The sequence below is a fragment of the Bordetella sp. 15P40C-2 genome (genome assembly GCF_009763235.1).
Taxonomy (GTDB): Bacteria; Pseudomonadota; Gammaproteobacteria; order Burkholderiales; family Burkholderiaceae_B; genus Bordetella_A.
Genome location: NZ_WSJA01000042.1, coordinates 57,672 through 173,014, shown reverse-complemented (window position 1 = coordinate 173,014; position 115,343 = coordinate 57,672). Strand labels below are relative to the sequence as shown.

General features: G+C 60.7%; 96 protein-coding genes (1 of these 96 only partly in view). 29 read left to right on the top strand and 67 right to left on the bottom strand.

Annotation, left to right across the window (positions count from 1 at the left end):
- The first annotated feature begins 174 nt into the window (after positions 1-174).
- The 4 genes from GOQ25_RS16990 to GOQ25_RS19425 all read left to right on the top strand — a co-directional run bounded on the left by GOQ25_RS16990 (position 175) and on the right by GOQ25_RS19425 (position 5,138).
- Positions 175-1,242 (top strand): DNA-binding protein, encoded by a 1,068-nt coding sequence (locus tag GOQ25_RS16990; protein ID WP_160351659.1) that lies wholly within the window; start codon positions 175-177, stop codon positions 1,240-1,242.
- 100 nt (positions 1,243-1,342) lie between these two features.
- Entirely contained in the window at positions 1,343-3,055 is a 1,713-nt protein-coding gene (locus GOQ25_RS16985) for an NYN domain-containing protein (protein ID WP_202109517.1), read from the top strand.
- A gap of 151 nt (positions 3,056-3,206) precedes the next feature.
- Positions 3,207-3,689 (top strand): hypothetical protein, encoded by a 483-nt coding sequence (locus tag GOQ25_RS16980; protein WP_160351658.1) that lies wholly within the window; start codon positions 3,207-3,209, stop codon positions 3,687-3,689.
- A 1,272-nt stretch (positions 3,690-4,961) separates the two neighbouring features.
- Positions 4,962-5,138, top strand: a complete 177-nt coding sequence (locus tag GOQ25_RS19425; protein WP_202109516.1) for a hypothetical protein — start codon at positions 4,962-4,964, stop codon at positions 5,136-5,138.
- 111 nt (positions 5,139-5,249) lie between these two features.
- Here GOQ25_RS19425 and GOQ25_RS16975 read toward each other — a convergent pair whose 3' ends face one another.
- Positions 5,250-6,107, bottom strand: a complete 858-nt coding sequence (locus GOQ25_RS16975; protein WP_160351657.1) for a c-type cytochrome — start codon at positions 6,105-6,107, stop codon at positions 5,250-5,252.
- Positions 6,108-6,127: 20 nt separating this feature from the next.
- Positions 6,128-6,418: a cytochrome c family protein gene (locus GOQ25_RS19620; protein ID WP_236844621.1), complete on the bottom strand. Its 291-nt coding sequence runs from the start codon at positions 6,416-6,418 to the stop codon at positions 6,128-6,130.
- 234 nt (positions 6,419-6,652) lie between these two features.
- On the opposite strand from GOQ25_RS19620, the gene coxB reads away from it, so the two are divergent.
- The 3 genes from coxB to GOQ25_RS16955 all read left to right on the top strand — a co-directional run bounded on the left by coxB (position 6,653) and on the right by GOQ25_RS16955 (position 11,235).
- Positions 6,653-7,645: a cytochrome c oxidase subunit II gene (coxB, locus tag GOQ25_RS16965; protein ID WP_236844620.1), complete on the top strand. Its 993-nt coding sequence runs from the start codon at positions 6,653-6,655 to the stop codon at positions 7,643-7,645.
- Positions 7,642-10,194 (top strand): cbb3-type cytochrome c oxidase subunit I, encoded by a 2,553-nt coding sequence (locus GOQ25_RS16960; RefSeq protein ID WP_160351655.1) that lies wholly within the window; start codon positions 7,642-7,644, stop codon positions 10,192-10,194. Before coxB ends, GOQ25_RS16960 begins: the two co-directional genes overlap by 4 nt.
- Before the next feature lie 357 nt (positions 10,195-10,551).
- The gene (locus tag GOQ25_RS16955) at positions 10,552-11,235 is read left to right on the top strand and encodes a glutathione S-transferase family protein (RefSeq protein ID WP_236844619.1); all 684 of its coding nucleotides are present in this window, start codon (positions 10,552-10,554) and stop codon (positions 11,233-11,235) included.
- 132 nt (positions 11,236-11,367) lie between these two features.
- Here GOQ25_RS16955 and GOQ25_RS16950 read toward each other — a convergent pair whose 3' ends face one another.
- From GOQ25_RS16950 to GOQ25_RS16940, 3 genes are all read right to left on the bottom strand, one after another.
- Positions 11,368-11,787, bottom strand: a complete 420-nt coding sequence (locus tag GOQ25_RS16950) for a hypothetical protein (protein ID WP_160351654.1) — start codon at positions 11,785-11,787, stop codon at positions 11,368-11,370.
- 156 nt (positions 11,788-11,943) lie between these two features.
- Positions 11,944-12,276 (bottom strand): hypothetical protein, encoded by a 333-nt coding sequence (locus tag GOQ25_RS16945; protein WP_160351653.1) that lies wholly within the window; start codon positions 12,274-12,276, stop codon positions 11,944-11,946.
- Between the two features lie 348 nt (positions 12,277-12,624).
- Positions 12,625-14,853 (bottom strand): NADP-dependent isocitrate dehydrogenase, encoded by a 2,229-nt coding sequence (locus GOQ25_RS16940; protein WP_160351652.1) that lies wholly within the window; start codon positions 14,851-14,853, stop codon positions 12,625-12,627.
- 359 nt (positions 14,854-15,212) lie between these two features.
- Here GOQ25_RS16940 and GOQ25_RS16935 point away from each other — a divergent pair, with 359 nt between their 5' ends.
- From GOQ25_RS16935 to GOQ25_RS16920, 4 genes are all read left to right on the top strand, one after another.
- Positions 15,213-16,169: a Ku protein gene (locus GOQ25_RS16935; RefSeq protein ID WP_160351651.1), complete on the top strand. Its 957-nt coding sequence runs from the start codon at positions 15,213-15,215 to the stop codon at positions 16,167-16,169.
- Between the two features lie 2 nt (positions 16,170-16,171).
- Positions 16,172-18,730: a DNA ligase D gene (gene ligD, locus GOQ25_RS16930; protein ID WP_160351650.1), complete on the top strand. Its 2,559-nt coding sequence runs from the start codon at positions 16,172-16,174 to the stop codon at positions 18,728-18,730.
- A 102-nt stretch (positions 18,731-18,832) separates the two neighbouring features.
- A complete protein-coding gene (locus GOQ25_RS16925) occupies positions 18,833-19,090 on the top strand; it encodes a DUF1488 family protein (RefSeq protein ID WP_160351649.1) in 258 nt (85 codons plus the stop codon).
- A gap of 480 nt (positions 19,091-19,570) precedes the next feature.
- Entirely contained in the window at positions 19,571-23,242 is a 3,672-nt protein-coding gene (locus GOQ25_RS16920) for an ATP-binding protein (RefSeq protein ID WP_160351648.1), read from the top strand.
- Between the two features lie 104 nt (positions 23,243-23,346).
- On the opposite strand, the gene GOQ25_RS16915 is transcribed toward GOQ25_RS16920, so the two are convergent.
- Positions 23,347-23,634: a MatE family transporter gene (locus GOQ25_RS16915; protein WP_160351647.1), complete on the bottom strand. Its 288-nt coding sequence runs from the start codon at positions 23,632-23,634 to the stop codon at positions 23,347-23,349.
- A gap of 228 nt (positions 23,635-23,862) precedes the next feature.
- On the opposite strand from GOQ25_RS16915, the gene GOQ25_RS16910 reads away from it, so the two are divergent.
- A complete protein-coding gene (locus GOQ25_RS16910; protein WP_160351646.1) occupies positions 23,863-25,212 on the top strand; it encodes a sigma-54 dependent transcriptional regulator in 1,350 nt (449 codons plus the stop codon).
- On the opposite strand, the gene GOQ25_RS16905 is transcribed toward GOQ25_RS16910, so the two are convergent.
- The 10 genes from GOQ25_RS16905 to GOQ25_RS16860 form a co-directional block, all read right to left on the bottom strand.
- Positions 25,173-26,327: a DNA topoisomerase IB gene (locus GOQ25_RS16905; RefSeq protein WP_160351645.1), complete on the bottom strand. Its 1,155-nt coding sequence runs from the start codon at positions 26,325-26,327 to the stop codon at positions 25,173-25,175. The genes GOQ25_RS16910 and GOQ25_RS16905 overlap by 40 nt on opposite strands.
- The gene (gene malQ / locus GOQ25_RS16900) at positions 26,324-28,399 is read right to left on the bottom strand and encodes a 4-alpha-glucanotransferase (RefSeq protein WP_160351644.1); all 2,076 of its coding nucleotides are present in this window, start codon (positions 28,397-28,399) and stop codon (positions 26,324-26,326) included. Before malQ ends, GOQ25_RS16905 begins: the two co-directional genes overlap by 4 nt.
- Positions 28,396-30,147, bottom strand: coding sequence for a malto-oligosyltrehalose trehalohydrolase (gene treZ / locus GOQ25_RS16895; protein WP_160351643.1), 1,752 nt, complete (start codon positions 30,145-30,147; stop codon positions 28,396-28,398). Before treZ ends, malQ begins: the two co-directional genes overlap by 4 nt.
- A complete protein-coding gene (gene glgX, locus GOQ25_RS16890) occupies positions 30,144-32,243 on the bottom strand; it encodes a glycogen debranching protein GlgX (RefSeq protein WP_160351642.1) in 2,100 nt (699 codons plus the stop codon). The genes treZ and glgX overlap by 4 nt, the downstream gene beginning before the upstream one ends.
- 12 nt (positions 32,244-32,255) lie before the next feature.
- Entirely contained in the window at positions 32,256-34,415 is a 2,160-nt protein-coding gene (glgB, locus tag GOQ25_RS16885; RefSeq protein WP_160351641.1) for a 1,4-alpha-glucan branching protein GlgB, read from the bottom strand.
- Entirely contained in the window at positions 34,412-37,690 is a 3,279-nt protein-coding gene (gene treS, locus GOQ25_RS16880; protein WP_160351640.1) for a maltose alpha-D-glucosyltransferase, read from the bottom strand. Before treS ends, glgB begins: the two co-directional genes overlap by 4 nt.
- A gap of 3 nt (positions 37,691-37,693) precedes the next feature.
- On the bottom strand, positions 37,694-40,780 hold the full coding sequence (locus tag GOQ25_RS19815; RefSeq protein ID WP_160351639.1) for an alpha-1,4-glucan--maltose-1-phosphate maltosyltransferase: 3,087 nt from the start codon (positions 40,778-40,780) through the stop codon (positions 37,694-37,696).
- Between the two features lie 10 nt (positions 40,781-40,790).
- Complete coding sequence (gene glgA / locus GOQ25_RS16870) at positions 40,791-42,317, bottom strand: glycogen synthase GlgA (RefSeq protein WP_160351638.1); 1,527 nt, start codon at positions 42,315-42,317, stop codon at positions 40,791-40,793.
- A 64-nt stretch (positions 42,318-42,381) separates the two neighbouring features.
- Complete coding sequence (locus GOQ25_RS16865; protein ID WP_160351637.1) at positions 42,382-43,449, bottom strand: mechanosensitive ion channel family protein; 1,068 nt, start codon at positions 43,447-43,449, stop codon at positions 42,382-42,384.
- Between the two features lie 39 nt (positions 43,450-43,488).
- Complete coding sequence (locus GOQ25_RS16860) at positions 43,489-43,977, bottom strand: CinA family protein (protein WP_160351636.1); 489 nt, start codon at positions 43,975-43,977, stop codon at positions 43,489-43,491.
- A gap of 164 nt (positions 43,978-44,141) precedes the next feature.
- Between GOQ25_RS16860 and GOQ25_RS16855 the strand changes: the two genes are divergently transcribed.
- Positions 44,142-45,881 (top strand): transaldolase, encoded by a 1,740-nt coding sequence (locus tag GOQ25_RS16855; RefSeq protein WP_160351635.1) that lies wholly within the window; start codon positions 44,142-44,144, stop codon positions 45,879-45,881.
- Positions 45,882-46,030: 149 nt separating this feature from the next.
- Here GOQ25_RS16855 and GOQ25_RS16850 read toward each other — a convergent pair whose 3' ends face one another.
- Positions 46,031-47,026 (bottom strand): SDR family oxidoreductase, encoded by a 996-nt coding sequence (locus GOQ25_RS16850; protein WP_160351634.1) that lies wholly within the window; start codon positions 47,024-47,026, stop codon positions 46,031-46,033.
- A gap of 574 nt (positions 47,027-47,600) precedes the next feature.
- Here GOQ25_RS16850 and GOQ25_RS19810 point away from each other — a divergent pair.
- The 3 genes from GOQ25_RS19810 to GOQ25_RS16835 all read left to right on the top strand — a co-directional run bounded on the left by GOQ25_RS19810 (position 47,601) and on the right by GOQ25_RS16835 (position 53,584).
- Positions 47,601-50,963 carry an autotransporter outer membrane beta-barrel domain-containing protein gene (locus tag GOQ25_RS19810; RefSeq protein ID WP_160351633.1) on the top strand — a complete coding sequence of 1,121 codons (3,363 nt, stop codon included), beginning with the start codon at positions 47,601-47,603 and terminating at the stop codon, positions 50,961-50,963.
- Positions 50,964-51,180: 217 nt separating this feature from the next.
- Positions 51,181-52,404: a pyridoxal phosphate-dependent aminotransferase gene (locus GOQ25_RS16840; protein ID WP_160351632.1), complete on the top strand. Its 1,224-nt coding sequence runs from the start codon at positions 51,181-51,183 to the stop codon at positions 52,402-52,404.
- A 34-nt stretch (positions 52,405-52,438) separates the two neighbouring features.
- Positions 52,439-53,584, top strand: a complete 1,146-nt coding sequence (locus GOQ25_RS16835) for an alpha-hydroxy acid oxidase (RefSeq protein ID WP_160351631.1) — start codon at positions 52,439-52,441, stop codon at positions 53,582-53,584.
- A 117-nt stretch (positions 53,585-53,701) separates the two neighbouring features.
- On the opposite strand, the gene GOQ25_RS16830 is transcribed toward GOQ25_RS16835, so the two are convergent.
- From GOQ25_RS16830 to GOQ25_RS16770, 13 genes are all read right to left on the bottom strand, one after another.
- Positions 53,702-54,757 (bottom strand): UDP-glucuronic acid decarboxylase family protein, encoded by a 1,056-nt coding sequence (locus GOQ25_RS16830; RefSeq protein WP_160351630.1) that lies wholly within the window; start codon positions 54,755-54,757, stop codon positions 53,702-53,704.
- On the bottom strand, positions 54,754-55,728 hold the full coding sequence (locus GOQ25_RS16825; RefSeq protein ID WP_160351629.1) for a glycosyltransferase: 975 nt from the start codon (positions 55,726-55,728) through the stop codon (positions 54,754-54,756). The genes GOQ25_RS16830 and GOQ25_RS16825 overlap by 4 nt, the downstream gene beginning before the upstream one ends.
- A complete protein-coding gene (locus GOQ25_RS16820) occupies positions 55,725-56,795 on the bottom strand; it encodes a glycosyltransferase family 9 protein (protein ID WP_160351628.1) in 1,071 nt (356 codons plus the stop codon). Before GOQ25_RS16820 ends, GOQ25_RS16825 begins: the two co-directional genes overlap by 4 nt.
- Positions 56,792-57,778, bottom strand: coding sequence for a glycosyltransferase family 2 protein (locus GOQ25_RS16815; protein WP_160351627.1), 987 nt, complete (start codon positions 57,776-57,778; stop codon positions 56,792-56,794). Before GOQ25_RS16815 ends, GOQ25_RS16820 begins: the two co-directional genes overlap by 4 nt.
- Entirely contained in the window at positions 57,775-59,514 is a 1,740-nt protein-coding gene (locus GOQ25_RS16810; protein ID WP_160351626.1) for a carbamoyltransferase C-terminal domain-containing protein, read from the bottom strand. The genes GOQ25_RS16815 and GOQ25_RS16810 overlap by 4 nt, the downstream gene beginning before the upstream one ends.
- Entirely contained in the window at positions 59,502-60,617 is a 1,116-nt protein-coding gene (locus tag GOQ25_RS16805) for a glycosyltransferase family 9 protein (RefSeq protein WP_160351625.1), read from the bottom strand. The genes GOQ25_RS16810 and GOQ25_RS16805 overlap by 13 nt, the downstream gene beginning before the upstream one ends.
- A 2-nt stretch (positions 60,618-60,619) precedes the next feature.
- On the bottom strand, positions 60,620-61,210 hold the full coding sequence (locus GOQ25_RS16800; RefSeq protein ID WP_160351624.1) for an HAD-IIIA family hydrolase: 591 nt from the start codon (positions 61,208-61,210) through the stop codon (positions 60,620-60,622).
- A complete protein-coding gene (locus GOQ25_RS16795; protein ID WP_160351623.1) occupies positions 61,201-61,929 on the bottom strand; it encodes an SDR family oxidoreductase in 729 nt (242 codons plus the stop codon). The genes GOQ25_RS16800 and GOQ25_RS16795 overlap by 10 nt, the downstream gene beginning before the upstream one ends.
- 12 nt (positions 61,930-61,941) lie before the next feature.
- Complete coding sequence (locus GOQ25_RS16790) at positions 61,942-63,213, bottom strand: glycosyltransferase family 1 protein (protein WP_160351622.1); 1,272 nt, start codon at positions 63,211-63,213, stop codon at positions 61,942-61,944.
- A gap of 167 nt (positions 63,214-63,380) precedes the next feature.
- A complete protein-coding gene (locus GOQ25_RS16785) occupies positions 63,381-66,110 on the bottom strand; it encodes an ATP-binding cassette domain-containing protein (RefSeq protein WP_160351621.1) in 2,730 nt (909 codons plus the stop codon).
- Positions 66,107-67,033, bottom strand: a complete 927-nt coding sequence (locus tag GOQ25_RS16780; protein ID WP_202109514.1) for a glycosyltransferase family 2 protein — start codon at positions 67,031-67,033, stop codon at positions 66,107-66,109. The genes GOQ25_RS16785 and GOQ25_RS16780 overlap by 4 nt, the downstream gene beginning before the upstream one ends.
- Positions 67,033-67,719, bottom strand: a complete 687-nt coding sequence (locus tag GOQ25_RS16775) for a PIG-L family deacetylase (protein WP_160351620.1) — start codon at positions 67,717-67,719, stop codon at positions 67,033-67,035. The genes GOQ25_RS16780 and GOQ25_RS16775 overlap by 1 nt, the downstream gene beginning before the upstream one ends.
- 37 nt (positions 67,720-67,756) lie before the next feature.
- Positions 67,757-68,434 (bottom strand): DUF4142 domain-containing protein, encoded by a 678-nt coding sequence (locus GOQ25_RS16770; RefSeq protein WP_160351619.1) that lies wholly within the window; start codon positions 68,432-68,434, stop codon positions 67,757-67,759.
- A gap of 168 nt (positions 68,435-68,602) precedes the next feature.
- On the opposite strand from GOQ25_RS16770, the gene GOQ25_RS16765 reads away from it, so the two are divergent.
- Both GOQ25_RS16765 and GOQ25_RS16760 read left to right on the top strand, forming a co-directional pair.
- On the top strand, positions 68,603-69,241 hold the full coding sequence (locus tag GOQ25_RS16765; protein ID WP_160351618.1) for an NTP transferase domain-containing protein: 639 nt from the start codon (positions 68,603-68,605) through the stop codon (positions 69,239-69,241).
- A gap of 190 nt (positions 69,242-69,431) precedes the next feature.
- The gene (locus GOQ25_RS16760; protein WP_160351617.1) at positions 69,432-69,833 is read left to right on the top strand and encodes a DoxX family protein; all 402 of its coding nucleotides are present in this window, start codon (positions 69,432-69,434) and stop codon (positions 69,831-69,833) included.
- A gap of 62 nt (positions 69,834-69,895) precedes the next feature.
- Here the strand turns inward: GOQ25_RS16760 and arsC are convergent, their stop codons facing one another.
- On the bottom strand, positions 69,896-70,246 hold the full coding sequence (arsC, locus tag GOQ25_RS16755; protein ID WP_160351616.1) for an arsenate reductase (glutaredoxin): 351 nt from the start codon (positions 70,244-70,246) through the stop codon (positions 69,896-69,898).
- 73 nt (positions 70,247-70,319) lie between these two features.
- Positions 70,320-71,738 (bottom strand): CoA transferase, encoded by a 1,419-nt coding sequence (locus GOQ25_RS16750; protein WP_160351615.1) that lies wholly within the window; start codon positions 71,736-71,738, stop codon positions 70,320-70,322.
- A gap of 289 nt (positions 71,739-72,027) precedes the next feature.
- On the opposite strand from GOQ25_RS16750, the gene GOQ25_RS16745 reads away from it, so the two are divergent.
- The 5 genes from GOQ25_RS16745 (at position 72,028) to GOQ25_RS16725 (ending at position 74,994) form a co-directional block, all read left to right on the top strand.
- Positions 72,028-72,519 carry a glutathione peroxidase gene (locus tag GOQ25_RS16745; protein ID WP_160351614.1) on the top strand — a complete coding sequence of 164 codons (492 nt, stop codon included), beginning with the start codon at positions 72,028-72,030 and terminating at the stop codon, positions 72,517-72,519.
- Positions 72,520-72,620: 101 nt separating this feature from the next.
- On the top strand, positions 72,621-73,097 hold the full coding sequence (locus GOQ25_RS16740; protein ID WP_160351766.1) for a GNAT family N-acetyltransferase: 477 nt from the start codon (positions 72,621-72,623) through the stop codon (positions 73,095-73,097).
- Positions 73,098-73,115: 18 nt separating this feature from the next.
- The gene (locus GOQ25_RS16735) at positions 73,116-73,391 is read left to right on the top strand and encodes a lipoate protein ligase C-terminal domain-containing protein (RefSeq protein WP_160351613.1); all 276 of its coding nucleotides are present in this window, start codon (positions 73,116-73,118) and stop codon (positions 73,389-73,391) included.
- A complete protein-coding gene (locus GOQ25_RS16730; RefSeq protein WP_160351612.1) occupies positions 73,388-74,167 on the top strand; it encodes a biotin/lipoate A/B protein ligase family protein in 780 nt (259 codons plus the stop codon). The genes GOQ25_RS16735 and GOQ25_RS16730 overlap by 4 nt, the downstream gene beginning before the upstream one ends.
- A 14-nt stretch (positions 74,168-74,181) precedes the next feature.
- On the top strand, positions 74,182-74,994 hold the full coding sequence (locus tag GOQ25_RS16725; RefSeq protein WP_160351611.1) for an RsiV family protein: 813 nt from the start codon (positions 74,182-74,184) through the stop codon (positions 74,992-74,994).
- Positions 74,995-75,027: 33 nt separating this feature from the next.
- Here GOQ25_RS16725 and GOQ25_RS16720 read toward each other — a convergent pair whose 3' ends face one another.
- From GOQ25_RS16720 to mltG, 6 genes are all read right to left on the bottom strand, one after another.
- Entirely contained in the window at positions 75,028-76,317 is a 1,290-nt protein-coding gene (locus tag GOQ25_RS16720) for a Glu/Leu/Phe/Val dehydrogenase (RefSeq protein ID WP_160351610.1), read from the bottom strand.
- Positions 76,318-76,739: 422 nt separating this feature from the next.
- Positions 76,740-77,621: an ankyrin repeat domain-containing protein gene (locus GOQ25_RS16715; RefSeq protein WP_370519973.1), complete on the bottom strand. Its 882-nt coding sequence runs from the start codon at positions 77,619-77,621 to the stop codon at positions 76,740-76,742.
- Between the two features lie 82 nt (positions 77,622-77,703).
- Entirely contained in the window at positions 77,704-78,474 is a 771-nt protein-coding gene (locus GOQ25_RS16710) for a TatD family hydrolase (protein ID WP_160351609.1), read from the bottom strand.
- 9 nt (positions 78,475-78,483) lie between these two features.
- Complete coding sequence (gene holB, locus GOQ25_RS16705) at positions 78,484-79,533, bottom strand: DNA polymerase III subunit delta' (RefSeq protein ID WP_160351608.1); 1,050 nt, start codon at positions 79,531-79,533, stop codon at positions 78,484-78,486.
- The gene (gene tmk, locus GOQ25_RS16700; protein WP_160351607.1) at positions 79,530-80,159 is read right to left on the bottom strand and encodes a dTMP kinase; all 630 of its coding nucleotides are present in this window, start codon (positions 80,157-80,159) and stop codon (positions 79,530-79,532) included. Before tmk ends, holB begins: the two co-directional genes overlap by 4 nt.
- Complete coding sequence (gene mltG, locus GOQ25_RS16695; RefSeq protein WP_160351606.1) at positions 80,156-81,166, bottom strand: endolytic transglycosylase MltG; 1,011 nt, start codon at positions 81,164-81,166, stop codon at positions 80,156-80,158. Before mltG ends, tmk begins: the two co-directional genes overlap by 4 nt.
- Before the next feature lie 145 nt (positions 81,167-81,311).
- Here mltG and GOQ25_RS16690 point away from each other — a divergent pair, with 145 nt between their 5' ends.
- Positions 81,312-82,322, top strand: a complete 1,011-nt coding sequence (locus tag GOQ25_RS16690) for a folate-binding protein YgfZ (protein WP_160351605.1) — start codon at positions 81,312-81,314, stop codon at positions 82,320-82,322.
- Between the two features lies 1 nt (position 82,323).
- On the opposite strand, the gene mmsB is transcribed toward GOQ25_RS16690, so the two are convergent.
- The 5 genes from mmsB to GOQ25_RS16665 all read right to left on the bottom strand — a co-directional run bounded on the left by mmsB (position 82,324) and on the right by GOQ25_RS16665 (position 86,558).
- On the bottom strand, positions 82,324-83,217 hold the full coding sequence (gene mmsB / locus GOQ25_RS16685; RefSeq protein WP_160351604.1) for a 3-hydroxyisobutyrate dehydrogenase: 894 nt from the start codon (positions 83,215-83,217) through the stop codon (positions 82,324-82,326).
- Positions 83,218-83,251: 34 nt separating this feature from the next.
- Entirely contained in the window at positions 83,252-84,415 is a 1,164-nt protein-coding gene (locus GOQ25_RS16680) for an enoyl-CoA hydratase/isomerase family protein (RefSeq protein WP_160351603.1), read from the bottom strand.
- Entirely contained in the window at positions 84,412-85,566 is a 1,155-nt protein-coding gene (locus tag GOQ25_RS16675) for an acyl-CoA dehydrogenase family protein (RefSeq protein ID WP_160351602.1), read from the bottom strand. Before GOQ25_RS16675 ends, GOQ25_RS16680 begins: the two co-directional genes overlap by 4 nt.
- Before the next feature lie 226 nt (positions 85,567-85,792).
- Entirely contained in the window at positions 85,793-86,134 is a 342-nt protein-coding gene (locus tag GOQ25_RS16670; protein WP_160351601.1) for an RnfH family protein, read from the bottom strand.
- Positions 86,124-86,558, bottom strand: a complete 435-nt coding sequence (locus GOQ25_RS16665) for a type II toxin-antitoxin system RatA family toxin (RefSeq protein WP_160351600.1) — start codon at positions 86,556-86,558, stop codon at positions 86,124-86,126. The genes GOQ25_RS16670 and GOQ25_RS16665 overlap by 11 nt, the downstream gene beginning before the upstream one ends.
- Before the next feature lie 90 nt (positions 86,559-86,648).
- On the opposite strand from GOQ25_RS16665, the gene smpB reads away from it, so the two are divergent.
- Complete coding sequence (gene smpB / locus GOQ25_RS16660) at positions 86,649-87,116, top strand: SsrA-binding protein SmpB (RefSeq protein WP_160351599.1); 468 nt, start codon at positions 86,649-86,651, stop codon at positions 87,114-87,116.
- A 132-nt stretch (positions 87,117-87,248) separates the two neighbouring features.
- Here smpB and GOQ25_RS16655 read toward each other — a convergent pair whose 3' ends face one another.
- Both GOQ25_RS16655 and GOQ25_RS16650 read right to left on the bottom strand, forming a co-directional pair.
- Positions 87,249-88,175 (bottom strand): SPFH domain-containing protein, encoded by a 927-nt coding sequence (locus GOQ25_RS16655; protein ID WP_160351764.1) that lies wholly within the window; start codon positions 88,173-88,175, stop codon positions 87,249-87,251.
- Positions 88,176-88,282: 107 nt separating this feature from the next.
- Entirely contained in the window at positions 88,283-88,702 is a 420-nt protein-coding gene (locus GOQ25_RS16650) for an NfeD family protein (protein WP_160351763.1), read from the bottom strand.
- A gap of 190 nt (positions 88,703-88,892) precedes the next feature.
- Here GOQ25_RS16650 and GOQ25_RS16645 point away from each other — a divergent pair, with 190 nt between their 5' ends.
- Positions 88,893-89,648, top strand: a complete 756-nt coding sequence (locus GOQ25_RS16645) for a glutamine amidotransferase (protein WP_160351598.1) — start codon at positions 88,893-88,895, stop codon at positions 89,646-89,648.
- A 23-nt stretch (positions 89,649-89,671) separates the two neighbouring features.
- On the opposite strand, the gene GOQ25_RS16640 is transcribed toward GOQ25_RS16645, so the two are convergent.
- The 5 genes from GOQ25_RS16640 to GOQ25_RS16620 are packed head-to-tail and all read right to left on the bottom strand — an operon-like array spanning position 89,672 to position 94,582.
- On the bottom strand, positions 89,672-90,520 hold the full coding sequence (locus GOQ25_RS16640; RefSeq protein WP_160351597.1) for a fumarylacetoacetate hydrolase family protein: 849 nt from the start codon (positions 90,518-90,520) through the stop codon (positions 89,672-89,674).
- A gap of 36 nt (positions 90,521-90,556) precedes the next feature.
- Positions 90,557-91,525 (bottom strand): tripartite tricarboxylate transporter substrate binding protein, encoded by a 969-nt coding sequence (locus tag GOQ25_RS16635; RefSeq protein ID WP_160351596.1) that lies wholly within the window; start codon positions 91,523-91,525, stop codon positions 90,557-90,559.
- 22 nt (positions 91,526-91,547) lie between these two features.
- Positions 91,548-92,567 (bottom strand): tripartite tricarboxylate transporter substrate binding protein, encoded by a 1,020-nt coding sequence (locus tag GOQ25_RS16630; RefSeq protein ID WP_160351595.1) that lies wholly within the window; start codon positions 92,565-92,567, stop codon positions 91,548-91,550.
- Between the two features lie 27 nt (positions 92,568-92,594).
- Positions 92,595-93,674: a mandelate racemase/muconate lactonizing enzyme family protein gene (locus tag GOQ25_RS16625; protein ID WP_160351594.1), complete on the bottom strand. Its 1,080-nt coding sequence runs from the start codon at positions 93,672-93,674 to the stop codon at positions 92,595-92,597.
- 11 nt (positions 93,675-93,685) lie between these two features.
- Positions 93,686-94,582 (bottom strand): TauD/TfdA family dioxygenase, encoded by an 897-nt coding sequence (locus tag GOQ25_RS16620; protein ID WP_160351593.1) that lies wholly within the window; start codon positions 94,580-94,582, stop codon positions 93,686-93,688.
- Between the two features lie 94 nt (positions 94,583-94,676).
- On the opposite strand from GOQ25_RS16620, the gene GOQ25_RS16615 reads away from it, so the two are divergent.
- Positions 94,677-95,582: a LysR family transcriptional regulator gene (locus GOQ25_RS16615; protein WP_160351592.1), complete on the top strand. Its 906-nt coding sequence runs from the start codon at positions 94,677-94,679 to the stop codon at positions 95,580-95,582.
- Between the two features lie 221 nt (positions 95,583-95,803).
- Here GOQ25_RS16615 and ppsA read toward each other — a convergent pair whose 3' ends face one another.
- Complete coding sequence (ppsA, locus tag GOQ25_RS16610; RefSeq protein ID WP_160351591.1) at positions 95,804-98,167, bottom strand: phosphoenolpyruvate synthase; 2,364 nt, start codon at positions 98,165-98,167, stop codon at positions 95,804-95,806.
- 157 nt (positions 98,168-98,324) lie between these two features.
- Between ppsA and GOQ25_RS16605 the strand changes: the two genes are divergently transcribed.
- Positions 98,325-99,155 carry a pyruvate, water dikinase regulatory protein gene (locus GOQ25_RS16605; RefSeq protein WP_160351590.1) on the top strand — a complete coding sequence of 277 codons (831 nt, stop codon included), beginning with the start codon at positions 98,325-98,327 and terminating at the stop codon, positions 99,153-99,155.
- A gap of 76 nt (positions 99,156-99,231) precedes the next feature.
- Here GOQ25_RS16605 and GOQ25_RS16600 read toward each other — a convergent pair whose 3' ends face one another.
- The 16 genes from GOQ25_RS16600 to rpsB all read right to left on the bottom strand — a co-directional run bounded on the left by GOQ25_RS16600 (position 99,232) and on the right by rpsB (position 114,958).
- Positions 99,232-100,020 (bottom strand): RNA methyltransferase, encoded by a 789-nt coding sequence (locus GOQ25_RS16600; protein WP_160351589.1) that lies wholly within the window; start codon positions 100,018-100,020, stop codon positions 99,232-99,234.
- 122 nt (positions 100,021-100,142) lie between these two features.
- Positions 100,143-100,760 (bottom strand): ribonuclease HII, encoded by a 618-nt coding sequence (rnhB, locus tag GOQ25_RS16595; RefSeq protein WP_160351588.1) that lies wholly within the window; start codon positions 100,758-100,760, stop codon positions 100,143-100,145.
- Entirely contained in the window at positions 100,747-101,934 is a 1,188-nt protein-coding gene (lpxB, locus tag GOQ25_RS16590) for a lipid-A-disaccharide synthase (protein WP_160351587.1), read from the bottom strand. Before lpxB ends, rnhB begins: the two co-directional genes overlap by 14 nt.
- Positions 101,931-102,725 (bottom strand): acyl-ACP--UDP-N-acetylglucosamine O-acyltransferase, encoded by a 795-nt coding sequence (lpxA, locus tag GOQ25_RS16585; RefSeq protein WP_160351586.1) that lies wholly within the window; start codon positions 102,723-102,725, stop codon positions 101,931-101,933. The genes lpxB and lpxA overlap by 4 nt, the downstream gene beginning before the upstream one ends.
- Positions 102,726-103,181 (bottom strand): 3-hydroxyacyl-ACP dehydratase FabZ, encoded by a 456-nt coding sequence (fabZ, locus tag GOQ25_RS16580; protein WP_160351585.1) that lies wholly within the window; start codon positions 103,179-103,181, stop codon positions 102,726-102,728.
- A 59-nt stretch (positions 103,182-103,240) separates the two neighbouring features.
- On the bottom strand, positions 103,241-104,395 hold the full coding sequence (lpxD, locus tag GOQ25_RS16575; protein ID WP_160351584.1) for a UDP-3-O-(3-hydroxymyristoyl)glucosamine N-acyltransferase: 1,155 nt from the start codon (positions 104,393-104,395) through the stop codon (positions 103,241-103,243).
- A gap of 11 nt (positions 104,396-104,406) precedes the next feature.
- Positions 104,407-104,967 carry an OmpH family outer membrane protein gene (locus GOQ25_RS16570; protein ID WP_160351583.1) on the bottom strand — a complete coding sequence of 187 codons (561 nt, stop codon included), beginning with the start codon at positions 104,965-104,967 and terminating at the stop codon, positions 104,407-104,409.
- A gap of 120 nt (positions 104,968-105,087) precedes the next feature.
- Complete coding sequence (gene bamA, locus GOQ25_RS16565; protein ID WP_160351582.1) at positions 105,088-107,418, bottom strand: outer membrane protein assembly factor BamA; 2,331 nt, start codon at positions 107,416-107,418, stop codon at positions 105,088-105,090.
- 54 nt (positions 107,419-107,472) lie between these two features.
- Complete coding sequence (rseP, locus tag GOQ25_RS16560; protein WP_160351581.1) at positions 107,473-108,804, bottom strand: RIP metalloprotease RseP; 1,332 nt, start codon at positions 108,802-108,804, stop codon at positions 107,473-107,475.
- 23 nt (positions 108,805-108,827) lie between these two features.
- Positions 108,828-110,027 carry a 1-deoxy-D-xylulose-5-phosphate reductoisomerase gene (locus GOQ25_RS16555; RefSeq protein ID WP_160351580.1) on the bottom strand — a complete coding sequence of 400 codons (1,200 nt, stop codon included), beginning with the start codon at positions 110,025-110,027 and terminating at the stop codon, positions 108,828-108,830.
- Positions 110,024-110,875: a phosphatidate cytidylyltransferase gene (locus GOQ25_RS16550; RefSeq protein ID WP_160351579.1), complete on the bottom strand. Its 852-nt coding sequence runs from the start codon at positions 110,873-110,875 to the stop codon at positions 110,024-110,026. Before GOQ25_RS16550 ends, GOQ25_RS16555 begins: the two co-directional genes overlap by 4 nt.
- A 19-nt stretch (positions 110,876-110,894) precedes the next feature.
- Positions 110,895-111,659, bottom strand: coding sequence for a polyprenyl diphosphate synthase (gene uppS / locus GOQ25_RS16545; protein ID WP_160351578.1), 765 nt, complete (start codon positions 111,657-111,659; stop codon positions 110,895-110,897).
- Between the two features lie 123 nt (positions 111,660-111,782).
- The gene (gene frr / locus GOQ25_RS16540) at positions 111,783-112,343 is read right to left on the bottom strand and encodes a ribosome recycling factor (RefSeq protein WP_160351577.1); all 561 of its coding nucleotides are present in this window, start codon (positions 112,341-112,343) and stop codon (positions 111,783-111,785) included.
- A 14-nt stretch (positions 112,344-112,357) separates the two neighbouring features.
- The gene (gene pyrH / locus GOQ25_RS16535; protein WP_160351576.1) at positions 112,358-113,074 is read right to left on the bottom strand and encodes a UMP kinase; all 717 of its coding nucleotides are present in this window, start codon (positions 113,072-113,074) and stop codon (positions 112,358-112,360) included.
- A gap of 95 nt (positions 113,075-113,169) precedes the next feature.
- Positions 113,170-114,048: a translation elongation factor Ts gene (gene tsf / locus GOQ25_RS16530; protein ID WP_160351575.1), complete on the bottom strand. Its 879-nt coding sequence runs from the start codon at positions 114,046-114,048 to the stop codon at positions 113,170-113,172.
- 160 nt (positions 114,049-114,208) lie between these two features.
- Positions 114,209-114,958 carry a 30S ribosomal protein S2 gene (rpsB, locus tag GOQ25_RS16525; protein WP_160351574.1) on the bottom strand — a complete coding sequence of 250 codons (750 nt, stop codon included), beginning with the start codon at positions 114,956-114,958 and terminating at the stop codon, positions 114,209-114,211.
- 372 nt (positions 114,959-115,330) lie between these two features.
- Between rpsB and map the strand changes: the two genes are divergently transcribed.
- Positions 115,331-115,343: the 5' end (the start) of a type I methionyl aminopeptidase gene (map, locus tag GOQ25_RS16520; protein WP_160351573.1), read on the top strand. Its footprint extends 812 nt past the window's final position; 13 of the gene's 825 nt are visible here — the first part of the coding sequence; it begins with the start codon at positions 115,331-115,333; the stop codon falls past the right edge of the window.

The following is a 115,343-nucleotide window of genomic DNA, read 5'->3' as shown; positions in this document are numbered from 1 at the left end:
GAAGGCCAAAAGTAGGGTTTTTGTTCATACATAGCAGGACAAGTTCGCTATATGTATTATAAAATACATAAGACGTAATAAATATAACGAACTTCGTGTTTTAGATCGGATAACTTTTAATTATCCGCCCTAAACCTCTAGTTCACCACCGCAACGAGAATCTGGAAAGTCACCATGGCCATAGGCGTTCAGCAATCAGATGTGTGGGAAGCGGCCGACGCGCTGCTCAAAGCCGGCGAGCAGCCCACCATCGAACGGGTGCGACTGCATATGGGTCGTGGCTCGCCAAATACCGTGGGCCCGCATTTAAAGGCCTGGTTTCGCACGCTTGGCGAGCGACTGACCGGCGCGCCGACATCCATCTCTGCACCCATCCCAGACAGCATCGCGCAGGCCGCGCAGCATTTCTGGGATTTGGCCATGAACGAAGCGCGTACCCAATGGCAGGAGGCGATTGCTCAAGAACGTGAGGCACTCTCCAAGGAACGAGAGGCGCTGGCTAATGAGCAAGCCCATTTGGCAGCGGAGCAAAAACGGCTCGAGCAGCGTGAAACCGACCTGAAGGCCGCCATTTACAGCGCGCGCGAACAAGCCGCCGCTGCGCAGGATCGTGCGCAGGCCTTGGCGGCTCAGTTGTCCCAAAGCGAAGCCAGAGCTCAGGCGCTAGAGACACGCTTGACCGAAGCCGCTGACCGCGAGCGCGCGCTGCAAGAACAACTGCACCAGCTACAAGGCCGCCATCGAGACGAGTTACGTGCGGCCGAGGAACGCCATGCCAGCCATGAGCGCCGTTGGTTGACCGACTTGGACGCGCAGCGCCAGACCGCCCGCAAACTCCAGGACGAGCTCGAAGAGGCGCGCAAGCTGGCGTCGCAGCGCGAGGAGGAGCATGCCGCCGCACTCGCCCAAGCCGCCGATTCCCACCGCCAGAGCGAGGCGCAGCTGCACGAATCGCGTCAAGACTTGGCCCGCGCGCGACAGCAAATCACCGCACAAGAGAACACGCTCAAAGCGTTGGAAGCGCAACAGGCGCGCACAGAACTCGCCGCCGCTACGATTCAGCAGAATCTGCAGGAGAGGCTCGCCGAGCTTAACCAGCGCGTGGCGGAGCAGGGCGAACAGATGCGTGTTAAAGACCAACAGATCGCCGCGCAAACCGATGCGCTGAGCCGGCTGCAGTTGCAACTGTTAGACGCGTTGCAAGCTTTGCAGCACAAACCGGCGGAAAAAGCGGCTGAATAGTCATGGCCGCCCTGGCGTTCTCCAGCCGGCATTGCTCACACGTGTCAAAATAGCGCCTATATACCTCAGCAGTCCGTCATGAGGTGCACTTGGAGATCTCATGGGCAATTCCAGCGAACACGTCAGCATGGCGTTATTTTGCGATTTCGAAAACGTGGCGCTCGGTGTGCGCGACACGAAATATCAAAAATTCGATATTCGCCCTGTGCTGGAGCGACTGCTACTCAAGGGCAGCATCGTCGTCAAGAAAGCGTATTGCGACTGGGAACGCTATAAAGATTTCAAGGCGCCTATGCACGAGGCGAACTTTGAGCTGATCGAGATTCCGCATGTACGCCAGTCCGGCAAAAATTCCGCCGATATCCGCTTGGTCGTGGACGCCCTGGATTTTTGCTACACCAAATCGCACGTCAACACCTTTGTCATCATCAGTGGCGACTCGGATTTTTCTCCGCTGGTGTCCAAACTGCGCGAGAACAATAAAACCGTCATCGGCGTGGGCGTAAAGCAATCCACCTCGGATCTGCTGGTCGCCAACTGCGACGAGTTTATTTTCTACGACGATCTGGCTCGCGAAATGCAGCGCGCCAGCGAATCGCGACGCGACAATCGCGGCTCCGCCAATTCGGGTCAGCGCCGCAGCCCGGACGAAGAGCGCGTGCGCAAGGAAGAGTTGGAACACCGCAAGACACAGGCGGTGGAAATGGTCGCTGAAACGTTCGAGGCGCTCATGGGCGAGCGTGGCGACAGCGGAAAAATCTGGGCCTCCGTGCTCAAAGATGCGCTCAAACGCCGCAGACCGGACTTCAACGAGGCTTACTACGGTTTTCGTGCATTCGGCAATCTGCTCGAGGAAGCCCAGTCTCGCGGGCTGCTCGAAGTCGGCCGGGCTGAAAATTCGAGTACGTATGTGACCCGCAATGGGTCGCCTTCGACCGAGGAATCGGGCGGGGACTCGGCGGCTGTAACGGCGCAGGGAGGCCGAGACAATCATTCACGTCAAGAATCCCGGCGCGGTGCGGGCCGCAGGTCTGGGACGTCTGGCGGGGAAACCAGGGAAGCGCGGGCTCCAGAACGCGTGCCAGTCGATCAGTTTGACGGCCCGGTCGCGATTCCCGCGCCGATCGACGAAGCCGCCTCTAATGCAACGGTCGAAGCTACCACAGATCAACGCTCGGAAAGTCCGGAAGGCTCGGAGACCCCACGCAAGTCAAGTTCACGGGGTCGGCGCCGTTCGCGAAACGATGCATCGGGACGGTCGGCGGTAGTGGACGAGCGTTCTGACGCCTTGGCAGGGGCAACCGCGTCGGATTCCGTTGACTCTTCAGATGGAGTTGGAGCCGTGGATCGTGTCGGAACCGCACCCCATGGAACCCCCGCACCCGCTCCAATGGAAATCCCGTCCACCGCTGCCGCACCGGTACCACCCACGGTATCCGGATCTCCCCGCGCTTCCGCAGCGCTGCCCCCAGCGGCATCTGGCTCTCCCGGCTCTGCCGCCCCAAGCTTGATTCCAGTGGCTGCGCCTACCGTGATGGGTTCGATTGCGAGCACGCGTAATCCCGACGCACTGTCCAACGAGTCCGCCGCACCTGCCGCCCCGACGAAGAACCCGCGCGCACGTAAGCGTGCGTCGGCATCCACGAAAGTAGCGCGTAGTGCGGCGCAGGACAGCATACCTACGACGTCGTCTGTTCCGGAAACGGAGGCCAGTGAAGCGCCATCCGCGCCCGCCAAGCGTGCCAGCAAAACGGCGCGCAAAACCGCCACCCGCACCCGTCGAAAAAAGGAAGAAGGCGAAGAGAGCGCTTGAGCGCTACCAGGGCGCGACACGCCTCTCTTTCATACGCGATTGGACGAGCGGCCGGGTATGTTGCTCGCGCCGGCACGCGGAGCAGTCGCGATAGGTACGCGCCTTGCTACGGCGCAGGCTCCGTATTTGCTTTGCGTTAAGGAACCTACCCATGCCCACCGTACCTATCGCCGCTTTCTGGGATCGCGAGGCGGCTGTCCAAGCCGTGCAGTTGGCGCGGCCGATGCTTGAGAATTCCCTATCGATCAAAAGCGTGGGTGAAAGCGGATTTCTGCACGTGGTGATCATGAACCCGCTTGCCACGCCCGCCGATTGTGATTTCGCCAATGCGATCCTCTATGAAGAAAGCATTGGTAATCCGGAGGAATGGGATGCGGACTATGGCGCTTACGCACGCGGCAAGGCGCGATTGAGTTGGCGTACTGGGCTGTCCAGCCACGAGATCTTGGCCCTGAAACCGCATCTTTTACATGCCAAGGACGCGCCAGTCTGGGGCAGTGTCTGCCAGGATGGAATCGTGGTGGGCGTCAGTGGCGCAAACCCGTGGTTCGACGAGGCCTTTGCGCGTGCCGTCGCAGCGTTATTCAAGGCCGTAGTGCAAGGGCGATGCGACGAGGAGTTTCGGGATCGTTAGAAAGCTGAGCCCCCGGCGGATGACGCGTCCCTCGCATTGCGAGCGACGCGTGTTTGTTGATCACTATTGGACACGTTGCTTCAACTTGAATCGACGCCCACTCTCGTGCTCACAAAGCCTGCCTTCCAGCGAGAAAAGTAAGACAAGGCATCCCCAGGTTCCCATAGTCTGCGATCCCCGGACGCATGCAACAGCGGTCATGACAATGCCTGCCACTAGGATAATGAAGTCTAACCGACGATTTGATATCCCGAGAAACGTCAGGCTGGGGTCATCCCAAACTTTTATCAAGCTCATCCAGACCTGTATCACAGTAGTGGCGCAGGCCCACCTTAGAATCGCTGAGATCACAGGTTTTACCGCTGCATGGCTGCTAAACGGTAGTAGGGCGACGATGACAAACCCGCCGATTGCATAGGCAATGAGCCGTTCCCGATAGACAAAGATAAAGTCCCTCGGACTGCTCATTGATCTTCCTCCTGAGATGATTCGGCGACAACGTAAATGATCAACGGCGGTCGCGTAAAGCATGACCGAGGCGATTGCACCCCTCATCGATGGATGCGTTGACAGCGGCCCCGGCGCGCGGGTTTCTAGATAACGCACCGACGGTCGCGCCAACGCCTGCAGCGATCATATGGCAGCCCAAACCCACACCTGAGTTCTGACGCCATACCGATTCGCCATCACGATTTCTCAAGTGAATGTCAGTGGAGCTGTCGGGCTGGCGAACGAAATCAAAATGTTATCCCGCGCCATTATTCAGCCCGGGGGGGGCGAAGTATTGCTGTAACTCTCCCCCGGTGGCATTGTTCAGTTCAGAAGTGCTGACCGCACGCATACGTTTTCTCTGCAAGTTGAAGTCGAATGGCATAACTGGCTTAAGATTTGACGTGATGACCTCGGCGCTCAGTCGCCCCTAGGCCCCTCAAGGCCCCTCAAGGCGGCGTCGATCGGAAACTTTGCCTTTAGATCATTGTCCCCATTGACTCTAGGGCAATGCCGAAAGTTGCGTCAGAATGCCCGACGTTTTGGGAAAGAATAAGACGAAGTTAGCCGGAAACAGTGGCACCAACTCGTGGTTCGACGAGGCCTTTGCACGTGCCATCGCAGCGTTATTCAAGGCCGTAGTGCAAGGGCGATGCGATGAGGAGTTTCGGGATCGTTAACGCGATTTCCTCCGAACATCCTATTCCCCCGCTCGTACCGCTTTCCTCATGCTCGGGCACGGCAGTTGCCGTCTCGTTAGGGCCTACACTCGGAGGAAGCATCATGAAAGAACCGCAGAGCAAACCCGCGCCCACTTCGGACGACACGCCTCGCGAACAGCAGGCGAGTCACAACGACAATCAGAACCGAAGCAAGAAAGACGGCCACACTTCGCAGATCGGAACCGGCCAGGACCAGCAGAGCCAACGCCAACGTGGCGGCGGCGCACGTCGCGGTTAGTCGGCATTAAAGCGCTGAGGCTTGTGTCAGGCGTCGTTTCCGTCACAGGAACGGCGCCTTTATCTTTTCCGCGCCCAACCAGTGTGAGTCATGGTATGAGTCAGACCGCGTTCAATCGGCCGACTTCAGCGACATCAAATATTCGGCCATATCATGCGCGTCTTGCTCGGTAACGTGCAGATTCGGCATGGCGGTACCGGGCTTGATCTTCTCCGGCTCGCGCAACCACCGCTGCATGTTGGGTAAGGTGTTGGGTAGCGTTCCCGCGATATAGGCGCGGTCGGCCATTCCCTCCAGCGAGGGCCCGACGTGTAGCCTCGGTCCGGTGCCCCCGGGGACGATATGACATGTCAGACACAGGTACTGCTGGATCGCGCGCACCCCCGCTTCGTCTTCCGCTGTTCTACCTGCCGTGTTCGACGCAGACGTAGCGTCCGCCAGTGTCCACTCGGGAGTTTGGTTGACTGTGCTTTGATACGCCATAGGGGAAAGATCCGGCAGCGTACGCATAAACGCCACGACATCCCAGATGCGCTCGTCGCTCAGGCGATATCGCCATGCCGGCATGCCGGTCATCTTGATGCCTTCACGAATCATCCAGAAAATCTCATTCGCTGGCCTTTCCCGCGCGCTTGCCACCAGGGGCGGGGGGGCCGGATTGAGCCCCATGGCAAAGGGCTGCGGCGCCACGCCCGGCGCGCCATGACATTGCACGCAATGGGCTTCGTAAATCTGCAGCCCGCGCTTCGCCCGGCCCGGCTCGGCCAAATCCGGTATCTCGATGGCTGCGGCCCGGGCGGATACGGACCGATCCAGCGCATAACCCACCACGCGATAAATAGGCGCCGTATGACTATGCGTCGCGCTGACGTCATACCAGCCGTTGCGGATCGCCACCACGCCGACGGCCGCCGCTGTCACCGCGAGGGCGGCGAGGCTGCCGAGTAGGACGAGCTTGCATCGACTCATGATGTCGCGCCTCCATCGGGTCAGGGCAGGGTGAGGAGATAAGCCGTTATGTGTTCCGCCTCCTCGCTCGTCAGTCCGACATTCGGCATTGCCGTTTCGGGATTCATGGCGGGCGGATCCTGCAACCAGCGTACCAGGGTCTCGACATTATTCGGCCATCGCCCCGCGACATAGGCTTGTTGACGCAGGCCGTCCAGCGGGGGACCCACGAAGGACACCGGGGCGCGCACACCCGGTACGACGTGGCAGGCTACGCAGCCTTTCTCGACGATGAGCGTCCGTCCACGGCTGGGGTCGGCCCGAGTGAGCAAGTCAGCTGTCGCCTTTTCGCCACCCTGAGATGGCCCCGACGGGTCGCACCCGGCCAGGCTGGCCAGGACGACAACGACTGAGCAAGGGTAAAGAGTGAAGGTCGATCGGTGCAATGGGACGAATCTCCTCGTTGCGACGGCAGTGCAAATTCCGTGCCTTTCGAGCCGGGGCACGTGAGTTGCTGACGTAATCGTTTGCTTCATTACCCCGTTGTTGCCAACGCTCAGGTATCCATGCTCCGCATCCCATATGCGCCTTTGCTTCCTGTCGTCTTGCTACACCTCGCAGGGGGCCGGCGCGCGCAGGCCGAGGTGAGTTCCGCGCCTGTCACGCCGACACCATCGTCGGGGCAGATGACGGATCTGAATTTTCTGTTGTTCACTGGTGGCGCCGTGATCTTTGTCGCAGTGGCGTGCGTGGTCGTGCTGGCTATCTGGGGGCCACCGCGTTTTCGCGCGGGCTTGGCGCGCCCTGTGTTGATCGTGGGGGCAGGCATTGTGTTTCCCCTCGCGGTGCTGACTGGGCTGCTGCTGTATTCCTTCAATCTGACATCGTCCGAGGCGTCGGAACAACCGGCGGTGCGTATTCACGTGGTGGGCGAACTTTGGTGGTGGCGCGTGAGCTACCTCGATGCAGAGGGCGGCGTGCTGTTTGACACCGCGAACGAAATCCATATCCCGACGGGGAAATCCGTCGAGATCGTGCTGACCTCGGATAACGTCATCCATAGCTTTTGGGTGCCGGAATTGACGGGCAAGCTCGACATGATCCCAGGCCATACCAACCGCCTGCGTATCCGCGCGCAAGCGCCCGGCGTCTACCGTGGACAGTGTGCCGAATATTGTGGCGCTCAGCATACGAAGATGGCGTTCATGGTCCAGGCCGTGGCGCCAGAGGCGTTCGACGATTGGGTACGCCAGCAGAGGCGACCGGCAGCGGTCGCTGACGGCCAGCTACGTACAGGCGCGCAGCTATTCCAGCAGGCTTGTTCGCGTTGCCATACTGTGCGGGGTACCGAGGCCCGCGGGACTTCGGGGCCGGATCTCACACATGTTGGCGGGCGACTGACGCTGGGCGCCGGGGTGTTGCGCAATAACTTGGGGGCCATGGCCGGCTGGATCGCGGGCAACCAGGATCTGAAGCCGGGCAACCCCATGCCCGCTTTTCGTGATTGGTCCGGGGTCGAGCTGCTGGCCGTGGCCCGCTATATGGATAGCCTGAAGTGACGAATGATCATCTCAGTGTTCATGCGCAGTCGGCGCTACCGAATCCGCTGCCGCGACCCGAGGGAGAAGAGGCGGCCGTGGAACGCGTCTGGCAGCGCCCGAGCGGGTTCCGCGCCCTGACGGTCGTCAATAACACCTATATCGGTATCTTGTACATCGCGACCGCGCTGTTGTTCTTCCTGCTGGCCGGGATATTGGCGCTGATGATGCGCACGCAGCTAGCCGTACCGGACAACCCGCTGATTAGCCACGACCTGTATAACCAGCTCTTTACCATGCACGGCACGGTAATGATGTTTCTGTTCGCCGTGCCGGCCGTCGAGGCCGTGGCCGTGCTGCTGTTGCCCAATATGCTGGGTGCCCGCGACCTGCCTTTTCCGAGGCTGTCGGCCTATGCGTATTGGGCGTACGCCGTGGGCGGCATTGTTTTTTTCTGCAGTTTGTTTGCGCGGCTGGCGCCCGATGGGGGATGGTTCATGTATCCGCCGCTGACCAGCACCGAGTACTCGCCCGCCTTGAACGCGGATCTGTGGTTGCTTGGCATAGGCTTTATCGAGATCTCCGCCATTGCCGGGGCGATTGAGTTGGCAGTGGGGATCTTGCGCACGCGTGCACCGGGGATGTCGCTGGATAAGATGCCGGTCTTCGCGTGGGTGATGCTGATATTCAGCGGCATGGTGATCGTGGCGTTTCCGGCCGTGATCGTGGCGACGGCGCTATTGGAATTGGAACGCGCCTTCGATATGCCGTTCTTTATCGTGGACCGTGGCGGGGACCCGCTGCTATGGCAGCATCTATTCTGGTTTTTCGGGCATCCGGAGGTGTACATCATCTTTCTGCCAGCCGCGGGCATGGTGTCGATGATCGTTCCCGCCATGACGGGCACGCCATTGATCGGCTACCGCTATGTGGTGATGGCGATCATCGGGACCGCGTTTCTTAGCTTTGGCCTGTGGGTGCATCATATGTTCGCCACGGGGATTCCGCCGTTGTCATCGAGCTTCGCGTCGGCGGCCAGCATGGCGGTGTCGGTGCCTACCGCGATACAGGTATTCGCGTGGATCGCGACGATTGCCGCGGCCGTACGCCTGCGGCCCATCAAGACGCCCATGCTGTTTATCCTGGGCTTCTTTTTTATCTTCACGCTCGGTGGTTTGACGGGCGTGATGGTGGCGGTCATTCCTTTCGATTTACAGGCCCACGATACCTACTTTGTTGTCGCCCACCTGCACTATGTGCTTTTTGGCGGGATGGTGTTTCCGCTCTTCGCGGCGTTTTACTACTGGACGCCGCTCATGAGTCGCCGCGCACTGTCCGAACGTCTGGGGCGGTGGGCGTTCTGGTTAATGTTTGTCGGCTTTAATGTGACGTTTTTTCCCTTGCATGCGGTGGGATTGGCGGGAATGCCGCGACGGGTCTATACCTATGCGGAAAGCCAGGGTTGGGGCGCCTTGAATCTGGTGTCGACCATGGGCGCTTACCTAATTGCCTGTGGGGTGCTCGTCTTTCTGTGGGATTTGGCGCGGAATTTCCGTCCCGACAGTGTGCGTACCGCGGGCAATGTCTGGCAAGCGGGTACGCTGGAATGGCTGCCCAGCGGTGACTTTGGCCTGCGCAGCATTCCCGTGGTGGTAAGTCGCGAGCCCTTGTGGGATCAGCCGGGACTTGCCGAGAACGTGGCGGCCGGTAGGTATTACTTGCCCGATGCGCCGGGGAATGTGCGGTCCACGCTGGTTACCAGTGCGGTGGATGCGCGCCCGGAGTATGTGCTGCCATTGCCGGGGCCGGGGTGGTCTCCTTTGTTGGCGGCACTAGGGACGGCGGGTTTTTTCCTGTTGCTCACTTTCAAACTCTTTATTCCTGCCGGCGCTTGCGGCGTCTTAGCGATCGTGGCGATCTGGTACTGGCTATGGCAGTCCGATGCCGGCCCGGAGATAGCGACGGTGGATATTGGCGGCGGCCTGTGCGTGCCCTGGCGCGGATCGGGACTCCGCTCGCACGCCAGCTGGGCCATGGCGATGTTGCTTGTGGTCTGCGTCAGTATTTTCGGCGCGTTGGTGTTCGCGTATTTCTTTCTGTGGCTCGCGTCGTCCGGCGAATCGTGGGGGGCGCAGACGCCGAGCAGCGGTAATGGTGTCTGGCTGATCAGCGCTGGTCTGATGCTGGGGGCCAGCATATTGCTGATCAGACCCGGCCGCTCGCTGGTACACCATCGACCCTGGGCTTTGCGTGGACGGATGTTGCTGGGCATCTGTGTACTGCTTGCGGCAAGCGCCTTCGAACTCGTGCAGCATTGGCAAACCGGATTGCGGCCGCAACGGGGGGCGTATGATGCCGTCGTCTACGCCGTGGCGGGCCATCAAGCGTTTTTCGCGATCATCGTGGCGATCATGGGCGTGTTCACCTTGGCGCGTAGCATGGCCAATAAGCTGAATCTCCAACACCAGTCTTGCCTTCAGGCGACGCAGACGATGTGGCACTACACGGTAGTTCAAGGGTTGGTGGGCCTTGTGCTTGTGCATCAGTTTCCGCGTCTGGTGGGAGGCTGAGTATGCGATCCCGTTCTAGCGTGGAAATGGTCTATCTATTCGCCGGGCCGGTGATCTGGGCTGTGCATTTCTTCCTTATATATGGAACAAACGCCTTGTTGTGCGCACGTGTGCCCTGGCTGGCGAAATTGATTTGGCTCGGCCAGCCGGCATCGACGTGGATCACCCTCGCAACCAGTGTGCTGGGATGCGCGGCATTGGTATGGCTGATTCTGCGTGCGCCGAGACGGGGCTTTCCTGGTGGGCGGTCCAGCTTCTTAACTACGGTTGGCAGGACTCTCTGCGGTTTGTCCCTCGTGGCGGTAATATGGCAGACACTACCTGTATTGCTCGTATCGGCATGCGGGTGAGCCCACTATGCGGTCCGCGAGACGCGCACTGACCCTGGAGAAATACGCGCAGATGAAGCTCTACTATTTTCCCGGCAACGCCAGCATGACCCCGCACTGTTTGCTCGAAGAAATCGGCGAGCCTTTTGAATTATCGCTGGTCGATCGTACGACGAATGCGCATAAAGCACCGGAGTATCTGAAGCTGAATCCGAATGGAGTGATCCCCGCGTTGGTCGATGGCGATCTTGTGCTGTACGAAACCGCCGCCATCGCGCTGTATCTGGCGGATAAGTATCCCGAGAAACAGCTAGCACCCGCGCTGGGCACGGCAGAGCGTGCGCAGTGCTACAAATGGTTGATGTGGTGCACCAACACTTTCCAAAGCACGATCCTGATGTACTACTACCCGGATCGCTGGGTCGATGCTGGAAACACGGAGGGCGCTGCCCAAGTCAAAGCCCATGCGGAAGCCAAGATCAATGGCCTGGTTGACCAGATCGAGGCGCATTTAAGCACTACGAACGACCCGTGGTTCTTGGGATCGCAGTTTTCTATCCTTGACCCGTACGTCATGATGCTTTGCCGCTGGACAAGAGTGTTCAAGCGGCCGGCTCGCGACTTGCCGCATATTGGAGCGTATCTGGACCGCGTGTTGGCTCGTCCGGCCGTGCAGCGCGCGCTGCGCAACGAAGGTCTGCAGGCCCCATGAGTGTAGGCGTAGGCACGAAGATGAAATGAAACTGGCCTCGATATCCGTTCACGGCAGGGATCCATCCCTGCGCACCGGCTTTATCGTGTCGCTCCGGCTATAGCACTTTGAGGCCGTTTCGATGAGCGCGTCTCAAATGGAATCTTCGTCCTCGCGCGCCTGTTTAGCCCGGTACCTGCGCCAACTCTCGCGCTCGGTGATTCTGACCTCCAGTGCAAACGCTAGCAATATGAACCCCCATGTCCCGAGGCCGTACGCGCGACGCCACGAGGCTACGCTGATTAAAACGCAACCGCCTACAACTAAAACAGCTTGAACTACGCGGTTTGGAATGCCCATAAAGCTCGTGATGGGGTCTTTCCAAATTTGTGTGAAATGTGCCCAGACATGGTTGGTGGCGCTTACCAATATCCACGATGAAATTGCCGGCATGGCTGTCAGAATTACTGGCGCAACGTGGGTATATGGCAACGAAAAATAGATGATCGCGCCCACTGCGTAGGCAATCAGTCTTTCCCGGTAGGCGACCCGCGTGTCGCGGGGAGGACTCAAGGCAGTGCTCCTTTCAGATTTTTCGCGGGGAAGTTGATACAAACGCGATAGTTGCTCATGTCTCGAAGTCAACGAATCGTTCGGTCGGGCCAGTCAGGGGGCAGTCGTTTAGCAGCCGCCATGACTTGCATAAACGGTGTGTCCGATCCTGGCAACTTAACGGTTGGCGCGTGATGAATGACCGCGCGCGTTGCAACTGTGCCCAGCGGCGAATCCCGCGACTCCGCCCGCGATTGGATTGCCACTGAATATTGTGGTGGCCGTTCCTACACCGGTACCCACCATATAACAGCCCAGAGCGACACCGGAGTTCTTTGTCAGAATCGTGTTGCCGGATTGATCTTTCACATAAAAATCGGTTGATCCGTCACGGTTGCCGTGAGCTCCTATACTGAACCGAGGTTCGCGGTGACGCTCCCGGTGCTCAAAGTATTGCTGTAACTCACCTCCAGCCACGATGGATAGCTGCGACATGCGAATCGACTTCATAAGTTTTCCTTAAGAAAGTGGAGCAACGACGACACCTATAAAGGGGAGGAACGGAAGGAAATCTCGGGAACTTCATACATGCATGGATATAAAATTCAGCGCACTGATCCGCGATGTCGAGCCCCTGCAGGTCTCCGGTTCACACTATAGGTTTGGCGCAGCTCTGCGATTACATCAGGTCGGATACGTAGGAAAAATCGGACCGTTCGGACAACGAGCCATACAAAAAAAGGCCTGAATCCGGTTCACACCGGGTTCAGGCCTTATTGACTTTCATTACTGTATAAGCAGGACGGTTGGACACTGACCCGCTTGATGGAGCGCTTTAGCGCCCCTCAATCACCCAACTCAGGCGATCGAACCCACCAACTGATTCAGCGTGGCGCTCGGGCGCATGGCTGCGCTGGCCTTGGCTTCTTCGGGCTGGTAGTAGCCGCCGATGTCGACGGGCTTGCCTTGCGCGGCTTTCAGTTCGTCCAGGATCTTCGTCTCGGACTCGGCAAAAGCGGCGGCGACACCCTGGAATTGCTTGGCCAGTTCGGCGTCGTCGGTTTGCGCGGCCAAGGCTTCTGCCCAGTACATGGCCAGGTAGAAGTGGCTGCCACGGTTATCCAAACCGCCGACCTTGCGCTCGGGCGACTTGTTGTTGTCGAGGAACTTCGACGTGGCTTGGTCGAGCGTCTTGGCCAACACGCTGGCACGGGCGTTGTTGTACGCACGGCCCAGGTGTGCCAGGGACTCCGCCAAGGCCAGGAATTCGCCCAGCGAATCCCAGCGCAGGAAGCCTTCTTCGACGAACTGTTGCACGTGCTTCGGAGCCGAACCGCCGGCGCCAGTTTCGAACAGCTGGCCACCGACCATCAGCGGCACGATCGACAGCATCTTGGCGCTGGTGCCCAGTTCCATGATGGGGAACAGGTCGGTCAGGTAGTCGCGCAGCACGTTGCCGGTCACCGAGATGGTGTCCTTGCCGGCGCGGATGCGGTCCAACGAGAATTTCGTGGCTTTGACCGGATCGAAGATGTGCAGTTCGAGACCGTTGGTGTCGTGGTCGGCCAGGTACTTCTTGACCTTGGCGATCAGCTGAGCGTCGTGGGCGCGGTTTTCGTCGAGCCAGAAGACGGCCGGCGTGTTGGTCAGGCGGGCGCGGGTGACGGCGAGCTTGACCCAGTCCTGCACCGCGGCGTCCTTGGTCTGGCACATGCGCCAGATGTCGCCGGTCTGCACGGGCTGCTCGAGCAGCACGTTGCCAGCGGCGTCGGTCACACGAACCACACCGTCGGTCGGGATGATGAAGGTCTTGTTGTGCGAACCGTATTCTTCGGCCGCCTGAGCCATCAGGCCAACGTTCGGCACGCTGCCCATGGTGACGGGATCGAAGGCGCCATTGGCCTTGCAGTCGTCGATCACGGCCTGGTAGACACCGGCGTAGCAGCGATCGGGGATCACGGCCTTGGCGTCTTGCAGCTGGCCGGCGGCGTTCCACATCTTGCCCGAGTCACGGATCATGGCGGGCATGGAGGCGTCGACAATCACGTCGCTTGGCACGTGCAGGTTGGTGATGCCCTTGTCGGAGTTCACCATGGCCAGCGCGGGCAGTTCCTTGTAGGCGGCGTCGATGTCAGCCTTGATCGCGGCTTGTTGCTCGGCGGGCAGGGCGCCGATCTTGGCGTACAGGTCGCCGATACCGTTGTTGGGATCGAAGCCGACTTGCTTGAGAGCGTCGGCGTGGCGGGCCAGCACGTCTTCGTAGAACACGGACACGACGTGGCCGAAGATCACCGGGTCGGAGACCTTCATCATGGTGGCCTTCAGGTGCACCGAGAACAGCACGCCCTGGGCTTTCGCGTCAGCGATTTGGGCCTTCAGGAAGCTGCGAAGCTTGGCGGCCGACAGCACGGCGGCGTCGATGATTTCGCCAGCCTTGACCGGGGTCTTGTCTTTCAGAACCGTCTTGGTGCCGTCGTTGGCGGTCAGTTCGATCTTCAGATCGCCGGCTTCAGCGACCGTGGTGGACTTTTCGCTGCCGTAGAAGTCACCGCCGTCCATCGAGGCGACGTGCGACTTGGAATCGGCCGACCAGGCGCCCATTTTGTGGGGGTGCTTGCGGGCGTAGTTCTTGACCGACAGCGGCGCGCGGCGGTCGGAGTTGCCTTCGCGCAGAACCGGGTTCACGGCGCTACCCTTGACCTTGTCGTAACGGGCCTTGATGTCGCGCTCGGCGTCGGTCTTGGGCTCGTCCGGATAGTCGGGCAGCTTGTAGCCCTTGGCTTGCAGTTCCTTGATAGCGGCCTTGAGCTGCGGCATCGAGGCGCTGATGTTCGGCAGCTTGATGATGTTGGCATCGGGCGTCACGCACATGGCGCCCAGCTCGGCGAGGGCGTCGCCAATGCGCTGGCTTTCGTCCAGGTAGTCGGGGAAGACGGCGATGATGCGTCCGGCCAGCGAAATATCGCGGGTCTCGACCGTGATGCCAGCCGATTTGGTAAACGACTGAATGATCGGCAGCAGCGAACGAGTAGCCAGTGCCGGGGCTTCGTCGGTGAGGGTATAGATAATCTTCGGAGTTTGAGCCATAGTCTTCGTAGTTGCCCGGGCGCTAGCGCAAATCCGGACTTGCTTAGCCGGACATCGTCGCCGATGTCAACGTAGGGTGGGTGAGTTGGCCGGCACGCGTGCCTGACCATCACGTCGGCGACCCTGCCTCTGTATTCGCACCGGGCCGGTGTCACCGTCATGGTGCGACCATTGTATCTTGCTGCCGGAGAAAATGGGGAACTCTTATAGAAGACTGAGCAATTTTTTGATTGGAGTCTTATATAAGACATGAATGCATGGTTGCGCGGCATGAGACTTGCTCGCAGCCTGTCTTGCCCCGGGGGACCTCCCTCGGGTCCATAAGAGGCTTAACAATAAACTGCCTGGGAGGAACGCTCATGGCCATGCGCACCATCTGGAAGGGGGCTATCACATTCGGTCTGGTCCACATCCCCGTCGGGTTGCATACCGCGACCACCGAATCCGGTGTTGATTTTGACTGGCTGGACAAGCGTTCGATGGACCCTGTCGGCTATAAGCGGATCAATAAACGCACGGGAAAGGAAATCGACTCGAAAAATATCGTCAAAGGCGTCGAGGTCGAGGACGGCCAATATGTGGTGGTGTCGCCAGAGGAAATTGCCGAGGCCTACCCCCGGACAACGCAAACCATTGAAATTCAACAGTTTGTCGAAGCCAGCGAAGTGTCGTTCGTGTATTTGGAACGACCCTATTATGTGGCGCCCATTAACAAGGGACATAAGGTCTACGCGCTATTGCGGGACACCCTCACCGATTCGGGAAAGATCGGGATTGCCAAGGTGGTGATTCAGACGAAACAACATTTGGCCGCCCTGATTCCCATGGGCGACGCTCTGGTGCTGAACTTGATGCGCTGGGGTGACGAGGTGAAATCCATGGATGGCCTGGATCTGCCCAAGGTCGGCGCCAAGAATATGTCGCCCAACGCGTCCGAACTGAAAATGGCCAAGATGCTGGTTAAAGAGATGTCGGCGGACTGGGATCCGATGCAGTATCAGGACGAGTTCAAGGCCGCGGTCATGGATCTAGTCGAGCAAAAGGTCAAGGCGGGCAAGACCGAGGTGGTGATCGAGCCTCAGGAAGAATCCCCCGCCTATACGGATAATGTGATCGATCTGACGGAGTTGCTGCAACGCAGTCTGCGAGGCGGGTCCAAGAAGTCGGATGGCGGCAAGTCTGAATCGAAATCGAGCTCGAAATCGACCAAAACCGCCAAGGCCGCCAAGAAAACCGCTGCTCGCAAGACCGCCAGCAAGAAAACCGCTACGAAGAAGGCGACGAAAACGGCGGCACGCGCACGTAAGGCGGCCTGACCATGGTGGACAGCCTGAAAAAATATCGCGAGAAGCGAAATTTCAATGTCACGCCGGAGCCGGCCGAAGGCGGCGAAGCCAACGAAGATCAACGCGCCTTTGTGATCCAAAAGCATTGGGCGCGGCGCCTGCACTACGATTTCCGGCTCGAACTCGACGGCGCGATGAAGAGCTGGGCCGTGCCCAAAGGCCCGTCCTATGACCCGTCGGTCAAGCGCATGGCCGTACAGGTCGAAGACCACCCCATCGCCTACAACAAATTCGAAGGCACTATCCCGAAAGGGGAGTACGGGGCGGGCGAGGTCATCATTTGGGATGAGGGTTCCTGGGTGCCCGTGGGCGATCCCCACCAGGGCTATCGGGACGGCCATCTGAAGTTCGACATGCACGGGTCCAAGATGCAAGGCCGCTGGGCGCTCGTACGGATGAAGACCAAGCGCGATGAGCGTCAACCGCCCTGGCTGCTGATCAAGGACCGGGATGAGTTTGCGCGGGATGCAGCCGATTTCAGTGTGGTGGACGAGCTGCCGGATAGCGTCGTGCCATTACGTAAGAAGAAATCCACCGAGGCCGCACCGCGTCGCTTGCCTGGTAAAGAGGCGCCGTTACCTGAGCAAATGAAACCTCAGTTGGCGACCTTGGTGGAAGGTATTCCGCCGGGCGTTCATGACTGGGTCTACGAGATGAAGTATGACGGCTACCGCATCCTGGCGCGGCTGGATCAAGGAGACGTCAAGCTATACACCCGTAACGGCCACGACTGGAGCGACAAGCTGCCGCATCTAGTCGAGCAGTTAAAGACCTTCGATATCGAAAACGCGTGGCTGGATGGCGAGATTGTGGTGCTCTCCAGCGAAGGCATTCCCAGCTTTCAGGCGCTGCAAAACGCGTTCGACGTTCGCCGCACGAAGGACATTGTCTACTACCTTTTCGATCTGCCCTACATCGCCGGGCGGGATATCCGCGACGAACCGCTGACCGTACGCCGCGATCTGCTCAAGCAGGTGCTGGAACGCTACGATTGTTCGCACTTGCGACTAAGCGAAGCCTTCGACCAGCCGATAGCCGACCTCGTTAGCTCTGCGTGCAAGCTGGGGCTCGAAGGCTTTATTGGCAAACGGCCTTCCGCGCCGTATGTCCAGCGCCGCTCGGACGACTGGGTCAAGCTCAAATGCGGCCGTCGGCAAGAGTTCGTGATCGTCGGGTTCACCGCGCCCAAGGGGGAACGCGTAGGCTTTGGCGCGCTGCTGTTGGCGGTGCACGAGCAAGACGGCAATTTGCGCTATGCAGGCAAAGTGGGCACGGGGTTCAACGATCAGCTGCTCCAGTCCCTGCACGCGCAATTAAGCGCCCGGGTGCAGGAAAACAGCGCAGTGACGGCGGGGCAGGTGCCCAGGGCACGCGACATTCAGTGGGTAAAACCCGATTTGGTCGCTGAAGTGTCCTTCGCGGAATGGACCAATGGCGGCCATGTTCGCCATGCCACGTTCAAGGGATTGCGTACCGACAAGAGCGCTACAGCCATTACGCGGGAGGACGCCGTCCCTGCCGACGAGCTGGAATCCGCCAAAAATACCAAGTCGAAAACTCGGAAGTCGCAATCCGGCACGAATCCCGACAGCAAGTCGTCCTCGAAGAAACGCGCCACAGTTTCCACCGAGGGGCGAGGGCGTGGCAAGGCGAGTCTGAAGCTCTCGAATCCAGGCAGAGTCATTGACCCATCGAGCGGGTTCACCAAGCTCGACCTGGCGCGTTACTACGCGCAGGTAGCGCCTCTGATGCTGGAGCATTTGAAGGGGCGTCCGGTGTCATTCGTGCGCGCGCCGGCGGGGATCACCGGCGAGCACTTTTTCCAGAAGCACTCCGAAACCGACATTCCCGGTGTGACGGCCTTGCCCAAGCGGCTGGATCCCGGCCACGCGTCGTTGATGGAGGTGGCCAGTGCTGAAGGCTTGCTGGCCGCCGCGCAGCTGAATGTGGTGGAGTTTCATACGTGGAACGGTGTCAAGACCGCCATCGCCAAGCCCGATAGGATGATTTTCGACCTCGATCCCGGCGAAGGGGTGGACTGGCCCGAGTTGCAACGCGGCGCGAGCCTGGTGCGGGTATTGCTCGAAGAGATCGGCCTGCAAAGCTGGCTCAAAACCAGCGGCGGAAAAGGGCTGCACGTGGTGGTGCCGGTGCGCCGTCAATACGACTGGGATACGGTAAAGGCGTTTTCCGCCGCGATCGTGCGCCATCTAGCGCGCACCCTGCCACAGCTGTTTGTCGCGAAAAGCGGCCCACGTAATCGGGTAGAGAAGATATTCGCGGATTATCTGCGAAATGGGTTTGGAGCGACCACGGTGGCTGCCTGGTCGGCGCGTGCGCGACCTGGCATGGGGGTTTCCGTGCCGGTGACCTGGGATGAGTTGGAAGCGCTGACCAGTTCGTCACAGTGGACGATCGCCAATATCGAGGAGCGCCTGGAGGTGGGCAATTCGCCCTGGGATGACTACACACCCCAAGGCCTGACGCAGGCAATGAAGAAAATGAAGTTCGATCCCTCGGCTCTGGGCTGACGCGCCATCGGGGCATATGACTTGCGGGAGGGGTGCTGAGAGATGGCTAAAGCGCCACGGCTTTAGTCAATATGACGGACCGCTTACCTAGGAGTAACTGAGATGAAGTTCACTAAAGCGACGGAAGCCAAAACGCAGGGCGACGCAATTGTGTTCAACATGGAGCTCAACGGGGTGGTGAGACAGTTTGAGATTTCAGGGGATGTGCTGCGCCGCCGGTTCGGGGCGGCGGACGATACCGCTGTAGAACTGCTCAAAGCCTTCGAATCCGGAGCCGATTCCGTCCGAGATGCCGCGCAGCGTGTTCGATCAGTGCCTGCCGAGGGGTCAATTCAATTGGGAGCCGGAGACTTTTCCTGAGATCGTCAAGGCGGCCGGCTCGGCAACGGCCAATCTCGGGCATGAAATTTGCTTGGTAGCAGGAAATGACAGTAATCGGGCGGCCCGCCTGTCTGTATCACACGGACCGCCTTTAAATATCCACAGCGAAAGGACAGCTATGAGCCCCAAGACAACACGACTTCTCACTATCGCGGCCGTTGCCGTTATCTTCGCGGTGCTGATTTCTGTTGTGCCTTGGTGAGGACGTAGTGCGAGAGTGCTGGGGGAGATGAGCTCGCTTGATCTATCACCGTGCACTTTGAACTTTAATAATATTTCGTTACTCGAAATGATAAATTGTTGCTTCCTCGTCGGTGTAGCTGGGGGGAAGTTGGGTAATGTAGCTCACGCGGCGGGGCACGCGACTGTGTAGTTCTAGCCGCTTATAAATTTAGATAGATCCGCGACGTGGCATCGACAGCGCAATCATCCTTTGGATTCCTGCCCGCACAGGGTGAAATGGCCCAACAGATACGGGCATTTTCCTGGGCCGATACATCTATCGGTCCTCCGGATACTTGGCCCGAGCGTTTGCGTAGCGCATTAAGCCTGTGCTTGAGTTCGCGCTTCCCCATCGTGCTGTGGTGGGGCCCGGATATGCGAATGTTCTATAACGACGCGTACATTCCCTTCCTCGGGCCCCACAAGCATCCCGGGGCGCTATGGAAGCGGGCTTCCGAGGCTTGGCCAGAGATCTGGGACGAGATTGGCCCGATGCTCTCAAGTGTTTATGCCATGGGAGAGGCCACTTGGCGCAGCGACCATCAGTTTTTCTTTGAACGTGCGTTGCCGCGTGAAGAGGTGTACTTCACGTTCACCTATGGGCCGATTCTGGCGTCGGACGGGGTGACGGTCGAAGGGATATTCTGTCCGTGTACCGAGACCACGGAAAAAATTCTGAGTACGCGCCGGCTGAACGTACTGCGCCAGCTCAGCACGCGCCGTCTGCCTGACGGCGGTATCCCCGCCGCCGCGGTCAATATCTGTGCCGAACTGAGCACTAGCAAGGAGGACGTGCCCTTCGCCGCGATTTATAGCATTGAGGGCGAGCACGCCAAGATGTTGGCCAGCACGGGCTTGGTGGTGTCCGACGCTGAAGCGATTTCGTGGCCACTACAGGAGGTCGCATCTAGTGGCCAGTCAATGACCGTGGAGTTGAGCGCCCTGGACGTGCAGATGGAGCAGGGCGCTTGGCCGGAGCCCGCGCGATTCGCCCGGCTGGTTCCGCTGGACTGGTTGCCTGATGGGGCCGTCAACGGCGTGATGGTGCTGGGGGTCAGCCCGCGCCGGCCGCTCGATGAACCCTACCGCGATTTTCTCGCGTTGGTGGCAAGCCATAGCGCCAGTGCGTTGAACAGTGCCGCTACCTTTGAGCTGGAAAGCCGTCGCGCTCAGGCGTTGGCTGAACTGGATCGCGCAAAGACGGCGTTTTTCTCTAATGTCAGCCATGAATTCCGCACACCCCTGACCCTGATACTTGGGCCAGTGGAAGAAGCACTGGAGAACCCGAGTAACCCGCTGGACCGCAAGCAACTGCATATGTTGCATCGCAACGCACTGCGGCTGCAAAAGCTGGTTAACACGCTGCTCGATTTCTCGCGTATCGAAGCGGGACAATTGCAGGCCTGCTTCGAGCCCGTCAATCTGGGCCGTGTCACGGCCGAGCATGCCAGCGCATTCCGCTCGGCTATCGAGGCGGCGGGGCTGCGCCTGCGGGTCGACTGCGATAGCGTCGAGGTTTATGTCGCGCGCGATCTGTACGAGAAAATCCTCCTCAATTTGCTATCCAATGCGTTCAAGTACACCCCGAGAGGCGAAATCGCGGTAACCCTGCGCGATCTCGGTACGCAAGTCGAGCTTTGCGTGTCCGACACCGGGATCGGTATTGCCGATGCCGAGCACCAGGCTATTTTCGAGCGATTCCATCGCGTCGAGGGCGTCCCGTCGCGCACGCACGAGGGCACGGGAATTGGGCTGACTTTGGTGCGCGAACTTGTCAAACTGCACGGGGGCGACATCAGCGTCGACAGCCGACCAGGCGCGGGGAGCACGTTTATCGTGAGGCTGCCCAAGGGCACGGCACATTTGAGAGCCGAGGATATCAACCGCGCCGCGCCACAGCCCCTCACGCGTAGCCTCAGCGCGCCTTATACGTTGGAAGCGGCGCAATGGCTCACCGAAGATTCGGCGCCCATCGCCGTGCACGAGGCCACTCGCTCGCGCCCAGTGGTCCTCTACGTAGACGATAACGCGGACATGCGCGACTACATGGGCCGTTTATTGGCAACCCGGTATGAGGTGCGCGCCGCGAACGATGGCCCCTCGGCGCTGGCCAGCATACGCAAATCCCCGCCGGATTTAGTGATTGCCGACGTGATGATGCCGGGCTTCGACGGGCTGTCGCTTTTGCGCGCGGTGCGCAGCGACGCAGTCACGCGGGCCTTGCCGGTCATTCTGTTGTCGGCGAAAGCGGGCGAGGAAGACCGCGTGGAGGGCATGGAGGCTGGCGCCGACGACTATCTGGTCAAACCCTTTTCCGCCCGCGAACTCGTGGCGCGCGTCAGTGCCCATCTGCGCTTATCGCGATTGCGGCAGGAGACCTTACGCACCCTGCGCGCCAACGAGGTTCGGCTACGCACGATCATCGAACAGCTCCCCGTGGGCCTGGGGGTCGCGGACGTGACCGGGCGATGGATTCTGACCAATGCCATGATGAGCGGTTATGCGCCCACGGCCATGCCGACAACCGTCCCTTCTGAGCGTAGCCGATGGCGTGCCTGGGACGAGAACGAGAAAGCGGTGCCTATGGAAGACTGGCCCGGCCAGCGTGCGTTGCGTGGTGAAGTCGTCACCCAAGGCATGGAAATGCAATACACGGCGCCGGACGGGCGCGAGTACTGGTTGCGCTCGACCGCTACGCCCTTGCGCACCGACGATCGTAGCCTCATCGGTGCCTGCCTGGTGCTGCAAGACATCACCGAGCTCAAACGTGTCGAGCAAGAACTGTTAGAAGCCCATCGCCGCAAGGACGAGTTTCTTGCCACGCTGGCGCACGAGCTGCGTAATCCCTTATCGCCGATGCACAACGGACTCTACCTGCTCAAGCAGGGGGCGAGCTCCGAGGAGACGGCTCGTATTCACGACATGCTGCAGCGACAAGTCGCGCATATGCACCGACTGGTGGACGATTTGCTGGAGATCGCCCGGATCAATAACGGTCGGATTTCGCTGCGTAAGGAACCCGTCGAGATCGCCGATGTGGTGCGCAACGCCTTGGAAACTTGCCGCTCGGCCATTGAAGCCGGGGAACATACTCTGACCCTCGATTTACCGGAATCCCCAATAGTCTTGGAGGCCGATCCGGTGCGGCTCGCTCAGGTCATTTCGAATGTGCTGACGAACGCGGCGAAATACACGAACAATGGCGGGCGCATTCGGCTACGCGTACGGTGCGAGGCCGACGAGGCCGTGATTTCAGTCACCGACAACGGAGTAGGGATCCCCGCCGAACAGATATCGCACGTATTCGATCTGTTTACACAGTTGGATGGCGCTCGAGGGCAGGGGGGCCTGGGTATCGGCCTGACGCTCGTCCGTACGCTGGTTGAGCTGCATGGCGGGCGTGTCGATGTTCATAGTGGTGGGCTGAATCAAGGCAGCGAGTTTGTCCTTCGCCTGCCTATGCCGCCCGCGCCACCCGTGTCGGTTGCTCCAGCCGCGCCTATGCAAGCGGCGCAGGGTCTGGGGCGGATTCTTGTCGTCGATGACAATCGCGATTCTGCCGAGACCACGTCGCTCGTGCTGGAATCCTTCGGGGCACAGGTTCAGGTTGCCGCCGATGGGCCGAGCGCGTTGGCGATGTTGGATGCTTTCCAGCCGGAAGTGATCATGCTGGATATCGGCATGCCAGGGATGAACGGGTACGAGGTTGCGCGCCGCGTGCGCGAAGCCGGTTGTACCGCGACGCTCGTGGCCATGACCGGATGGGGGCAGGAGGACGACCGTCGCCGTTCCAAAGAGGCAGGGTTTGACCATCACTTAGTCAAGCCGATGAACTTCGACGCGTTAGAGCGCTTGTTGGTGACGCTCGCACAAGAACGTGCTTCTGGTAGCGGATCCGGCGTTGCATAGCCGCGCCCCTACAACCGGGGCGATGTATGAGCGTACCGCGCGCCACGAAATGGGCCCCGACTTAGCGGGGCCCGACCATCGCCAAACCGGACGTCGTAGAGGTATTAATCCTCGATTTCTCCACCCAAAGAATGGCCGGATGCGGGAGGCAACCCACCATTACGTTCCGGGTCAGCCGGCGTGCGGGCCAGACCCGCTTCGTCGGCATTGACTTCTTGATCGATATCGATATCCTGAGCGTCCTCGGGCTGAGCTGTCGGGAGGTCCGCAGACGCACGCTCGCCAGTGCCGGCGGCATCGCTATCGGCGGGATGTCCTGGCCGGTCGCTCGCGCTGTCCGAGGAATCGCTAGGACCAAAAGGATCAGGGTTGTTTGAGACGCTTGCGTTCATGAAAAGGACTCCTTAAATTTCAACCTTTTCCCGCAATACTCATGCCTGAAACGGTCAGGGTTCCGCGCAATTCGTATGTAATTGCAAGAAAGAGCAAACGACCGCACAAAGTAACAGTCTGGTCATCATGTTTCAGGCATAGTGTCGGCTCTCCCGTAATTGAAGTCGGGAGGCAAGTGTCACGAAAGGTCTACCCCAAATTCAAGATAGGCGCTAGGAGATGATGCTATGCCTCACTTATTGATCCTCGACGACGACGATCTGATACGCGACACGCTATCAGAAGTCGCGCGCGATAGCGGTTTTTCCGTCGGGGAAGCTGCTTCGGTCAGCGAAGCGCTAGAACAACTTACTTTGCGTCCGCCCCAACTGCTGTTGGCGGACATCCGCGTCAAGGGCGGCGATGGCCTGGAAGTGTGCCGCAACGCCAGCGCGCTGGGCAGCGAAGTCGTCGTGATGACGGGCTATAGCTCGGTCGATTATGCCGTCGAAGCCATGCGTCTAGGGGTGCGCGATTTCCTGCGCAAACCCATCTGCATGGATCGCCTGCAAAGCATTCTGGATCGGATTGCCAGTACGGCCGAACACATCCCGGCAGAGGGTTTTCGCGGCCGCATGGTCGGCGAGTCCGCCGGGATACAAGAGGTCTACCGCAGCATTGCCCGGGTGGGACCCACCAACACCACGGTCATGCTGATTGGCGAGAGCGGCACGGGCAAAGAGCTCGCCGCGGAAGCCATTCACAAGGCCAGCAAGCGCGCGGACAAGCCCTATATCGCCGTCAACTGCGGCGCGATCTCGCCCAACCTGATGGAAAGCGAGCTGTTCGGCCACGAGCGCGGCAGCTTCACCGGGGCGGACCGGCAACATAAGGGCTATTTCGAGCAGGCCGATGGCGGGACCTTATTCCTCGACGAAGTGACGGAAATGCCGTTGGAGCTGCAGGTCAAGCTGCTGCGCGTCTTGGAAAGCCACGAGTTCATGCGCGTGGGCAGTCACAAGATCCAAAAATGTGACGTGCGGGTCGTCGCGGCGACTAACCGTAATCCGGAGCAAGCCGTACGCGATGGGCGCCTGCGCGAGGATCTGTATTACCGCCTGGCCGTGTTCCCGCTAGAGTTGCCGCCCTTGCGCGCACGCGAATCCGACCCTCAATTGCTGGCGGATCGATTCCTCGCGGATCTTAATGAAATGCATGGTACTCAACGGGTGTTTTCCCCCGAGGTGTACGAACAACTGCTGACCCATAACTGGCCTGGCAACGTCCGCGAGTTGCGAAACTATGTGCAACGGGCCTACGTCATGGCCGATGGCGACACGCTGAACGCGCCGGTCAAGCGCCGGATGCAGATCGGTAAAAAGCCGGCCAGTGGGGATTGCATTGATGTACCGGTGGATACCACGCTGGCGGACGCAGAGCGCAAGCTGATTCTGGCCACGTTAGAACGGTGCGCCGGGGTGAAAAAGCAGGCGGCTACCTTGCTGGGCGTGAGTCCCAAAACCTTGTACAACCGCTTGATGGCCTACGCCGCCGAAGGCTACGTGGTCATGCCGGATCCGGAGCCGGAAAAAGTCTGATTTGCCAGAAACGCCAAAAACCGGCGCTCGGCCACGCTCAGCCCCTTGGGAGACCGAGGGGCTGCGCCTTTGCAGGGCAGCGCGGCGGCGGCATGGGCCTCTAGCACCGAGGGGTGGACATAACAGTTGCGGCAGACGCTGGGTGTGTTCGCCAAGCGACTGGCAACCGTTTTAATCACCTCTGGCACCGAGGCCTGGGGGTTGCTGCGCAGCAAATCGAACGCATACACCGATGCTGCCCAGGTTCGATAATGTTTGGCCGTGAAATCCTGCGCGCAGGCAGCGCGCAGATAATCATTGACCATACTGGAATCGACCGCCCGGCGTTGTCCCGATTCGTCCCGATACTGAAAGAGACGTTGGCCCGGGATTTCCATGCACTGCCGCACCAGCCGCGCCAAGCGTCGGTCGCGCACGGTAATGTCGTGCGCGACGCCGCTCTTGCCGGTAAAGGTGAGACGGATTTGGCTGCCATCCACCTTGGTGTGGCGGCGCGATAGCGTCGTCAAGCCATAAGATCGATTCTGTCGCGCATATTCGTCAGATCCAATACGGATGAGCGTGCGCTCCAATAGCGTGACCACTAATGCCAGGACCCGCTCGGGCGGTAACCCGGGCCGGGCGAGATCCTGCTGTACCCGGCGACGGATGCGGGGCAGCGACGCGCCGAATAGCGCCAGCTGTTGAAATTTGTTGGCGTTGCGGTTCGCGGTCCATTCCGGGTGATAGCGATACTGTTTGCGTCCGCGAGCATCCCGCGCCGTCGCCTGAATGTGTCCGTTCTCCATGGGACATATCCAGACGTCTTCGTACGCGGGCGGGATGGCTAATGCGCGTATGCGGGCCAACGTGGCTTCATCACGCACGCGTCGTCCGTCGGCATCGACATAGTGGAATTCGCCATCCTTGCCGCGCACGCGTCGCAGGCCAGGGCCGCGATCGTCGCAATACACCAGGCCCTTGATGGAATCGCATGCGGGGGCAGCAGTGGCTTTGGCAGCCGGCGTAGTCGTGCGCTTAGTCGCGTTCGGGCGCCGTTTTTGCGCGGTCGCGCGGGGCTTGGCGCGCGGCGTGGGCGATGTATCGACGAGCCGGGTCGCGAGGTGTAGCGTCATAGGGTTCTCCGTCCCCGGCGCAAGGCTTCCAGGCGTGATTGCCATTCTGCGGAATCAAATTGCGCAAGCGTGTCCCCGGGTAATCGTCGCTGCCAGTTTGGAAACTCAGTCACCGTGCCCGGAACATTGGGTGCCTCGTCGATGCCGGCAATGTCCTCCATGCCCGCCAGCACGAGCTCGCAAGGCGTGCTCGCCACGAAAGCCAGGAGCGCCTCGGCAGGCGCATCGTCTGGCAGAGCGGTCTCTTCCTGCATCGTGTCCCAAAGCGCCTGCTTCTCGGATTGTCTCTCTTGGAGCAGCGAAGCCGCCGATTCATCGTCGCGCAGACGCCCGGCTTGCTCACGTTGCAAGATATCCGTGCCTTTCCACCAACCCGACAAGGTCGGCAGATCGTGGGTGGTCGTCAGCGCCGCCGCTTCGACCGGCCAATCTTCGGTGCCCAGGAAAACGGGACGCGTCGAGGTCGGCTCGCGCATGAACCATAAGACATTCATGCCCGCGATGCCGTGTTCGGCCATTCTTTCGTCAAAGCCCGGCGGCACCGTCCCCAGGTTTTCACCGATCACCAGACCGCGATGACGCCATGCCTCCAGGGCGATGAGTCCCATCAAGGCCTCGCCCGGCAGATTCAAATACGCGCCCTCGGCGGGCGTCCCGCCTTCGGGGACTAGCCATAGACGCTCCATTCCGAGGATATGGTCAATGCGCGTGCCACCCGTCTGGGCCAGCGCTGCGCGCAACACGCCAATGAACGGCTCGTAGCCACGCTGCTGCAGCGCGCGAGGCGACAATGCCGCCAAGCCCCAGGACTGCCCGCGCGGCTGATAGAGGTCCGGCGGAGCGCCGACCGACACGCCTTGTAGAAAGCTCTCGGGATCGCTCCAGACCTGGCTGCCTCCTGGGCTGACTCCTACGGCCAAGTCGCTAAGCAACCCGATACACATCCCGGAGTCGATGGCCGCTGCCTGGGCGCGCGCGAGGCTGGCCGCCGTCAGCCACTGAGCGAAACAATGGAAGTCGATCTCGCGCGCATGCTGTCTCGCGAACTCGCGTACCGACGGCGAGCGGGGGTTTTGCCATCCGGTTTGCCAGCCTGTCCAGAGCGTCGAGGGGTCGCCTTGGCTACCGTGCAAGGCTTCGAATACCGCGTGATCGCGCAGGCGTTGGCCGTGGCGTTCACAATAAGCGCGATAGTCCCGTTGATGCTTGGCGTCCATCTCACCAAAACGACTGTGCAGTTCGCGCATTACCTGCATTCTGGTCGCCGCAGCACGAGGCCAGTCAATGACGGACGCGCGGTCCAAGGTGGCCAAGTCCGTTTGAGGCATCGCGCTAAGCGACTGACGCACGGCGGCTTCGCCCAGCACCATGGCGGGCGCGGCATACAGCACGTTCAGGAAAAAGCGATTCGAAGGCGAGTAGGGGCTGCATGAACCCGGCTGCGCGCTGAACATCGCGTGCAGGGGATTCAACGCCAATACATCCGCGCCGGCTGCGCCCAGACGCTGCGAAAGTTCGGCTACCGTGCCCAGATCGCCATAGCCCCAGGTACCTCGCACCGGGTCCGGGTCGCAGCGACGCAGGCTATACACCTGTGCCATCAGCCCCCAGCTACGCGGCGCGTCGCGTCCGAGCAGGGCGGCCATGTCTGGCGCACGCGGGGTGATCGCCAATCGCTGAGGTTCCCGGCCCGCTTGCCGTAGGGTGTAATAGCCGGGTGGCGCGCTTAGACGCAAGCACGCGCCGCCTTCATGGGATTCAAGCGTGACGGCGTACATCTCGCCGCCATCTTCGGCGATCAGCTCCGCCGCGCCCTCTCGCCAGCCGGACAACACCGCCACGCTGCCCGCGCGCTGCACCTGCAGCGGATCCTGTGCGCGAGCTTCGGCGTCCAGCGCCGCATGGCTGGCGGCAACGTCGTCGTCGTTATCGGCAGGCAGTCCCAACGCTTTCAATAGAACCCGTAACGATGCAGCCTCCATGCGCTGCGTGGTTTTGTGCGCATCGATCCAATGCTCCTGCAGACCCGCGCGCTGCGCCAGTGCAGAAAGATCCCGGGCGCGAGTCGTCATGGCCGTTCCTCTATCAAGCACAGCGTACAAAACGGGAGCAACACGCCACCCACCAGTTGGGCCAGGCCCCCACTTTGGCTTTCATACTGCAGTGACTGGTAGGGCGTGACCGGGATCGGTTCGGGTACCTCCACCGGGTCCGGACCAAGGTTGGACAAAATGATCAGGCGGCTGCCATCGCCCAAGCGCCAATGGGCTTGCACCGCGGCCGGGCCCAACACGCGACCTGGTTCGCTACGGGCGCCCGCCAGACGGTGTTTGAGGTAACGCTGACGCAGATCCAGGAGGAACGTGTAGTAGGAAATCCAAGCGCGTCGCACGCCGTTGCCACCCCACGGCAGGCTGCGCTCGAACGTTTCCGGCGCGTTGGGGTCCGGCAGATCGGCGTGCTTGGCCAGTTCAGAGAACTCGCGTGCGCGTCCCTGACGCACCGCCTCGGCCAATGCTTCGTCGGTATGGCTGGTGAAGTAGAGGAAGGGCGCGGTGGAACCGACTTCCTCGCCCATGAAAATCATGGGGATACCGGGCGAGAGCAAATGCATGGCGATAGCCGCGCACAGCGCACGTTCATCGCACAGCTGACGCAGCCGCTCGCCCAGCGCGCGATTGCCGGTCTGATCATGGTTCTGCAAAAACCAGATGAAGGAAGAGGGAGGCAAGTCATCGCTCGGCTCGCCCCGGCATTCGCCGCCGCGAAATGCCGACGCCTGCCCTTGGTAATGCCAACCCTGCTGAAGGCAGCGACTCAGAACATGCGCGGGTTCCTCGGCATAGTCGCTGTAGTAGCTGATCTTTTCTCCGGTCAGTAGATGATGCAGCACATGGTGGCCGTCATCATTCCATTGTGCGTCGAAACCAGCACGCAGAAGGCTGGCGCGATTTTTATCGTCTTCGATGACGAGATACACGCGACGCGACCCCAGGCGCTCGCGCACGCGTTGGGGAAATTCACGTAGCCAGTCATCGGCCTCGATCGCGTGCACGGCATCCAGTCGCAGGCCGTCGAAGCGATATTCGTCCAGCCAATAGCAGGCGTTGTCCTCGAAATAGCGTCGCACCTCCGGTCGCCGGAAGTCGATCGCCGCGCCCCAGGGCGTCGCAATATCCTCGCGAAAGAACGGCTTGGCTATCTGCGGCAGGTAGTTGCCATCTGGCCCAAAGTGGTTGTAGACCACGTCGAGCATCACGGCAATGCCCAGCCCATGCGCGCAATCGATCAAGTGTTTCAACGCGTCCGGCGTGCCATAGGCGGTGTCCGGCGCATAGGGCAGCACGCCGTCGTAGCCCCAATTGCGCGGACCCGGGAAATCGGCGATGGGCATTAGCTCCACGACATTGACGCCAAGCGCGGCCAACTCAGGCAAGCGTTCGCGCAGTCCGTCGAATCCGCCCGCCGCGCCGGCGTGCACCTCGTAGATCACGGCCTGTTCCCAAGGCGGGGCCTGCCAGCGCGTGTTGCGCCAGACGTACTCGTCACCGACCACCACGCTTTCATCATGCACGTCGCCATCCTGCAGGCGCGATGCAGGATCTGGAATGCGTGTGCCATCGCCCAAGCGATAGGCATAACGTGTCCCGGGTGGGCATTGGGGTACCTCGATCTCGACCAGCCCATCCGGCCCGGGAGTCAGTTCCAAGGGCGCACGGCCGGCGATTTCCAGGCGCAGGCCCGGTTGCGCCGAGGGGGCCCATAGGCGGAAAAGCGCGCTGCCGTCAGGATTGGGCGTGGCGCCAAAAAAGGGGCTCATTGTGCATCTCCGGCCGAAAAGGTCGTGGCGAGTAAAACCACGCTATGTGCTTGAACCTCGACCGTGGACGCCTGCAATGCGTCGGAGACGGACAGGTCGGCCGAATCGAGGGCGCGTTGCCACGACAGTTCTGGTCCGGGCACGCTGAACGTCACCGGATCTCCCGTGGGATTCAACAGCAATAGCGTGACGTCGAGTTCGTTGTTTCGGCCATGTGTCGCGCGTCGCAGGCCCAGCGCCGCGCCCGTTTCCGGCTGCATCAACGGCTGGCCGTCTGGCTCGAACCATTCGACACGCCGCACGCCTGGCGCCAGTTCCTGGGCGGGATCCAGATAACGCTGCGCATGCAGGCTGGGATGCGCGCGTCGCAGTTCGGTTAAACGGCCGACATAGGCGCTTAGCTCCCGACCCTCCGGACTGTTCGCCTGGTTCCAATCCAGCCATGACAAGGCGTTATCTTGGCAATAGGCATTGTTGTTGCCCGATTGCGTGTTGCCGAATTCGTCGCCGGCCAACATCATCGGCGTGCCGTCGGAGAAATAAAGCGTCGCTAGCAATGCGCGTGCAACACGTGTGCGTGTTTCAAGGATCGCGGCGTCATCGGTTGGGCCTTCTACGCCCCAGTTATTGCTCAGGTTATCCGAATGACCATCTTGCCCGTCTTCGCCGTTGGCCTCGTTATGGCGCTCGTTGTAGCTGACCAGGTCGGCCAGGGTGAATCCGTCATGAGCGGTGATGAAGTTGACGCTCGCCCATGGCCGACGGTGGCGTCGATCGAATAGCGATCGAGACCCCGTCAGTGCATCCATGATCGCGCCGCGCTGACCTTCATCGCCGCGCCAGTACCGCCGCGCGTTATCGCGGAATGCACCATTCCATTCCGCGAATCCGGGCGGGTGATTGCCCAGCTGATATCCATCCGGGCCGATATCCCAGGGCTCGGAGATGAGCTTGCATTTCGCCAGCACCGGATCTTGCAAAATGGCATCGAAAAAGCCCGAGCCCTGATCAAAGCCCGTGCCCTCGCGACCCAGGGTCACGCCCAAATCGAAGCGGAACCCATCCACCCCATAGGACTGCGCCCAATAGCGCAGCGAGTCCATGACCATTTGCAGCACCCGTGGATGCGACATATTGAGCGTATTACCGCAACCCGTATCGTTGATGTAGTAACGCTCCTCGCCCGGGATCAGTCTGTAGTAGCTCGCGTTATCCAGGCCCCGCCATGACAAGGTCGGGCCCCACTCGTTACCCTCGCAAGTATGGTTATAGACCACGTCAAGCCAGACTTGTATGCCCGCCGCATGCAGGCGGCGGATAGCTTGACGCAACTCGTTGGGGCCTTGAGGCGTATACGCGGGTTCCGGCGCGAAAAAGGAAAGGGAGCTGTAGCCCCAATAATTGCGCAGATCGCGCTCAATCAGGAACCGGTCTTGTAAGAAGGCATGGACCGGCATGATTTCCACTGTCGTCACGCCCAGGCGCATGAGGTGGTCGATGAACTTAGGATCGCCTAAAGCGGAGGCGGTGCCGCGCAAGGGGGCTCGCAGGTCTTCACGCTGCATCGAGGCCCCGCGCACGTGGACTTCGTAGACCACCGTGTCTTCCCAGCTCACGCTGGGCGCGCGTGAGTTACCCCAGTTAAATGGCGCGTCCGCCGTTACGATACCCTTGGGCATCAAGGGCGCGCTATCGCGACGATCCAGCGTCAGATCGCCTCTCGAATGGCCAAGGCGATAACCGAACAATCCATCGCCCCAACGCAGTGGCGCATGCAGCTGGCGCGCATACGGGTCGAGCAGCAGCTTGTTTGGATTGAATCGGTGGCCATGAACCGGGTCGAATGGGCCGTATGCCCGATAGCCATAAAGCAGCCCAGGCTCGGCATCCGGCAGATACCCGTGCCAGATTTCATCCGTGCATTCAGGCAAGGGCACGCGCCGCAGTTCCTTGCGTCCCTTGGGATCGAACAGACAAAGATCGATGCGGGTGGCATTGGCCGAAAACACCGCGAAGTTTACGCCGAGCCCGTCGCTGGTCGCTCCTAGCGGATAAGGCAGACCAGGTTCCAGGGGTGCCGATAAAGTTGCGTCCATGTTGGAGGGTTCTCAAGGATGGGAAGGATCGGCAGGCTGAAGCACTAATGTGGTCAAGCCCGGTAGTGTGAGACTCAAACTCTGTTCGTGACCATGGGCCGCGATAACCTCGGCCGCGCAGGTTTGATCGATCGGTTGCGCGTGGCCGCCGTAGCTCGCATCGCTGGTGTTCAAACGCAAGCGCCATTCGCCTCCGCGCGATACGCCGATTCGATAGCCCGAACGCGTCACGGGCGTCAGATTGCAAACCACCAGCAAAGGTGGCGCATCGCCATGACGACGTTCAAACGCGAGCACGCTGTTGTTCGCATCGTCGCCTATGGTCCAGGCAAAGCCCGCGGGGTCGCTGTCGCCCTGATACAGCAGAGGCTCGTTGCAATAAAGTTGGTTAAGGGCGCGAACCAGTCGTTGCACACCGCGATGGGCAGGATCATCGAGCAGATCCCAGGCGAGGACATGGTCGTGATGCCACTCATGCGGCTGCGCGATTTCGCCGCCCATGAAGAGCAGTTTCTTACCTGGATGCATCCACATGAACCCGAAGTACGCGCGCAGATTGGCGATGCGGGTTTCTTGGTCACCTGGCATGCGGCCATATAAGGAACCCTTGCCGTGCACGACCTCGTCGTGGGAAAGCGGCAAAATGAAGTGTTCAGAATGCGCATACACCATCCCGAACGTCATATCCCGGTGGTGATAACGCCGATGCACCGGGTCTTCCTTCATATAACGCAGGGTGTCATTCATCCACCCCATGTTCCACTTGTAGTCGAAGCCCAAGCCTCCACTGGTCGTGGCCCGCGTTACCCCCGGCCATGAGGTCGATTCCTCGGCGATGGTGATTGCACCGTCCTCGCGTTCATGCACGCTGTCGTTCAACGCGCGCAGAAATTCGATCGCTTCGAGATTCTCCCGGCCGCCGTAGCGATTGGGTATCCATTCGCCAGCTTTGCGGCTGTAATCCCGATACAACATCGATGCCACCGCGTCGACGCGCAGCCCATCGACGTGAAAACGATTTAGCCACTGATGCGCGCTGGCCAGCAGCATCGCGCGGACTTCGTTGCGGCCCAGGTTATACACGCAGCTATGCCAGTCAGGGTGATAGCCTTCGCGGGGATCGGCATACTCATACAACGCCGTGCCATCGAACAGTGCGAGACCGTGCGGGTCATCCGGGAAGTGCGCGGGGACCCAGTCCATGATCACACCGATTCCCGCGGCATGGCAGCGATCCACGAATCGCGCGAATGCCTCGGGCGAGCCGTAACGCGAGGTAGGCGCGAACTGGCCCAGCGGCTGGTAGCCCCACGACCCGCCAAACGGATACTCCGCGACCGGCATCAGCTCGATGTGGGTAAAGCCCATTGCCCTGGCGTACTCGGGCAAACGCTGGGAAAGCTCCTCCCAATCGTTCGCGCTGCTCCAAGATCCCGCATGCACCTCATAGACCGAAATCGGCCGGTCCACCGATGCATCGCGATCCCGCATCCACGCGTCGTCCTGCCACGCATAAGGCTGCGTATCGGCAATGATGGAGGCCGTGTTCGGCGGCAGTTCGGCTTGCTGCGCCAAGGGATCGGCTTTCCAGCGCAACTGGCCCTCATGATCCAGAATCGCGAACTTATAGCGCTGACCCGCCACGGCGTGCGGCAGGAAAAACTCCCACACCCCCGCGCGATGACGCAAGCGCATCCCGTGGCGGCGCGCGTCCCAACCGTTAAAGTCCCCGGCGATCGACACCCGGCGCGCATTCGGGGCCCAGACCGTGCAGCGCAGGCCGGGCACGCCCTGGTGGTCCTCCAGACGAGGCAGCATTTGCAGCACCGCTTGCCAATCGCTATTGGAAAATGCGGTCAGGGTCTCGTCCGACAACCACGAATCAAAGGCATACGGGTCGGCGAGTTCCTGCTCACCGTCAGCCCATCGCACCACGAGGGTATAGGCTTGCGGGCCTTTGCCACGCAGGTCTGGAATCACTGCGTGAAATAAGCCATCCTGGCCGTCCAGCATGACCTCTGTCCCATCCGCTAGCCGCGCGCGTACTTCGAGCGCGCCAGGCATCAGCACACGCAGATCTTCGCCATGCGGACCCAGCACGGAAAATGGGTCGCCATGTGAACCGTCTACCAACGCGCGGCGTTCCGCATCCGACAAGCGCGCGAAACTCATACTTGACCTCCGGCGGCGCTGTCGTCACGCACAGCTGCCGAAAGCAGGAGCTCTCGACCCAGCTCAGCCAATGCAGCCAGCGGTACGGGAATCCAGGTCGGCCGATGCGCGGCCTCGTAGCAAACCTCGTAGGCGGCTTTCTCGAGCTGGGCCAACGATAACAAGGCGGCCTCGTCTTGAGCCGAGATCTCGGCCGTAGGCGTACGGGCTTCGCGATAGCCTTGCAGAAAGGCCTCGGATGCCAACGTGCGGAACCGGCACAACAAGGCATCGTGCCGACTCGTCATGGTTCCCGCCAGCGCATCGGCCGGCGGTGCGCCCGTGGTCTCGGGCGCTGCGGGCGCGAGCGCGGTCGTGCGGGCCCCGACACTGGCCGCATAGTCGAACGAGCGCAACAGGCCGGCCAGGTCTTTATAGACCGTATCCGGCGCTTGGCGAGCATCCGCATCGCGCAAGGGCTCGCCTTCGAAATCGATCAGATACGCATCGGTTTGTACGACCAAAACTTGTCCCAAATGGAAATCTCCATGCACCGGCTGACGCGGCACGTTCTGTTCAAGCGCCGCGATGTCGCGGATTCGGGTTTCCAGACGCGGGGCGTGTTCTTCCAGCCATTGCGCGCTGGCTTGCAGGGCTGGTGGCAGATCCGCCCGGTGTTTTTTCAACGCGGCCAAGGCATCACGCAGCTGTCCATTGATTCGATTGACAGTCTCTTCGGGGTCGCCGGGTTCGGCGTCCACATCGAAGAGCGCTGCATGCATCTGGGCCAAACGTTGCCCCACGATCCGTACAAACGCCATGTATCCCGCGAGGCGTTCTTCGAACGCTTCGGCCTCTTCGTCGGCAACCAGCGCCGGGTCCAGTACCCGACGCAGATAATCCAGGGTCCAACCCCAGGCGTCTCCCTCGTTAGCGACGAACTGATGGAACAGCGCGAGCGTGGTGCTGCCGTTATCGTGCTTGCGTTCCAGCGTGCCGAGCAATGCAGGGGTGTTGGTAAACCCGGCCGCCGTCAAGCGCCGGCCCATTTCGGCTTCCCAAGATGGCCCGGGCGATGGCGAACGCAGCACCTTCACCATCACATGATCATCGACAATGGCCGAGCTGTTGCTCTGCTCTGCACCGAGCCACCGCACCGATGGCGACTCGACCTCGGTGATCTCCCGCGCACCCGGCTCGGGTCGGAACACCAACCGCGCATCGCTGGCACCCTGACGTAGCCCATCGACCAACGCACGGATAAACGATTCTTGTAGGCACCCATCAGCGAGGAAGCCCAGTTCCGCACCCCGACGCAGCCGCGCCGCGGGATAGTGCACCTCGGCTTGCTCGCCCCAGACCAGCGCGACCGGCATCTGTAGCGGCGGCTTGTCAGCCGCATGCTGAATGGACACCCAGTAGTAGCGACCCACATGACCGGGCAGGGGAATTACTTCTCCTAATTTCAGATCCTGTGGCGCGCTGCCGGGATACCAACGCTGACGCGCCAGGTACTCGGGCAGCACTTCGTTCTCGAGCACACGACGAGCGCCTTCGGTCAGCGCCAAATCGCCGCGCGGCTTCAATACAAGCGTAACAAGTTCAGGCATTTGTTCCGGCGTTTGGGTATGCCACGAAGGCGCGCTGGCCTCGCGGCTTAATGTGAACCAATAAAAACCATAAGGCGGTAGTGTCAGCAGATAGGGCAACTCGCCAATGGCCGGGAATACCGATCCGCCCAACATTTCCACGGGCACCGCCCCGGCATACTGCTGCAGCGGCAGCTCCACGGGCTGAGCGGATGCCGACAGATTCGCCACGCATAGAATCGTCGTGTCCTGCCACTGCCGCAGATACGCCAGGATCTTGCGGTTGCCGGGGGACAGAAACTTCAGCGTGCCACGGCCAAACGCTTGCGTCTGGCGACGCTGCGCCAGCATGCGGCGTGTCCAATTAAGCAAGGAATGTGGATCGCGCTGTTGCGCCTCGACGTTGATGGCTTCGTAGCCATACAACGGACTCATGATGGGCGGCAGCTGGAGCCGCTCCGGATCGGCACGCGAGAACCCACCGTTGCGATCGGCCGACCACTGCATGGGTGTGCGCACGCCATCGCGGTCGCCGAGATGAATGTTGTCGCCCATGCCGATTTCATCACCGTAATACAGCACCGGCGTGCCTGGCATTGACAGGAGCAGACTGTTCATCAACTCCACCCGACGGCGGTCGCGCTCTAACAGCGGGCCCAGGCGTCTGCGGATCCCCAGGTTAATGCGCGCGCGGGTGTCCGCCGCATACACCTTCCAGAGGTAGTCGCGTTCGCGGCTGGTGACCATTTCAAGCGTCAACTCATCATGGTTGCGCAGAAAGATCGCCCATTGGCAGTTCTCCGGGATATCCGGCGTTTGCCGCATGATGTCCAGGATGGGAAAGCGATCCTCTTGCGCGATGGCCATATACATACGCGGCATCAGCGGGAAATGGAACGACATATGGCACTCGTCGCCTTGCCCGAAATATTCCTGGGCATCTTCCGGCCATTGATTCGCCTCGGCCAGCAACATGCGGCCTGGATATTCGCGTTCCACCACCGCGCGGATTTTCTTCAATACCGCGTGCGTTTCAGGCAGGTTCTCGTTATTTGTGCCCTCGCGCTCCACCAGATACGGCACAGCGTCCAGACGCAAACCATCGACCCCCATATCCAGCCAATAGCGCATCACCCCCAGCACTTCGCGCAGCACATGGGGATTGTCGTAATTCAAATCGGGCTGGTGGCTATAGAAGCGATGCCAGTAGTAGGCATTGGCCACAGGATCCCACGTCCAATTTGACGTCTCGGTATCGCAGAAAATGATGCGGGTGCCGTCATAGGCGCGGTCGGTATCCGACCACACGTAATAGTTACGCGCCACGGAACCCGGCTTGGCGCGCCGCGCGCGTTGGAACCACGGATGCTGATCCGAGGTGTGGTTCACCACTAGTTCCGTGATGACACGCAGACCGCGCGCGTGGGCGGCGCGGATGAGCCGTCGCAAATCGCTCACCGTGCCATAGTCGGTGTGCACGCTGCGATAGTCGGCGATGTCGTAGCCATCGTCACGACGCGGTGAAGGGTAAAACGGCAATAACCATATCGCCGTCACGCCTAGGCTGGCGATGTAGTCCAACTTCGCCAGCAAGCCTGGCAGGTCGCCGATTCCATCGTTATTCGCATCGAAGAACGACTTTACGTGCAGCTGGTACACCACAGCATCTTTGAACCAGAGCGGATCATCATTAAATGTCTGGGTCATTCCTTATGCTCCGATTGGGTCGGCCGGCAGCCGCCAGATCGCGTAGGGCGCTTCAGGCGTCAGCCGAAAACGAGCCATCCCATCACCCCAGCCAGTGGGCGTGCCCGTGAGGAGATCCTCGGCTTCGCCATGGGACGAGGGCATGCGCACTACGGCCTCCAGCGCTTGCTGCGGGTCCAGATTGATGACGATCAGGACGACATTCGCGCCGCCCGGGGCGCGCTTGATGTAAGCGATGACGGATTCAGGCCAGGCGGTCAGTGGCGCGAAGCCGCGATGCGATTGCAGGGCAGGATTGGCGCGACGAATCGCGTTCAGTTTGGTGATTTCCGAGCGGATGTTGCCCGGCTGATGCCAGTCGCGCGGCCGTAACTCGTACTTCTCGGAATCGAGATACTCCTCGCGCCCCGTCAACGCCGCCGACTCACATAATTCAAACCCGCTATAAATCCCCCATAGCCCAGATCCCGTCGCCGCCAGTGCAGCTCGCGCCAGGAAACCCGGCCGGCCATGCGATTGCAGGTAATAGGGGTTAATGTCCGGCGTATTTACAAAGAAATGCGGCCGGTAAAAGCTCGCGACGGGCTCGCTGGACAACTCCGTGAAATAGTCCACCAGTTCCTGTCGATGATTGCGCCATGTGAAGTAGGTATACGACTGCGTGAAGCCCACCTTGGCCAGCCGGTACATCATGGCAGGACGCGTGAAGGCCTCCGCCAGAAACACGGTGTCGGGATACTGCAGATGCACCTCGGCAATCAACCACTGCCAGAACGGCAAAGGTTTGGTATGAGGATTGTCGACGCGGAAGATCCGCACGCCTCGTTCGGCCCAAAACAGCACGATGTCACGCAGTGCGCGCCACAATGCCGTCTTGCGCCGCCACTGAGGCGGGCCCTCATAGAACGCCACATTGACGATGTCTTCATAGCGCTTGGGCGGATTCTCGGCATAACGCAGGCTGCCATCGGCCTGCCACGAAAACCAGTTTGGATGGCGCTTGAGCCACGGGTGATCGGGCGAACACTGGATCGCAAAATCCAAGGCCACCTCCATGCCATGCGCCTGCGCGGCATGCACCAGTCTTTCGAAGTCCTCCAGGGTTCCCAACTCGGGCGCCACCGCGTCATGCCCGCCGTGCGCCGAGCCTATCGCGTAGGGGCTGCCCACGTCGCCAGGTTCCGCTTTCAAACTATTGTTGCGGCCCTTACGGTTACGCTCGCCTATCGGGTGGATGGGAGTCAGGTACAGCACGTCGAAGCCCATCGCTCGGATATCCGGCAAGCGTTCGACCACATCATCGAAACGACCATGGCGATCTTGGGCCTGCGAACGAGGAAAGAGCTCGTACCAATTCGCGTAACGCGCGCGATTGCGATCGACGCGTAATGCATAAATATTGCTCGACCGCGCGTGTGGGCGTTCGGCGGTGTCACGGATAATTTGCAACAGCGATGGTTCGCACAGCTGTTTCAGGACTTCACCCACATCCGCCTTGCCATCCAGTACCTGACGTACCGCTTTGACCGCGCGTTTCAGGCGTCCCAGATGCTCGGCTTTGGCACCCAGCCGTTCGGCCTGCGCCACGGTTCGCTCCAGCCAGGCCAGACCTTCATGCAATGGCGTGATAATGGATTGGCCGGCGTCGTGCTTACTATGCCATTCATGACAATATCCGGCCCATATATCCTGCCAGGCCTGGACACGATACTCGTGCGCGCCGATGCGTTCTGGGACAAACGCCGCTTCCCACCGATCATTGCCTAGCCAGCGCATCGGCACACGCTGCCACGAATTGCCATCGCAAGGCCGCCAGCATAGATCGGCCGCCAACTTATCGTGTCCATCCATGATGATGGTGGCGCGAACGGTCAATGGCTCATGCGCAATGCATTTGACGGGCAACCCTTCCACTTCGAGCGTGGGTTCAACGTTCTCTATCGCCAGGCGCGGCGCCTGGGGCGAGCGTTCGTCGCGGGGCAGCCGCTCGCCGGGCTTGACCTCCATCGGCCCGCGCCAAATCAATAGGGCGCATTGACTGTCGCCCAGGCTTCCCGCTCGCGGTCGCAGAGCCTCAGGGCCATCCAAATGAGAAAGCGGTCCAGGCGTCAGCAATCCAGCGAGAGGGGGGATATCAATCTTGCAGCTACTTTTTCCCGCGGGGCTGATGGCCAACGCCACCGTTTCGTCTTGTGCGCTCCTGCGCAACAGCACCGTCGCGCGACCCGCCTGTCCGCCTACCACGGTCAGTGGTCCATGATGCCTTGCCCGCGTGTGCCATTCCACTGCCTGAGCGACGCTCTCGGACGGACCCGAGGCGGGGTCGCCTTCAATCAAAAGGCCGTCGCCGCAAAAAGCGGCCAACCACGCCGCACGGGCATCCGCGTCAACCGCGACCGGTGCCAACACGGGCGCCATCTCGCGCAAGCGCCAATCCTCGTCCGCAAGCCAGTCCGCGCGACCGTCCCACCAAGGCAGGGAGTTGACGGACCAGTCAAAGCCTACCGATGCGCGCTGCCGTATCTCCTCCGGCCGCATGCCTTGGGTCGCCGCGATAAATGCGACCTCCGGGGCCTGTTGGCGTAAACGCGTGAACAGCTCGCGCAAAGTCTTAGCTGGCAACCCTTGCGGGCGTTGCAGGTAAAACCCATCAACGCCTGCGTCTACCCACGCGGTCAAACGCTGGACCCAACTATCCACGAATGCATCGGTATCTCCGCGCACCGTGCGCGTTTGTAGCGCCTCGACCGGCAGGCGGGGATCCAGTTCCGGCAAATCACCTTCCGTCTGTAGCCATTCCACGCGGCATGTAGTGGGCGCCGCATCGCGTGCCACGCGATCAAGCGCGATGTCGAAGAAGCATCGCACACCCAGGCCACGCAGCTGCTGCGCCTGTGAGCGCACCATTTCCACGACGGGCGTGTTCTCATCAGCGGCGATGTCCGCATCCAGCGGCACGGCCGGGTCGCCCGCAGTTCGCCAAGGCACGGGAAGCAGAACACCGTTAATCCCAGCGCGGACCCATGGCACCAAGGCTTCGCGCACAACGGCGCCGGCTCGCAAGAGCCGCAAAGCGGGGGAGGGGGTCACCGCGTCCTCCTTATGCCGAAGCAGCCGACGGCGGCACCTGCGTGCGCGAGCGCGTACCGCTTGGATCGCGCAACACGCCATCGCCGGAAAGCGTTTCGAACAAATCCAAGTAAGACGTCACGCGCTGATTCCATCCATACGCGCCGTTCATGGCATTACGACGCATCGCGCGCCACACCGCTTCTCGCGAGCGCAGCTGAAGCGCCCGCGCCAGCACTGCCACCACACCATCGACATCATGATGTTCGAGGAACAGGCCATTGGCGCGCATCATGGCCGCTTCGCCGGCATGCGAGCCCGGATCCTTAATAGAATCCGCCAACCCACCGACGGCTGTGACAATAGGTAGGGTGCCGTACCGCATGGAATACAACGGGGTCAGGCCAAACGGCTCAAACCGGCTGGGATGCCACAGCATATCTGCGCCGGCCTGAAGGCGATGCGCGGTCGGTTCGTCATAGCCTATCCGTACCCCGCAACGTCCCGGATGTTCGGCCGCGATACGTGTAAAGGCTTCCTCAAACCGGCGATCCCCTTTGCCCAACAACGCAAACTGCAGGCGTGGATGCTCGGCGAGTGCACGCGGCAACGCCTCCACCGTGAGATCGGTCATCTTTTGCTCGGTCAAGCGGCAGCACGAGACCACCAGCAGTGCGCCTGGATCGACTGTCAGCCCAAAGGCCCGTTGAATATGCTCTTTCCACCGGGCCTTATTGCCCAGGTTGCTGGCGCTGAAACCGTTTGGTTGCAAGTGCACGTTCGTCGCCGGGTTCCACAGCTCATCGTCGATCCCATTAGGCAACGCCACCAGCGCCTCGCCGCGATAACGCAGCGCGCCTTCCAAGCCACATCCAAATTCTGGCGTCAGAATTTCACGTGCATAGGTATGGCTGACCGTGGTGACCCGATCCGCATGGAGAATCCCCGCCTGCAGGAAGTTCAAGCGGTCCCAGGCGTACAAACCCTCCGCATGGCGCGCGCTCTCGGGTAACCCAAGTTGATCAATACATGCCAGGTCAAATACGCCTTGAAAGGCCAAGTTGTGGATAGTGAGTACGGTTTTTACCGAAGGCAGTTCGGCGGCCTTGATCAGCAGCGGTACCAGGCCGGCATGCCAATCATGGGCGTGCACGATCGTCGGACGTTCCAAGCCGGGCAAACCGCGCGCGACTTCCGCCGCGGCATGGGCGAGTGCCGCGAACCTGCTGGCGTTATCGGCATAATCTTGCCCGTTCTCGTCCACATAACAACCGGGGCGGTCAAAGAGAGCAGGGTGGTCGAGGAGGAGACAGGACATCCCGGTCGTCCGACACCGGCCAGCGACCAGCCGCGCCGGCCCTTGAGGCAAGTCGGGTAGGGGCCACGTCGTATCGACGCGTACCTTTTCCAGCACACCACGATAAGCAGGCACCAACAAGCGTACCTGCACCCCCGCCTGCTCCAGCGCCTGGACTAGACCCGTAACGGCATCCGCCAGGCCTCCAGTCTTCACCAGTGGATAGGCCTCACCCGCAACAAGCAAAACCGTGCTCGACATATTAGCTCCCCGATTGTGGACGATTTGTCCGGTCTTCTTGGAGCAGAGCAAGCGGCGTGCCTGATCATTCGACCGATTCCGCGGCGGGATCTTCCCGTAAATGCAGCATTCTTTCTTGCGGTCTCAACGTTACGTTTCGCGCCGCGAACGCCCGCAAAATACCGAGGTTGATTGCCTGCTGCGTATCCATATAGCGGTTGTAATCGGCGCTCATCACATAGTAGACAGCTTCGATTTCCAAGCCGTGATCCCCGAAGGTAGCGATGTGGGCGCGGTCGAATCGGGTCGCCGCTTGCCCCTCGATCTGTGCCTTCACGTCGCCGGGCAACTCCGACAAAGTGGCGACGGGCGTGTCATAGGGCACCCGGAGTGTAAAAACGACGCGACGTTGTTCCATCCTTTTGTAATTTTGGATGGTTTGTTTCAGCAATTCCGTGTTGGAGCAGACAATTTGTTCACCGCCCAGGCTGCGGATGCGCGTTGTCTTTAGCCCAATATGCTCGATCGAGCCGGCCACGGAACCAAACACCACGAAGTCGCCGACTTCAAATGGCTTGTCCAATCCAATCGAGATCGAGGCGAACAGATCGCTTAACACCGTCTGGACAGCCAGCGCAACGGCCACACCGCCTATGCCCAGGCTGGTCACCAGCGCGGTGATGTTTACCCCCAAATTGTCCAGGATGGCCAGCAGGGTTACCACCCAAATGACAGTGCGCAATAAGTACGCGAGCAGTGTCGTCGTCACCACGCTCGCACGTGCCCGGGCCGCCACCAGAGACAATATGCTGACGCAAGCCACATCGAGCCACAGCGCCAGTTGCATGGCGAGCAGCACGAACCATAAGTGATCGGAAATCCAACTCTGCCAAGGAAAGACGGCCTGCGTCAGACGCAGCCCCAGCAACAGCGCCAGTATGGCGATGATGACGCGACTGCTGCGAGCCACGACGGCCAACACCACCGACGCATAGGGATGCGTTCCGGCGGCCACGCGCGCCGTGGCCTGCCTGCGGAACAGATTCAACGCGGAAACAATCCCGATATAAAGCACGATGGCCAGGATGATGGTGCCAAGCCAGGCGCCCCACAATGCGCCATAGCGCGAATATAGCTCGGGCAAACTACTCATCAGGTCATCTCCATGTTAAGGGGCGAATCAACGAAACTATTAACGCGTCCATAGCGCGTGATAGTGCGGCACGCGTTCCAATGCATATTGCGCCGCCGCCTCACGTACGGTGTTTCTGTCCCCGGAAAACTGGCGCGTTTCCGTATAGAGACCGTCCTTGCATCCCGGCGCGCGTAATAGCCACGCAAAACACTGCGTGCCCGCGGCTACGCCGTCACCACCATCATCGGCGACACCCGTATTCGCAATGACCACGGGCGCGCCGCAGCGCTGCGCTGCGCCCTGCACCATGGCGCTTGCCACTTCCTCGCTGGTGAGGTTGTAGCGAGCCAATATTTCGTCGGAGATCCCCAGACAACGCTGCTTGGCCGAAGGCGAATACACCACGAACGCGCATTCCAACAAGCTACCGGCGCCGGGTAAGTCCGCCATCTGCGATGCGATGAGTCCGGCCGTACAACTCTCCGCAGTGGCCAACATCAGGCTGTGCCAGCGCATATACGTGGCCACGTTCTCGATTTCAGTCATGGAGCGTCCTGTCTATAGATCAGAAGGTTGGGATAACGCGTGAGCGCGCCAAATAGGCAGCGGGACTCAGGGCGCAGCAAGGGCCGTTCCCACTGGCTACGCGGGAACAGTTCTTGCGGTAGGCACCGGGTCGTTCAAATCCAACTGCAGTGGAGAAAAACCAAATGCTCGAATCCCTCGCCCAGACCTCAGTTCAGCCGTCAGTACAACCGTTCGGGCCTGTCTTGCGCCGCAGCGCTGCCAACACGGCGATTCACCGGCAGCAAGTCCATCTCCCGGTAGAGCTGAAAGACCGTGTGATCAGCCGTCTAAAAGCCATGAGGGAACAACGCTGGGTGTCGAGACTCTGGGCGGGCGACGCAACCCTCTGGACAGGCACCGACGAGGACCAGTGGACCGGCTGGGTCAATCCCGCTCAGCAGCAAGCCATCATGCGACGCTATCTCGGCATGTGCGCCAGACTGCGCGATGGTCTCTATGAACATGCTGTGCTAATTGGCATGGGTGGCGCGAGCTTGGGCGCGCAGGTACTCCAAAGCGCGCTGGGTTCTAGTCCCGGCGGCCTGAAGCTGCATGTGCTCGATTCCATCGATCCCGACCAAGTGCAAGCGCTGGAGCGCCGCCTGCCTCTGGACAAATGCCTGTATATCGTGGCGAGCAAATCGGGCACAACCATGGAATCCACGTTGCTGGCTCGCCACTTTTATCAGCGCGCCCGCGCAGCGCTAGGCGAAAGCGCCGGTCGTCATTTCTGTGCCATCACCGATCTGGACACGCCCTTGCAAAAGATGGCCGAGGAACTGGGCTACGCAGCGGTGTTCACTGGCGACAGTCAAATCGGTGGTCGCTATTCTGTGTTGTCGCCGTTCGGCTTGGTACCGCTCGCGCTCATGGGGCACGACCCGATGGCCTACCTCAATCAGGCCAGCGTGGCGCGCAACCAATGTGGCCCGCGCGCGCCGATGGATAAGAACCCCGGTGCAATTCTCGGTGCGGTGTTGGGCGAGGCAGCGTTAAGCGGGCGCGACAAAGTCACCATCTGGACGGACCCGAAATTGGCCTGTTTTGGCGACTGGCTAGAGCAGCTGATTGCGGAGTCTACCGGAAAACACGGCCGTGGCTTGATCCCCGTCACTCAGGAACCGGAAACCGAAGTTCATCGCTATCCCTCTGACCGCCTGTTCGTGATTCTGCGGCGCGGCCCGGCTATGAAGCGCCAGACCGAACAGTTGCGCGCGGCGGGTCATGCCGTGATTGATATCGAGGTAGGTGAGGGCGCCTTGCTAGCTCAGGAATTTTATCGATGGCAGTTTGCGACCGCCGTGGCAGGTTCGATCCTCGAGATCAACCCCTTTGACCAGCCCGACGTCGAAGCCAGTAAAGTCCGCACTCGCCAGGTTTTGGCCGCGCCCATTGTCCAGCCAGCGGGTGTCAGTCTAGGAAGTCTGGTCGTCGATATCGGCGAACACGCCGATTTGGGCGACTGGTTGCGGGCGCATCCGGCCGATTATTTCTCGCTGCTGGCCTATTTGCCGTCTAATGACGACACTCGCGCTTGGCTGACGCACTGGCAAGGGCGGTTGCGGAATATGTATGGCGCGGCGGCGACGTCGGGCTATGGTCCGCGATACCTGCACGCGAGCGGTCAATTGCATAAGGGCGGCCCGGCAGGGGGTTCATATCTGTTTATCGGCCGTCATGATTGCCATGGCAACGAACTGGGCCGTTGCCAGTCCGCCCAGGCGCAAGCCGACATCGCGGAATTGCGCGCCCGTGGTCGCCATTGCGCGGCAGTGTGGTTCACGGGCAGCGTTGCCACCGGCCTGCGAGACCTGGCGCAGTTGCTCGAATCCGCGTTAGGCGTGGACGCGCCGGTCGAAAGCAATGCGGCACTGGCGCACTAATCTTTCGGGCTAGAGCGGTTGGCACGCTTAGCGGAACGAAGAGTAGGGCGCGCTTATAGCGCGCCCTTTTTTGTGTCTTGAGATTATCCTAAGCTCTCTGGATCTCGCAAAAGCAAACATTGAGCGTCCAGACTAGCGCCCGTTAAACATCAGCGACGCCGGGTAAGGGCAGCGCCCATCACGAACAACATCCCGGTGCCCAGCCATAGCAGACCTTTGGCATTCGTATTCACGTGCTTATAGAGGCTGTGACGACGTACATTTTTAGGCGAGGGCGTACGTTGACGCACACCGGGATCGTACAGTCCGTCGATATCCTCGGACGCTGGCACGTCACTGCGCTGATTACGCGTCAGCCATCCCGCCATCTTGTCCGAGAGCCCAGGCGCCCGTTGACCCATGGTGGAAATCAGCTTGGATACGGACCCGACATACAGATCACGATGCGGAGATTGCGCGGCCTGAAGAATCGCGTCGGCGACCAGGTCTGCCGCATAAATGGGCGGCGGCAGCGTGGGCTCAACCTCCATATAGTTGCGGGCACGGCGGGTGTAATCGGTATCAATGGACGCCGGCTTGATCAGCGTCACGCTGATGGGCGCGCCATCCTGCATTAGCTCCATGCGCAATGCGTCGGTAAACCCTTTCACGGCATGCTTCGCAGCAGAATAAGCGCCTTGCAAAGGTATCGCGCGATCCGACACCTCGCTGCCCACGTTGATCAGCGCGCCGCCACGCTCGCGCAGGTACGCAGTTGCGGTGAGCGAACCGTAGACCACGCCCCAGTAATCCGTTTCGAACAGTTGACGCTGATCAGCGACAGGCACGGTCGATAAGGAGCCAAAAATTGTCACGCCCGCGTTGTTCACCCAGGTATCAACGCGGCCATACGTATCCAGCGCCGTCTGAAGCAGTTTTTGATGATCTTCCTCGTGACCCACGTCCATCGCGCAAGTCGTCACCGCGCCACCGGACTCGCGAATGGAGCCGGCAACTTTTTCCAGTTCACCGGCATCGCGCGCGGCGATCACCACCCGAGCACCAGCACGGGCCGCCGCCCGCGCCGTCGCCGCGCCGATGCCGCTGCTGCCTCCCGTAATGACGATGACTTGCTGAGCCAGCGGTTTCAAGTGCAGTTTTTGCATAGCGGTCTCCCGTTAAAAAGAAGGAATACCGCCGCAAGGGGTGTACCTGCAAATTACAGTGAAGAGGGCGCGTGCGGTGATACGGCCGACGCGTAAGAGCCCACAATTTGATTCCCGGGTCCTTAGGCGGTCGGCGTCCATGGCGGCAGTGGGCTCGACACTCATCTTCATTACTTTACATAATACACATTAGCGGATTCGATGGCATGGGTAAATCCAGCTTTGAATGTGGCGAGCGGCCAACGAACTGGATCGTTTCTCCATGTCCGATTTCCGAGCTTGGTCGATATCCATGGTCACACGCGTAATTACTATTTCCGACGAAGCCCGGGTTTGACTACGCCCGAGCAGTCCACGACCTGCGCATGCACATCTGGATGCCGTCTTCTCCTTAGATTGGCTTCAGCACTTTATGTCCGCGAATGACGGAATTGCTCGCTCAACAGTGGGAGCCGTCCTGATTGTTCGTCTGCTCGGTACGAGCCCCACGCTTTATCCAACGCATCAGTTAATGCGACGCGCATGCCGTCGCCTTTGCTTATGCGCGCAACCAAACCTACTTGGAGATGTTTCCGTGAATAACCGCACTCGGAGAAACGAGATTCGAAAAACCGCTCTTGCGATTGCCATTATGGCCGCGTGTAGTCAAGGCGCCCTAGTCTACGCTGCCGGCCACCACAACGAGACCAATTTAAATAAAGATGCCGGCACCGAAGGCACGAGCTATACCGAACGCAATGCGCGTGAGGTCGTAAGGTCTGTCATAGGCCGCGATGGCGTTAAGACCGACTATAGGGTGGTTTACGGACCAGACAACGGCGAAGGCGCCGAAATCGAATCGGTTAGTGTAAGGCGCGGCGAAAAATGGGATGACCTCCGTCTTTTGAATGTGGACAACACTCCGGAGCCTTTTTCCGTCCTGTTGGACGACGAAAAACTCTATCTTTTGCACGCCATCGACATAGAACAGAATGGTGAGCCTTTGTATTTTCAGGAATACGTCGGAGATTTCATCACGCTACCCGGCGAAGATACGCCAAGTCCTGTGTACTTCAAGACAATCGGCGGGGAGCCTGTGACCGACTTATTGGTGATCGACCGGGAAGATGACGAGACAGAGGATGCCGAGTTCGTGGATGGTGAGGACGTTGAGTCTGACGGCCTCTACGAGGACATAGAGTACGAATTTGGCGAGGAGGATGGAGAGGAAGTGGAGTACGTCCTTGTCGAAGAGGATGGAGAGGAAGTGGAGTACGTCCTTGTCGGAGAGGATGGAGAGGAAGTGGAGTACCTCCCGGGCGACGAGTTCACAGAGGGCGACGAGAGTGTCGAGAGTGTCGAGAGTGTCGAGAGTGTCGAGGCAGTGGAGGCAGTGGAGGCAGGCGCCGCGGGCAAGAAAGTCGATGTACCTACAACACGCGCGACAAGTATTCTTTTGAACGGCACTGACCAAGTATTCTCTGACACAGTAGAGTCGCCTCGTCCTAAGGATGTGAAGGTGTCTTCACAGCGTACGCACACGCTCAGCGTCGGCTGGGGTTCGAACACACCGGATATTCCGGGTGGGCGCGATCTGCAAAAGCACACCGGTGTGGATTGGATCATCCCGAATGGTCCGATCTCTGAGATCCATCGTAGCGGCACGCTTGAACTCCAAAACGGAAAGGTTCAAGCAACTGGCGACCAACCCGGCTTCGTTGTGCATGCTGACGGCCAGGCATCACTTGATAACATCAACTTAACGTCTGGAGGACCTTCGTTCGTTTCGAGTCTGACCAGATCGAGCGACAAGCAACTGATTCAGCTTACCGGCAATACTGTCATTGAGCAGAACAATGGCGTTCTGCTGAGCGTAAACCGTACCGGCGACGGCATGGGGGGTGTCGTCCATTTTGCCTTGCGGGGTGCCGTATCGGCCAAAGGCGATATTCTCGATACGGATGGCTTGGACGCCAATGGCAAACGACACGCAGCGGGTCAGGTCCGCTTTGAGGTCAGTGACGGGGCGCGCTGGGAAGGTTCCCACCATGGCCTCCAGCAGCTTCACGTAGGCAGGAACGGAACGATCGTCGAGCACGGTGGTAAACCCATCGCGGGCGACGTCACGGGTGCAAGGGGCGCGTCGTTGACCTTTAATCGGGGCGCCAACATCGGAGGATCCGTCAGGTTGCTGTCGACCGCAGGGGCCGAATTCCTGGACGACACGCGTATCGCCAAGGATTTACATGCTCGAAATACGACGGTGCGATTTGACGGGTCGACCAAGATCGGGGGCCACCTCTCCGGCGGCGCGACTCTATTCGAGTTTAATCGTGCGAAGGACGCCAGCATCGGTGGCTCGGTTACGTTGACCGACGGCAGCCGCCTCTCGGGTGGATCGATGGAAAACCCCATTAAGATCTCCGGTGATGTAAGGGTCTATGAAAATTCTGTCCTTGGCGGCAATCTCGACGTTGAGGGCACCTTGGAATCCGTCGGTGGGGTTTTGAGCCCGGGTAACTCCATTGGTAAGCAAACCTTCGGTTCGATCCGTCAAATGGGTCCGTCCTATATTGTCGACATCAATGCTGCAGGTCGCGCGGATCTCGTCGTCGCGCGAGCTGGTGAGATCGACGTGTCAAAAACACATTTGACCGTTTCGCAAGAAAATGGCGATGGCGGATTCCGTCTTAACCATGACTACACGATCTTGAGTGCGGAGACGGGCAAAATCGTGGGCGAATTCGCCAGTTCCAAACTTGACGATACCTTCCAAGGCACTCTGGTGCACTTGGAGCCCGTCGCCTACCACGCGCAGGACGTGCAGATTCGTCTGGCACCGGATGAGAAAAAGGTCGTCCAAAAAACGAAGGAGCTGCCCAAGAACCAAGCCGGTGCTTTGTACGCAGTGGCGGCGCAGGCCGGTGCGCAGGCGTGGGCGGATGCAGCGCTGCTTTCCACCAACACGCAAGTGGCACTCGATCAACTATTGGGTGAAGTACACGCCGGGACGCAGTCCGCCCTGCTCTATTCAGGCAACCAGGTGCGCGCAGTGATTTCAGACCGCGTGAGCGGCCCTCGCCGCAATGGCGGCAACGCTTCGACGCCCCAATCCGATGTGCCGGTATGGGTGCAAGTGACGGGTGGCAAATTCAGTTTGAAGGGCGACGGCAACGCCACCAAGACCAGTTCACAAGGCGGTGGCATCTTCGTCGGCGGCGAAGGCAGCGTGGGCGGGGATTGGCGCTTGGGCGCGGCCTTAGGCTACAACGATAGCGCGATCAAGTTAGAGAATCGTGGCGGATCAAAGGCCGACGTCAATAGCTACACCGCTGCGCTGTATGGTGCTAAAAGCCTGCAGACCGCCAATGGCCAGTACGATCTGCTAGCCGGTGCCGCTTACACCCATCACAATATCGATACGCGTCGTCGGGTAACGCTCGGCAGTGATCAGAACTTGAAGAGTTCGTACGATGCCAAGAGCACGCAACTCTTCGCAGAAGCCGGTTACGGAGCCCAAGTTGGCGCCAAGACAGTGGTGGGGCCCTATGTCGGCCTGGCCTGGACGGACCTTAAGTCTTCCGGTTTCAAGGAAACCGGTGGTTCGGCTGCTTTGCGCGGCAAAGCGGGTCATGATCACACCCTCGCGACGACGCTCGGTATCCGGGGTAAAACCGACTTTGATATTGGAGCCGCACATGCGTTCGTGCGCGGTGGTCTGGGCTGGCGCCATACCAACGGTGACGTTAACCCCAGCCGCTCGTTGGCGTTCGTGAACGGCAATGGCGCTTCGTTCAGCGTTACCGGTGCCTCTATCGCTCGGGATGTCGCCACGCTCAACCTGGAGCTGGGTGCGGAAGTCGGGAAGAACACCACGGTAGGACTGAGCTATAACGGCCAGTTCGCCAAGGGTCTGACCGACAACTACGGATCGGTGTTTATGAAAGTCGGCTTCTAAGCATAAGCACCGGCGGACCCGGTTGTCTCACGGGCCGTTATGACTCCGCCCCAACCCTGGCTGACCGCCGGGGTTGGGGTTTTTTACCTTCTGATTTGTCCCCTCTTCTTTGGTATTCAGGCACTGACGAGCGTCTCTCCAAGTTCGCCTCTGCGAATTCGGTCTCGCCAGCCAAAGGTGTATGATTTCGCGCGAGTCTCTCTCTGGAATCATCCGCGTGAAAACCATCGACAAATCCTCCAAGCTCAATAATGTTGCATACGACATTCGTGGTCCCGTCCTGGACCGAGCGCGCGAGATGGAGGAAGCCGGCCAGCGCATCATCAAGCTCAATATCGGTAACGTGGCGGCCTTCGGAATTCAACCGCCCGACGAGATTATTCAGGACATCATTCGTAATGTTGCCGACGTGGCGGGCTATACGGATAGCAAGGGCCTGTTCGCACCGCGCAAGGCCGTCGTGCATTACATGCAGAGCAAAGGTGTCATGGGCGTCGATGTCAATGACGTCTATCTGGGCAATGGCGCGTCCGAGCTCATTTCGATGAGCATCAACGCCCTGCTCAACGACGGCGACGAGCTGTTGATCCCCTCCCCTGATTTCCCGCTGTACACGGCCGTCACCGGGCTGTCTGGCGGGCGTCCGGTACATTACCTGTGCGACGAAGGCTCGGACTGGATGCCGGACATCGAGGATATTCGTGCCAAGATCACGCCGCGCACGCGCGGTATCGTCGTGATCAACCCGAATAATCCGACCGGCGCGCTCTATCCGCGCGAGGTGCTGCTAGACATCATCCAGGTAGCGCGTGAACATAATCTCGTCATTTTGTCGGATGAGATTTACGACAAGACGATTTATGACGATCATGTCCACGTCAGCATGGCCTCGCTGGCTGACGATGTGCTGATTTTGACGTTCAATGGCCTTTCGAAGAACTATCGCTCGTGCGGATACCGCGCGGGCTGGATGGTGGTGTCGGGCGACAAACGGCTGGCACAGGGTTATATCGAAGGGCTGAACATGCTCGCGTCGTTGCGTCTGTGTTCGAACACGCCTGGCCAATTGGCGATCCAGACCGCGCTGGGTGGGTACCAGAGTATTAACGAACTCGTCGGCCCTAACGGGCGGCTGCGCCGTCAACGCGATCTGGCTTACGATCTGCTGACCCAGATTCCCGGCGTGAGTGTCATGAAGCCCAAGGGCGCGCTGTATTTGTTCCCGCGCCTGGACCCGGCGGTGTATCCCATTACCGACGACCAGCAGTTCGCGTATACACTGCTGGACCAGGAACGCGTGCTTATCGTGCAAGGAACGGGCTTTAATTGGCCCCATCATGACCACTTCCGTATGGTATTTTTGCCAAATGCCGACGATCTGACCGATGCCATCGGGCGTTTGGATCGATTCCTCGCGCGGATGCGTAAAGACAAAGTGTGAGCCCGTAAGCCGGCCGCTGGAGACATCCCCCAACATGCGTCTGAAAAACTGCCTGAATTTTCATGACTTCCGCACGCTGGCAAAACGCCGGCTGCCGGGGCCGATTTTCAACTACATAGACGGCGCCGCCGATGACGAAGTCACGTTGAGGCGCAATGCGGAAAGTTTCGAGCGTTGCGACCTTGTGCCCAACGTGTTGCGCGGTGTGCAGGATGTAGATTTGTCGGTCACCGTCATGGGGCAGAAACTCGCCATGCCGGTGTACTGCTCGCCCACGGCGCTGCAGCGACTGTTTCACCATCAGGGCGAGCATGCTGTCGCCGCGGCGGCTACGAAGTTCGGGACGATGTTCGGTGTGTCCTCGCTGGGTACGGTCAGCCTGGAAGCGATCCGCAAGCAATATTCCGGGCCGCAGGTCTATCAGTTTTATTTCCATAAGGATCGGGGCCTGAACCGCGCGATGATGCAACGCGCCAAGACGGCTGGCGTGAATGTCATGATGCTGACCGTAGACAGCATCACAGGCGGCAACCGTGAGCGCGATTTACGCACGGGCTTTTCGATCCCGTTCCGGCTGAACGTGGCGGGGTTGACGCAGTTCGCGATGAAGCCATCGTGGGCATGGAACTACGTGACGCACGAGCGCTTCCGTCTGCCGCAACTGGAGGAGCATGTGGATATGAGCGGCAGCGCGATGTCCATCGGCCGCTATTTCACGGAAATGCTCGACCCCGCGATGACCTGGGACGATGTCGCGCAAATGGTTCGAGAATGGGACGGACAGTTCTGCTTAAAAGGCATCATGTCTGTTGAAGATGCACGCCGGGCGGTGGATATCGGATGTACCGGGATCATTCTGTCCAACCATGGCGGCCGGCAGCTCGATGGTTCCCGATCCGGGTTCGACCAACTCGCGGAAATTGTCGACGCGGTCGGTGACCGTATCGACGTCATGATGGACGGAGGCATTCAGCGCGGCACGCATGTCCTGAAAGCGTTATCGCTTGGCGCGAAGGCGGTGGGTGTTGGCCGATACTATCTATTCCCCCTTGCCGCCGCGGGCCAGCCGGGCGTGGAGCGCGCCCTGGGCCAACTGCGCAATGAAATCGAGCGGGCGATGAAGCTTATGGGCTGCAGGTCTGTGTCCGAGCTGTCGCGAGAGAATCTGCGCTTTCGTTAATCCTGGCAAACGCACTGGGCATAGCGGGCGTCTCGCTCCAATCACCGCAGACATGCGTAGTTTGCGGATCGAGCCGCAACCGGTGCCTTGCGTGCAGTGGTGCAGCCTATCGAGGCGCTAGACCACCCGCGCCCTGCCCTGCCTTCTTCCGCCCCTCTTTGTCTGCATGAACGCGGCCATTGCCTGTGACTCGCGCTCGGGACTGGCCTGGGATTCCTGTGCGAAATATTCCGCCGTACGAGCAATGCCCTCTCTTGGCGGCACCTTCGGCGTCCAGTCCAGGTATTGTTGGGCCAACGAAATATCGGGGCAGCGATGGGCGGGATCGTCCACGGGCAGATCACGGAAAACTATGGGAACTTGCGCCCCGGTGCAAGCCCGCACCAGATCGGCAATCTCCAACATTGATAGCTCGGCCGGATTGCCAAGGTTAATGGGCTGCGCCATGGCCGAAGGGCTTTCCATGAGCCGCACCAGGCCGTCAATCAGGTCATCGACATAACAGAACGAACGGGTCTGTGTGCCGTCGCCGTAGACGGTCAGTGGCTGACCCGCCAGCGCTTGGACAATAAAGTTCGATACGACCCGCCCGTCGTTGGGCGACATGTTTGGACCATAGGTGTTAAAGATGCGCGCGATTTTCACCTCTACGCCCTCGGTGTGCGCGTACTCGGTGCAGATCGTTTCCGCACAGCGCTTGCCTTCGTCGTAGCAGGCTCGTGGGCCGACAGGGTTCACATGACCCCAGTACTGTTCTTGTTGCGGATGCTGCAGAGGATCACCGTAGACTTCGCTGGTGGATGCCTGCAGCAGACGCGCGCCGACGCGTTTTGCCAGTTCCAGCATTTGGATGGTGCCCAGCACGCAGGTTCGCAGCGTACGCAGCGGGTCGGCTTGATAATGTACGGGCGATGCCGGGCAAGCCAGATGATAGATGCGTGATACCTGAAGGTCTGGGATCGGGTCCACCACGTCATGACGCATGACGGTAAGCATCGGGTGCGATGCCAGCGTAGCGAGATTGCTGGCGCGGCCTGTCTGAAAGTTGTCGAGGCAAATGACTTCCCATCCGTCCCGGAGTAAGCGCGCGCAGAGGTGGGAACCTAAAAAGCCAGCCCCGCCCGCAACCAGCGCGCGCCCTGCCTTGTCATCGCTATGTATGCTGTCCATCATGCCTGCTCCATTAGTGTGTCGAACACATTGATCCAGTCTCTGACGAACCGGTCCATTCCAAAACGTCGCAGCGCCGTTTCGCGCGCAGCCTCACCCCATGTGCGTGCCAGCGCGGGGTCTTCATTAAGCTGGCGTGCGACTTCGATCAGGCGCTCTACTCGGGTATCTACGTACCCTTCCTTTCCATTGGTGATGACCGTGGGCAGCTCAGTGGTAGCAAAGCCGACGATAGGCAGGCCGCACAGCATGGCCTCGATTAAGGACAAGCTCAGGCTCGCGTACCGGATAGGGCTGAAGAAGTATCGGTAACGCGAGATAAAGGCGGCGACTTCCATGTTCGAGATCTCGCCGATGCCGCCCAGGCTTTCCGCATCCATGCCGATCAAGTCCAGTGGCGTCTTGAGCCTGACCTGCTCGAAAATATCGCGTCCGATGCGGCGCCCGCGTCGGGCAAGATGATTGGCCACCACGATGCCGCGCTGCAGGCTTCCGTCGTAACGCGCTTGCGGAACGGGCACGCCATGTTCGACCACACGCAAGGGCATATCACCACTGTCCCACATCACTGCATTGAATGGCGTCACATGCACGAGCATGCCACGCGCATGCGTGAACGGATGCCGAGTATCGGTGGGGTGCGGCTCGGGGGGATTGTGTTCGAGGTAAATGCTGGGCAGCGCGCGTTGACGATCTGTCAGCAGTAATTGGGCGTCCGCGAGGTTTTGTTTGTGCTGATACAGGACGCAGTCGAACTCCATCTCGGCCAGTGAGCTGGCCGGCACCTGGGTCAGATTAGGGGCCCATGGAATGCGCCGGCCCAGCGCACCGTATCCGGGAGCCGAATGGGATAGGCCCGGGACGATGAAGTCGTGAGGCACATGATGCAGGGCATATAAATAGTTGCCGTGGACATGCCAAGTCAGAACGCGTAGCCGGCGCGCGGGCTGAGGGACATCGGGTTGCGCATTCATGCTGTCCTCTCGATGAATTGCAACTGGGCGCGCGCGGCTGCGTGGACTTCTGCGGCCGACACGGCGAGTGCACAAGGATGGCCAAACGGGCAGGTCTCGTAGGCGCAGGGCCGACAGGGAACCTCGGCGGCCAACACCCGATGACGGCGGCGATCGAGCGGGGCCCAACGTCGCGTATCACTCCCGCAGGCCACGACCACGCTGGGGGTTTTCATGGCGGCGGCGATGTGAGAGACGCCTGTGTCATTGCAGACAAGAAGACGGCTGGTTCGCACCAGCGCGGCCATGCTGCCCAAGTGGGTGCGACCCGACAAGTCCGCGACCGGTACCGCGGCCTGCTGCCGCAGCGCATGTACCATATCTCGCTCGCCGGCTGTGCCGGTCAAAGCCACGCGCCAACCTTCTTGATAAAGACCTCGTGCGACGGCGGAAAACCGGCTGATGGGCCAACGGCGGGATGCGAGCCGCGCCCCTGCGTGAATCAACACGATCTTATCTGGATCGAGGCTGTGTTCGTCTAGCAGACGCGTCGCTTCGGCTTGGTCGGCCTCGCTGCACGGAAACTCCAAGCCCGACTCGTTCGCATCGTCCAAACCTGCGTATCGCAATAGAGCGAGATAGCGTTCGATCTCTGGCAGCGTGTCCGGCCAAAGCATACGTGCGCCGGGCATCTCATCAGACGCCCGCGGCACGAAACCCACCCAACGATCCGCACCGAACTGCTCCACGATCGGGTTCGATTGCTGGCCGCTCCCATGCAGTTGGATGGCGACATCCGCCCGCCAATCGCGCATGCGTCGGTAGAACTCGGGCAAGGCGGCCTCATTCGCCGCCTGCTCTGGAAAGGCAGAGATGCCAGGGAATTCCAGCAGCTCATCGATATAGGCGCTAAACCGTTGAACGAATTCCCTCGCTCCCGCTAGCCCCACTAAAGCGATACGAGCTTGGGGAAACGCCCGACGCAAGGCACGAAACGCCGGCACCGAGCAAAGCATGTCGCCAAGTTGTAATGCCCGAAACACCGCGATGCGCTCGGGCGGACGAGCCGGATCGAGCACGGCGGTCATACTGTGCCTCGCTGGAATCGAATGAGGCCGACGACGCGCCAGGTGATCGATAGCACCGGTATGCACACCGAAGTAATGAGCAAGTCCGCCACGTCGCGCAGGGTATGCCGGGTGCCCTGCAGCCGTTTATAGAAAAACCATCCGGTCAGTACCGCCCAGATTCCTCCCGCAATGCTGGCGATACGCAGATGCCCTAGCAGCGCCAGCAATACTGCCGAGACAAAGGCTGCCGTCACGCACAAGTAAAAGCGCGGCAAGTGTTTGCGAATATGCGCGTGGTACAAATCCGGATATTTGCGACGCAGCAACATGTCGAACATCACCTTCTTCTGCATGCCGAGCCCTGCTGCAAAGCCGAACGGCCGCACGGGATGCAGCACGCGCGCCGCCGGTGCTCGCTCGATGCGATAGCCGTGCTTCAGCAAGGCGAAGTGCAGGTCCGAATCCTCGCGCCACGCCATCGTGTAGCGCGTGTCGAAGCCGCCCACATCGACTAACGCGGAGCGGCGCACGAACAGGTTGGCGGTGATGAATTCCGATCGCGTCAGGCCAGCCGCGTCACGCTCATAATCGGTGGGCGGATTCGGCAACGGCATCTCGGTGACGCCCGTCACAGCGGCCACGCCGGCGGTCATGGCCTGCAGCCCCTGTCCAAGCCAGTCGGGAGCCGGGATGGTGTCGTCGTCAGTGAACGCGATGATCTCGCCGTGTGCGGCCTGCCAGCCGCGGTTTCGCGCACCCGCGGGCCCCTGTGTATCCGCTACCGCAATGTAGCGCATGCGTGGTGCACTCGGGTGGTGCCGGGGCCACTCATCGACGAGCCGCCGCGTGGTGTCGTGGCAGCCGTCGTCACAGACGATGATCTCGAAACTGTCGCGTGGAAAGTGCTGCGCAGAAAGTGCCTCCAGACAGCGCGTCAGGAGATCCATGCGCCGATAGGTCGGCACCACCACGGAAACGAGAGGCACGGGCACAGCGTTCATCGCGGCTTTTCAACCAAATAAGAGCCAATCACGAGCGCGTCTAACGGCGAACTCCAGAAACTCTCGACCGCATCGCGGGGCGTACATACGACCGGTTCGCCACGCGTGTTGAACGAGGTGTTCACCAAGACGGGTACGCCAGTACGCTGCTCGAACGCGGCGAGCAGGTCGTAATAGCGTTCGTTCTGATCGCGGCGGATCGTTTGCACGCGAGCGGTGCCGTCGATATGACGCACGGCCGGGATCTGCTGCGCGCGATGCGGCAATACGTCGTAGACAAACAGCATGAACGGCGCACAGATCGAGGCCGCCCCGCGTCCATCGAACCATTGCACCGCGCGCTCCTCCATCACCACCGGCGCGACCGGGCGGAAATCTTCGCGGTCTTTCAGGCCGTTCAGCCGCGCTTGCATGGAGCTGTCGATGGGGGAGGCCAAGATCGAGCGCGCGCCCAGCGCACGCGGTCCAAACTCCATACGTCCTTGGAACCACCCCAGGACCTTGTTATCGGCCAATAACTCCGCCGCCTCGTCGGCCACGTTCTCGAGTTTGCGATAGTTCAGGTGCGATTGATCGAGGAAGCGTTCGATTTCCTCGTCAGAGAATGCGGGGCCCAGATAAGCATGTTCCATCGTCCAGTTGCGTGGGCCCGCACGGCGTTGATAGTCGACATAGAGCGCCGCGCCTAGCGCGGTGCCTGCATCGCCGGCCGCCGGCTGCACCCAGACTTTTTCGAACGGCCCATCGCGCGCGATTCTGGCGTTCATTACGCAGTTCAACGCTACCCCGCCCGCCATCGACAGGTTGGACGAGCCGGTTTCACGATGCAGCCATTGGGCCATATGCAAGGCGGTCTCTTCCAGCACATACTGCAACGAGCTTGCGATGTTTTGATGTTGCTCGGTAAAGGGTTCGCCCCGCCGACGCGCTGGACCGAAACGTTCTATCAGCTTTGCGGGATGCAACGCGTACCCGCCTTCTTCATCCAAGGTCAAAATCTCGCGGAACTGATCGCGATAGATCGGCTTGCCATAGGAGGCCAACGCCATGACCTTGTATTCGTCCGAAGAATGCAGAAAGCCCAGATACCGCGTGACCTCCTCGTAAAGCAACCCGAGTGAATGCGGCAGATCGATCTGCTTGATGCGTTGATACCGGCCCTCGTGAAAGTGGCCGTAGCTGGTGGTAGTCCGTTCACCGCGTCCATCGAGCGTGAGCACCGCCGTGTCTTCGAAAGGAGCGGCGAGGAATGCGCTGGCCTCGTGCGACAGATGGTGATCGAGATTGACCCATCGGTCCGTGATGTGTTGCAGCGACAACCCCTCCCATCTGGCAGAGGTCAAATGATGCGGCAAGCCATCCAGCAGCTGCCGCGGCGCATTCACCAGGTAGGATAAAAATAACGCGTCCCAAGGCGACTCCCCGTTCGGGCCGAAACCGGCCTTGGAGGGCTCGAGTGGCAGTACGACCTCCGGCTCCATATTGCCCGCCGGCATGAGGAGTTTGGGGTTATACGAGTAGACGATATGGTCTACATCGCGCATGCGCACACCCGCCTCAGCGAGACAGTAATCAATGGCATGGTACGGCAACTGCCAGGTCGTGAAGGGAACCGGACGCTTACCGTGTTTGATACGGGTAAATCGCTCTTCCTCGGCGGCAGCGATGACGTGCCCGTCCCGCACCAGCGCGGCCGCGCAATCATGATAGGCGGCATTGATTCCTAGGGTAAGCATGAAATCTCCTGTGGGCAGGGTGCTTGGGCAGGCGAATGCCCGTCCAAGTTAAGCAACTCCCGTGCCGCAGCGGTGACTTGTTGCGGCGCAACGCCGGTGAGGCATGCGTGATGCCCTTGCTCGCATACGCTGCGATAGCAGTATTTGCACGGGACGTCCTGATATAGAACTCGCGCCTGCGTTCGCCATGGCGTGTGTTGCGGGTTAGTCAGCGCGTACATATCCACCACGGGCACCCCGAGCGCAGCCGACAGATGGGCCGGGCCGCTGTTGTTGCAGATCATGACTCCGGCGGCTTCTAACACAGCACCCAGTTCACCCAGAGTGAGTTGGCCGGATAAATCGGTAAGCCCAGGCAGCATCGCACGACTGCGCTCTAACGCCTGGCTCAGCGCAGGATCCTCGTGCCCGCCCAGCAACAGAATGCGGCGCCCTTCCCCACGCAGGCCAATCAACGCTTGCATCAGCATTTCGGCCGGATATCGGCGCGATGCGGCCGTTGCGCCTGCATGCACACAAATCCAGCCGCCTGTTTCGTGGATGCCGCGCGATATCAATTTGCGCCGCAAGGAAATCCGATCCGCGTCGTCAACATGGAACGACATCCGGGTATCGTCGCACTGCGCCCCAACATGATTCACGAGGTCTAGTTGGCGCTGAACTTCGTGGCGGATCTCGGTGGCAGGTTCGGTTTCCTTTACCCAATCGGAGATAAGGCGATAAGGGTTTTCGCGGCAGTGCGCGAGCACACGCGGTATGCCGGCTAGATGGCACATCAGCGCCGCAGGCAAGGGACTTTGACTATAGGTTGTGAAAATGACTGCGGCATCGGGACGTGCGCGGCGCAGGCGCTCGATGATTTCCAAGTCGGCGTGATTCCCGATCGAAGTGTTTTTTACCCATGCCGGGTCGTAGGCGATGGCGGTATCGGCCTCGGGGATATGAGGCGCTAGGCGGGCGCCGGCCTCTGATGTCAATAGCGTCAAGTGTTTCGCGCCAGCCACGCGCAAGGCACGCATGGCGGGGGTGCACATCAAAACATCCCCCATATTGTCTAGCCGGATGCAAAGCACATGTTCAACTTCGCTCCAGTCCCAGGACATCTTCAGGCTTCCTCCGCCGCTATCGTGGCGGCCATCGCGGCGAGCACCATTCGAGCCGCTGTGTGCAGATCGCCCGCACAGCGGTCTGGCTCGCGCCCCGGACCCATGCGCCACTCTGTCTCGTTGCCAACGTCCAGCAGCACGCTGCGGCAACCAGCCAGATGACCGGCTTGCACATCGTCCAAGATGTCACCGATGAACCAGGACGCGTCCAGATCGATGTTCAATTCGCGAGCGGCGCGCAGGACCAAACCGGGTTGCGGCTTGCGGCAATCACAATTCAAGGCGTACTCGGTCACGACGCCAGCGGGGTCATGCGGGCACCAATAAAACCCGTGTAGCTTTGCGCCCGCTTGCGTGAACATCTCTCCCAGCCGCTCGTGGACTGGCCCTAAGGCATCAGCGGAGAAGTACCCGCGTGCCACGCCCGCTTGATTGCTGATCACCACGAGCGGGATGTTCGCGGCGCCCAGGCACGCCAACGCGTCACGGGCATGGGGCGCATACTCCATACGCGCCGGGTCCACGTTATAAGGAACATCACGCAAGATCGTGCCGTCCTTATCCAGAAACACGGCCGGCCTCAAGGCCATGATGTCTCCTTCATGGGTAAGACCATGACTTCCGGCACGACAGTTTCGGGCGGTTGCGTCAGCACAAAGCGCACGGCGCGCGCTACGTTGGCCGGATCCTGCAGGGTGCTGGCGTCAATGTCCGGGAAGCGATCGAGCAGAAACGGCGTGCGCATACCCCCAGCCACAACGGCGCTGACTTTCAGGCCCTTGCCCCGTAGCTCCGCGTGCAACGCGTGCGACAGACCCATCAATCCCCACTTGCTGGCGTGATAGGCGCTAGCGTTGGGCCACGCACGACGGGCAGCCGTCGAGGCGATGTTGACGATATGGCCTCCGGGACTGAGGTGGTCCTTACCCAGCTTGGCCATCAGAAACGGACCCGTGAGATTGGTGCGCAGCACACGCTCCCACACGTCGGTGTCGAGTTCATCAATCGGCGCGGTCACATCGATGCCCGCATTGTTGACGATCGCATCGAGCTTGCCGAATTGCGCGACGACCGCTTCCATCGTGCGGCGCACATCGTCGGCCACGCCCACGTCCATACTGCAAGGCATGATGTTCGCGCCTTCGTCGCGCAGACGCTGCGCCGCGGTTTGTGCACGTTGTTCATGAATGTCGGCAAGTGCGACTTTGGCGCCCTCTTTTGCCAACATTTCACATATCGCCGCGCCCAGGCCGCTGCCGCCTCCCGTCACCAGCACCACCCGGCCTTCCAGCGTTTCGAAATCGTGCATGTTGAGACTCCTTTAAGCTGCGATTTGCGCGGAGGGGCGAGCCACATTGGTGACGCCGACCCCCATGCGTTGATAGACAGACAGAAGATCCTGCCCCACACGCTGCCAGGTGTAGAGGCGTTTTGCGCGCAAGCGCCCTGCTCTGCCCATGCGCTCACGCAGGACGTGGTTCGATGCCAGCTGTGCGAGTTTTTCTCCAAGGCGATCAGGGTCCTGCGCGGGGACGAGGAAGCCCGTCTTGCCGTCGACCACCGTCGTACGAATGCCGCCCGTATCGGATCCGATGACCGGCAGTCCGCACGCCATGGCTTCCACGGGGGTGATCCCAAAGGGCTCATACCACGGGGTGGTCACGAAGACATCGCTCGCGCTGTAGTACTTCGAGAGATCGGTGCGATTGCGGCGCCCGACGAACTGTACCCACGGCGTCACGCCTTCTGCTTCGGCGATCTGGCGCAAACGGCCGATCTCCGGTGTGGCTCGCTCGCATGGCTCTTCGGAGTTTCCACCCACGACCAGCAGACGGGCGTTGATCCCATGCACGTGGCGCAGACGGGCCAGCGATCGGATGACGTTATCGACGCCTTTGCGGGGCACCATGCGGCCGAGCTGCAGCATGGTAAACACATCGTCGTCCAATCCCAGCTGCGCGCGCATCGCTTGCTTGGGCAAGGGCTTCATTTCGCTGGCATCATAGCCACAAGGCACTATCTCGATGCGACGCGGGTCGGCGGCATACAGTTCAATCAGGTCGCGACGATCTTGCGGACATTCGGCGATGATGCAGTCCGCATGACGGACGATTTCCTCTTCGATGGCGAAACGGCTGTCTGGGAATTGATCCGCTTCTTGCTGGTATTGGCGGCGGACCTTGCCCAGGGCGTGGAACGTCACCACCAGCGGGACGCCATGTCGCTGGGCCACGGGCAGCGCGGCCAGCCCTGACATAAAGAAGTTCGCGTGAATGACGTCGTAAGAGCGCACTTGCCGCGCAAAGTAACGCTGCATGTAAGTGCTGAAGTCTTCCATATAGGGCAGCATCTGCTCTTTGGGAAGGAAAGACGCCGGGCCGGCGGGAACGTGGACGATCTTGATGCCATCGCCCCAAGGCTGCTCCTCGGGCAATAGAGGATTGTCTTTGCGCGTGAAGACGTCGACCTGAACGCCCGCGCGCGCCAATTGGCGCGCGACTTGGGCCACATAAACGTTTTGTCCACCGCTATCGACGCTGCCGGCGCAAGCAAGCGGGGACGCGTGCTCGCTGATCAGGGCGATTTTTCTCATAAGAAAGCTCCGTTTAGACCTAGCGCGTGGCAAGTGACATGCGCCGGTGCCCTGATGCAAAGCAAGTCGCGTGCCGCGCCGGCCGTGGGCGACGCATCGCGTTTTCAAAGGTGATGCGGCACTTCTTACTTCTCCGGTAAGTACGACGGGATGAACAATCCCCCGCTCTAATGCTTAGTTACATCCGAGCGCGCCGCCGATCCGGCCGGCAAGAGCGCGCTGATGGTGGCCAGTAATTCGGGCGCGTTCACGGGTTTGGCCAGGTGCACCTGAAAGCCCGCCAGCAAGGTACGAAGTCGGAATTCCGGCTCTGCGAAGCCCGATAGCGCAATGGCGGGCAATCGGTGGGCCAGCGTCGCGCCGCGTTCGGCTTCCAGCGCACGCAACCTTGCGACGACTTCGTAGCCATCCATATCGGCCATCGACAAATCGCACACCAACACATCCGGCCATTGATCCGTGGGCATCGCCTGAAACGCCGCCAGCGCCTTCGCGCCGCCGCCGTACGCTGCGATCGTCGCGCCGCTATCGCGCAGCACCTCCGCGACGACCTCGCGCGCTTCGTCTTGGTCGTCGATCAACATCACTTTGACACCCTGCAAATCGGATCTGAGGCTATCCTGCCGTTTGGGATGGGGTTCGATCGCACGGATCGGAAAGTCCGCAGACAGCACCATTCCCCCCGCGGAGGCCGGGGCGAGATTGAAGGTCCCCCCTTGACGCTGGACCTGCGCGGCGAGTTGCGCGGGATCCAAGTTAGCGGCCTGCTGGATCGCGTCGGGCGCGTGTAACGGCGGGCTTGACGCCATGTCACTACGGCCGTCCGTGACCGCCAGATGTGCCATCGGTCCATGACGCTGTAACCGGATTTCGATTCGGCCGCCCGCTGGCGTGACGGCGATGGCATGCGCGCATAAATCCCAGACGAGCTGTTGTAAACGGCTCGGGTCGCCGGTGATGCGCGCTGCCTCCGCGCCCACCGTCGTATATAGATTAACCCCGCACTCTGCTGCCAGCTCGCGAATGGCATCGAGCACGCCTGCCACGAGCGTGACCAGATTGACCGGTTGACGGGTATAACGATCCTGTCGCTCTTCCAGCTCGGATTGGCGTCGCTGCAGGGTCCACATTTGCGCATACATACCGTCGCGCTCGAGCAGATCCTCGTGGCGTCCTTGTTCGACGATGCGGCCGCGATCCATCACGACGATATTGTCGGCATGAACAATGGTCGAAAGCCGGTGCGCAATAATCAAGGTCGTGCGGCCACGCGAAAGACGTTCCAATTCCGCCTGTATCGCGCGCTCGGTGCGGGTGTCCAGCGCCGAGGTCGCTTCGTCAAACACCATGATCGCGGGGTTCTTGAGAATCGCACGCGCGATGGCGATGCGTTGCCGCTCGCCGCCAGACAGCATGATCCCGCGTTCGCCGACCGGCGTCTCGTAGCCCGCCGGCAGACTCTCGATGAAATCGTCCATGCGCGCACCGCGAGCGGCCTGAATAATTTGTTCGCGTGTGGCGCCCGGTGCGCTATACGCGATGTTGTACGCAATCGTCTCGTTAAAAAGGACCGTGTCCTGCGGCACGATGCCCAGAGACTTGCGAATGCTGCGCACATTCACCTGCCGCAGGTCCTGACCATTGATTCGGATGGAACCCGCCGTGGGGTCATAGAAGCGAAACAGTAGTCGGGCCAGTGTGGACTTGCCCGAACCGCTGCCGCCCACCACCGCGACGGTGGAACCCGCTGGCACGGTCAAGTCTATATCCCATAACACTTGTCGCCCGGGCTCATAGCCAAAGTTCACGCCCTCGAAACGGATCTCGCCTGCGCCTGGATCTAAGCCAGGCAAGGCCTCGTCGTCGCCGGTTTCGGGGGGCATGCGCAGTAGATCGCAAACCCGCTCCGCGTTGACGAACGCCTCCTTTGCCTGGCGGAAAATCAAGCCCAGGGTGTTTAGCGGCAAGCACACTTGGATGATGTAGGCATTTACCAGTACCAAATCGCCTACCGTCATGCGCGCATCGACCACATGCTGCCCGGCTAGCAACATGACCGTCGCAACGCCGCAGGCGATCACGGCGCTCTGGCCAACATGCAGACGCGACAGGGCCAGCTGATTGCGAATGCCTACGTCTACCCACTGACCCAGTACCCCACTCAGTCTGCGCGTCTCGAGGGCTTCATTCGCATTGAGCTTGACGGCCTCGTAATTCAATAAGCTATCAACGATGCGCCCGCTCGCTCGCGAGTCCAGATCGTTCATCTGCCGCTGAAACACGATGCGCTTGCGCACCATGATGACGGTGTACGCGAAATAACCGGCAAAGGTCGCGGCCATCACCGCGGCAAACCAGGCGCTATAGCTCAGCACCAGTATGACCACCACGGACACCATCTCGACCAGCGTGGGCAACAACGTAAAAAGCGCAGTGCCCAACAAGAAGCCTATCCCTGCTGTCCCGCGCTCCACATCCCGGGCGAGCTTGCCCGTTTGCCGCGTGCCATGAAATCGTGCACCCAGCCGTTGCAGCTGCTCGAAGACGCGCAGCGTAAAGTCGGCCACCGCGCGTTGTACGACGCGCGCAAACACAACGTCGCGCAATTCGGTAAACAGGGTGCCGCCAAAGCGAATGACCGCGTAGCCCAAGAGCAAAAACACCGGCAGCACCAGCAAGCCGGGTTCACTGAGTTGATCGACAATGGACTTCAGCAGGAATGGCACCAGCACCATCAGCAGCTTGGCCACCACGAGGAGCGCCACCGCCGCGCCAGTGCGCGCCCGGTACTCCCACAGCGCCCGCAAGATGGTGCGCGTCACCTCTTTACGTGCAAAGCCGGTAGACCCGACATCGGCGCTCTTGGCGCCTGCATCGGGATCCGTCGGGCTATTCATCGCGTGTACACGGTGTGCCGCAGCGTGGGCGCGGATTCTTCGTTCCACACCTCTTCTACACTGCGGCAGACCGGCTGGCTGAGGACTCGCCGGTAACGCGCCACCAGCCACGCTCCCGCCAAGACATCACGCGCCAGCCGCAGACGGTCTAACCAAGACGCGCACTTGGCGAACACTTGAAGACTTCGGCGCAGCGCCATGCGCGCTGGAAATCTCAACCATGCTGTCCAGATATCGTTTCTCGCCGTGAGGCTACGCCGTTGACGCTCATCGCGCAGACGCGATGGACGATGGTGCGTCACCACGTTTGGCGCGAACACGATGCGACCGCCCTGCTCCATGATGTCCAATGCCAACAGCGCTTCCTCGCCACCGATAAAAAACGGCGGCCAATAGCCTCCCGCCTGCCGAAATGCCTCGGTACGCATCACGCATGCACCCGCCATAAAGCCGATCAGCTCAGGACCGACGCCTTCAAAAGAGCGCAGCGGACTCGCGGCCATCATGTCGCAAGCAGGGTCGCTACGCGCGTCCTCTCCGACCACGATACGTGCGTTCAATACGGTGATGACGGGATGCGCGTCCAGAATATGTGCGGCAATGCTGAGCGAGCTGCCTTGCCACGCCGTGTCGTCGTCGCAGAATGCGACGTAGGGAGTGCGCACGCGCGCCACTCCCATGTTTCGCCCGGCGGCGCCCAAGTTGCTCGGCGCACGCACGACTTCGACATGAGGATATTCGGCATGGACGCGCTCGCCGGTTCCGTCCGTGCTGGCGTTGTCCACCACAATGATCCGATAAGGGAGCGATGCGCCATCACGCAGCCGTGTCAGGCGCGCGAGCGTGGCGCAGAGATCTTCCTTGCGGTTATAGGTCAGTACCACTATGGTCACGCGGGTCGCGTAGGCTTCGTCGGCAAGCATCACTTGGCCTCCTCATTTAGTGCCAGTGCCCAATAGCCCTCAGGGCGCGCCAAGTCGTCGGGTCGTCGGCCAAATCCGGCGAGCTGGCTGCGATAAGCCAAGACGGCTTCAACCTTCTGTTGGGACCGCGCGGGCGCGGGTCCACGATGAACGTACACACCGCGAGCCCGGATCTCGAACAATCGCTCTTCGACCAGTCGGGCTCTCGCGCGATACGGGATGTCCTCATATGCCAGCCACTCTCTGGCGGGAAACGCTTCGATCAATGACAACAGGGTATTGGAGACCCGCACATGATCGTCATGAAATAACCCTAGCGGCATGACCACGCGCTGGGGCTGCAGCGCTTGCAGCACATCTATCAGCGTCTGCCGCAATGGTTCCATATGGGGCTGCCAATCGCTGACATACTGGCTGTCTGGCAACCCCAACTCTTGCCCATCGCACCCGAGAATCGCCAGCGCTCGTCGGTTCTCTTGCAAGCGTTCTGCCATGGCCTCGCTGGCCGATGCAAACCCACAATCGCGATCCCAGTCCGTCAGGCGCATTGGATCGTCGGGTAGCCCCGTGCATACCGTCACGACAGTGGCGTTCGCAGTATGCGCGAGCAAATCTCCGCAACTGAACACGGCGTCGTCCAGATGCGGAGAGATGACGGCAACTAAGCCCTTGGCGTCAGCGAGCACGGTAAGATCAGCCGCGGGTGCGTCAGGCGCCTAAGCGTTACTGCTTCTTGGCCGGCACTACGCTTTTCTGCAGCGCTTGAGCCGCCTCCAAGTGCATCTTCAGGCTAGGCAGCGTCTCCGTGGCAAATTGCTTGACCTCGGGATCTTTGACATCCTGCGCGGATTTTTCGAACAGTTTGACCGCATCCTCATGCGCGTCCACGCCGATCTCATTGGCGTAAGCTTCGTCAAATCCTTCATCGCGCATGCTCAACGCCTTGAGCTTAGCCTTCTGCATTAGCGAAGGCTCGTTGGGCGGCTCATAGCCCTTGCTCTTAGCCAGTTCCGCGAGTTTTTGCGAAACCTTGGTATGGTCGTCGATCATCTTTTGCGCGAACTCTTTGACCTGGGCGTTCTGGCTCTTTTCGAGGGCGAGCTTGCTGCCCTCGATCTCTAGCGCACCGGATTGCGCGGCGTCATTCAGAAATTGCCGGTCGGCGCTGTCCAATTTGCTCACCGATTCGCTCGGCTGCGGGGTCGTCGGGGTCTGTGCGCCGGCCGCGCCGGTGGGCTGAGCGCCCGTCTGGCCACCTGGTAGCGTACCCGTTTGTGCACCGGTGGGCGTCTCTGTCTTGCCACCGGCGGGTGCTTCGCTTTGCGTGGTTTGTGCACTGGCAGCGCCGACCAAGCCAAATGCCAACAACACACTCAACCCACTGTGTACGATTCGGTTCATGATTTCGATCTCCTGATGTTCTGTGGCGCTATTGCCGTTGCGACGGCGCCGGCTGGCGACGTTCCCGACATTCAGCAAGTCGCATGCCGGATAGAAGCTGCCCGGCGCGTGCTTGACGCGTTTGGGTCCGCCGCCTAAGCTTTGCGCCCCATGCTCAGTGCTGCCGATATGACACTCACCGCCGCGCCTGCTAAATCGATGTTCGTTGGAATCCTGCTTGCCGCCGGATTGGGCGAACGATTTACGGCGGCATCGACAGGACGGCTGCCCACCACGACGCATAAGCTTCTGGCAGCTATGCCCGACGGGCGGCGTGTCGCTCAGGCTAGCGCGCAGTCTTTACTGCGTGCCGTGCCGCAGAGCGTCGCGGTAGTGGCTGGACGGCCTGCTGGCCTGGCCGACTTACTCGCTGAACTGGGCTGCGAGCTCGTGCATGTCGCCGACTCGCCACGCGGGATGGGCATTTCGCTCGCCGCGGCGGCCGCGCATTGGATAGCGCGGCACAAGGATGGCCTCGAAATCTCGGCGTGCGTGGTCGCGCTGGCAGATATGCCCTGGGTGCGGACTGACACCATTCGCACGCTGCTAGACCATGCCGAGGCAACCCGTATCGTTGTGCCGGTCTACCAGGGGCGTCGCGGACATCCCGTCGTGTTTGGCGCGAGCTACTTCTCTGATTTGGCTGAACTGCAGGGCGACGCGGGCGCCAAAGCCCTACTGCAGCGCTACGGCGTCAAGGAAGTCGAATGCGACGATCCGGGCATTCTGCGGGATATTGATGTTCCCGGCGACCTCATGATGTGCTGATTCGCTGGGTAGCCGTGTTAAAGCGGCATGATCAGCCCCCGAGCCAAGCACGCACAACGCCCTCGCGACCGCCGTGCGGTGAAACCTGTATTGTCAAACGAGAAAAATTTGCAATAATGGCCGCACTCGTCGCCTCTCTCCTAGATGATTTCGGGGCGATCATTCCAACAATTCCACCGAGCCCGACAACATGAAATCTGACGACACCGGCAAGCTGATTGTGCGCCTTAGCGTGGGTATTCTGGTGCTCATGCACGGGCTGTTCAAATTATCGAGCGGCGTCGGTGGCATCGCCGGCATGTTGAGCTCGCACGGTCTGCCATCAGTACTGGCTTATGGCGCCTACGTCGGCGAAATTGTGGGCCCGCTGCTCGTTATATTGGGGCTGTTCAGTCGCCTGGGTGCGCTAATCATCGTGGTCAATATGATTTTTGCCATCCTGCTTGCGCATATGGGGCAACTGACCAGCCTGACGGGCCAGGGGGGCTGGGCGCTGGAGCTACAGGGCATGTTCCTGTTCAGCGCGCTGGCGGTGCTCTTTATGGGCGCGGGCCGCTTTAGTCTGGGCGGTGCCAGCGGTCGCTGGAATTAATGGACGTAGCGGGCCAGGCCCGCTCATCGTCGCGACGGCACGCAGAACGCGGCCGTCGTCGTTCAGGGCAGAATGTCTTTCACCACCTCCACCGGCCTGCCGAGGCGCGTGCCCTTCTCCGTGACCACAAAAGGCCGGTTGATCAGGATCGGGTTTTCAATCATCGCATCCAGCAACTGATCGTCGGTTACGCCCGGCGCGTCCAGCCCGAGTTCCTGATAGAGCGATTCCTTCGTACGCACCGCTTCACGCACGCTCAGGCCCGCCTGCTTGATCATGCCCGCGAGCGTGTCGCGCGACGGCGGATCTTTCAGGTACTCGATCACGGTGGGCTCGATCCCGGCATCGCGGATCATCTGCAGCGCGTTGCGAGAGGTGCTGCACCGCGGATTGTGATAAATCGTCGCTGACATACGAATTTCTTCCTAGACCAAAAGCCAGAGTCTACCAACCGGCGCCCTTGCGTGACACCTGCTCGTCCCATCCTCAGGATTCTGGCCACACGGGCGGGTGCGACCCCGGTGGCATCGACGGTCGCGTCCAAGCGGCAGGCGTGTCCGCGAACCGGGCCGCGTGGCGCACGGCAGTCAAATCACCGAAACCTGAGGGCGTCGTTTCGAGATAGTCGTCCACACTGGGCATGGCGCAGGCGAGCCCGCCCTCGACCCTACCAAGCGAACGCAGCCAGCGTGCCGTCCGCGCCAGCGAGACACGCACATGCCAGCTACCGCCCTGCGCCGCCTGGCGCATCAATGCAACCTGAGTCCCGAAAGCCATGAGGTAGCCAGAGGCATGATCCAAAATCTGCATGGGCAGCGCGCGAGGACCATCAATCCCTGCCGCCAGCCCCTCGGCGTGGTTAAACCCCGAGGCCGTCTGCACCAGCGAATCGAATCCGCGCCGTCCCGACCAGGGGCCGTGCTCGCCATAGGCGGACAACGTCACATAAACAATGCCAGGACGTTGTTTTGCCGCCTCGGCCGCGCCAAAACCCAGCTCCTCGAGTCCGCCGGGCCTGTAACCCTGCACAAACACGCGCGCGTCCTTGAGCAGTTGGCGTAACGTCGATTGACCTGTTCCGGTACGCAAATCCACGTGGACCGAAAGTTTGCCCCGGCTTGTTTCCGCGATGGTGTCGATGTTTGGCAGATGCGGTGAATTGACGAGCATGACGTCCGCACCATAGGCCGCGAGCGCCCGCCCGCAGACGGGTCCGGCGATTATCCGCGTTAAATCGAGCACCCGGATGCCTTGCAACGGGCGCGTATCGGGCGTTTCTTGTGGCCAGGGTAACGGATCGGCATCCGCTATCTTGGTGATCGATATCAGCGGTTGACTGGCCAGCGCGATGCCTTGCGGGTGCGCGTCCCATTCATCAAACGTGCGCATCGCCGCGACGACCAGGCCGGCTTCGGCTGCCGCCTGCTCGAAATCCAAGGCAGTCCATCGCGCGAGCGCGTGCGTCACCGCCTCTTTCGAGGTGCCCGGCCCGGTGGGACAGCCCAGCAAAGCCAGCGCCCCGTCCCGGTGATGCGCAAAGTTGGCATGGATACGCACCCAGCCGCCATCCCCACAACGGTAGACGCCGGTAATTTTGTCGTGAATTTCCTGCTCGACGCCGCCGATTCGGAAATAACTGCGGCACTCCTGCGCCGCAGCCAGCATATCGACCGCGACGCGCTGTCTGGCGCCGCCGCGCAGAAAACCGATTTCGGCCGCAGCCAGCGCCGCGGCTGCCATGGTGACCTGGGCAGCTGCCCCCACCGCGAAAGACGAAGGAAATACCGGATCCTTGCCTGTCAGTTGGATGTGCGTTAAAGCCTCATCGGGCAGTGCCATGTCCCGCCACAGCGTCTGTAAAACGCTCTGTGCGTTGTTGGCGCCTGATAGGTCTTCCGGGCTCATCGACGTCTCCTTTTACGGGCGGCCCCTAGCAAAAGCCAAGGGCACACATGAGCAATTCTCTCAAAGGATAGGTGAAACGCGCCACCTCCTTATTTCGCGCGTGGACTGCCATGCTAGTTCCACGAGGATGTCCGCGTGTCTGGTGATTACCTAGTTTCATCGGGCGCGGTGTAGCGACGCGTCGGTGTGCACGGTCGTTCAATCACGTATTCATCCACGGGAACATGCAGGTAGCGTTACACTCCTTGAGGTTTACACCGCCCCGTATGCGACATCACAGGAGCCCACCATGACCAACATCTATGACTTTTCCGTCACGGACATTCGGGGCCATGCACGCTCGCTTGAGGCGTATCGTGGCCAGGTGCTGCTGGTGGTGAACGTCGCGTCTAAATGCGGGTTTACGCCTCAGTACGCCGGCTTGGAAGAATTGCAGCGCGAGCTGGGAGCTGACGGATTTTCGGTGCTGGGATTCCCCTGCGATCAATTCGGTCATCAAGAGCCGGGTGACGAATCGCAAATCCAGCAGTTCTGCTCCACGCAGTATGGGGTCACGTTTCCCATGCACGCGAAGATCGAAGTGAACGGGCCGAACGCGCATCCCCTGTACCGTTGGTTAAAGGGTGAAAAACCGGGGGTGCTCGGCACCGAGGCGATCAAATGGAATTTCACGAAATTCCTCGTCGGTCGGGATGGCCAAGTGATCAAGCGCTATGCGCCAACAGATAAGCCGGCATCGCTTAGAAGCGACATACTAGCCGCTTGCAAGGCCGCAGAGTAAGCCGGTGCAGTAGCCCGTGCCGCGCCCTTTGCTGTCGTACCCCCCGCTTCGGCAGCGCTGATCCCGGGCGTCCCGTCATGATTTTTTTAACGTCTCCCGATATGCCCGACACCGCTCCCCTACACTTCCGACGCGCTCGGCGCGACGATTTGGACACGCTGGTCACCCTATTGGCCGACGACGTCCTCGGCCGCGAGCGCGAGGATGCCTCGATGCCAGCCGTGTCCTGCTATGTCTTGGCGTTCGAAGCGATTGACCGCGACCCGAACCAGTTTTTGGCCGTGGCCGAGCGCTATGGCCATATCATCGGCTGCCTTCAACTGAGCTTCATCCCCGGCCTGTCACGTCGTGGGCTCTGGCGTGGCCAGATTGAGAGTGTGCGCATCGCTTCGGGCGAACGTGGCAGCGGCATCGGCCGTTTGATGTTCGAGTGGGCCATTGCGCAATGCCGTGAACGCGGCTGCGGGCTGGTTCAACTTACGACCGACAAAAAACGCGGCGACGCCCGTCGCTTTTACGAATCTTTGGGTTTCACGGCCTCGCACGAAGGTATGAAGCTCGAGCTTGGCAGTCTTTAATCTGGAGTCCTCCTCGCCATGCATGGTGAATACAAAGTCCCCGGCGGCAAATTGGTTGTTGTCGACCTGGAAGTGAAAGACGGCTTGCTTGCCGATGTGCGCTTGAGCGGCGATTTTTTCCTGGAGCCGCCCGAGGCGCTGGACGATATCAACGCAAGTTTGTGCGGCTTGCCCGCTGAAAGCGATGAAACCAGCATCGCTGCCGCCGTGGCGCGGGCCTTGCCCAGCGGTGCGGAACTCTTCGGCTTTTCACCCGAGGCGGTTGCCGTCACCGTACGGAGGGCGCTGGCATGAGCGAACGTACTGCATGGAACGATTACCCCTGGGAACTGATCCACGAGGCGCCCCAGGCGCCTGAATTGCACATGGCGCTGGACGCGGTCATCACCGACGAAGTCGGCGCCGGATTGCGGCCCCCTACCCTGCGCATCTGGGAATGGTCGCAACCCGCAGTCATCATCGGCCGTTTTCAATCACTGAAGAACGAAGTCGATCCCGAAGGCGCCGCCCGCTATGGCGTGAAGGTAGTACGCCGGGTCAGCGGCGGTGGCGCGATGTTCGTCGAACCGGGTAATACCATCACCTATTCCCTGAGCGTGCCGCAGGCGCTGGTGCAAGGGATGACGTTCCAGGAATCCTATGAATACCTCGACGCCTGGGTCATCCGGGCCCTGCAGGACCTGGGGATCAAAGCCTGGTATCAGCCGCTGAACGACATTGCTTCCGAGAGCGGCAAGATCGGCGGCGCGGCACAGGCACGCCGTGCCGGCGCCGTGCTCCATCATGTCACGATGTCTTATGACATTGACGCCGACAAAATGGTGCAGGTTCTGCGTATTGGCCGGGAAAAACTGTCCGATAAAGGCACCACCAGCGCGAAAAAACGCGTCGATCCGCTGCGCAGTCAGACAGGATTGGAACGTAGCGTAATTATTGAACGCATGCTGCAGACGTTCCGTAGCCTGGCGCCGCTGACGCCCATTGCGCTATCGCCGAGCACCCTGGCCAAAGCGCAGGCCCAGGCCGAGGAAAAGTTTTCCACCGAGCAATGGACCGCTCAGGTCCCCTGATACGACCTATGCCCATGACTGCACCTTTTCGCTATCGTCTCCTCGCACCCGCCGGTATATTGGCTCTGGCGCTGCTCGCCGGCTGCGCGAGCTCGCCGCCGGCAAATATTTCCCTGCCTTCCGGCGTCCCGGAGCCTGCCCGCGCCGAGCAACAAGTCAGTGGCCTGAATGTCGAACGCATCGAGTGGAAAGGCACGAAGCCCGGTTGCCAGGGGGAATGTCCCACTATCCAAATTGATAGCGTGGCGTTTCCGGAGATACCGAAGCTCACGCCACTGGTGGACCATGTGCTGGCCTACATGACAGGGCTTGAGCCAGACCGCCCGCGCCCATACCAGACACTGGCGGAATACACGCAGTATTTCTGGCAGACAGCACAACCGCGCGATGTGACGATCTTCAAAGCCGAGGTCAAAGACGTCAGCGACAAGATCATCGCCATCGAACTGCACACTGGCCAATACCTGACCGGCGCGGCGCATGGCATCCCCGCGACCCAATACCTGAACTGGCAGCGCGACCGCGAACGCGTTCTCGCGCTAGATGAAGCGCTGTTGCCGGGCCAACATCCCGCGTTCGTCGAGGCGTTGCGCCGCGCCCATCAAGCTTGGCTCGCGCAAAACCCGGACGCGCAGCAGGACCCGCAGGCGTACAACCGGATGTGGCCATTCCAAGAAAGCGACAATTTCGCGCTCACGCGCGACGGTGTGGTCGTGAAATACGACGCCTACTCCATTGCCCCGTACTCGCATGGGCAACCTGAACTGCGCATACCGTACGGGGAGCTTAATGGCATTCTGCGCCCAGAATTTATGGGCGGGTGGTAGTTATCCTAGTCGCCGTGGCCCAAGCGCGTCGGATCAGGGATACAAGCCACGCACCTGACGCGCTTGCAGAATCCGCGTGCACGCCACGATAAAGGCGGCCGTACGCAGGCTCACCTTGTGTTCTTTCGCGACCTGCGCCACGGCCGCATAGGCCTCGCGCATCAGGCGCTCAAGACGGCTGTTGATTTCGTCCTCGCTCCAGAAGAAGCTCGAGAAATCCTGCACCCACTCGAAATAGCTGACCGTCACGCCACCGGCGTTGGCGAGTACGTCGGGGACCACGTATACGCCGTTGTCGTGCAAGATGTCGTCGGCAATTGGCGTTGTCGGGCCGTTTGCGCCTTCCACCACGATTTTTGCGCGGATCTTGCTGGCGTTGTTCTCGTTGATCTGGCCTTCGAGTGCGGCGGGGACGAGGAATTCGGTTTCCAGCTCCCAAAATCGCTCATTGGCGAGCGCCTCGCCCGCGCTAAAGCCGCCCACGCCGCCTTTTTGCGACACATGATTCAGCAGCTTGTGCACATCCAGGCCGGCCGCGTTGTACACGGTGCCCGTGTGGTCCTGCACGGCGATGACCTTCGCGCCTACCTCATGGAACAGGCGCGCGGCGGTGCCGCCCACGTTACCGAAGCCTTGCACAATCACGCGAGCGCCGTTGAGGTCGATATTGCGGTCGCGCGCGGCTTCGCACGCAATCACGAACACGCCCCGGCCCGTGGCCTCGACCCGGCCCAGACTACCGCCCAAGGCAATGGGCTTGCCGGTTACCACGCCCGTCGCCGTCGCGCCCTCGTTCATGGAGTAGGTATCCATCATCCACGCCATGGTTTGGGCGTTCGTGTTCACGTCCGGCGCGGGGATATCCTTCGAGGGCCCGATGATGACGCCGATTTCCGACGTGTAGCGGCGCGTCATACGCTCGATTTCGGCTTGGGACAGCATTCGGGGGTCGACGCGGATCCCGCCTTTCGCGCCGCCGTAGGGCAGATTGACCGCTGCGTTCTTGATCGACATCCAGGCCGCCAGCGCCATGACTTCCGACAGCGTCACGTCTTGGTGAAATCGCACCCCGCCCTTGCCAGGGCCGCGAGAGGTATTGTGCTGGACGCGATATCCCTCGAAGTGGGCAATCGTGCCGTTATCCAGTTCGATCGGCACATCCACGATCAGCGCCCGCTTGGGACGCTTGAGCGTCTCTACCCAGCGTGCCAAGGGACCCAGGTAAGGGGTGACCCGGTCTACCTGCTGCAGGTAAATACCCCATGGCCCGAGATGCTCGGCTTGCAAGTATGACGGCAATGTGTGGGAGGGCTGATCTGACATAGAGGAACTCCGAACGAGGAAGGGTTCACAGGATTGTAGCGACGAATTATTAGCCGTCCCTAATTATTTTTAAAAAAAAATAAACGGGGACATATTTCGGTTTATTCGTCTGTGCCGCCTGTGGGATGGTCGCTCGCGTTCGCTATTGGGCCATCCCTTTCCCTTTATCTTACGGTGCGCCTCCCGCCGCGGCTACTCGCGGGGTGTATGAGAAAGCAACCGGTAAAGCGGATATTTGAAACAATTGGCGGGGCGGGCAAATGGCGAGGCGCCCACAGGCTCCCGGCATCGCGATGCAAGCTGCGGTGCGACGCCGTGACACTCAGAAAATCACGTCAATCATTGCCCGGTTGAACGGCAGCCAGGTAAACCTGCTGCCTGCGGCCCGCGGGCCATCAAGCCCTACAACGAGGGGTGGACGATCAATCGTAGGTGCCCAATCGCACGCCGGTCACGCCGCCCACCGCGTTGGACGAGGGTTTGGGCGCCTCCACCTGAGTGGCCTCGGCCGCAGGATTCATAGCCGACGACGACGCTGCCGGGACTTGGCGCGGCGCGGCAACCCCGCCCGAGGCTTCTTGTTCGTTCGCTGCGGGCACGCCGCCCCGTTGCGCCATCCGTGCGCGCTCGACCTGAGCGATCAGCTTGGTCAGCTCGTCTCCCAGCTTGCCTTGCTTGGCCGTGTAGGCCCAATCGGCTGCGTTCTGGCCTTTCAGGTTGCGCGTGGTGACGTCGGCACCCGCGTCCATCAGCAGCTGCACCATTTCCCGATTGCCAGACAATGCCGCCATCATGATGGGGGTGGTGCCCTCCGGCGACGGCGCATTGACCATGGCTTTGTGCGCCAGTAGCAGCTTTGCCGTCTCGATATGGCCCTTGGACGCCGCGTAGTGCAAAGGCGTCCATCCCAGGCGATTCACCTGCGCACCACGGTTGATCAGCTTACGGGCGCGCTCCGTGTCGCCCGCGACAGCGAGGTACATCAAAGCCGTTTCGTTAGCCGGATTCACCGCATTGAGGTCTGTGCGCGGATCCGCCGCCAGTACGTCGAATACATTCCAAGCGCCATCCACCACGGCCCGCATAATGGCCGGCTGGCCGTTCTTGTAGAGCACATTTGGATTGGCGCCCTTGCGCAACAGGGCCTGCAAGTCCGTGGCCTTGTCGTTGTGAATATAGAACCACCAATTACCGGGCACCGAGTCCGACTGGGCCGCGTGGGCCATCCCGACCGGGGCGACCGAGATCGCGAGCGCGGCGGCGCAGGCGCGCAGATAGGTGGTGATGCTGGGCTCTCGATTCATACTGGACTCCGTAGCGGGCGGACGGCATTGCCTAAAGGCAGAAGCGGCTTTAGAGAATTTACTTTAAAGAATTCAAATGAGCTTATCTCTCTATCTTGTTGAATAATTTGAAGAAGTTTTCCGTGGACGCACGTGCCACCTCGGCCACCGGAATCCCTTTTAGCTCCGCGATCTTCTCCGCCACATGGATCACCTTCGAAGGGTCATTGCGTTTGCCACGGTAAGGCACGGGAGCCAAGTACGGGGAATCCGTTTCGATCAGCAGTCGATCCAAGGGAATATTGGCCGCTACCTCGTGCACGACGCCAGCGTTCTTGAACGTGACAATGCCTGAGAGCGAGATATAGAAATTAAGGTCGATCGCGGCCTGGGCGTGTTCCCACGATTCGGTAAAGCAATGCATGACGCCGCCCACCTCGGCCGCATTTTCCTCGCGCAGCAGGCGCAAAGTGTCCTGCACCGATTCGCGGGTATGAATAATCAGCGGCAGATTCGATTGCTTGGCCACACGGATATGCCTGCGGAAACGGTCACGCTGCCAGTCCAGCGGCTCGCTCAGGCGGTAGTAGTCCAGGCCCGTCTCACCGATGGCGACGACCTTGGGGTGACGGGCGAGTTCCAGCAACTCGGCTTCCGTAGGATCGAGGGTGTCTTCGTAATCCGGGTGCACCCCGACGGATGCCCACAGATTGCGATGCGGCTGAACCAGATCGATCAGCCCCGGCCAATCCGGCATATTGACGCTAACCACCAACGCGTGGGTGACCTGATTCTGCTGCATCCGCTGCAAAATGTCGGGCAGCTCGGCGGCGAGATCGGGGAAATTCAGATGGCAATGCGAATCAACGTACATACAAACACTTCAACCTAGACAGGAATGCGCCACGCGCTGCAGGGTGGCGTGGGCAAATAATTTGGGACTGAGCGGATGCGTCGCCAACCTGCGCTGCTGCGTCAGCCAGCGTGCCCCTTCTGCGAGGCGCACGCTGTTGGCTCGCGAGGCGACCTGCTCAACCGTGCGTGCCAGCGACGGAAAGTACCTGACGGGCGCGCCCGCGGCTGCCAACATTAAATCGGTGTAGAGGCGCTGCAGCGTATCGATCCACTCGGCTGGCGCGGTTTTCTCGAGCCCTTCTGCCAGTGTACCGATATCGGGCGCCTGGCCCCGCGTCAGGGGTTCGAGCAGCGACGCCAGCCAGGGCGGGCAGGCCTGGCCCCCGCTCTGAGCCAACCGTAGTGCCGCAAGCGGCGCGCCACCGGCCGCCGCTAACCAGTCCGGGGCGGCGGAAACCCCCTGCTCTTGCAGCCATTGCAGCGACTGCGCCGGGCCAGGCGCGGGCAACGGCAGTCTGCGACAGCGTGACACCAGGGTCGGCAGTAATCGATCGGGCGCATCGGCGACGAGCAGAAAAACCGTATTGGGTGGCGGTTCTTCCAGCACTTTCAGCAGTGCGTTGGCGGATATCACGTTCAGCGCCTCGCCGGGATACACAAGAGCGACGCGCCAGCCGCCGCGATGAGTGGCGGTGTTGAACCAGGATTCCAGCGCTCGGATCTGATCGATTCGGATTTCCTTGGAGGGCGCGCGTTTCGCGCTGCCGCCCTCGCCCGCCGCGGCGTTGTCATCTTCAGCGGAAGCCACACTTTCCTGAGCGGCCACGGCCTCCGGGCGCACGCGGCGCAAATCCGGGTGATTGCCGCTGGCCACCCAGGTACAAGCCGGGCAATGTCCGCAGGCGAGTTGATCAACAGGTGCTTCGCAAAGCAGGCTGGCGGCCGCGGCGGAAGCGAATTCCAGTTTGCCTATTCCGGGCATGCCATGGATCAGCCAGGCATGAGCGAAGCGATCTCGCTGGGCCAACCAGTCTTGCGCGGTTTGATGCTGCCAGGGAAGGAACTGCGCGGTACTCATGCCGGCTGCATGGCCGCGAGCGACCGCAGTTCGTTTTCCAGCTGTACGCGGATCTCATCGATGCTGCGGCTGGAGTCCACCACGCGCACGCGCTGGGGTTGCGCTTGGACCCGCGCATGATAGGCGGCGCGAGTGCGTTCAAAAAAAGCCGCGCCTTCGCGCTCAAAACGGTCGGGTTCTCGCGCATCGGCCAAACGTGCACGTGCAATTTCAAGCGGAACGTCGAAAAGCAAGGTCAAATCCGGCTGTAAAGACGGCTGCATCCATTGCTCCAGCACAGCCACGCGTTCCACACCCAACTGGCGCCCGCCGCCCTGATAGGCGTAGGTCGCGTCGGTGTAGCGATCGCAGACCACCCATTCCCCGGCGGCGAGCGCGGGTTCGATCACCTGGGCCACATGCTCGCAACGGGCGGCGAACATCAACAGCGTCTCGGTTTCCAAGGTCATGGGTTCGGTCAGCACCAGGCCGCGCAGGGTTTCGCCCAGCGGCGTGCCGCCCGGCTCGCGTGTGGTGACCACGCGATGCCCCAGCGAGCGGAGCTTGTCGGCGATCCAGTCGGTATGCGTGCTCTTGCCCGCGCCATCAACGCCTTCCAGAGTGATAAAACGGCCACGTGCGGTCATTGCGTCTTGCCCAGGATATAGCGTGCTACGTTACGGTTGTGATCGGTCAGGTTAGCCGAAAACTCGCTCGTGCCGTTGCCGCGCGAAACAAAATAAAGATAGTTATGCTGCTCGGGCTGCACCGCTGCCAAGAGCGCCGCGCGACCAGCGGCGGCGATCGGTGTAGGCGGCAGCCCGGTGCGTGTGTAGGTATTCCATGGCGTATCGGCCTGCAAGTCCGCCTTGCGGATGCGGCCCTGATAGCGATCGCCCATGCCGTAAATCACCGTGGGGTCCGTTTGCAGCATCATGCCAAGCTTGAGGCGATTGACGAATACCCCAGAGACACGGTTGCGCTCCGGGCCATGCCCGGTTTCCTTTTCCACGATCGAGGCCAAGATCAGCGCTTCGTAGGGCGACTTGAGCGGCAAGTCAGGCTGGCGCTGCGCCCAGATGCTTTGCAGCACCTCCTGTCCATGCTGGTAGGCACGGCGCAACAGGTCAAAGTCGGTCGTGCCCGGTGTGAAGACGTAAGTATCCGGAAAGAACAGCCCCTCTGGCGATTTGTGTGTGGCGCCCAGCTTTTCCAACAAGGCCTCGTCGCTCATGTCGCCCAGCGTCTGCTTGATATCGGGATTCGCGCGCAGCGCCTCGCGCATCTGGCGATAGGTCCAGCCTTCCAACAGGGTGATTTGCCGCTGCACCATCTCGCCCCGGGCGAGGCGATCGAGCAGCTGGCGCGGCGTATCGCCTTGGCGGGCTTCGTAGCCGCCTGCCTTGATCCGCTTGTCCTGCTCGGTCAGGCGCGCCAGCCACGCGAAGCCTTCCTCCCAGATGGGAATACCGGCCTCGGTCATGGCGTGCGCCATCGAGCGCGGCGTGCTGCCAGGCGCGACGACGAATTCGACCCGCTCGGCGGGCAAGGCAATGGCGCGGTTCATCCAGTACCACGCGCCACCGGCCGCGGCCCCGGCCAGCACCAGGACGATAAGCACCGCCGCCAGCAAGTAATAAGAAAGCTTTTTCATAGGATGCGCAGTTTAAAGGATCGCGGACATTTGATCAGGCAGCCTTGGCCGCAGTGGGGGCATCGGTGCCTGAAGGGAGCGGGAGCGGTATCATGGACCTATCCCGGCGCCGATCCGGCGCGGCACTACATTGCTATCGGAAAACATGTCTGCTTTTTTTGATTCGATTTCGCCGAACACCGAAGGTTCGCACACCATCGCCCCGTTGTCGGACTATGCCGTCATCGCCGCGTCGGGCGACGACGCGTTGGCTTTCCTGCACGGGCAGCTGACCCAAGATGTAACGGGTTTGTCCCCAGACGCCGCCCGCCTCGCGGGATACTGCACGGCGAAAGGGCGGTTGCTGGCGACGATGGTCATGTGGCTGGCGCAAGCCACGCCGGGCGGCGAGGCGCAGCCCACTGATCCGCGGTTATACGCGCTGGTACGTCGTGACTTGTCCGAAGCCTTGGTCAAACGCTTGTCGATGTTTGTGCTCCGGGCCAAGGCAAAGCTCACGCTGACGCCCCTGCATGTCGCGGGCGTCTGGACCATGGCGGGTAACGAAGCCAGCCTGGAAGCCGCTGCCGGCGGTGCGCTGCCCACCTCACCTTGGCAACGTGCGGAGCTGCCCACGGGCACCTGGATCGCGGCACCGTCTGTGACAGGCCCGCGTTGGTGGTGGATCGCGACCGATGAACAACTGCAGCAGGCCGCGGCTCTGGCGAGCCTATGCCGGCTAGGCGATGCCGACGCATGGCAAGCCGGCGATCTGGCTGCCGGCCTGCCCTGGGTATGTGCCGCGACGCAGGATCTGTTCATTCCGCAGACCCTGAACCTGGACCTCATCGAGGGCGTGAACTTTACCAAAGGCTGCTATCCCGGCCAGGAAGTGGTGGCGCGCAGTCACTATCGCGGAACCGTCAAACGCCGCACCGCGTATGGCCAGCTCGATTCCTCGACGCAAGCACCCGCGCCCGGCACGGACATCTACGACGCCCAGCACCCCGACGAGCCACGTGGGCGCATCGTCAACGCGGCGCGCGGTGGAGCCCTATTCGAAATCGCGCTGGCGGCCCTGGATGGCGGAGATTTGCGCGTAGGCGCCGCCGATGGGGCAAAGCTGAGCGTGGCTCCCCTGCCCTATGACTTGGCGGACGGCGGCCATAAGCGCTAAATCATCCCTGGGTCTTGTGGGTGTACAGATTGACGATGCTGGAAAAGTCCAACTTGCCGTTGCCGTCGCCACTGTGCAGTGAATAAAGATTGCGCGCCAGTTCCCCCAGCGGGATGGAACTGCGCGTTGACAGTGCCGCTTCGGCGGCCAGGCCCAGATCTTTCAGCATTAAATCCACGCCAAAGCCGCCGGCATAGCCCTTGGCGGCCGGCGTGTTATCCATGACGCCGGGCCAGGGGTTGTACAGCTCGGTCGCCCAGTTGCGGCCGGAGCTTTTCGAGATGATGTCCGACAGGACCTTGGGGTCGAGCCCGTTGGCCACGCCCAGGGCCAATGCCTCGGACGTGCCGGCCATCAGAATGCCTAACAGCATGTTGTTGCAGATCTTGGCCACCTGCCCCGCGCCCGCCGGGCCGGCGTGAAAGATGTTCTTCCCCATGGCTTCCAAAATCGGCTTGGCGCGCTCGAAGGCCGCCGCCTCGCCGCCCACGATAAACGTCAGCGTGCCAGCCGCCGCGCCGGCCGTGCCACCCGACACCGGAGCATCCACCATGGTCAACCCGCGCGCGCGCGCCGCTGCGGCGACTTTGCGCGCGGAATCCGGGGCGATAGTGCTGCAGTCGATGACCAGCGCCGCCCCGTCGATGGACGCCAGCAGGTCGCAATCCAGGTAAAGCGCCTCGACATGCTTGCTGGCGGGCAGCATCGTGATGACGACTTCCGCGCCTTGTGCCGCGTCGTCGGCCGAGGTGGCGGGGCGCGCTCCCGCGTCGGCCAGCGTGTTGACTGCTCCAGGCACGAGGTCGTACACGGACAGGTCGTGCCCGGCCTTGAGTAAGTTGTGCGCCATCGGCGCGCCCATGTTGCCCAGACCAATAAACGCGATACGGCTCATGTCGGTGTCTCCTCGTTGTTTTGGGAAATGCGGATTACTGTTGGCGACCCAGGTCGGCGAGCGGGTGCGCCTCGCCAGCCGGCCAGGGCGGCACGAAGAAGCGTTCTACCCAGTCCTGCGAGGCCGCTTCGAGCGTGGCGGGTTTCCAGTGGGGCTGCTTGTCCTTATCGATCAGCAGCGCGCGAATGCCTTCGCAGAAATCGCCCTCGGCGGCGCAGACCAGCGCGGCGATGTATTCCGTGCGGAACACCTCGGCCAGCGAATCCAATCGCGTCTTTTGCAGCAGCGTGAACGCCAGACGCGCCGTCCCCGGAGCGCCCGCCAGCATGGTATGGGCCGCGCGCGCGAGCCAGGGGTCCGGATCCGATTTCAGCTCCGCGATATCTTGATAGATCCGTGCCAGATCTTCGCCCCGGCACAGCGCATCTACCCGCGCCGCATGCTGGCGCAGGGGCCCGGGTGCGAGTTCGTCGGCTGGCGCATGCGCCAGCAGCACGCGGCGCAGCAGGGCTTCGTTGACAACCGTTGCGGCCTGCCCGTTCTCGCCAGTCTCTGTCGTCCAAGGCGTTTGGAGCAGGTCCTTGACAAAGGCCGGCCAGTCGGAGGACTGCAACCGGTAGTCAGCGACGCCCGCGAACAGCGCGTCCGATGCATTCAATTGCGCACCCGTCAGCGCCAGAAATAGCCCGAGCCGCCCTTGCATGTGATTCAACATCCAGGTGCCGCCCACATCCGGGAACAGCCCAATCGAAATCTCGGGCATGGCCAGGCGTGTGGTTTCGCTCACGACCCGGTGGCTCGCGCCCATCATGAGGCCCACGCCACCGCCCATGACGATGCCATGGCCCCAGCAGAGAATCGGCTTCGGGTAGGTATGAATCTGATAATCGAGCCGGTACTCGCGCTCGAAAAACGCCCGCGCCAACGGATTGGCCCACGCGCCCTGCCCCGCATGCGCCTTCATGCTGTGATAGAGCCCGTGCAAGTCGCCGCCGGCGCTAAACGCCTTGCCGCCCGCGCCCTGCAACACCACCATCGCCACCTCATCGTCCTGTGCCCAGGCAGACAAGCGTTCCGCGAGCAAATCCACCATGTCGAGCGACACGCCATTCAAGGTCTGCGGCGAATTCAGCGTGGCAAACGCCACCCGGGTGCCATTAGCGCAAGGTTTTTCTTCAAACAACACGGGCGCGGTCATCGAACATCTGCTCCTTTTTCTAACAATTGTCGGGCCACGATCACACGCATGATCTCGTTGGTCCCCTCCAGAATCTGATGCACCCGAGTATCGCGCACCAGGCGCTCGAGCGGATAGTCGCGCAAATACCCGTAGCCGCCGTGGATCTGTTGTGCGTCCAGACAAATCTGGAACCCCATGTCCGTGGCAAAACGCTTGGCCATCGCGCAATAGGTGCCCGCGTCCGGCGCGCCCGCGTCGAGCTTGCACGCGGCCAAACGCACCATTTGACGCGCGGCCACCAGATGCGTGGCCATATCGGCGAGCTTGAACTGCAAGGCTTGGAATTCCGAGAGCGTGCGCCCGAATTGCCGGCGCTCGGTCATATATTGCCGGGCCGCATCCAGGGCGCCTTGGGCCGCGCCTACCGAGCAGGTACCGATGTTGATGCGACCGCCATCCAGGCCCTTCATGGCGATTTTGAAGCCTTCGCCTTCCTCGCCTAGCAGATGGTTTCCTGGCACGCGCACATCTTCGAAGGTAATGGGCCGCGTGGACTGGCTATTCCAGCCCATCTTCTCTTCTTTACGGCCGTAGGAAATGCCCGGTGTGTCGGCCGGAACCGCAAAGGCACTGACGCCGCCTGGGCCATCGCCGCCCGTGCGCGCCATCACGACCAACAGATCGGTTTCACCGCCGCCGGAGATAAAGGCCTTTGCGCCATTCAACACATAATGGTCGCCATCGCGCCGCGCGCTCGTGGTGAGCGAGCCGGCATCCGAGCCGGCATTGGGCTCGGTCAAACAGTACGAAGCCAGCTTCTCCCCGGACGCCAAGAGTGGCCCCCAGCTCTCGCGTATTTCAGCCTGCCCCCACTGCCCGACCATCCAGGTCGCCATGTTATGTATCGTGAGAAAGGCCGTGGTCGATGGGTCCACGGCGGCCATTTCCTCGAACACGAGCGTGGCATCCAGACGCGGCAGGCCCAGCCCGCCTATGTCCGGCGAAGCATAGATCGCGCAAAAACCGAGTTCACCCGCGCGTGCAAAAGCCTCGCGCGGAAATATGGCTTGCGCATCCCAGCGCGCGGCATTCGGGGCGAGCTCCCCCTGGGCATAGTCCCGCGCGGCTTGCGCAAAGGCACGTTGCTCGTCAGTCAGCTCCAGATCCACAGCGTTGTCTCCCGTTTTTCGAACCGTCGAACGCGGATGCCGCCTGGTGAACAGCCACCCCGTTCGCGTCGATTTTCATGACGTTAACGTAAACGTAAACCGGTGGGAATATCTTACGCCGTAATTACGGAATATTTTTATTGCAGGCGCGTGGAGATGAGGCTCGCTGATGAGCGGCGCCGCGTCTACCCAGGCAAGGGGTCGGCGCTCGCGAACGAGCCCGCCGCTATAACAACCCAGCCGGTCGTTCCCGTCCCGTGCGCGCAGCGGCCAGCGCGCGACGATGCTCGGCGCGGCGACGACGTGACACCATGGGGTCAAACGTCAGTGCGCGATAGACCTCGACGCGGTCGCCGTCGCTCAATGGCGCATTGGCCTGACACTGCTTGCCAAAGATGCCGACGCCCAGTTTCCACGGATCCAGGGTTGGAAACGCCTCGGCAAACCCGCTCTCTAACAGCGCTTGCCGCACCGTCGCGCCAGCCGGCAATATGACCACGCGAGCCCACGCGGAATCCGGCGTGGGATAACACACCAGCACGCGCACGGTATCAGGCTCATTCGCCATAGATCGCCTGCGCGCGTTTGGTGAACGAATCGATAAAACTCGTGGCGATTCGGTTGAACACGGGCCCAACCACCATCTCCAGGGCGCGATTTGAAAACGCATACTCCAAGGTGAACAGCACCTTGCAGGCGTCCTCGGCCAGAGCCTGGAATTCCCAATTCCCCACCAGCATGGAAAACGGCCCATCGACCAATTCCAGCTGTATCCGCTTCGGATATTCGTGAGTATTGCGCGTGGTGAACTTCTGGCGCAGCCCCGCGAAACTGATGATCACGGAGGCTTCCATCCCATGTTCGTCACGCGAGTGGACCTCGGTTCCGCCACACCAGGGCATGAATTCCGGATACTTATCGACGTCGGCCACCAGCTCGAACATCTGGGGCGCGCTATAAGGAACCAGGACAGATCGCTGTACTTTATGCATCGGCTATCGCAAATCGCTAGAATGGTTGGATTTTAACGGTAGCGCCGCTACCGCCGCTTTTTTCGCCGGAATTCTGCCCCAACAGCCTCTATGAGCATTATTGACAACCGCAAGGCCACTCACGACTACTTCATCGAAGACCGCTTCGAGGCCGGGCTCGTCCTGCAAGGCTGGGAGGTCAAAGCCATTCGTGACGGTCGCGTGCAGCTCAAAGAGAGCTACGTGATCGTGCGCGACGGCGAGCTCTACCTGCTTGGCATGCACGTCAGCCCCCTGCCCACCGCGTCGACGCACATACACCCCGACGCCATGCGCACCCGTAAGTTGCTGCTCAAGGCCGAGGAAATCAGCAAGCTGATCGGCAAGGTCGAACAGCGCGGCTATACCCTCGTCCCTTTGAACCTGCACTACAAGAACGGCCGAATCAAACTCGACTTCGCGCTGGGCCGAGGTAAAAAACTGTACGACAAACGCGACACGGCCCGTGAAAAAGACTGGGCACGCGAAAAAGAACGCATGATGAAGCATGACACGCGCAACTCGCGTCGCGACGATTGACCTTTCTTTCCGGCGCATCGATGGGTGAGCAAGTGGCTTGCCCACCCCATTAATCGCCCGTACTTGGGCCCTGCTTATCCCGCAGGTCCCAAGTCGCGAGTCCGAGGGGATTTACCGGAAATCCGCCTCGGATTAAACCGATTTATCGTTTTTGACAATCGTCATGGCGGTGGCGATCAACCCGCCCACGTCGGCCAGATTCGACGGCAGAATCAAGGTATTGCCTTCCTTGGCCACATTGCTGAACGCATCGACGTAGCGCTCGGCGACCTTCAAGTTCACGGCTTCCATGCCGCCAGGCTGGCGTACCGCATCGCCGACCTGCGTGATCGCCTTAGCGGTGGCTTCCGCGATGGCCAGCACTGCTGCCGCCTCGCCTTGCGCCTGGTTGATCTGGGCTTGTTTCTCGCCCTCGGACCGGGCGATGGCGGCCTCCCGTTCGCCCGTGGCGATGTTGATCTGCTCCTGACGGCGGCCTTCGGAGGCCGCGATCAGCGCCCGCTTTTCCCGTTCAGCGGTGATCTGAGCCTGCATGGCGCGCAGAATCTCGTTCGGCGGCGTCAAGTCCTTGATTTCATAGCGCAGAACCTTCACGCCCCAGTTCAACGCCGCCTCGTCCAAAGACGCGACGATCGTGGCGTTGATGAAGTCACGCTCTTCGAACGTGCGGTCCAATTCCATCTTGCCGATGACCGACCGCAGCGTGGTCTGCGCCAGCTGCGTGATCGCGGAAATATAGTTGGATGACCCATACGACGCGCGCATTGGGTCGGTCACCTGAAAATAGAGCACGCCATCGACTTGCAGCTGCGTGTTGTCCCGCGTGATGCAAACCTGGCTGGGCACATCTAACGGAATCTCCTTGAGCGAGTGCTTGTAAGCCACGCGCTCGATAAACGGGATCACGAAACCGGCGCCCGGCGAGAGCACGCGATCGAATTTGCCCAGGCGTTCCACGACCCAGGCGTGTTGCTGGGGCACGATAGCGATTGCCTTGACGATGATCAGCAGCGCCAGGACGACCAGAACGATGAGCACTAGGGTGGAAGTTTCAAACATCATGGAGGGTGTTCCTGCTGGGAATGATGAAAGCCGCTCGAGCGCGTAACGCCTGACCGGTGCCTATGCCTGCACTGTAACGCACTGGCAAACCGCGCGCGCCATGGTCATACCTTTCGACTCAGAATCAGCCGTGTGCCGCGAATCGCAGCGATTTGGTAGAGACCCGGTTCAGGCGCCTGATCACTGGCTAATTCTGCCTGCCAATGCGCGCCGCGATACCAGACGCGAGCTTGCCTGGCCTCCGACCAACTTTCCACATTGACCGTCTGCCCGATGTCCAAGTGCACATCGGCATTGCGCCTGTCATCGACTTCGCGCTTTTTCAATACGCGAGTGGCGCGCAAGATGCCCAAACCGATCAGACCGACTGCCGCGCAGACGATCAACTGCCATTGCAGCCCTACATCCATCCAGGCCGCCACGCCGCCCGCGGCGAGCCCTAAAGCCACCAACAACAGATAGAATGTCCCGCTAGCCAGCTCGCCAATCAACGCGGCTATCGCGAGCCCGAACCAAATCCACATCATGACAGCGCCTTTTGGTAAATGCCCCGCTGATCCGCTGCGAACGCGCAGCCGGTCGAGTGCAACGCAGGGCAAATCAGGGGCATGTATCCCTGCGTTCTAGTCGATTGTACGGATTTCTGTTCGAAGGCGATTTACTATCAGCGCTTGATGTGCGCAGCTTTCGTGCCTGACTGACCTGAATACCGCCATGAGCAACATCGAAGCCACCCGTGACCTACCTGTCCTCATTATTCATACCGGCAACCCCGACAAAGTGCTGCGCGGCTCGCACGGCGACTACGCCGAAATGTTGCGCCATGCCGCAGGCCTATTGCCGCAAGAGGTCCAGGTGATAAAGGTCTATCACGGGGAAACGATGCAGCCAGCTTCCTCCTATCGCGCCGCGCTGATCACCGGGTCTCCCGCCATGGTGACGGATCGGGAACCATGGAGCGAACTCACGGCGGACTGGATCCGCGAGGCCGCTGCCTTTGGACTGCCCATGTTCGGCATTTGTTATGGTCATCAACTGCTCGCCCACGCGCTGGGTGGCAGCGTGGACTACAACCCGCTCGGGCGGGAACTGGGAACGCAAATCGTCGAATGTTTGCCGGCTGCCGTAGGCGATGCGTTGATGACGGGTATGCCCGAGCGGTTCCCCGCCCAACTGCTGCATGCGCAGAGCGTCACGCAACTGCCTCCTGGTGCCGTGGCACTGGCTCGTTCGGACATGGATCCGCATCAATTCGTGCGCTTGGCGCCATTTATTTATTCCGCGCAGTTCCACCCGGAATTCGGCTGCGAGTTCATGCGTGACCACCTCGAGCGCTATGCCGAGGATTACAAGAAAGAGGGGCTGGATATCCCGGCACTGGTGCAAGGTCTGGGGCCCACGCCCACGGCGGGCAACCTGGTGCGCCGTTTCCTCAAAGTCACGAGTCGAAGCGCCGCGCGAACCGCCTAGCGATCTTGCGCGGCGCTTGACCGTTAAGCCGCGCGCACGACCTTCTGCCGCTGCACGCCCAGGCCTTCGATACCGAGCTCCATCATGTCGCCGTGCTGCAGAAACACGGCCGGTTTCATGCCCATGCCGACGCCGGGTGGCGTACCGGTGATGATGAGATCGCCCGGCATCAGGGTCACATATTGGCTGATGTAGTGCACCAGATACTGCACCCCGAAAATCATCGTCGCCGTGTTGCCCGTCTGACGATGCACGCCGTTTACATCCAGCCAGAGATCCAACGCCTGCACATCGGCAACCTCGTCGGCCGTCACGAGCCACGGTCCGACCGGGCAGAACGTGTCCAGGCCCTTGCCCTTGTCCCACTGACCACCACCGCGCTCCAATTGCAGCTCGCGTTCGGACACGTCATTGACCAGGCAATAGCCGGCGACGTACTCCATCGCCTGCGCCTCGGATACGGATTTCGCGCGCTTGCCGATGACGATACCAAGCTCCACCTCCCAATCGACCTTGGTGGACGCCTTCGGAATAATCACGTCATCGTCCGGGCCGTTGAGGCTGCTGATTGCTTTGGTGAAGAGGATCGGCTCTACAGGAATCGGCATCCCCGCTTCTTTCGCGTGATCAGAATAGTTCAGCCCAACCGCGATGATCTTCGAGATGCCGTTTAGCGGCACGCCAAATCGCACGGGTTGTTTGACCTCGGGCAACGTGGTCGCGTCAAGCTGGCGCAATCGATCGATGCCTTCGATGCTAAGCGTATCTGGCGTGATGTCCGCCAATGCACCGGACAAATCTCGCAAGGATCCGTCCTCAGCAAGGATGCCGGGCTTCTCCTCTCCCCTTTCGCCATAACGCACCAATTTCATCTGCAAACTCCCTAGGTTGATGATCAAACAACGTTGTTATTGAGTCGCCGCGGCATCGGCGATTTTCTTCCAGTATGCCGCGTCTTGCTTAATGTACTCGGCGAAGGCTTCTCCGCTGACGGGATTGACGATCGTACCCTGCGAGACGAGTTTGTCACGGACGGCAGGCGTGCGTATGACTTCAAGTAGCGCAGTGTTGAGCTTGTTAATAACGGCGTCCGGGGTACCTTTAGGCGCCAGTACGCCCGACCAGAACGCCACTACGAAGTCTTTAACCCCCGCCTCCTCCATCGTAGGCACGTTAGGCAGCACGGGCAGCCTTTCCTTGGTGGTCTGCGCCAGCGCCACCAACCGGCCTGACTCCACGAACGGCACGACGGGCAGCGCATTGCTGAACATCACCTGCACCTGTCCTTCCACCAGTGCTGTCAGCGCCGGGCCACCGCCTTGATAAGGCACGTGCAACCAATCCAGCCCCTCGCGTTGCTTGAACGATTCCGTGGTCAGGTGCTGCGGTGATCCCACGCCGGTCGAGGCATAGTTGATCGACTTCGGATGCTGCTTGGTATAGGCGATCAGCTCGGATACCGATTTCACGGGCAATGTCTTGGACGCCACGAGCGCAAAAGGCGACTCAGTCAACAAGGTTACGGGTTGGAAGTCAGACACCTGAAACAGAGAAGTGGCATCAATAGCCGGCGTGATGGTGACGTTCGAGGTCGCCATCAAAAGTGTGTAGCCATCCGGCTCAGCGCGCGCGGCAGCTTGCGTACCGATCGCGCCGGACGCGCCGGCCCGATTGACCACAATCACACTTTGACCCAGTGACTTACTTAGCTCGGCGCCGACCAAACGTGCCAGGGCATCGGTGCCTCCACCCGGCGGATAGGCAACTATCATTCTGATGGGTTTATTCGGATAGTCGTTGGAAGCCTGCGCGGTGATGTGCCCGCCCGTCAACGCAAGCCCACCGACAAGCGCGCAGATCAGAAAACGAAATTTCACGTGCGGTCTCCTGGCTGTTGCTTTAATTGTTGAGCTGGAGCTTCAAGCCCCCGACGATATCGCTGAACGCCGCAACCTCGCTTTGGTGAAACGCGGCAAAATCCGCGGGGCTGATCGTCCCGGGCTCGACATACGCACCGGTCAGTTTGTGTTTGACTTCCGGATTGGCGAGGACTTTCATCACCGCCTTTTCCATGGCGAGCTTGCGGTCGGCCGCAAGCCCGGCAGGCGCGAACAGTGCGAACCAACCCGTTTGATCCACGTTCTGCAGCCCTGATTCGGCCAACGTGGGCACATCGGGCATGAGCGCCGAGCGTTCTTTAGAGCTGACGGCCAAGGCGCGAACTCTGCCATCTCGGATAAAAGGCATCACCGCACCCGGCGTGACGAACATACTCACCAACCGCCCACCCACCAAGTCCGTCAATGCAGGGCCGCTGCCGTTATAGGGTACGTGCAGGAGATCCGTGCCGGTCGCCTTGGCGAACCTTTCACCCAGGATATGCTGCGGCTGGCCGACGCCTGGGGTGCCATAGCTCACCTTGCCGGGGTGCTGCTTTGCATAGTCGATATAGTCAGCCACGCTTTTAATCGGCGAGTCACTGTCCACCACCAAGACTTCTGGCGCGGTGGCGATCAGACTGATGGGCGTGAAGTCCTTCACCGCGTCATAGGCGGGCTGCGACTGCAGCGCCGGCAAAATGGCATGCGTGGCGGCCTGACCCATCAAAAAGGTATAACCATCGGGCGCTGCTTTTTGCACATGCTTGGCGCCGATGAGGCCCGAAGCGCCAGCCCGGTTTTCCACGACCACGCTTTGTTTAAGATCGCGTGCCAAGTTATCGGCGACCAGTCTTGCAATAAAGTCGGTGCCACCCGCTGGCGGTCCTCCCACTACGATGGTGATCGCCCGTGACGGATACGCGCCGCTCTCCGACGTCGCGGCCACGCCAGGCGTACCGAATGCGAATGCCGTCAATGCGCCCAGCGCCATCAGGCGCCGACGTGTTTGACAGGTTAAAGCCTCTGCATCAGCTCTCATGCTTTTGTCCCCTCTCTACCCTGTTTTTTAAGAATGGCGGGAATATCGTTGCTCGCGCAACGTACAACTCGCGATGCGGTCTTCGTCCACCTCCGGCCAGTATCCGGCCGGTAGATGCACGGCTCCTTGTCGAAAAGGCATCGGATTGCGAAACAAGCTGAACTGCGTTTTTAGAAAGCCGTTCATCTCGCCCACCGTCCGCACACAGCGATGGCCGATCACCGTCTCGAACCAGCAGCCCAGATCCATCGACACACCATCGCCGAGTATTGGTGTCATGCCCAACGCGGTGATGCGGCGTAAACCCTGCTCCAGCGTTTTCGCACCGCCAAGCTTTTTGAGCTTTAACTTCACGAATCCCACGTTGGAGATCGCGGCGGCGCGTTCGATATCCGGCAGGCCATAGATGGATTCGTCGAGCATGACAGGCACCGTGGAGACTTCGGCCACACGAGCATTGGCCTGCCAATCATCTGAACCGCACGGCTGCTCGAATAGCTCGATGCCGGCGGGCGCCAGCCGGCTGGCGAATGCCCGGCCATCCGCTTCATTGAATCCGCGATTCGCGTCCAGGCGTATGCTGCCACGGCCATTAAGGCACGACTGAATATGCTCGATGCGCGCCAAATCCTCGCGCCAATCGAATCCGACCTTGACCTTCAGGGTGCGGTAACCCTGCGCCAGAAGCGACTCCACTTCGTCGCGGATTTCCTCAGGCTCATGCCCCTGGCAAGGCGCGAGTAAGGGCATGACGACTTCGTCAACATGACGGTAAATACCGTCATCCTTGAGCATCTCGATAGCGGTATCGATGGTACTGGCGATGCCGGGGCATTTCGGCTGCGCTTTCGCGATGATGGCCGCCACGTCGGCATTCTGGGATGCCACCAGGGCCCGCGCCGCTTCATTGGCTGCGGCCCATGACTCTTCGATGGACTCGTCGGTATAGCCGGGGATGATCAGGCATTCCCCCCATCCTATGCGACCCTCATCGTCGATGAGTTGAAGGATGAAGGGGTCAAACGAAGTCAGATCCCCCGACGACAGCTTATAAGGTGTGGTGAGCGGACACGAAACCTGCCGCACGATCGCTTTGCGAATAGGCATGGGGTTCTCACTCACGCTTCTGCGGCTGCCAGTACCTCTTCGCCGGTGATTTGCGTGCGGTACAGCAAACGGCGCGTGTTGGGGTCAAAAGCATCTCGACGGTGCATCGTGCAGCGGTTATCCCACAGCACCAGATCGCCCAGCTGCCATTCCTGGGTCCAGACAAACGACTCCTGGCAAGCGTGCTGCCAGAGTTCATTGAGCAAGGCTTCGCTGTCTTCAAGCGCAAGTCCGACGATATACGCCTTGCGACGCCGGCCAAGGAACAGGCATTTCTTGCCCGTCACGGGATGCACCCGAACCATTGGATGCGTCGCGCCCACGGTCTCGCGCGGGTCGGTATTGTCGACATAGCCCTTGCGCAAGCCGCCCGCGCTATTGCGGCTGGCGTCATGCACGCAACGCAGGTCAGCGACTCTGCTCTTCAGACGGTCCGGCAACGTCTCGTAGGCCAGGTACATATTGGCAAACTGCGTGTTGCCACCGGCGGGCGGGATTTCAATGGCATATAACGCACTGCCCTTCGGAGGCTTGGGGTTATAGGTCATATCGGAATGCCAGACCGCCTCTGAAGAACCGAGGTCGCCGATGGGATTGCCGTTGGCCACCACATTGGAAATCACGGTGATCTCCGGGTGCTGCCAGGTGAAATCCTCGCCCATTTGCGTACTGGCCGGCGGAGCTTTATCCAGGTCGCCGAAATAGCGGGAAAAGCGCACCAAATCCTCGACCTCGAGTTTAGGCTGCCGACGGAATCGCAGCACGAGGTTATCGGCCCAGGCCTGCTTAATGATTTCTTGTTCGGTTTCGCTCAGATCCTGCGAGAGATCGATTCCGGCCACATCGGCACCGAGAGCCGCGCCGGATGGTTGGACGTGTACGGCATTTTTTTGCTCTATGACTTGCATCCTCAGTCTCCTCACGTTGGTCTTGCTGGTCGAGGAAACTATAAGTACGATGAACTCATAGGTCCAATTTATTTATTCCATATAATTATTCATTGTGAAAATAAGACTTACGCTGCGCCAGCTGGAGATATTCCGCGCACTGGCCGACACGCTGAACTTCAGCGAGGCGGCCAAGGCCGTTCATCTATCCCAGCCAGCATTGAGCAATGCGATTCGCAAGATGGAAGAGCTCGTCGAGGCACCGCTGGTGGATCGCACCACGCGCTCTGTCAAGCTCACCTCCGTCGGTCAAGAGCTGCTGAAAGTCACCACGCGCTTGCTGCATGACCTGGACGACGCATTAGAAGACGTCAGTGCATTGGCCCAAGGCAAAACGGGCCACCTCAGTGTCTCGGCCGTGCCGTCATTAGCGGCCACTTTTTTCCCGGAAGTCTTGCGCCGCTACCAGGCAAAATATCCGAACGTTGCGCTGCAAGCCCGTGATGCGCTCTCGGAGGCCTCTATTCAAGCGCTAAAAACGGGCCAAGTCGACATCGCTATCGCACCCGCGAAGCCCCACGACGATGAGCTGGTGCAGCACGCACTGTTTCGGGATCGACTGGTATTGATTTGCCGAGCGGACCACGAGCTGGCGCAATTCAATCGGGTCACGTGGTCCCGGCTCTGGCCCTACCGGCTGGTGTCGCTGGCGACGACCAGTAATGTCCGTCACATACTCGAAGCCGAATACACCCAGCACGGCACGGCCTTCCAGCCGGCATTCGAAGTGGAACAGGCCAGTACATTGATCGGCTTTATCATGAACGAACTGGGCATCGGCATTTTGCCGGCCTCGTTGACACCGCTGCTGAATTTCAGCGGATTAAAGATGGTCGAACTGGGCTCGCCCGAAATCCATCGATCCATCTGTGTGATGCACCTGAAGTCACGAGCGCTCACGCCCGCGGCGCAGAACTTCCTCGCCGACTGCCGGGAGCTCGCCCACAAATACGCGCAGTGATGTTTCCGCGCCGCCGGTTTGCGCGCCGATCGATGTAGATGACGCGCGCGGCCGATGCAGGCGTCGCATCACGATACCACGCGTCCGAATACGACAAAGCCCGGCTTTCGTGAGAGAGGCCGGGCTTATGTATTGCAACGCCTGATCAAGTCAGGCGTGCAGACTTCTTTACGCGACGATCAACCGGTGGCTATCCCGCGCCGCCGGTCGTGCTTAGCGAATTACTTCGCCAGACGCTGCCACGTGTCGACCACGGTATCCGGGTTCAAGGACATGGACAGAATGCCTTCGTCCTTGAGCCATTGGGCAAAATCCGGATGGTCGCTGGGGCCTTGGCCGCAGATACCCACGTACTTGTCGGCCGCCAGGCACGCCTTGATCGCACGACGCAGCATGAATTTAACCGCGTCATCGCGCTCGTCGAAGTCGGCTGCCAGCAGCTCCATCCCCGAATCGCGGTCCAGACCCAGCGTGAGCTGCGTCATGTCGTTCGAACCGATGGAGAAGCCATCGAAATGCTCGAGGAACTGTTCGGCCAGAATCGCGTTGGACGGCACTTCGCACATCATGATGAGGCGCAAGCCGTTTTCGCCGCGCTTCAGACCGTTGGTGGCCAACAGATCGACCACGCGCTTGGCTTGGCTGACCGTGCGAACAAACGGCACCATGATCTCGACGTTAGTCAGACCCATGACGTCGCGGACCTTCTTCAGGGCCTCGCATTCCATGCGGAAGCATTCCGCGAAGTCTTCAGCGATGTAGCGCGATGCGCCACGGAAGCCCAGCATGGGGTTCTCTTCCTCGGGCTCGTAACGCGAACCGCCCACCAGCTTGCGATACTCGTTCGACTTGAAGTCCGACATACGCACGATGACGGACTTCGGCCAGAACGCAGCGCCAATGGTGGCGATGCCTTCGGCAAGCTTCTCGACGAAGAACGCACGCGGGCTGGCGTAGCCGCGAGCGGCCGATTCCACGGCTTTCTTGAGCTCGGCGTCGACATTCGGATAGTCGAGCACGGCCTTGGGGTGAATGCCGATGTTGTTGTTGATGATGAATTCCAGGCGGGCCAGACCCACGCCCGAGTTCGGAATCTGCGCGAAATCAAACGCCAGTTGGGGGTTACCCACGTTCATCATGATCTTGACATCGATCGGCGGCATTTCGCCACGGCGAACTTCCTCGACTTCGGTCTCGATCAAGCCGTCATAGATGCGGCCTTCGTCGCCTTCGGCGCACGATACCGTGACCGATTGGCCTTCTTTCAGGATGCTGGTGGCCTCGCCGCAGCCCACGACAGCCGGAATACCCAGTTCGCGCGCGATGATCGCGGCGTGGCAAGTACGGCCGCCACGGTTGGTGACGATGGCCGAGGCGCGCTTCATGACGGGTTCCCAGTTGGGGTCCGTCATGTCGGTGACCAGGATGTCGCCCGGCTGGACGCGGTCCATTTCCGAGATATCGCCGACCACGCGCACCGGGCCCGAGCCGATCTTCTGACCAATGGCGCGGCCGGTGATCAGAACCTGACCCGTGGCCTTGAGGCGATAGCGCTGTTGCACATCGTTGGCGCCCTGTTGCGACTTCACCGTTTCCGGACGCGCTTGCAGGATGTAGATCTTGCCATCGATGCCATCACGGCCCCATTCGACGTCCATCGGGCGGCCGTAGTGTTTTTCGATGATGACGGCGTAACGGGCCAGCTCGGCGACTTCGTCATCGGTCAGCGAGTAGCGGTTGCGTTCGGACACGGGCACGTCGACCGTGCGCACGGCGCGGCCTTCGGTACGCTCGGGGTCGAATTCCATCTTGATCAGCTTCGAACCGATACGGCGGCTGACGATGGGATAGTGGCCGGATTCCAGCGACGGCTTGAAGACGTAGAACTCGTCCGGGTTGACCGCGCCTTGCACCACGGTTTCGCCCAGGCCATAGGACGAGGTGATGAACACCACGTCTTGGAAGCCGGATTCGGTGTCGATCGTGAACATCACGCCGGCGCTGCCCTTGTCCGAGCGCACCATGCGCTGCACGCCGGCCGACAGAGCGACTTCTGCGTGGGCGTAGCCCTTATGCACGCGATACGAAATCGCGCGGTCGTTATACAGCGAGGCGAAGACGTGACGGATCTTGTCCAGCACATCCTCGATGCCGACTACGTTCAAAAAGGTTTCTTGCTGACCGGCAAACGAGGCATCGGGCAAGTCTTCGGCGGTGGCCGACGAACGCACGGCGAAGGAACCCTTGCCATCGGCGTCCAGCGCGGCGAAAGCGGTACGGATTTGCTGCTCGAATTCGGCGGAAAACGGCGCATCGATGATCCATTGGCGGATCTCGGCGCCAGCCACGGCCAGTTCACGCACGTCTTCGGGATTCAACGTGCTCAGGCGCGTAGCAATACGCTCGTCCAGGCCAGAAGCCTTCAGGAAATCACGGAAGGCCTCTGCAGTCGTGGCAAAGCCGCCCGGGACGCGGACACCCGCGCCGGACAGCTGACTGATCATTTCACCTAACGATGCGTTCTTACCTCCTACCGAGTCCACGTCCGTCATGCGGAGCTGCTCGAACGAAACGACATACGACATTTAAGTCACCTTTTACAATAGAGAAAGCGAGTTTGGTCAACACACCGTGATGCACTGACCAAACCAGCCTGAGACCGCTCTTTGGGGTGACTGATTGGGGGCAAATTGTACTCGGTCGGATACTCCTACCCTCCCCCTTGGTTGGAAAATTTTACATATGGCTTCCTCCCCTATCGAACGCACTGTCTACATCGTCTCCGACAGTACGGGTATCACCGCCGAAACGTTCAGCAATTCGGTCCTGTCCCAGTTTGACCAGGTCCGGTTCAAGGCGATCCGGCTACCGTTTATCGACACGTTGGAGAAAGCCGAGGAAGTCGCCGCGCGCATCAACCGCAACGCGCGCGAGACCGGCTTTCCGCCCATTGTCTTCAGCACATTGGTTGACCCGGCTAGTATGGACGTCGTGCGCCGCGCGAACGGCGTTTTTTTGGATCTTTTTGCGACATTCGTGGGGCACATCGAGCAGGCCTTGGGGATTAAATCCAGCCACTCCATTGGCCGATCGCACATGGCGGCGAACTCGGAGGAATATCGGCGCCGGATCGACGCGATCAACTTCAGCCTGGCACACGACGACGGGCAGTTCATCAATCAGCTGGATCAGGCGGATGTGATTCTCGTGGGCGTGTCACGTTGCGGGAAGACCCCGACCAGCCTGTATCTGGCGATGCAGTACGCCATTAAAGCCGCGAACTTTCCGCTCACGCCGGATGATTTCGAACGGGGAACGCTGCCCTCGACCGTTGTGCCGCATCGCTCCAAGCTGTTTGGCTTGTCGATTCAGCCCGAGCGTCTGGCTGAGGTGCGCAACGAACGTCGGCCGAACAGCCGTTATGCGAATCTGGAACAGTGCCGCTACGAAGTCGCCGAGGCGGAGCGCATGATGCGGCGGGAAGGGATCTCCTGGTTATCGACGACCACGAAGTCGATCGAGGAAATCGCGACGACGGTGCTGCAGGAAGTGGGCTTGGACCGGTCGAACTGATCGGAATTCGCCAGGGCCGGGATATAGGCGCCGCCGTCAGGCAGCGGCTCTGGCCCTTGCGTAGCGACAAGCGCGGCTAGCGAAGCCCGTTTTGACGGCGCTGCTCGAACAGACACAGTGCGGTCGCGATGCCGACGTTCAGAGACTCGACCTTGGGCGAGTGGTCGATACGCACGCGCAATTTTGCACGCGCCTGCAATTCGGCGCTCACACCCTGCCCTTCATGGCCAAACACCCAGGCGCAGGCGGGAGGCAAGGCAGTCGAATAAAGGTCCTCGGCCTGATCGAGCGTCGTGACGGCCAGAGGTACGTCCAGGCGCTCAACGCTGGCGAGCAGATCCACATGTTCGTGAACCTTCAGCGCGAAATGCGCGCCCTGGCCCCCACGCAAGACCTTGGGCGACCATGCAGCGGCGCATCCCGTAGAAAGCAACACGCGGCCCACGCCTGCCGCCGCGCACACTCGCAGAATCGTGCCGACATTGCCCGGATCCTGGACACGATCCAGCCAAACCGTGGATTCATCGAGTTGCTCTGGCAGCGTGGGCACAGGCGGATCGACAACAAAAATCACGCCCTGGCCGGTTTCGACCGTTTCCAGATGTTTGAGCAGCGTCGCAGGCACGATGAGAATGTCCCGCGCAGCCATGGTGTCGCTCACGCCTCGCAGTAGTTCCACGAGTTCCGGCCGATCAAGGCGTTCTTCCGCGAAGACTGCCAATGCGGGCGCCCCGGCAAGCGACCGCCACGACTGGCACAAATGCACGCCTTCGAGAATGGCGCGCTCTCCGCGTCGTCCGGCATGCTGCGCCAGCCGCTGCAACTGTTTGAACTGAGGGTTGTCGCGGGAGGCGATGTGTTTCATGACGAGAAGTTTGGGCGATAGACACTAAGGAGGCACCAAGGGCGCCCCGCAAATCTGCGAAAGGCGGATATTAGGCGACTTCAGACGATGAGGCCGCGATTCCACCTGGCAGTGATCGATTCCTAGACGGCCGCCGCGAGCAACTGGCGCACGGGCGCGAAACTGCGACGGTGCTCCAGACACGGGCCGTGCTCGCGCAGGCGAGTCAAATGCAAAGCCGTGCCGTACCCCTTGTGCTGATCGAAACCATACTGCGGAAACTGCTCATGCAGGCGTACTAAATCAGCGTCGCGCGCCGTCTTGGCGAGAATCGAGGCCGCCGATATCGCGGGCACTAAGGCGTCGCCCTTGATCACCGTTTGTACGGTGCAACGCAGAGAAGGCGCTTGATTGCCATCCACCATTGCTACCTGCGGAAAATGCGCCAACCCCTCGACCGCGCGCTGCATGGCCAACATGGTGGCACGCAGGATGTTGAGCGTGTCGATTTCCTCGACCGTGGCGCTGGCCACGCACCAGCTCAGCGCACGTTCACGGATCTCGAAGGCCAGCTCTTCCCGGCGACCTGCGGTCAGCACTTTCGAGTCTGCCAGACCCAAAACGGGCCGTGACGGGTCCAAAATCACTGCCGCCGCGTAGACCGCACCGGCCAACGGGCCGCGGCCGGCTTCGTCCACGCCGGCCATCGTGATGCCCGTGAAATCCGGGGTAATGTCGCTGAAAAGGCTATGCTGATCCATGAGCCACGTCGAGTATGGCGCGGGCAGCCAATGTGGCCGTATCGCGCGTTAAATCATGATGCATCTGGGTAAAGCGCGACTGCACGCGCGTCGCATGCGCCTCGTCGGTCAGGGCTTCCCAGGTTGCAGCCGCCAGTTTGTCCGGCGTGGCGTCATCCTGCAAGAGCTCCGGCACGGCAAAGTCGCGCAACAGGACGTTTGGTAGCCCCACCCAGGGCAGATACGGGCGCTGCTGACCCGATTTCCAGGCCATGATACGCCGCATCCAAGGCGACAGATAGTAGGAAATCACCATCGGCCGCTTAAACAGCGCCGCTTCCAGGGTGGCCGTTCCGCTCGCCACCAACACCGCGTCACTGGCTTCCAAGGCGGTCCACGCAACCGGCATCCGGTCTGCCGCAGGCACATCGTCGGCCGTAATACACCGCAGTCCTGGCACGGGATACTGCGCCAAGATGGCCTCGAACTCTTGCCGACGTTGCGCGTTGACCATGGGCACCACGCATACCAGCGCCGGATCACGCTGGCGGAGCTGCTGAGCCGCCTGTAGAAAACGCGGCGCCAGGATTCGGATCTCCGAGGACCGGCTGCCCGGCAAAATCGCCAGCACCCGGGCGTTGTCATCCAAGCCAAGGCGGCGACGTGCCGCTGCGCGGTCCGGCTCCATGGGGATGGCATCGGCTAGCGGATGGCCCACGTACGTGACGGGAATCCGCTCCTTGCGGTATAGCTCTTCCTCGAAGGGAAACAGCACGAGCATATGCGAGACCGCTTCGCGAATCTTATGGATGCGTTCGTAACGCCAAGCCCAGATAGAGGGCCCCACGAAGTGCACCGTGGGAATACCGGCTTGCCGCAGCTGTAATTCGAGCTTCAGATTGAAGTCGGGCGCGTCCACGCCCACGAAGACCGACGGTGGCGTCGCCAGCCAGCGGCGTTTCACATCGCCATACGTGCGCAGCAAGCTCGGCAGACGCTTTAACGCGTCTACATAGCCGAACACCGTCAGCGCGTGCATAGGATGCCAGGCTTCGAAACCAGCCGAGTCCATGGCTGGCCCGCCAATCCCCTGACAACGCAGATCGGCCTGCGCGGCGCGCAAGCCATTGATGACACGGCTGGCCAGCAGGTCGCCCGAGGGCTCGCCCGCGACCATGCCGACAGTGATGGTCATGGACGGATGATGCCCCGGGTAGAGGCGTCGAAAAAGTCGATCAGAACCTGCAGCGCTTCGGCGGCATCCGGATGCGATTGCTGGCGGGCACGCAGCTCGGCGCGCGCCTCATCCAACGAGAAGCCACGGCGAAACACGATCTTGTACGCCTCGCGCAGGCTGCTGATCACCGAGGCGCTGAAGCCCCGGCGCTTGAGGCCTTCGACATTGATGCCGACCGGACGGCAGGGGTTGCCCGCGCCCAACACATAGGGTGGCATATCCTGCATGAGCGAGCTGTTGCCGCCCGTCATGCTGTGGGCGCCGATCTTGCTGAACTGGTGCACACCGGTGAGTCCACCGACAATCGCCCAGTCGCCGACGTGAACATGCCCGCCCAACTGCACCGAATTCGCCAAAATGGTGTTGTTACCCACGTGACAATCATGCGCCACGTGGACGTAGGCCATGATCCAGTTGTCGTTGCCGATCGTGGTCAGACCGCCGTCTTGGACCGTGCCAGTATTGAAGGTCGTGAATTCACGGATCGTGTTGCGATCACCGATCACCAGACGCGTCGGTTCACCCGCGTACTTCTTGTCCTGCGGCATCCCGCCGACAGAGCAATAACGGTAAATCCGGTTCTCGCGCCCGATGGTTGTCACACCATCGATCACGCAATGCGGCCCGATCTCCGTCCCGGCATCGATGGTGACATCTGGGCCGATAACCGAATACGGCCCGACGCGCACGCTGCTGTCGAGCTTGGCGGCCGGGTCGACCAAGGCTGTGGGATGGATATTTCCAGACATTTAAGCTTCCAAGCTACGGATTGCGCACATCAGCTTGGCTTCGGCCACGACTTGGCCGTCCACTAAGGCGCGCCCGGAATATTTACAGATCGCGCGGCTAAGCCGCTCGGCTTGCACTTCCAGCCGGAGCTGGTCACCCGGCACCACGGGACGACGGAAACGGGCCTCGTCGATACCCACCAGGTAATACGCCGTCTTGGCGCTGTCGCACTTCAGGCCACCGTCCTCGTCCGTGAACGAAAACAGTGCAGCCGCCTGAGCCATGGCTTCGGTGATGAGCACGCCCGGCATGACCGGATGATGCGGGAAATGTCCCTCGAAGAACGGTTCATTGATCGACACGTTCTTGATGGCGACGATGGATTTGCCCGGCACGATCTCCAGAACGCGGTCGATGAGCAGCATCGGATAGCGATGCGGCAAACGCTCCATGATCGCCTTGATGTCGAGTTCCATTTCTAAGAATTCCTAGCGTATTTGATAGTTGCGCCGCCCTCGTCGAACGCGAGGGCGTGTCAGTCTTTCTCGAGTGCGCGCAGCCGGCGGCGCAGCTGCGACAGCTGTTGTATCACAGCGGCATTGCGCTGCCACTGGCCATGCTCCGCATACGGATACACGCCAGTGTAACGCCCCGGCTGGGTAATGCTCGACGTCACCGCCGTCCCACCGGAAACATGCACATCGTCCGCGAGCGTCAGATGACCCGACAGCATGGCGGCGCCCGCGATCGTGCAACGTGAGCCAATAACGGTGGACCCAGCAATCCCCACGCACGCGGCGATCGCGGTATGTGCCCCGATACGGACGTTGTGAGCGATCATGATCTGGTTGTCCAGCTTCACGCCATCGCCAATCACCGTGTCTTCCAGCGCGCCACGGTCGATCGTGGTGTTCGCGCCGATCTCGACATCATCGCCCACACGCACGCCGCCAAGTTGCGCGATTTTGCCCCAGGCGCCCTTGCCCAAGGTCGGATCGGGCGCAAAACCGAAGCCGTCAGCGCCCAGCACGGCGCCGCTATGGACGATGGCGCGTGCGCCAATGTGCACATTGTCGTAGAGCGTGACACGGGCGTGCAGCATGCAATCGGGACCGACAGTCGAGCCGGCGCCGATGACGCAGCCCGGGCCGAGCGTCGTGCCGCGCGAGATCCGTGCACCAGCCTCGACCACGCAGTGCGGACCGATGCGCACATCGTCCTCGATCACGGCGTCGGCAGCGACCACGGCCAGCGCATGCACGCTGGCGGGCAGTTCTGGGCGACGCGCGGCGTCGAACCATTGGGCCAGCCGAGCGTAAAGCAGGTACGGGTGCGCACACACCACGCGCAAAGCGGCGGGCATCTCGGCGTTGGCCGCCATGGCTTGCGCCACGTCGGGCGTGACAATCACGGCAGCCGCCCGCGTACCGGCAAGCTGTGCTTGATAACGCGGATTGCTCAGGAATGTGATTTCTTCCGGACCGGCAGACGCCAACGTGCCTATGCCTCGAATTTGGGGCATAGGCACGCCAGCCGAGGCTGCGCTTGTCGCGGCGGCCTCTGCAAGATCCAGACTTCGCACATCCCCGGCCTTACCGGACTCAATCCGCAGATCAAGCCCTTGGGTGTTCACCGACGCCAGCAGCGCATCCAGGGCCGGGGCGCGGGCGGTATCCAGCAGGACAGGCATGCGACCTCGGCTTAACGACCGAGGGCCTGGATCACCTTGTCGGTGATATCAATGCGAGGATTGACCGTCACGGCGTCTTGCACGATGAGGTCATAGTTTTCTTTCTCGGCGATGTTCTTGATGGCCTGGTTGGCCTTGGTCACGATCGCGGAGAATTCCTCGTTGCGGCGACGATTGAAGTCTTCCTGGAATTCACGGCGCTTGCGCTGCAGGTCCGTATCCAAACGGGCCAAATCGCGCTGACGGTTGACGCGGTCGGTCTCCGACAGGACAGGCGCGTCCTTGTCGAATTTTTCGACTTGCGTGCGCAGGCTGTTGCTCAGGCGTTGCAGCTCGTCGTCACGTTTCTTGAATTCTGTCTCGATCTTGCTCTGCGCAGTCTTGGCCGGGCCGGACTCACGCAGGATGCGCTCCGTGTTCACAAAACCGATCTTGGTGCCTTGCGCATGGGCCGGCAGCGTTACGGCGGAACCGAGGAACAGCGCACCCGCCAGGGCCAGCGACCCGCGCAGTTTGCCAACGCGTGTTGCACGCGCCGGGCTCGAGGTGTTGAGTGCGTAATCAGACGTCATGAAAATCTCACCTTCGAATGAGGTAAAGCAAAGCCGTTATTGTGCCACTAATCCAACAAGAGGCCGTGTTGCGGCCTCTTGCCGGTGTGTACAGGCGTAACCGAATGGTCTTTCGCGGAATTAGAACCCGGTACCAATCTGGAACTGGAATGCTTGCAGGTCGTCGCCCGATTTGGAGTTAAGCGGACGAGCATAGGAAAGCTGCAAGGGGCCCAGCGGCGACTGCCACGACAGGCCGATACCCGCCGAGAAGCGCCAGCCGCAAGGATCTTGCACACCATGCCCGGGTTCACCCGTCGTGCACTTCATCCCGTTGCCCGGACTGACTTGGCCCGCGTCGGTGAACAGGAACCACCGCAACGTACGATCCTTGGACGCACCCGGGAACGGCAGATACAACTGCGCATTCGCCACAATACGACGGGCGCCGCCCAGATAGTCGTTCGTCAGCGTATCGCGCGGACCCAATGATGCACCGTCATAGCCGCGCACCGTACCGATACCGCCGGCGTAAACGTTCTTGATCACCGGGTAGTCTTTGTTGCTATAGGACGCGCCGTAATCCACCATGCCATTCAAGGCCAGGGTGTAGGCACGGCCAAGCGGAACGTAGTACTGCTGCTGAGCCGTCAGCATGTAGTACTGCAGATCCCCGGCGGAAACGTCGGCCTTCAGGCGGGTGTAGGAACCCTTGGTCGGCGCCAGTGCGCTGTCACGCGTGTCTTTCGACCAGCCAGCATTCAGGATAAACGCATTCGTCGTATCGCCATATTGCTTGACGAAATCACGGTAGGCTTGCGGCGAATTGTTGTACAGGTCGATGCTGTTGCGCTCGTACGTACCACCCAGGAAGATCCGGTCGTATTCCGAGATCGGCACGCCGAAGTTCATCCCCAGACCCAGCGATTTCACGCGATAGTCGCCGTCGTTATTGTTAAACGGTTCAACCACGCGATAGTAGGCCGAAGTCGTACGGCTGATGCCATCCTTGGTGAAGTACGGATCGGTGTGCGACAACACCACGGCACGGTTGGTCTTGCTGGTGTTGAACTGCAAGGTCAGGTTCGTGCCGCTGCCGAAAACGTTGTCTTCGCTGATCCCGGCCGAGAAGATCGCTTTTTCCGTGGAGCCATAACCCACGCCCAGGTTGATCATCCCGGTGGGTTTTTCTTTCACGTCGACGTTGACGTCGACCTGGTCGGGCGAACCCGGCACCGGATCGGTCGAGACGTTGACCTCGTTGAAATAGCCCAGACGGTCAATACGATCCCGCGAGATCTTCAGATCGCCCGAGTCATACCAGGCGGCTTCTTGCTGACGCATTTCGCGGCGCACCACCTCGTCGCGGGTGCGAGTATTGCCGCCGATCTGAATGCGACGCACGTAAACGCGACGGCTCGGGTCGATATAGAACGTCAGATCGGCCTCGTGGTTGGCACGATCCAGCGTCGGGTTCGGGTTGACGTTCGCGAATGCGTAACCGAGTTCGCCCAGGTAGTCCGTAATGGCCTTGGCGGAATCGTTAACCTCGGCTGCGTTGAACGTCTCGCCCTCTTTGACCTGCACCAGCTTCTGGATTTCCGAATCCAGGCCGAGCAAGTTGCCCGCCAGCTTCACGTTGCGTACCTTGTAAGGCTCGCCTTCGTGGATGGTGACGGTGATGTAGATGTCTTTGCGATCCGGCGAAATCGTGACCTGCGGCGGCTCGACCGAGAATTCCAGGTAGCCTTGATCCAGGTAGAACGAACGCAGGCGTTCAATATCGCCCTCGAGCTTTTCGCGCGAATACTTGTCTGTGCCCGTATACCACGTCAACCACCCCGGCGTGGTCAGCTGAAACAGATCGAGCAGCTCGCTTTCGGAGAAAGCCTTGTTGCCCACGACGCTGATCTGACGGATCTTGGCGACATCGCCTTCGAACACGTCAAAGCTCACGCCCACGCGGTTGCGCGGCAACGGGGTAACGGTGGCGGTGACCTCGACGCCGTACTTGCCCTTGCCCAGATATTGCTCTTTCAGCTCGTACTCGGCGCGTTCCAGCATGGATTGATCGAAGATCCGCCCTTCGCCAAAACCCACCTGCAGCAGCGATTTCGTGATGGCGGCGGAGTCGAATTCGCGCATGCCGTTGAACGTGACGGACGCGATGGTCGGCCGTTCTTGCACGACGACGACGACTTCGTCGTTGCTCGTTTCGATCTTGACGTCGCTAAAGAAACCCGTGCCATAGAGCCGGCGCACGGCTTCCGTTGCCTCGGATTCGGTGAATCGCTCACCTACCTTGACCGGCAGATAGCCGAAAATCGTGCCGGCGTCCGTACGCTGAATGCCTTCGACACGGATATCCCGTACGACAAAAGGCTCGAAGGCATGTGCAATCGCCGGCAAGAGCAGCGCGGCAAGCAAGCCCGGCATCAAGCCTTTTTTGTGATGAAACATCCGAGAAAACATGTGCTTGGCTATCCTAGGTCGAGCAAATGGCGTGAGATTTTATTCGATCGTCTGTTACGTGAACAGGCGAGCGAAGTCGTTAAATAAAGCTAAGCCCATCAGACTGGCTAATATTCCGATACCCGCGCGTTGTCCCATATCGATCCAACGCTCAGGCGGCGGACTGCCGCGAACGATTTCGACGAAATAGTACAGCAGATGCCCTCCATCCAACATGGGAATAGGCAACAAGTTCAAAACACCGATACTGATACTAATGAGCGCGAGGTACGCGATATAAGCCGCAAAGCCCATTCTGGCGGTCTGACCGGCGTAGTCCGCGATGGTGACCGGCCCCGTGATATTGCGCCAGGAAACCTCGCCGATGACCATGCGCCCCAGCATGCGTAGCGACAACCAGGCCGTATCCCAGGTACGCACGACGCCGTCTGTCACGCTGCCAATCAGGCCATGACGCACGGTCACCATGGGAACGGTACCGCCCAATTGCACCCCGATACGGCCCACAACCTGGCCGTCGACGGTTTCGGCGCGAGGAATCACGGACAGCGAGACTTCGGCGCCATTGCGCAGCACAGTCAAGGACAATGGCGATCCCGCGTGCTCCCGGATGGTCTGTACGAGCTGCGCGGAATCAGGATCGATAAGCTCGCCCGCACGGATGATGCGGTCACCATCGATCAAGCCGGCCCGGGCGCCCTCGCCTCCCTCGATGACGGTGCGCACGACGGGCTTGGGCTGAGCCAGCCGCAGACCGACCTCGGCCAGCGGATCGCCACGTTGCGGGTCCATCTGATTGGGAGGCACTTGCAAGCCGCGTTCGACGGTCTTGCCATCGGCCGTGCGCACCTGAACGTTCACGCGCCCCCCGGTGGAGAGCACATCCGTCAGGCGCCAGCGCGCATCGGTCCACGACTTCACGGGACTATCATCGATTGCCAGAATCTGATCCCCGCCACGAAAACCCGCCAATTGCGCGGGGGTCTCGGCGGCTGGAGGCCCGATCAGCGCGACTGGCTCTTCGGTGCCCGCGAGGTTAAGGCCGGTATAAAGGGCGACAGCCAGAATCAGATTAAATAACGGGCCAGCCGCCACAATGGCGATACGACGGCCTACGGGCTGAGTATTAAATGGCCGTGCGGCCTCGGCGCGCGTGGCGCCCGCTGGCGGGTCATCCTGCATTTTGACGTAGCCGCCCAAGGGGATGGCCGACAACGCCCACTCTGTGCCATGTTTATCGGTGCGTTGCGCAAGTACTTTGCCAAACCCCACGGAAAAGCGCAGTACCCGCACGCCGCACAGCCGCGCGACCCAATAGTGGCCCAGCTCGTGAAACGTGATGAGGATGCCCAGGGCGACGGCAAAGGCGAGCAGAGTGAAAAGCATGGTCGGGTGAGCGGGTTCTTCTGTCAGGCCAGGCCGAGGTTACCGGTATAGGCCCGCGTTTCCGCATCCAGGGCCAGCACATCGGCGAGAGAGTCGAGCGTAACAGAAGACCGTTGCTGCTGCCATTCCAGCGCAGCGGCAATGACCCGGGGAATCCAGGTATAGCGCAGCCGGCCCGCGAGGAATGCCGCCACCGCCACTTCATTGGCCGCGTTCAGCGCAATACAAGCGCCCTGCCCGCTACGCAACGCGTCGAACGCCAGCGCCAGGCACGGAAACCGATTCAAATCCGGTTTATCGAATTCGAGACAGCCGGCTTTGGCCAGATCCAACGGACTCACGCCGCTGGCTAAGCGGTCGGGAAAACCCAGTCCATAGGCGATCGGCGTACGCATATCCGGTTGACCGAGCTGCGCCAATACCGACCCGTCGTCGTACTCCACCAAGGAATGCACGACGCTTTGCGGGTGTATCAGTACCTCGATCCGTTCGGCCGGCATGGCGAACAGCCAGTGCGCCTCGATGACCTCCAGCCCCTTGTTGAGCATGGTCGCGGAATCGACGGAGATCTTGCGGCCCATACTCCAGTTCGGATGCTTACAGGCCTGATCGGGGGTGACGTCGTGCAGATCCTGCGGATCGTGCCGGCGGAAAGGACCACCAGACGCGGTCAGCAACAACCTCCGCACGCCTCGAGCGGGCTCGGTCGGCGCGCCGGCGCGGTCGCCTCGGGGCATGCATTGAAAAATCGCGTTATGTTCGCTATCGATCGGCAACAATTCAGCGCCGTTGTCGCGCACAGCTTGCATGAAGAGCGCGCCGGCGGCCACCAGCGCCTCTTTATTGGCCAACAGCACCCGTTTTCCCGCCTGCGCGGCCGCTAGCGCGCCCGGCAAGCCAGCCGCGCCCACGATCGCCGCCATCACGGTATCGCACGCAGGATCGGCAGCGGTATCGGCCAAGGCTTGCGCGCCGACGCGAATCTCCGGCATAGCCCGGCCGGTCGGCCAGGCAGCGAGAAAACGCTGTCGCGCCGCGGTATCGGGAACGACCACCACGGCGGCGTTACTCGCGGCAGCCTGCTCGGCCAGCCGATCCATGCGGCTATGCGCCGACAGCGCATACACGCCCAGCCTGTCTGGATGACGGGCAATCACATCGAGGGTGCTTTCACCGATAGATCCCGTGGCTCCCAGGATCGCAACACGTTGAAAACGGCTCAAGACAACACTCCAGACAGCAAAAAGGCAAACGGCGCGACGGGCAGTATCGCGTCAATGCGGTCATACACACCACCGTGGCCGGGTAACAGATTGCTCGAATCTTTGCGTCCCGCACGGCGTTTCAACAGGGACTCGAACAGATCCCCGACAATAGAAATCGCGCCAAGCAAGGCGGCGGCAAGCAATCCCAGCGGCAGACCCAAGCGCGCGAACAGCGACTCGCCAAAGCTGCCGGCCCAAAAGCTCGATCCCCAAACCCAGACCACGGCGCCCAGCACGCCCGCCACCGCGCCGGCAATGGTTTTGCCTGGGCTGACCTTCGGTGCCAGTTTGCGCTTGCCGAAAGCCCGGCCGGCAAAGTAGGCGGCGATGTCCGCGATCCACACCAAAGCCAGCAACGACACGACGAACCACCAGCCACGCTGCATGAAACCCAACGCCAGAAGCGACCACGCGGTAAAGATCGCCGGTACGCTGAAAAGCGACCACATGGCGCTGGCCGGTGGCGCACTGGAACGACCCTGCACCACGGCTCCCGTCGCGCCGAACGCCCACACCAGCGCCACGATAGGCGTCAGGATTTGCACGACGATATCCCGCCATGAGGCGCCACCGTCTTGCAACCACATCCATGCAGACCCCAGCATCAGCACAAACGCGAGCACCGCCACGCCGACGCAAACTGCGCCCGAGGGCGGCTGACGCACGGTCAGACGCAACCATTCCCAGCAGGCGCAAGCCGCGCCCAACGCGAGCAAAGCGGTGAATGGCCACGGGTTATCCGAGGCCAGCGTCATCGCAAGCACGATGAGCAGCACCACGGCAGTAATAACGCGTTGAACGAGCATCAGAAAGTCTCCGTAAAGCTCAGCGTGCCGCCTCTTCGCGCAGTTGCGCGCTGGTGCGCCCGAAACGACGTTCGCGCGTGCGATACCACTCGAACGCGGCGTCGAGCTCTTCCATCCCGAAATCGGGCCAGTACAAGTCGGTGAAATACAGCTCGGTATATGCAAGCTGCCAGATCAGGAAATTGGAAATGCGTTGCTCGCCGCCCGTGCGGATGAACAAATCGGGCTCCGGCGCCCACGCCATGGACAAATGCGCGCTGAGATCCGCTTCGTCGATGCGTTGCGGGTCTTGTGCCAATTCGGGACGCTGCGCGAGCATGGCGCGCGTGGCCTGCAGCACATCCCAGCGGCCGCCATAATTGGCCGCCACGGTCAGATGCAGACGATCGTTATGCGCCGTGCGAGCCTGGGCATCGGCGATCAAGGCCTGGAGCCTGGGCTCGAAATGCGACAGATCGCCCACGACGCGCAGTCGCACGCCCTGCTCGTTGAGCTTATCCACCTCGCGTTCGAGCGCCTGCACAAAAAGCCGCATCAACAGGCTGACCTCTTCGGCGGGTCGGCGCCAATTTTCCGAGCTGAAGGCAAACAACGTGAGGTAACGCACCCCTCGCCGCCCGCAAGCCTCGACAACGCGACGCACGGCCTGCACGCCCTTGGCGTGCCCTGCTGTACGCGGCAAAAGCCTGCGCGTTGCCCAACGACCGTTGCCGTCCATGATGATGGCCACGTGCTGCGGCACTGCGTGGGTGGCGGGGATCGCCTGGGTCGAGCTAGTTACCATGTGGAAACGGGAACGGCCATAAAGGCTGGCTGAAAAACATTGCGCCGCCACACCGACACCGCGCCGGTGAGACAGCAACGGTACGGCGCAAGCGGCGCGCGAGCGAACAATACCTGACCGCGATTATACGGTCATGATCTCCGCTTCTTTGGTGGCCACGATCTTGTCGATTTCGGCCACGTGACGGTCGGTGAGCTTTTGCACTTCATCGGAAGCGCGACGCTCGTCGTCCTCGGAAATCTCCTTTTCCTTGACCAGCTTTTTCAACGCTTCGTTGGCTTCACGACGCAGGTTGCGCACGGCCACTTTGGCGTCCTCGCCTTCGCTCTTGACCACCTTGGTCAAGTCGCGGCGGCGCTCTTCGGTCAGCGCGGGCATGGGAACGCGGATGGTCTCGCCCATGGAGATGGGATTCAGGCCCAGATCCGATTCACGGATGGCCTTTTCGATGACGGAAAGCATGGGCTTTTCGTAGGGCTGAACGCTGATCGTACGCGCGTCGACCAGGTTGACGTTCGCCACCTGGCTCACGGGCACGGGCGAGCCGTAGTACTCGACCTGGACGTGGTCCAGAATACCCGTATGAGCACGACCGGTCCGGATCTTGGACAGGTTGGTTTTCAGCGTGTCCAGCGACTTGGCCATGCGAGTTTCGGCCGATTTGCGGATTTCTGCGACGCTCATGGAAATATCCTTTGTTAAACGTGTACCAACGTGCCTTCGTCTTCGCCCATGACCACACGCTTGAGTGCGCCGGACTTATTGATCGAAAACACTTTCAGAGGCATTTTTTGATCGCGGCAGAGCGCGAATGCCGTGGCATCCATCACCTCGAGACGACGCACGATGGCTTCGTCGAAGCTGATGCGGGTATAGCGCGTTGCCGTCGGATCTTTGTTGGGATCGGCACTGTAGATGCCATCCACCTTGGTGGCCTTCAGCACGATCTCCGCACCGATTTCAGCGCCACGCAGCGCGGCGGCCGTATCGGTGGTGAAAAATGGGTTACCCGTACCCGCCGCGAAAATCACGACCTTGCCCTCTTCGAGGTAACGCAAGGCTTTGGGGCGGATGTAAGGCTCGACCACCTGGTCGATATTCAAGGCGGATTGCACGCGGGCATCCACGCCTTTGTTCTTTAGCGCATCCTGCAGGGCCAGGGCATTCATGATGGTGGCCATCATGCCCATATAGTCGGCCGTCGCGCGGTCCATTCCTTGAGCACCCGGCGCCACGCCACGGAAAATGTTGCCGCCGCCAATGACGATGGCCAACTCGACGCCCAGCGCCGCCACTTCTGCAATTTCATCGGTCATGCGCACGATGGTCGCGCGATTGATGCCAAAGGCATCGTCGCCCATCAGCGCCTCGCCGGAAAGTTTGAGAAGAACCCGTTTGTATGATCTGCTGCTCATAGGTGATGTCCCCGAGGAACAATCCGACGAAAATGTAAGACGAGAATAGGGCCGGACTAGATATTAATCTAGCCGGCCCAGAGTACTACGATAACTTAAGCTTGACCCGCGGCGGCGGCGGCGACTTCAGCGGCGAAGTCGGTGGTCTTTTTCTCGATGCCTTCACCCACGACGAACAGGGCGAACTGGCTGATCGAGGCGCCTTTTTCCTTGAGCATTTGCTCAACGGATTGCTTGTCGTTCTTGACGAAGGGCTGAGACATCAGCGTGACTTCCTTCAGGAACTTCTGCACCGAACCTTCGACCATCTTGGCGACGATTTCGGCGGGCTTGCCCGATTCGGCGGCCTTTTGCTCGGCAACCGAGCGCTCGGCGGCGATGTCTTCGGCGGCAACGCCGTCAGCGTTCAGGGCCTTGGGCTTGGTCGCAGCGATGTGCATGGCCAGGTCCTTGCCGACTTCTTCGGCGCCGGCGAATTCAACCAGCACGCCGATCTTGCCGCTGTGCACGTAGCTGGCCAGCGAGTTGGGCGTTTCGATGCGCTGGAAGCGGCGCACGGACACGTTTTCACCGATCTTGCCAACCAGGGCGGTACGGGTCGTCTCGACCGTGCCTTCGCCCATCGGCAGCGCCGACAGGGCGGCCACATCGGCGGGCTTCTGGGTGGTGACGAGCTTGGCCAGGTCGTTGACGAAAGCAACGAAGTCGTCGTTCTTGGCGACGAAGTCGGTTTCGCAGTTGACTTCGATAACGGCGCCTTGCTTGGCGTCGTCCGAGATGTACAGACCGATCAGGCCTTCGGCGGTCACGCGCGAAGCGGCCTTGCTGGCCTTGTTACCCAACTTGACGCGCAGGATTTCCTCGGCGCGAGCCAGATCGCCTTCGGCTTCGGTCAGGGCCTTCTTGCACTCCATCATGGGCGCGTCGGTTTTCTCGCGCAGTTCCTTAACGAGGGCGGCGGTAATTTCAGCCATGATTGCTCCAATTTCGCTTAGATATGCCCCGATTGAGCGGGACACATGTTTTGATTCGACAAGACGCCCGCATTTAGCGGGCCAGAGACGGGAGCCCGTCTCGAACGGGTCGGCCGGGCCGCGTCGCCATGCGGCGACAGGGCCCGGGCCGGGTCAGGCATTAGGCCTGGTTGTCCTGCACTTCGACGAACTCTTCCGAACCTTCGGTGGCTTCTTCGACCAGACCGTTCAGGTTTTGCTCGCGGCCTTCCAGCACGGCGTCGGCGATGCCCTTGGCGTACAGCGCGATGGCCTTGGCCGAGTCGTCGTTACCGGGGATCACGTAGTCCACGCCGTCGGGCGAGTGGTTGGTATCAACCACGGCAACCACCGGGATACCCAGGGTGCGAGCTTCGGCGATGGCGATTTTGTGGTAACCCACGTCGATCACGAACAGCGCGTCGGGCAGACCGTTCATGTCCTTGATGCCGCCGATCGACTTGTTCAGCTTTTCCAGTTCGCGTTGGAACAGGAGGCCTTCTTTCTTGATCATGCGCTCAGCGCCGCCTTCGGCGACGACAGCTTCCATGTCCTTCAGACGCTTGACCGAGGTCTTGACCGTCTTGAAGTTGGTCAGCATGCCGCCCAACCAGCGGGCGTCAACGAAGGGCATGCCGCAACGGGCGGCTTCGGCTGCGACCAGTTCACGGGCAGCGCGCTTGGTGCCGACGAACAGGATGTTGCCGCCACGGGCAGCCAATTGCTTCACGAACTTGGTGGCTTCTTGGTACTTCGCCACGGTTTGTTCGAGGTTGATGATGTGAATCTTGTTACGGTGACCGAAGATGTACGGAGCCATCTTGGGATTCCAGTAACGGGTCTGGTGGCCAAAGTGGACGCCAGCTTCGAGCATTTCGCGCATGAGGGACATAACATTCTCCGAGGGTTGTTTCTTGCATTACGTCTGTACCGGCCCGTGCATGGCACGGCTAGCACCCTGGGTGACGTAACGCGCGATTTTTCGTGTGACCACCATGGCCACCGAAATGTCTGACCTTAGAACCGGACGATCGATCTCTTGCCGCGGGCCACCCACTACGGCAACCCAACTACAAAGAGCAAACCCAGACGATCGTACTAGCGAAAGGCCTACAATGCTTTATACATAGTAAGCCTGAGCCAAAGCCAATGTGACGCGGGTTTGTGATCCAAACCACCACCGACATTGCCCCGGTTTTTTAGGCAAGCCTATAATTCTACTATCTTTCCGTCTTCTTACTCAAGCCAAGAGAATCCTTCATTCATGGCCCTCGTTA

Coding starts and splice junctions, on each gene's coding strand:
- GOQ25_RS16990 (WP_160351659.1), top strand. CDS start 175: ATGGCCATAGGCGTTCAGCAATCAGATGTGTGGGAAGCGGCCGACGCG.
- GOQ25_RS16985 (WP_202109517.1), top strand. CDS start 1,343: ATGGGCAATTCCAGCGAACACGTCAGCATGGCGTTATTTTGCGATTTC.
- GOQ25_RS16980 (WP_160351658.1), top strand. CDS start 3,207: ATGCCCACCGTACCTATCGCCGCTTTCTGGGATCGCGAGGCGGCTGTC.
- GOQ25_RS19425 (WP_202109516.1), top strand. CDS start 4,962: ATGAAAGAACCGCAGAGCAAACCCGCGCCCACTTCGGACGACACGCCT.
- GOQ25_RS16975 (WP_160351657.1), bottom strand. CDS start 6,107: ATGAGTCGATGCAAGCTCGTCCTACTCGGCAGCCTCGCCGCCCTCGCG.
- coxB (WP_236844620.1), top strand. CDS start 6,653: ATGCTCCGCATCCCATATGCGCCTTTGCTTCCTGTCGTCTTGCTACAC.
- GOQ25_RS16955 (WP_236844619.1), top strand. CDS start 10,552: ATGCGGTCCGCGAGACGCGCACTGACCCTGGAGAAATACGCGCAGATG.
- GOQ25_RS16945 (WP_160351653.1), bottom strand. CDS start 12,276: ATGAAGTCGATTCGCATGTCGCAGCTATCCATCGTGGCTGGAGGTGAG.
- GOQ25_RS16940 (WP_160351652.1), bottom strand. CDS start 14,853: ATGGCTCAAACTCCGAAGATTATCTATACCCTCACCGACGAAGCCCCG.
- GOQ25_RS16935 (WP_160351651.1), top strand. CDS start 15,213: ATGGCCATGCGCACCATCTGGAAGGGGGCTATCACATTCGGTCTGGTC.
- ligD (WP_160351650.1), top strand. CDS start 16,172: ATGGTGGACAGCCTGAAAAAATATCGCGAGAAGCGAAATTTCAATGTC.
- GOQ25_RS16925 (WP_160351649.1), top strand. CDS start 18,833: ATGAAGTTCACTAAAGCGACGGAAGCCAAAACGCAGGGCGACGCAATT.
- GOQ25_RS16920 (WP_160351648.1), top strand. CDS start 19,571: ATGGCCCAACAGATACGGGCATTTTCCTGGGCCGATACATCTATCGGT.
- GOQ25_RS16915 (WP_160351647.1), bottom strand. CDS start 23,634: ATGAACGCAAGCGTCTCAAACAACCCTGATCCTTTTGGTCCTAGCGAT.
- GOQ25_RS16910 (WP_160351646.1), top strand. CDS start 23,863: ATGCCTCACTTATTGATCCTCGACGACGACGATCTGATACGCGACACG.
- GOQ25_RS16905 (WP_160351645.1), bottom strand. CDS start 26,327: ATGACGCTACACCTCGCGACCCGGCTCGTCGATACATCGCCCACGCCG.
- malQ (WP_160351644.1), bottom strand. CDS start 28,399: ATGACGACTCGCGCCCGGGATCTTTCTGCACTGGCGCAGCGCGCGGGT.
- treZ (WP_160351643.1), bottom strand. CDS start 30,147: ATGAGCCCCTTTTTTGGCGCCACGCCCAATCCTGACGGCAGCGCGCTT.
- glgX (WP_160351642.1), bottom strand. CDS start 32,243: ATGGACGCAACTTTATCGGCACCCCTGGAACCTGGTCTGCCTTATCCG.
- glgB (WP_160351641.1), bottom strand. CDS start 34,415: ATGAGTTTCGCGCGCTTGTCGGATGCGGAACGCCGCGCGTTGGTAGAC.
- treS (WP_160351640.1), bottom strand. CDS start 37,690: ATGACCCAGACATTTAATGATGATCCGCTCTGGTTCAAAGATGCTGTG.
- glgA (WP_160351638.1), bottom strand. CDS start 42,317: ATGTCGAGCACGGTTTTGCTTGTTGCGGGTGAGGCCTATCCACTGGTG.
- GOQ25_RS16865 (WP_160351637.1), bottom strand. CDS start 43,449: ATGAGTAGTTTGCCCGAGCTATATTCGCGCTATGGCGCATTGTGGGGC.
- GOQ25_RS16860 (WP_160351636.1), bottom strand. CDS start 43,977: ATGACTGAAATCGAGAACGTGGCCACGTATATGCGCTGGCACAGCCTG.
- GOQ25_RS16855 (WP_160351635.1), top strand. CDS start 44,142: ATGCTCGAATCCCTCGCCCAGACCTCAGTTCAGCCGTCAGTACAACCG.
- GOQ25_RS16850 (WP_160351634.1), bottom strand. CDS start 47,026: ATGCAAAAACTGCACTTGAAACCGCTGGCTCAGCAAGTCATCGTCATT.
- GOQ25_RS16835 (WP_160351631.1), top strand. CDS start 52,439: ATGCGTCTGAAAAACTGCCTGAATTTTCATGACTTCCGCACGCTGGCA.
- GOQ25_RS16830 (WP_160351630.1), bottom strand. CDS start 54,757: ATGATGGACAGCATACATAGCGATGACAAGGCAGGGCGCGCGCTGGTT.
- GOQ25_RS16825 (WP_160351629.1), bottom strand. CDS start 55,728: ATGAATGCGCAACCCGATGTCCCTCAGCCCGCGCGCCGGCTACGCGTT.
- GOQ25_RS16820 (WP_160351628.1), bottom strand. CDS start 56,795: ATGACCGCCGTGCTCGATCCGGCTCGTCCGCCCGAGCGCATCGCGGTG.
- GOQ25_RS16815 (WP_160351627.1), bottom strand. CDS start 57,778: ATGAACGCTGTGCCCGTGCCTCTCGTTTCCGTGGTGGTGCCGACCTAT.
- GOQ25_RS16810 (WP_160351626.1), bottom strand. CDS start 59,514: ATGCTTACCCTAGGAATCAATGCCGCCTATCATGATTGCGCGGCCGCG.
- GOQ25_RS16805 (WP_160351625.1), bottom strand. CDS start 60,617: ATGTCCTGGGACTGGAGCGAAGTTGAACATGTGCTTTGCATCCGGCTA.
- GOQ25_RS16800 (WP_160351624.1), bottom strand. CDS start 61,210: ATGGCCTTGAGGCCGGCCGTGTTTCTGGATAAGGACGGCACGATCTTG.
- GOQ25_RS16795 (WP_160351623.1), bottom strand. CDS start 61,929: ATGCACGATTTCGAAACGCTGGAAGGCCGGGTGGTGCTGGTGACGGGA.
- GOQ25_RS16790 (WP_160351622.1), bottom strand. CDS start 63,213: ATGAGAAAAATCGCCCTGATCAGCGAGCACGCGTCCCCGCTTGCTTGC.
- GOQ25_RS16785 (WP_160351621.1), bottom strand. CDS start 66,110: ATGAATAGCCCGACGGATCCCGATGCAGGCGCCAAGAGCGCCGATGTC.
- GOQ25_RS16780 (WP_202109514.1), bottom strand. CDS start 67,033: ATGCTTGCCGACGAAGCCTACGCGACCCGCGTGACCATAGTGGTACTG.
- GOQ25_RS16770 (WP_160351619.1), bottom strand. CDS start 68,434: ATGAACCGAATCGTACACAGTGGGTTGAGTGTGTTGTTGGCATTTGGC.
- GOQ25_RS16765 (WP_160351618.1), top strand. CDS start 68,603: ATGACACTCACCGCCGCGCCTGCTAAATCGATGTTCGTTGGAATCCTG.
- GOQ25_RS16760 (WP_160351617.1), top strand. CDS start 69,432: ATGAAATCTGACGACACCGGCAAGCTGATTGTGCGCCTTAGCGTGGGT.
- arsC (WP_160351616.1), bottom strand. CDS start 70,246: ATGTCAGCGACGATTTATCACAATCCGCGGTGCAGCACCTCTCGCAAC.
- GOQ25_RS16750 (WP_160351615.1), bottom strand. CDS start 71,738: ATGAGCCCGGAAGACCTATCAGGCGCCAACAACGCACAGAGCGTTTTA.
- GOQ25_RS16745 (WP_160351614.1), top strand. CDS start 72,028: ATGACCAACATCTATGACTTTTCCGTCACGGACATTCGGGGCCATGCA.
- GOQ25_RS16740 (WP_160351766.1), top strand. CDS start 72,621: ATGCCCGACACCGCTCCCCTACACTTCCGACGCGCTCGGCGCGACGAT.
- GOQ25_RS16735 (WP_160351613.1), top strand. CDS start 73,116: ATGCATGGTGAATACAAAGTCCCCGGCGGCAAATTGGTTGTTGTCGAC.
- GOQ25_RS16730 (WP_160351612.1), top strand. CDS start 73,388: ATGAGCGAACGTACTGCATGGAACGATTACCCCTGGGAACTGATCCAC.
- GOQ25_RS16725 (WP_160351611.1), top strand. CDS start 74,182: ATGACTGCACCTTTTCGCTATCGTCTCCTCGCACCCGCCGGTATATTG.
- GOQ25_RS16720 (WP_160351610.1), bottom strand. CDS start 76,317: ATGTCAGATCAGCCCTCCCACACATTGCCGTCATACTTGCAAGCCGAG.
- GOQ25_RS16715 (WP_370519973.1), bottom strand. CDS start 77,621: ATGAATCGAGAGCCCAGCATCACCACCTATCTGCGCGCCTGCGCCGCC.
- GOQ25_RS16710 (WP_160351609.1), bottom strand. CDS start 78,474: ATGTACGTTGATTCGCATTGCCATCTGAATTTCCCCGATCTCGCCGCC.
- holB (WP_160351608.1), bottom strand. CDS start 79,533: ATGAGTACCGCGCAGTTCCTTCCCTGGCAGCATCAAACCGCGCAAGAC.
- tmk (WP_160351607.1), bottom strand. CDS start 80,159: ATGACCGCACGTGGCCGTTTTATCACTCTGGAAGGCGTTGATGGCGCG.
- mltG (WP_160351606.1), bottom strand. CDS start 81,166: ATGAAAAAGCTTTCTTATTACTTGCTGGCGGCGGTGCTTATCGTCCTG.
- GOQ25_RS16690 (WP_160351605.1), top strand. CDS start 81,312: ATGTCTGCTTTTTTTGATTCGATTTCGCCGAACACCGAAGGTTCGCAC.
- mmsB (WP_160351604.1), bottom strand. CDS start 83,217: ATGAGCCGTATCGCGTTTATTGGTCTGGGCAACATGGGCGCGCCGATG.
- GOQ25_RS16680 (WP_160351603.1), bottom strand. CDS start 84,415: ATGACCGCGCCCGTGTTGTTTGAAGAAAAACCTTGCGCTAATGGCACC.
- GOQ25_RS16670 (WP_160351601.1), bottom strand. CDS start 86,134: ATGGCGAATGAGCCTGATACCGTGCGCGTGCTGGTGTGTTATCCCACG.
- GOQ25_RS16665 (WP_160351600.1), bottom strand. CDS start 86,558: ATGCATAAAGTACAGCGATCTGTCCTGGTTCCTTATAGCGCGCCCCAG.
- smpB (WP_160351599.1), top strand. CDS start 86,649: ATGAGCATTATTGACAACCGCAAGGCCACTCACGACTACTTCATCGAA.
- GOQ25_RS16655 (WP_160351764.1), bottom strand. CDS start 88,175: ATGTTTGAAACTTCCACCCTAGTGCTCATCGTTCTGGTCGTCCTGGCG.
- GOQ25_RS16650 (WP_160351763.1), bottom strand. CDS start 88,702: ATGTGGATTTGGTTCGGGCTCGCGATAGCCGCGTTGATTGGCGAGCTG.
- GOQ25_RS16645 (WP_160351598.1), top strand. CDS start 88,893: ATGAGCAACATCGAAGCCACCCGTGACCTACCTGTCCTCATTATTCAT.
- GOQ25_RS16640 (WP_160351597.1), bottom strand. CDS start 90,520: ATGAAATTGGTGCGTTATGGCGAAAGGGGAGAGGAGAAGCCCGGCATC.
- GOQ25_RS16630 (WP_160351595.1), bottom strand. CDS start 92,567: ATGAGAGCTGATGCAGAGGCTTTAACCTGTCAAACACGTCGGCGCCTG.
- GOQ25_RS16625 (WP_160351594.1), bottom strand. CDS start 93,674: ATGCCTATTCGCAAAGCGATCGTGCGGCAGGTTTCGTGTCCGCTCACC.
- GOQ25_RS16620 (WP_160351593.1), bottom strand. CDS start 94,582: ATGCAAGTCATAGAGCAAAAAAATGCCGTACACGTCCAACCATCCGGC.
- ppsA (WP_160351591.1), bottom strand. CDS start 98,167: ATGTCGTATGTCGTTTCGTTCGAGCAGCTCCGCATGACGGACGTGGAC.
- GOQ25_RS16605 (WP_160351590.1), top strand. CDS start 98,325: ATGGCTTCCTCCCCTATCGAACGCACTGTCTACATCGTCTCCGACAGT.
- GOQ25_RS16600 (WP_160351589.1), bottom strand. CDS start 100,020: ATGAAACACATCGCCTCCCGCGACAACCCTCAGTTCAAACAGTTGCAG.
- rnhB (WP_160351588.1), bottom strand. CDS start 100,760: ATGGATCAGCATAGCCTTTTCAGCGACATTACCCCGGATTTCACGGGC.
- lpxB (WP_160351587.1), bottom strand. CDS start 101,934: ATGACCATCACTGTCGGCATGGTCGCGGGCGAGCCCTCGGGCGACCTG.
- lpxA (WP_160351586.1), bottom strand. CDS start 102,725: ATGTCTGGAAATATCCATCCCACAGCCTTGGTCGACCCGGCCGCCAAG.
- fabZ (WP_160351585.1), bottom strand. CDS start 103,181: ATGGAACTCGACATCAAGGCGATCATGGAGCGTTTGCCGCATCGCTAT.
- lpxD (WP_160351584.1), bottom strand. CDS start 104,395: ATGCCTGTCCTGCTGGATACCGCCCGCGCCCCGGCCCTGGATGCGCTG.
- GOQ25_RS16570 (WP_160351583.1), bottom strand. CDS start 104,967: ATGACGTCTGATTACGCACTCAACACCTCGAGCCCGGCGCGTGCAACA.
- bamA (WP_160351582.1), bottom strand. CDS start 107,418: ATGTTTTCTCGGATGTTTCATCACAAAAAAGGCTTGATGCCGGGCTTG.
- rseP (WP_160351581.1), bottom strand. CDS start 108,804: ATGCTTTTCACTCTGCTCGCCTTTGCCGTCGCCCTGGGCATCCTCATC.
- GOQ25_RS16550 (WP_160351579.1), bottom strand. CDS start 110,875: ATGCTCGTTCAACGCGTTATTACTGCCGTGGTGCTGCTCATCGTGCTT.
- uppS (WP_160351578.1), bottom strand. CDS start 111,659: ATGGTAACTAGCTCGACCCAGGCGATCCCCGCCACCCACGCAGTGCCG.
- frr (WP_160351577.1), bottom strand. CDS start 112,343: ATGAGCGTCGCAGAAATCCGCAAATCGGCCGAAACTCGCATGGCCAAG.
- pyrH (WP_160351576.1), bottom strand. CDS start 113,074: ATGAGCAGCAGATCATACAAACGGGTTCTTCTCAAACTTTCCGGCGAG.
- tsf (WP_160351575.1), bottom strand. CDS start 114,048: ATGGCTGAAATTACCGCCGCCCTCGTTAAGGAACTGCGCGAGAAAACC.
- rpsB (WP_160351574.1), bottom strand. CDS start 114,958: ATGTCCCTCATGCGCGAAATGCTCGAAGCTGGCGTCCACTTTGGCCAC.